The following is a 113,075-nucleotide window of genomic DNA, read 5'->3' on the forward strand; positions in this document are numbered from 1 at the left end:
CACAAATGATCGGAATGGAGATCCTGCAACCTGTCGTCGCGCTCGCGATCTGGACCATGGTGATGTGGGTGTGGATGTATGCCACCCGCATCCCGGCGATGAGCAAGTCGCCCGATGTCGGCAGCCCGGCTCGACTGGTGGGCACGACCGGTTCCGAATTGCGCGGGAAGCTGCCCGAAAAGGTCAACTGGAAAGCCGACAATTACAACCACCTGCACGAACAGCCGACCGTTTTCTATGCCGTTGCGATCGTGCTCGCCATTGTCGGTGCGGGGGACGGGATGAACGCCTTCCTGGCGTGGATCTACGTCGGTCTGCGCGTCGCGCACAGCCTCGTGCAGGCGACCGCCAACAGGGTGCTGGTGCGTTTCGTCCTGTTCGCTCTGTCCAGCGTGGTGCTGATCGCGCTCATCTTCGATGCGGCAATGGTCGTGTTCGAAACCGGCAGCAAGGGTTTCGCGGGCTAGGTCACTCCGCCGCCTCGCGCGCTTCTTCGAGCGTGGCGAGGAACCGTTCGCCATCGAGCGCGGCCATGCAGCCCATGCCCGCAGCGGTGACCGCCTGACGGTAGACGTGGTCGGTCACGTCTCCGGCTGCGAACACGCCGGGAACGGCGGTCTTGGGCGTGCCCGGCTCGGTCAGCAGATAGCCGCCATCGTCCATCGGCAGCTTGCCCTTGAACAGCTCGGTCGCGGGCGCGTGGCCGATCGCGACAAAGGCCCCGTCGACTTCCAGCGTCGATGTCTCGCCGGTTTGCGTATCCTTGAGGACAAGATGATGCAGCGCACCATCCTCGCCCGCTTCGAAGCTCTCGACCGTCTTGTTCCAGAGCGTCGAGATCTTGGGATGCTTGAGCAGGCGGTCCTGAAGGATCTTTTCGGCGCGCAACTCGTCGCGGCGGTGGATCAGCGTCACGTCGTCTGAGTGGTTGGTCAGGTACAGCGCTTCTTCGACCGCGGTGTTGCCGCCACCGATCACCGCGACTTTCTTACCGCGGTAAAAGAACCCGTCGCAGGTCGCGCACGCAGACACGCCTTTGCCGCCCAGTTCCTGTTCGCCCGGCACGCCGAGCCATTTCGCCTGCGCGCCGGTGCAGATCACCAGCGTATCGCCGATATATTCGTCGCCGCTGTCGCCGATCGCGCGGAACGGGGGACCGCTATCGAGATCGACCGAGACGATCGTGTCCCACATCATCCGCGTGCCGACATGCTCGGCCTGCTTCTGCATCTGCTCCATCAGCCACGGTCCCTGGATCACCTCCTCGAAGCCCGGATAGTTTTCGACATCGGTGGTGATAGTCAGCTGGCCGCCCGGCTGCAGCCCCTGCACCACGATCGGTTCGAGCATCGCGCGCGCCGCATAGATCGCGGCGGAATAGCCTGCGGGGCCAGAGCCGATGATGAGCATCTTGGTGTGATGGGTAGCCATGAAATCCGAATCCTGTCTGCGTGATAGACCGACTTAGGCGCTCGGCTGCCGGGCTTCAATTCGTCGGCGCGAGGATTGTCTTAGGCATCCACAAGCTGGTCTTTGATCGCCGCGCGCTTCGTCGCATCGACCCCGAGTTGCCGTTCGAGATAGGTGTCGGTCGATCCGAACCGCTCCGTCACGGATCGCCGCGCCGCTTCGAGGAATTCCGCATCGACGCCCATGAGCACGCGCATTGAGGCCTCGTCCCTGTCCCGGTATTTGTTGCCCATCAGGGCCATGCCGTGGGCGATACGCTCTTCGTTGCGCGGCGAGTGGTTGGTCAGAAGATAATCGTGCATCGCATCGTCCGGATGCACGCCGAGGATATGGTGCAGCAGGTCGACCGCAATCCCGGTCCGGTCCTTTCCTGCGGCGCAATGGACAAGGCTTGCGCCTTCCCCGCTTGCGAGCGCGATGAAATAATCGCTTAGCACCGAATTGAGCCCGGCCCTGTCGGGAAGCGCGGCATAGAGCGAGACCATCGCGCGATGCGCGCTCTCCGCATCGATGCTGCCCTCGGCGGCTTCGAGATGCGGCGCGAGGCCGGCTGTCTCACCCTCGAAATACAAAACCTGCGCGTCGAAGCCCTGCGGTCGCCGACACGTGTGGCGGGCACGCTCGCTGTCGCCGCGAAGATCTATCACATGGCGCAGCCCGAGCCCGGCAACAGTCTCGAGGTCGCGCTCGCTCGCTTCGGCATGATGACCGGAACGGAACAGCAGACCGGTCTTCACCCGCCCTCCCCCGGCGACCCTATAGCCGCCGTAGTCGCGCAGATTGTGAATGCCTTCTGCAGGCAGGAACGGATCGGTTTCAGGGATGCGAATCATCGCTTCGACACTGGCAGCGCCCCACGCCCGGCACAACCACGAGCAGCACTGCGGGCAGCCACGGCCTAGGTATCTATCCCTAAGCGATCGGCAAGCTCGGCTTGGCGGGCAGGATGGTAACCGAACGGTGAACGGATTGCGATCAAGCCATAAACCGAGGTGTCGCCATGTCTCATATCCTGATCGTCGACGATGACGAACTGATCGCGGAGCTGGCGCGCGACGCCATGTTTTGCGCGGGCCATACCAGTACATGGGTCCAGACCGCCGAAACCGCGTGGGAAAACCTCAAGCGCCAGCGATCGGACCTCGTCCTGCTTGACCAGCACATGCCAGGCATGACCGGCGTCAGCCTGCTGCGCCAACTGCGCAGCTCGCCGGACTTCTACGATTTGCCGGTCATCATGTTGACCGCGATGACGGGCGCGGTCGACGAGGATCGCGCGCTGTTCGCCGGCGCCAACGATTACGTGCGCAAGCCTTTCACCCAGAACGGCCTCGCCAATGCGGTCGACCGGCTGTTGATGAAACGCGGGGCGCAATCGCGCATGGACCTGAAGAGCAGGGTCGCGCAGGATTCCGGCCAGTCCGGCTTCGAACCCGCGAAGGTCCGCCGCCTCATCTAACGCGCTGGGGTAAGCTAATCAGCCGCGAGGTCGTCGCAGAATTGCTTCGTCCAGGCCTGGACGTTGTCGTCACGGATCGTCCCGATCATCGCCTGATAGCGGCTCTTGCGCTCCTCCACCGACATATCGAGCGCGGTCTTGATCGCGCGTGCCAGCGCATCGGGACTGTGCGGATTGACCACAACCGCTCCCTTGCCGTCGCAATCGAGTTGCTGCGCCGCTCCGGCGAAATCGGACAGGATCAGCACGCCCGGATCATCCGGATCCTGCGCGGCGACGTACTCCTTGGCGACGAGATTCATCCCGTCGCGCAGCGGCGTCACCAGGCCGATCTTCGACGCTCGGAAGAAGCCGTAGAGTTCGGCGTGACTATAGCCCTGGTTCACGTAGCGGATCGGGACGATGTCGACTTCGCTGCGCGCACCATTGATCTGCCCGGTCTTCTGTTCGAGCGTGTTGCGGATCTTCTGGTAGCTTTCGACATCCTCACGGCTCGGCGGGGCGATCTGGATGAAAACGAGGTCGCGGGCGTGCTCTGGATGCTGGTCGAAAAACCGCCCGATCCCGTCGATCCGTTCGGGCAGGCCCTTCGAATAGTCCAGCCGGTCGACCCCGATCATCGCTGTCCGGTTGCGGGTTGACTCGAGGAGGCGCTCTTCGGCCGCCTTGGCCTCGTCGGTCGCACCCTGCCGCTGGAAGTGATCCCAATCGATCCCGATCGGATAGGCACGCGCGAAGACAGTGCGATCTTCGAATGTGATCTCGCCGGTCGACTTCTCGACCTGCGCGCCAAGCTCGTTCTCGCAGTAATGATAGAAGCTGCCGAGCCATTCCTCGGTCTGGAAACCGATCAGGTCGTATGCCAGCATCGTGCGCACCAGCCGATCGTGGAACGGGAGCGACGTCAGCAGACGCGTCGGAGGCCACGGCGTATGAAGGAAAAAGCCGATGCGATTCTTGGCCCCGCGCTCGCGCAGCCGCTGACCGATCGGTATGAGGTGGTAATCGTGGACCCAGACGAGATCGTCATCCTCGATCAACGGCATCACGCTTTCGGCAAAGCGTTCGTTGACGCGCTCGTATCCCTTACCGGTCTCGTTCTCGAATTCCGCAAGGTCGATGCGGTAGTGGAACAGCGGCCACAGGGTCGAATTGGCATAGCCGTTGTAATATTCGTCGACGTCGCGTTTGGAGAGGTCGATCGTCGCGGTCGTCACGCCATCGTTGCGCTGCAGGTTCATGTTGCCTGTGCGGTCGTCGCTTTCCTGTCCCGACCATCCGAACCATAATCCACCGTAATCCTTGAGTGCGGCATTGAGCGCCCCGGCGAGCCCGCCCTGGGCCCCCGCGACTCCGCGCGCCTTGGGCACGGCGACGCGGTTCGAGATTACGACTAGGCGGCTCATGGATCTCCTATCGCACGTCGCTCCATAATTTGGAAAGAAGCCCGGCGCAGTTGATTACTCCTACCAGCGAGTAGGTCTGGGGGAAGTTCCCCCAAAGCTCGCCGGTTTCGTAGTCGAGGTCCTCGGACAGGAGGCCCGACTGCGTGGTGTGGCTCAGCATTGTTTCGAACAGGGTGCGTGCCTCGTCGTCGCGCCCGGCAAGGTGCAAAGCCTCGATCAGCCAGAATGTGCAAACGTTGAACGCGGTCTCGGGCGCGCCGAAATCATCCTCGGCGGCATAGCGCAACATGTGATCGCCGCGCCGCAGGTGTTTTTCGACCGCGGCAAAGGTCTGCTGGAAACGTTCGTTATCGGGCGAGAGGAAGCGCAACTCGACCATCTGCAGCAGGCTGGCGTCGAGATAATTGCTCTCGAAGCTGGCACCGTAATGTCCCCCCTCCCCGTTTTCCTTCCATGCTTCAGCCTCGATCTTCTCGCGAATGCTGTTTTCGCGCTCGCGCCAGACCTGCGCGCGGTCGGGCTTGCCGATGTGCTCTGCGACATTGGCGAGCCGGTCGCACGCCGCCCAGCTCATCACGGCGGAGTAGGTGTGGACTTCCTGCCGCGTGCGGAACTCCCATAGGCCGGCATCGGGCTGGTCGTGCATCGCCCAGGCCATCTTGCCGACCTGTTCGAGGTTCTCGAAATCGCGCTCGGTCGCCGGGCGCAGCAGGCGCTGGTCGAAAAAACTCTGCACGCTCGGCAGCACGATCTGGCCGTAGCAATCGTGCTGGACCTGCTTGTAGGCAGCATTGCCGCGCCGCACCGGCCCCATTCCGCGATAGCCGGCAAGGTAGCTGGCGGTGGTCTCGTCGAGCTCGCTCTCGCCCATTACGGAATAGAGTGGCTGAATTTGCCCACCCCGCGCGCTGTCAACGATGTTGCGCAAGTAGCCGAGATACTTTTCCATCACATCGAGCGCACCGAGGCGGTTCAGCGCCTGAATCGTATAGTAGGAATCGCGGATCCAGCAGTATCGATAGTCCCAGTTCCGCTCCGAATTCGCCGCCTCCGGGATCGAGGTGGTGAGCGCCGCGACGATCGCCCCGGTCTCCTCGTGCTGGCAGAGCTTGAGCGTGATCGCGCATCGGATCACTTCTTCCTGCCATTCGAACGGGATGTGCAGCCCCCTGACCCACTGCTGCCAGTAGCGGCGCGTGCGCTGCTCCATGCCGCGCACTTCCTCGCGCAGGTTTCCTACGAACGGCTCGTCGGGGCCGAGAAAGAAATGCGTATCCTCCTCGAGACGGAACGGGCGGCCCTCCTGCACATAACCGACCGGCGCGTCGGTGGAGAGCCGCAACGCCTGAGGGCCGACAAGATAACGCACATGGTTGGTGCCGCTGGTCGTGTCCGCCAGACCCGCACCGTAATTCTTGACCGGCTTGAGGACGACGCGAATCCGCGGGCTGCCTGCAATCGGGCGGACGATGCGCACGTAGGCGACCGGACGGTACATTCGCCCCGAACGCTCATAGCGAGGGCAGAAATCGAGGATCTGCACCGCGCTGCCGTCGCTCGCCTTGAGCGTCGTGACGAGATGCGGCGTGTTGCGGATATACTCCTGCTCGGCTTCAACCTGCCCTTCGAGCTCAAAGCGCCAGATGCCGGCATCACGCTGGTCGCCGTTGAGTAGCGAGGAGAACACCGGATCGCCGTCCACCCGCGGCACGCAGCCCCATACCAGCGCCCCTGTCCGGTCGATCAGGCCCGAGACCTGGCAATTGCCGATCGGCCACAGTTCGAGATTGGGCAATTGCTTGTCGCTCATAATTCCAGCCATTCGTGCACGGTGGTAACGCTTTCCAGCATGAATTGCGCGCGGGTTTCTGCGCGTTCCCCGACGATGATCCCCGCGCCGCCGAATTCCTCGCAAGCGGCAAAGCCTGCCTCGTCGGTCAGATCGTCACCGAGGAAGTAGGGCCTCGATCCCGCGAAAGGGCTTTCCTGCATGAAGGACCTCACCGCCGCGCCCTTGTTGGCGCTCCTTGCGACGATCTCGACCACGCATTTGCCGCCCTGTGCCGCCCAGCCATGCTCTTCGGCTAGGCTCCGGGCAAAGGCATTCGCGGCCTCGCCTGAATCGGGATTGGACCGATAATGAAGCGCGCCGCCATGCGGCTTGTGTTCGTAATCGAGCCCATGTTCGGCGGCAAAGGCACGCAGGCGGCGTTCGATGTCCTCCGGCAAGCTAAGGGCACCCTCACCCAGCGCGCTGCCATCGGCGCGACGCATGTCGGAGCCATGCGAACCTGCTCCCGCGACCGGCAGCGGTCCGATGTGTTTCTCGATATCGGAAAGCCCTCGACCGCTCACGACCGCACAGCGTCCTTCCAGTCGCTCCGCGAGCGCTCTAAGTCTGGAAGCGAGGCCCTCGCGCGGCCGGATCGCATCCGGTCCCGGTGCGAGCGCGACCAGGGTCCCGTCGAAATCGAGGAACAACGCAACCGGTCCCGACCCGATCAGGGAACGAAGCGTTGGAGGAGAGCCCGGAGAGAGGCTGGATACCATGGCGTAGGGCATAATGCGTCAGCAGGGCGCGTCAATGTTCCTGCTGCTTTGCAGCAATCGTATTCAGCGCTCAGATCGCGTGAGCCTTCAATGCTTCGTAGTTCGCACGGCAGGCGTCGGCGACCTCGGCATAGGCCCCATCGAGCCGGGGTAGCGCCCCGGGAGGCGCCCCGAACACTGTCGAGGCGTTGACCTTGTCGTACCAATGCGCGCCCCACACGCCGTCTTCGGGATGCGGGCCCTTCTCCCACGACAGCATCGCCGTGTCCCATCCAATCCCGAGCGCATCGCACAGCCGTTCGAGCACGCCTGCTGGATCGGCGAGGATATCGTCGGAATCGACCACCGGAGGTGCCTTCCCGATCCGTTCCCGCTCCAGTTCGAAATATTCGCGCAGTTTGGCAAAGCCGAGCATTTCGGGTTCGCGCAGTTCATTCTTGTTGCGATAGCTCGCGATGACGCGCTCGGGCGCGCGGATCAGGAACGCGTGGCGGTGATCGGGAAAATCTCGAATGTCGATCGGCCCGACCATGTGGTGCGGCATGTGCTTCTGGTACCAGATCGGCTCGCCGCCCGGGGCCTCGCCCGACTGCGTAGCGGTAACACTGTGCCAGTAGCAGTCCATATCGGCGATGGTCTCGGCCGCCATCGGATGCGGCTCGCCGCTATCCTTGAGAAACGCGCCGTAGAACGGTTCGTCCGACACCGCGCAATCGGCGCGCGCGCCGAAGCTGCGCATCATAGCGGTCGAGATATTCCTCGGCCCGCTCCACATGGCGATGCGAATGGTCACGAGACGTCGCGGTCCATCAGCGCCTTGTAGAGCCCCTGTAGTCGCTCGACCATCGGCCCGCGACCGTCGGTCAGGTGTCTGCCATCGACCTCGGTCACCGGCACCACGCCTGCGAATGTCCCCGTCACGAAAGCCTCCTCCGCGCCATAGACATCGGTCAGCGAGAAGTTCTTCTCGAACACCGGAATGCCCGCCTCGCGGCAGACCTGGATCACGTTCGACCGGGTGATCCCGCCGAGGCAGTAGTCCCCGCTTGAGGTCCAGACCTCACCCTTTCTTACGATGAAGAAATGCGTCGAGTTGCAGGTCGCAACAAAGCCATGCGGATCAAGCATGAGCCCCTCGTCCGCCCCAGCCTGCGTCGCCTGGATGCAGGCCGCGATGCAGTTGAGCTTGGAATGCGAATTGAGCTTCTGATCCTGCACCGCAGGGTCACCGCGCCGGACATGGACGGTGAACAGGCGGATGCCGGTCTCGATCGTGGATGGCAGTGGGGCCTTGTATTCGGGTATGATGACGATGGTCGCGGGCGAGATCACCACGCGCGGGTCCTGATAAGGCGTGGAGCGGATACCGCGCGTCACCATCAGCCGGATGTGGACGCCGTCGGCCTCGCGCATTGCATTGCCGTCGATGGTCGCATCGAGCCTCGCCACAAGTTCGTCGCGCGTAAGGCCGATATCCATCGCAATCGCCTTGGCGCCTTCGTAGAGCCGGTCGAGATGCGCCTCCTGAAACGCGATCTTGCCGCGATGCAGCCGCAGCCCTTCCCACACGCCGTCGCCCAACATGAAGCCGCTGTCGAACACCGAGACGGTCGCTTCCGGCCGCGGCACCAGAGTGCCGTTGACGTTGATCAGAATGCTCTCGTTACGCGGATCGGGCTCAAAATCGTGGGTTCCGTGTGCCATACGCCATGTCTAGGCGGTCGGCGGGCGCTGGCAAGTGGGCGTGCGAGTTTCGAGCGTGTTCGAGAATCGCAGCAGGACGTGTATAGACAAGCCAAATTGCGATTTGAGGAGAGCAAAGATGGCAACCGTACTGGAAACCAAGACATCGGCCGACGATAGCCACATTCGCGGCTCGGTCAGCGAAGAGGAATGGCAGGTCCGCGTCGACCTCGCCGCCGCCTACCGCCTCGTAGCACTATACGGCTGGGACGATCTGATCTTTACGCACCTTTCGGCTCGTGTGCCTGGTCCGGAACACCACTTTCTCATCAATCCCTACGACATGATGTTCGAGGAGATTACCGCTTCGAGCCTCGTCAAGATCGATGTCGAAGGCCAGCCGGTGCTGCAGACCTCGCACCCGGTGAACCCTGCAGGCTTCACGATCCATTCCGCTCTGCACATGAACTGCGAAGATGCGCACGCGGTGATGCACCTCCACACCCCTTCCGGTCAGGCGGTGAGCGCCATGTCCGAGGGGCTGATGGAACACACCCAGACGGGCATGATCGCCCGTGCCGATATCGCCTATCACGAGTATGAAGGCATCGCGACCGATCTCGAGGAGCGCGAGCGACTGGTCGAGGACATGGGCGACAAGCACGCCATGATCCTGCGCAACCACGGCACGCTGACGATCGGCAAGACCGTGGGCGAATGCTTCCTGCGGCTCTACTTCCTCGAGCGCGCCTGCGACGCGCAGGTGAAAATGCTCTCCGCCGGACGCGAGAACCTGCACAACCCGCCGCAGGGTACGCCCGAAAAGGTCAAGGCGCAGACCCCGAGCGAAGGCATCGGCATGATCGCCAACGGCCTCGCTTGGCCCGCCCTGTTACGCAAGCTGGACCGGATCGATCCGAGCTTCCGCGACTGATCCCGCGCAACGGGGGGAAAGCGTGAAATGATCTCGTCTCTGGGGCTGCTGGCCAGCCTCGCGCTGCTCATCTGGCTTGCGCTGCGCGGGGTGAACATCATCCTTGCATCGCTGCTGTGCAGCCTGATCGTGATCGTTACCAGCGCGCTGCCCTTGGGAGAGACGTTCCAGGATGGCTATGCCTTCGGCAAACTGGGCGCTTTCGCCTTTGCCGGCCGGTTCTTCCTCCTGTTCGCGGCCGGCGCGATGTTCGGCAAGGTCATGGGCGAAAGCGGCGCGGCGGCGAGCATCGCCATGGCGCTTGTGCGCAAGCTGGGGCCGGACCGCGCGCTGTGGATCACCGTGCTCGCCAGCGCCTTGCTGACCTATGGCGGCGTGGTGGTGTTCGTGGTGATCTTCGCGATGTATCCGCTCGGCCTCCGCCTGCTCAAGGAAGCGGACATCCCCAAGCGCCTGTTCTGCGCCGCGCTGGCGCTGGGCGCCGGCACCTTTACCCTGACCGCTCTGCCCGGCACGCCTTCGATCCAGAACATCATCCCCACGATCGCGCTCGGAACCGATCTGTACGCGGCTCCGCTGCTGGGCCTGATCGGGGGCACGATCATGTTCGTGCTCGGGATGGTCTATCTCGAATGGCAGCGCCGCAAGGCCAAGGCGGCGGGCGAAGGCTTCGATCCCGCACCCGGCGACCCAATCGGCGGTTCGGACGGAACAAAGGCCGAGTATCTACCGCCGGTCGCTCTCGCCATTCTCCCGTTGCTGGTTGTGATCGGGATCATCGTTTCGCCGCGCTTGCTCGGCGGCGCCATGCCCGAAGCGCTCGCGAGCTTTGCCGCCGCCCAGCCGGTGATGTGGCCCTCGATAGCGCTGATCGTCGGCAGCCTGCTGGGGCTTGCATTGTTCACGACGGTGCGCTCGCGCCCTCTCGCCGTCATGGGTGAAGGGATGCAGGACGCGGTCGTACCGCTGTTCGCGACGTCGGTGGTGATCGGTTTCGGCGGCGTGGTGGTGCAGACCGCCGGATTCTCGACCTTCGCATCCACACTGGTTTCGTTCGACGACTATCCGCTGCTCTCGATGTTCGGCGCCGTTAGCACCGTGTCGGGCATCACCGGATCGGCATCGGGAGGACTGCAGATCTTCATGGAAACGCTCGCGCCGAGTTACCTCGCAATGGGAATCGAGCCGGAAGAACTGCACCGGCTGGCTGTCATGGCAAGCGGCGGGTTCGATTCGCTCCCGCATTGTGGCGCGGTGATCGCAATGCTGGCGATCACGCGGCTGACGCATGCGCAGGCCTATCGCGATGTCGCCGTGGTGACGGTGGCGGTCCCGGTCATCGCAACACTCACGTGCATCGCGATTGCATCGGTATTGTAGGACGCATTGCCGCAACAGCCCCGCGATCAAATCTCAGCGAAGCTGGCTGCGCAAGAGCGTTCCCGCTCGACAATGCCCGGCGCTTTGACCAATGTCCGTCCGATGAAGTTCTTGTCGCAGGCCCAGCCTCCTGCTCGGCCATTGGTAGCCTGGTCGTTCGTGGCGCTCATCGGATTCGTCGCGCCCGCCACCGCCATGCTTCTACTCGCAAATGCACCTGGTGCCGAACCGTTGGCCTTGGCTGGCGGTCCGATACTGGCGATCGCCCTGATGGGGGCTGGCATGATCGGTGCGGCCGCTGACGGGCGCTTTTGGATAGGTGTCTTTCTTGCCGTCCTCACCGGCGTCGGCCTCTTACTGTTCGCGCGTGCAATCGGCATACCCACCCTGTCACACGTACTTCAGACCGGGATTGCCCTCATTATAGGGGGCATCAGTTTCGCAGCGCGGGGCGCTCTTTTTGCACGCAGCGCATCGAGCAAAGGTTGGTGGATTGCCGTGTTCGTCGTCGCCGGTGAGGCTGCTATCCTGATAACCGCCGCAGCACGGCCTGGCGCGTTGCCCGAATGGCTGTTGGCCCTGTTACCGGCGCAATGGACCAACATTGCGATACAGACAGCACTGACCGGCAGCCGCGCTTTTGCGGCGTGTTCGGCCTTGATCGCCCTCGCCGGCACAGCGGTGGCTACGCTGCTTGTGTTCCGGCTTTGGCCCCGGCGCTGGCCCTACCTGGTAATGTTCACGGCGTGGCTCGGATTTTCGGCGCTTGTCTACCACCGCCCTGCTCCACCGATGCCTCTCACCGCTCGTCCTATCACCCCGTCACTGGCCGGGGAAGAAATGAGCGAGTTGCTTCGCCACATGCAATCAATGGAGATTCCGGTAACGGGGGAGAGGCATGGCGGGAAGGATATTGGTATGATTTCACTCATTAATTACCTCGCTCTCCGCCGAAGTTCTCCCACCGACCGGGCTTGGCATTAAGTCGCTGTTCTGGCGAACCAAACCGCCTTTCAGCACGACTTGTTTATCGATCGGGCCCCAACTCAAGGCGACAAGAACTGGGGCGCGAGGCCGACGATGCTCCGGAATGCTTCGTCAATGCCACGGACCAACATCTCGGGACTGGACATCTCCGTGCTTGAGGATATGGGCAAATCAGCACCGGCTGACCTCGGCCTTGCCCAAGTCGCATCTGCCATCTCAGCAAGCACGCTAGCCGAAGATAGGTACGATCGACACAACCAGTGCGGAGAAACCTCCCCAGCAAGCTCGATCCCCCCTGGGAGATTTTGCGAAGCAACAACGCCGCGAGCATCAATTAACTTCGCCGTTGCGATATGCAGCAATATCGCAAGGAGCCAGTGATTGAAGCGGCGAGGGATCAGAAGACCGACTCTGCTGGACGTACTTGCCGATCTATTGCCAGGGCCAAAAACGTTGGAGTTCAACTACCTCTGGCCGCGCCTACACCTGTTGCGCGTTGAATTTTTAGGATCTGATCCACTCGCGCCTGTCCAACTAGCCAGCTCTAATACTGGGTGCTAGTTGTCAATCATTTTGGCCAATCTTGTCGTTAACCCGACGAGTGCTAACGGTCCGTTAACCAGACTTGGGTACTGGCACCTAAGTATGAATACTTGGACCATCCTTTTAACAATAGCAACCGTCGGGGTGATGGCTCTCGGTCTCGGCGCGACCCCCGCTCTCGCAGGCGGCGTAATCGCTGGCACGCTAATCGAAAACACCGCGACTGCGACCTATGACGACGGAGATGGTCCGAAATCGGTCGATTCCAACACCGTAACCGTTCGCGTGGACGAACTGCTTGATGTGACGACCACTTCGCTTGATGCAGGTCCGATCGGTGCCTCGCCGGGCGAAACGGTACTCACCTTCGAAATTACCAACACGGGGAACGGCCCGGAAGCCTTTGAACTGACTGCGAGTCCTGCAGTGGCAGGGAACGATTTCGACACGGTGATCGAAAGCATCGCGATCGATACCAACGGAAACGGCACTTACGATCCCGGCGTAGACATAATCCTCGCAGGACCCGAAGTCACGCCGATACTCGCTGCAGACGAAACGGTCACCGTTTTCGTCGTCGTCATTGTTCCTGGCACCGCCACCGATGGAGAACAAAGCGAGATCGAGCTCACCGCGGCGGCCGCAACCGGATCGGGATCGCCCGGCGACCTGTTCGCAGGGGCCGGTGTCGATGGGGCAGACGCCATTGTCGGTACCACGACCGCATCCGCAACGACAATCGGCGCAATCACTGTCGGCATCACCACCGTCGATCTGACCAAATCGGCAGCGATCGTCGATCCGTTCGGCGGAGACAGCGCGGTTCCCGGTTCGATCGTCACCTTTACCATCGTCGCTGACGTTCGGGGGAGCGGGTCGGTTTCAGACCTGGTGGTCACAGACGTGATTCCGGACGGCACGACTTACGCCTCCGGCACACTCGCTCTGGATACCGCTTCATTGACCGACGCTGCCGACGCCGATGCGGGCACTGCCTCGCAGGCGAGCGGGATCAGTGTCGATCTCGGAAATGTCGCTGGCGGCACCAACCACACTGTCACATTCAATGTCACGATAGACTGAACGCGAATTTGAGTTGAGGACTAACCAAATGAATACGTTAATAAAATTGGTCGCAACGACTTGTGTTCTCTGCGTGATGACCGCTGCTGTTTCAGCGCAAGACGATGCGCTCGCCGAGGCACCTACAGCGGGAGGTGGCGTCCAGCTTTCCGGAGACGTTCTCGCAGTCAAGACTGTGGTCGACGAAGAGGGAGTCGAACGGATCGAACGGGTCAAGCCCGACCTTATCGTTCCGGGCGATCGCCTGATCTTCGGCACCGATTACGCCAACAATGGCGACCAGCCGGTCACCAACTTCGTCGTCACCAATCCGCTGCCCGCGGCGGTGCGCCTCGCGCCCGATGCCGATGCGGATCTCGTGGTGTCGATCGATGGCGCGACAAACTGGGGAATGCTCTCCAGTCGCACGGTCACCGCCGAAGACGGTTCTGTCCGGCCCGCGACCCACGCCGATGTGACGCATGTCCGCTGGACGCTCGCATCGATCGCGCCGGGCGAAAGCGGACGGCTGGAATATCCAGCAATCATCCGCTGAGAAGCGGACGGTAGCCGCCAAGTCCTGCGGGCGGCTTGAGGGGCGCAGGGCACACGCAAAGGACCACTCTAATGAAACAAACAACCCAGTTGCTGGGGGCGGCAAGCGCGTTTGCGCTCATTGCCGTTTCCAGCGCTCCAGCGATGGCCGAAGGGACCACGGCTGGAGATTTGATCACCAACAATGTGACGGTGAGTTATCAGGTCAACGGCGTCGACCAAACGGACGTTACCGATAGCGACACCTTCACCGTCGACCGCAAGATCGACGTCAACGTCAACTTAACCGGCGCGACGCCGGTTTCGGTGACTCCGGGACAGCAGAACACTGTCCTGGCGTTCGAAGTGACCAACCTTTCGAACGCAGTCGTCGATCTTAGCCTGTCGACCGTGCTGACTTCGGGAACGGGCACAAATATCCAGAATTTCGAGATTTATCTCGATTCCAATGGAAACGGCGTACTCGATGCGGGTGAACTGGCGGCAGGCCCGATCACCTTCCTCGACGAAGTCGCAGCCGACGATGGCACCGGCACCGAAACGATTTCGGTGCTCGTGGTGACCGACATCACGCTTGGCGCCGTCAATGGCGACACTTTCGATGTCGTGCTCGTCGCAAACGCGCATGAAGGCGGCTCTTCGGGCTCGCTCGGTGCCGAGATCACTGCGACGGCAGGGGCCAACACCTCTGGCGTCGATACCGTCTTTGCCGATGGCAATGGTGGCACCGGTGAAGAAGCCGACAATGACGGGGCATACTCGGATGTCGGCACGCTGTCCGTCTCGGGCGCGCTGGTTTCGGTTGTAAAATCGAGCACCATCGTCAGCGATCCGGTGAACGGCACGACCAATCCGAAGGCAATCCCGGGTGCGACGATCCAGTATTGTATCGCCGTTTCCAACGCTTCGGGCGGTGCAGCCGCAACCGGCGTGAACGTGGTCGACGATCTGCCGTTCGACGTGACCTATCTCGCGAGCTTCGGCATTTTCGTCGATGGCACCGCCACGGTCGATACGTCGGGCCCCGAACCGGTTGCCACCTGCGCTACCGACGGGACCGACGGCGTGGTCAGCGGCGATGCGTCGTTCAGCGCAGGTAGCGGCTCGGGCGGTGAAGATCAGGTCGTTGGCGATCTGAGCGATATCGCAGCTGGCGCCACGCGCTCGCTCTACTTCCGCGTCACGATCGACTAAGATCAGCGGGAATAGGCTTTGCGTGTAGCCCCCTCATTCGGGCTTTTGGCAGCAGCACTGCTTGCGGTGCTGCTGCCATTTGTCGTGCCCGGAGAGTGGGTTAGTGCGCAAAATGCGCCTTCAGGAACGTCCAACACGATCCGGACAATTACCAATACCGCCGAAGCGCGGTGGCAATTCGGCGGGAACGACGCGCAAACGGCTTCGAACACCGTCACCTTCGACGTCACGCTGCCGCCACCGGAAATCACTGCCTATCGCCCTGCTCCGGGCGGGGGCTTCCGCTTCGATTTTTCGGCTCCGACCTGCAATGCGTCGGTTTCGGCCGGAAACACAGGAGGCAGCGCAACCACTGCGCAGTCCAATCCTCCCATCAGCGTCATCGCCGAGCAGACGGGCATTCTCTACGCAGGGCAAACACTTGTCTTCGAGGTTAGTGCGCGGCAAGCAAACGTCGATCCCGACGCGATAGATTCTCTCGATATTTCAATCACTACGGCAAGCGGTGATCGCGAGTCGCTTGTCATCTTCGAATCCGGGCCGAACACCGGCGTATTCATCGGACAGATCGGAACCGTGCGCATGCCGCCGGATCCGACCCAGGGCGATTGCCGTCTGAGCATTGCTGACGGGAACATGATCGAAATCGCTGCATCGCTGCCCGGGGACAGCACCGTGATCGTCAGCACCGATGTCGAGGTGCTCGCAGATCCGTTCGGCGTCGTGTTCGACAGCGAAACCGGTCAACCGGTCAACGGAGCGCGCATCACGCTGGTCGACGACGTCACTGGCTTGCCCGCGACTGTCGTCGCCGAGGATGGTGTAACCTCCTGGCCTTCTTCAGTAATTTCAGGCCAGCCCGTTACCGACGGCGCCGGAAACATCGTTCAGATGGGGGCGGGCGAATTTTGGTTCCCGCTGACTTCGCTCGGACGATACCGGCTGATTATCGAGCCTCCCGATCCCTATTCGGCACCGTCTGTGGTGTCGCCCGAGGATATTGCGCGGCTCTCGCGCCCGGACGGCAGATCCTTCGTCATTCGCGAGGCATCTTATCGTGCGGCCTTCACGCTGGACAGCCCTGTTCCAGTCCAGGTCGATATTCCGCTCGATCGCCCGAGCGAATATCTCGGACTGGTCAAGACGGCATCGCGCCAACGTGCGGCTCCCGGCGATGTGATCTTCTACAGCATCACGGCACGCAACCCAGATCCGGCGCGCGCGAAACGCAGCGTCGTGCTTAACGATATCCCGCCCGATGCCCTGCGCCTGCGTCCGGATTCTATTCGGATCGATGGGCAGGCGGCCCCGGCTTCCGTTACCATTGTGCCTGACGGCGGATTGATCGGCATCGCGCTCGGAGATATCGCTGCAGGCGGCTCGAAGCGTGTGACCTACGCCATGACAGTGCGCCCCGATGCCGCGCCCGGACGGGCGATCAACGACGCGATTATAACCGACTCGGTGGGCCGCACGGTGCGCGCGAGCGTTGCGGTGGACGTGACACGCGAGGCGATCGCTGATCGCATGACGATCATCGGACGGATCACGGCGGGGCCGTGCACCACGCTGGATTCGCGTGAAAGCCCGCGTCGTGGCATACTCGGCGTTCGCGTGGTGCTCGAAGACGGAAGTTACGCGATCACGGATGCGGATGGCCGATACCACTTCGAAGGGGTCGTACCCGGTACGCATGTCGTACAGGTCTCGAAGATGACGCTGCCAGAGGGTGCTGAACTGGTCGATTGCCACCGTTCGACCCGCAATGCTGGCAGCACGAGTTCGCGCTTCGTGATCGGCCAGGGCGGCAGCCTTGTCGTCGCGGACTTCCACGCCATCGTGCCGGACGGCGCGCTCGAAAGCGTGGCCGAATTCGCCGAAACCCAGCCCGAGGGTGAGACAGCGCGCGCAAATGAAGTAACGTCAATTATCACAACCCGCGCTCAGAATACGGATTCTCTTGATAAATCTGTTCAACCGGTCGGTTTCGAAACGCCTGAACCGGCCCGGGAGTTGCTTCCGAACACCAACTGGCTCGAACTCGGCGACGGCGAAGATGGATTTCTCACTCCGAGTGAGGACGCAAACCCTCGCGCCCCCGCGATCCGAGTGGCTGTACGTCACCGTCGTGGCCAAACAATCAAGCTGCTTGTCGATGGCGAGCCGGTCAATCCGCTGGCATTCGACGGCACGCTTAATCCTGAGCGTGGCAAATATGCGGTCAGTACCTGGCGCGGTGTCATCCTTCCGAACGAGCGCACCGTCCTGACGGCCCAGGTCGTCAATTCGTTTGGCGAACCGACCAAGACCTTCACCCGTGAAGTGTTCTTCACCACCATGCCCACCAATGTGGAATTGGTGCCGGAGCTTTCGAACCTAGTGGCCGATGGACGGACCCGTCCAGTCGTCGCAATCCGGGTGCTCGACCGCAGCAATCGTCCGCTTCGCGAGGGCGTTTCGGGCAACTTCCAGCTGAATGCTCCCTACGAAAGTGCTGAGCAGCTCGATCGGCAACAGCTCAATCAGCTGACGGGCATGAGCCCGAGCTCGGCCCGCTGGGTCGTGCAGGGAACCGAAGGTATGGCACTTATCGAACTCGCTCCCACCATGGTGAGCGGTTCGCTCCGGCTCGACTTCACTTTCGACGATGGCGAAATCTCACGGCGACAACAGCTCGAAGCCTGGATCGAGCCCGGCGATGTCGAATGGACTGTTGTCGGCCTAGTCGAAGGCACCGTTGGCGCCCGCTCGGTTGCCGATAACATGGAGCGGACCGGCCGTTTTGACAGCGATCTCGGTGACGATGCGCGCATCGCGCTGTATGCGAAAGGCCGGCTGCTAGGGAAGTATCTTCTCACGTTTGCCTATGACAGTGCCAAGCAGCGCGAAGACCAGCGCGTGTTGGGGACCATCGATCCGCAGGCTTACTATACCGTATTCGGCGATGGGTCCCTGCGCCGGTTCGATGCCGCAAGCCGCGAGAAGCTGTACGTCCGGATCGAAACTTCGACATTCTATGCTCTCTACGGCGATTTCGAAACGGCCTTCGACCAGACCCGCCTCGCACGCTACAACCGGACCGCGACAGGTGTGAAGGGTGAAGCCCGAATCGGGCAGGTGAAAGCGCAAGCTTTTGCCGCCGAGATTTCGAGCCGCTTGCAGCGCGACGAGATCCAGGGGCAGGGCATCAGCGGCCCTTACCAGCTTGGCACTCGCTCAATCCTGCCGAACAGCGAGCGGGTGACAATCGAGGTTCGTGACCGCTTCCGTTCAGAGATAATTATTTCTAGTCAGACGCTTACAAGGTTCGTTGACTACGATATCGACCTCTTTTCGGGCACGATCAGCTTTGCCGAACCCATTCTTAGTAGAGATATCAACTTTAACCCACAATTTATTGTAATTGAATATGAAATAGATGGAACTGGACCCGCTGAAATGAATGCAGGAGTGCGCGTGGACTGGACGAGTGAAGATGGTGCGATTCGTATCGGCCTCAGCGCTATATCCGATAAGGGCGAAGGTGCCCGGACCGATATCGGGGCAGTGGACCTGAGGGCGCAGATCGATGAATCGACCGAGTTGCGCGCAGAGCTTGCCGCCAGCCGCCGGGAAGGCGAAAACGTGTATGGTTGGCTCATCGAAGCTCAGCATCAGACGGGCTCACTCGATCTCCTCGCCTATGCAAGCGAAGTCGATGCCGATTTCAGGGTAGGTCAGCAGAACGGAGCGGAACTCGGACGTCGCAAGTTCGGCGTCGATGGGCGTGTCCTTCTCGGCGAGAACTTCAGTGTGCTCGCGAGTGCTTGGCAGGACAGCAGCCTGACAGACGACACCCGCCGTCGCGCAGTGCAGACCCAGCTCGGCCTGACCCGGAAGAACACCGATCTCCGGATCGGCATTTCGCATTTCAATGATCGTCTTTCGGACGGAAGCACGAATGCATCCACGTTGTTCGAGGCCGGCGTTACGCAACGGCTGCTCGACAATGCGCTCGAATTGAGTGCTTCCAGTGCGATTGCGCTCGACAAGGCCGAAAGCGTCGACCTGCCGGCCCGCCATCGCCTCGGTGTGCGCTACGCGGTTGCAAAAAACGTGCGTCTAGTAGGGACGTACGAGATCGCAGACGGTGACCAGATCGATGCGCGCCAGCTCCGCACCGGAGTAGAGGTTACGCCGTGGCACGGCAGCCGGATCATCACCACGCTCGGTCAGGAGAATGTGAGCGAGTTCGGCAACCGCACTTTTGCGGCCTTCGGCATCTCGCAGACGGTGCAGGTCACCAACGAACTTACGTTCGACGCGACGCTTGACGGCAACCGCACGGTCGGAGGGACGATCGATCTCGACAACGTCGTCAATCCCGCGCAGCCGGTGGCGACGGGTGGTCAGCTGACCGGTACGAACCGGTTCGAGGATTTCACCGCTTTCACGCTCGGCGCGGCCTGGCGCAAGGATCGGTGGAGCATCACCGCGCGGGGCGAATACCGCGACGGCGAAGAGGCAGACCGCACCGGGGTCACATTCGGAGCGATCCGGCAGCTTGGCGAAGGAAGCGTCGTCGGTACCGGCGCAACTTGGACTCGGGCCGAGAACAATGGCGGTGCGACGACAGAAATTCTCGATGCCAGCATTGCCTTCGCGCACCGTCCCGCCGCGTCGGAAGTCGCGATGCTCGGAAAACTCGAATATCGTAGCGACCGGGTGAGCGGTGCTGTTGCAGGCCAGGTCGGTGGTGCCGGCCGGACCGTGCTGACGGTGGACGGAGATGCGACATCGCGCCGTCTGGTTGCCAGCTGGTCGACCAACTGGTCACCGCGCGGCAGCGACACCGACAGCTTCGACCTCAGAAACGAAACCCGGCGCGACGAATACACGCTGTTCGTGGGCGGTCGCTATAATTTCGACCGGATCGAAGGCACCGAGTTTTCGGGGACCACCCTGCTCGTCGGGGCAGACGCGCGGATCGGAATAACCGATCACTTCGAGATCGGTGCCAGCGGTACAGTCAAGACGAACCTCGACGATGAAGTCACGAGCTTCTCCTACGGCCCGCGCATCGGGATTGTGCCTGCCGACAATGTCCTGCTGACTCTCGGCTACAACGTCAAAGGGTTCAGGGACGGTGACTTTTCCGCAGCCCGCAACACAAATGAAGGCGTTTTTGCGGCCATCCGCATGAAGTTCGACGCCGATACGTTCGGCTTCCTCGGTCTGGGGAGGAATGTCCCTTGAGCGGTATCACATCGTTTTCAGCAAACTTTCCGTTAACCATAACGCGATACTCCTACGTCATGCGGGAAGCCCTGATTCATCAACGCTGTCGTTGGTTGGGAAGCGCGATTGGGCGATTGCTAGTCGTCGTCCTGTGCATGGCCTTTGCACAGCCTGCGCATTCTCAAACTACGAGCAGTTTCTCGAACACCACGTCGGGTACGGTAAACGGAACGACCATCTGTAGCTCTCCGCTGGTTCGCAACTTCACAGTTGCCAGCAACTTCACTGTCGCTGATGTGAATATCGGAATCCTTGTCGCCCATACTTGGCGTGGAGACCTGCAATTCACGTTGCAATCCCCGGCAGGTACTCGCGTGCAGCTTACAAACGGTGACACATCGAGTGTCAGCGGTGACAATTTCAACGTGTTACTTGACGATAGCGCATCACAGATCGTCAATACAGACAGCGCTACTGGAAACCACGCAAATCCCTCAACATTCTCCCCCCCCTACCAGAACACTTTTCGCCCTCGAAGCGCGCTTTCGGCGTTCAACGGTCAGAGTTCAGCAGGAACTTGGCGGCTTGAGATATGTGACCTGTTCCCCGCTCAAGACAATGGCACCTTTCGTCGAGCTGATCTTTACCTGACTTCTCAACCCTCAAACTTTGCCGATCTGTCACTGAGTAAGGTTCTGGTTGGTTCGCCGCCAATTCAAGGAGGCACTGCGACGTGGGAACTCACCGTAAGAAATTCCTCGTCATCGACACAGACAGCGGATGGTATTGTGGTTCGCGACACATTCCCCGGCGGATTTAGTCTTGTCTCGGCGTCGGGTTCCGGCAGCTTTGATGCGGCAACACGCAATTGGTCAGTTGGATCGCTTGCGCCCGGTGTCTTAAAGACTCTGACGTTGACCGGGACTATCTCGAGCGCGGCAGGAACCACGATCAATAATATCGCAGAGATAACAGCGAGCAGCGTCGTCGATATTGATTCAACCGTCAACAATGGCGTGACCGGCGAGGACGACTATGCAAGCTCCAGCTTCGTCGTGCAAAGCGGACGATCGACCGGCATACCCCCGGTCCTTTCCTGCCCGGCAGGGCGTTCGGTTTTTGACTGGGACACAATCCCGGGATGGACTGCGGGTAGCGTCGACAACAGCTATGCTTTCTCAGCCTTCGGCAACATCCGATTTCAGCTTGGCAACAATGGCAGCTACGTTAACAATCCCGTTTGGGGTGGCCAGCCCCCACTTGTGAACAACTACTACACTGGCGGCCTCTCGGTACCGCAAAACAGTCTCTTGGTCGTTTCGGATCAGTCCAATCAGTCTGGTTTAGTTACAATCACAATAACACTACCACGCTCCTTTACAGGGTTGCAATTCAGCATTTTCGATGTCGACTTCGGCTCCAACCAATTTGCTGACCGAGTTCAAGTGACTGGAAGCAATAATGGTGCCGCGGTCACTCCGACACTTACCAACGGAAACGTTAACTCGGTATCAGGCAATGTCGCAATCGGTAACGGTGCCTCAGATTCCGATCAGGGTCTCGGAAATGTCGTGGTTACCTTTACCCAAGCGGTGAACAGTGTGACCATCCGATACGGCAACCATTCCACCGCACCGACCAATCCAGGGCAACAGGGCGTAAGCATTCACGACATTGCGGTATGCAACCCATCCGCTACGCTTTCGGTCGCGAAGGTGAGCTCCGTCATATCGGATCCGACCAACGGCTCAAGCAATCCGAAACCCATTCCCGGTGCCCTGGTCGAATATTTGATTACTGTTTCCAACTCGGGACCAGACGCTGTCGACGCCAACAGCGTAATCGTTTGGGATGACGGACCAGCTGATGCCAAAATGTGCCTGATCGGGCGAGCTGGCGGACCGATCATCTTCAATGATTCTGGGGGCAGTTCTGGCTTGACCTACACGTTTGCCAGCCCTGGCTCTCTAACTGATGGCCTCGAGTTTTCAGACGACGACGGCGCCAACTACAATTACACGCCAGTCTCGGACGGAAGCGGATGCGACACTCAGATCACCGATTTCAGAGTTCGCCCGACTGGAGCCTTCGCTGCGGGCGGTACATTCACAATCACGATACAATATATGATAGAGTGAAGCCGATTATGCCGTAGGAGCGAAATGGATTTGCATCAGACAATCGAGGCACCATAAGGGTGGCACTCGTGGTTAAAGAAACATCGACCGGTGGCAGGACCAAACTTAGACGCGTCATTCCCGTTGGCTTGGAGCCCTGAGTTTCGCAAATTCTAATATTGCAGCCTTGGCAATGCCGCAGCGAAATTTGGTGACTTCTCGAGTATCGAACCGAAGCAGATCGCCACCTAGCGCTATCAAAATCATATCTCAGTGTTTGCGCTTAGACTGGCACCATGCCTTGATTAGAATAATAGCATTTGTCGGAAACGATAAATGCAAAGCTATCAAGACATCAGATCAAGCTATTTGAATGATGCCATCGAATCATATCAACCTGAAGACAGGTCTCGTTTCCCGATTACGCTTGCTGAATTATTTGATGATTTCCCAAGTTACAGGTTCAACTTCATTCGAAATACGATTAATATCATAAACCTGAATTTAGAGATATCATCACATAATGGTCATGGGCGTGCAATGCTTTACTTTATTAATTCAGTAGAGATCGGCCTCATTATGAGCAGTTCACCAGATAGCCATGCGATCACAACGATTTCTCCACCTGAAACGGAGCCAGAGACGACATTCGGGATTCAAGAACTAGCCCTAGAAATCCTAGGATCGCTGGCTCCCAGTTTAGGCCAAACTAGCCGCGCCTGCCCAAGAGAGGCGATCTCATAAACTCCCCAAGCATCGCGATCCTTACCGCCTCACCCACATTTCTTGCTCCGATCTTTTTCATCATATTGGACCGATGTATCTCTACCGTTCGCGGACTTATCTGAAGCGCCCTGGCGATTTGCTTGTTGGAATTACCTTTTGTGATTGCCGAGAGAACCTCACTTTCTCGCTTGGTCAATTCGTTAAGCTGATTACGTGCGCATACTGCGCGACGTCTAAGCTCGACGATCTGTCTCGCTTTTTCAATTGAGACCATGGCTCTTCGAACAACCTTGTCGGGAGAATCAATGGCAACAATGTAGTCTTGAAATCCGCTCTGAATGGCCTGAACCGCACGTTCAACATGACACCCCTTTGAGACAGAGTACGCAACAATTGCCCCAGTATAACCAACTCGATCTAGATTTACACCTACGCTCTCGAATGAAACTAATTTATTGTCGCCTATCAATAAAGGGTCCTCAGCCCTGGACTCCTCCATGGCGTCATCCATAAATAAGAAATTATTAATAACAACTCCGGCGCTTTTTCCAGATTCGACTATTAGATTCCGTATTGCACCACAGCATTCCATTAGATTTATATTCACAGAAATCCCCATTGATGAATATAGAAAGACATTTCTATTTATATCAAATAACCTTGTCTACGCCAAAATTGCTATCATTAATTACAAAATATTTCATTTCCCGTCGTATAATTTCAATAGATAGAGATTACGTCTCTGAATTCACGCGATCAGTAGCCATCGAAATTGTATGTGGAGAAATTCAATCTTAGACTCCAAGCAGGCAATAATTTAGGATGTCATCGCCCAGCAGATCTTTTTGGTCAATCGCAAGCAAAAATACTGTCTGACACGGGACTTTGCGATCTCGCATAACCAGTTGGGAAAAATTCTATCCTTTTTGCAATCCGATTGCTGAACTTTGGCGGTACATCTCCCACACTATACTTCGGATTATGCCAATTTCAACGATCTAATTTGCAACCTATATTGAATAGTGGATAAATTCTTTGTGGTTTCAGAAATGACACTCGCGCGATAATTCAAGTGTGATCAAAACTGACCACAATTAATCAGTCAAAAACTTGCCAGCAGGATCACCGGAAGCAAAGGTGCTGCTTTCGGCGAAAAAAGAAGCTGTCTTTGATATCTAAAGGTGTGGTTTGGAAGTAGCATGGATAAAAGACTATTTCCTCCCACCTTTCATAAAATTTCTTATTTCACAGCGACCGCTGGGATGTCGCATATTATACGCAATCTACGCGCTAGCGATAGGGATTACCATTTCAAGGTCGCAAGTTGCGAGCAAGGTGCCCAGGTGCATCAAATTTAGACGTGAGTCTATAGAGGACACGCCCCCACCAAAAAAGCGCGCTTGCGCCAGCCTATGCTAACCGGATAAGTGGTTAAGGCCGTCAAGTGTTGCGCCGATCAACTGAATCCTGTTTCCGAGAAGAAAAGTGACTGCAAACCGTAGTCACTGACACAATGTGTCGGAGGAACTATGTTACAGAATGTTTCAAGCATTTCTTGGAAAAAGAGAGGGGCGGCTTTCGGCACGATTCCCGCGGCGCACCCCTGGCTCGATTAGTTCCCAGGCCGGATGATCCTGCCAATGGCACGATTATTCCAGGAACAACTATTCGATTGTGACAGTGGAACAACGTTCGTCACGCCAGAATCTCAGGAATGGGAGAACTAACGTCCCGTCATAGCAAGGCTCAACCCCTACGAGGAAATATTTTTCAAGGAACTTGTTGGTAGCGGAGGAGGGACTTGAACCCCCGACACGCGGATTATGATTCCGCTGCTCTAACCACCTGAGCTACTCCGCCCCAATCGGGATTCGCGAGGCCAAACGCCTCAAGCGAGCGGCGCATTTAGGGCGCGCTTGGCGTGTGGTCAACCATCCTTTGAATGGTTTCAGGGCCTCTCTTTCCCACGAAAAGTAAATCGCTTCAGGAATTCCCACGGCCCCCCTTGATAGAGATGGAGTTCGAGAGCCGGAAACGCAAATCGGCGGCGCTCGATCTGCGGGCCCAGTTCAGCCTGAAGCGACCTTGCCTCCTCTTTCGTGACCTTGTTCTGGATCGTGATATGCGGACGCGGTTCGTGAAGGTCCTGATCGGTGAGTGCGCCGTGAAAATGCTCAGCAATGAAGCCGCGAATCGCGAGCAATTGCGGGGACTCCAGCCGGATCGCGGTGCCTTTGCCCAAATCCATCAGGCCCGTGATTTCGGCCTGTGGCGGCGCATACTGGCGAACCACCTGCGGCACGAAGTCCTTCAACTCCTCAAGCAGTGACGGAGCGAAGGAATGGAACATCGTGACATGAGCGTGAAGGTGATTCCGCTCGGGCGGGAAATGTTCGCGGCGCAGTGCCTCGGCCCAGCTCTGTATCTCGGGAGGCAGTTTTGCGGTCAGGATGAAGGGGTTCGCCACGCGCGGCTCTACATTTCGCCCCGTTCCCGGCGGAGGGCATACCAGCGTTCGACGGCGGCCGCGTGTTCTGCGTCGGTGACGTTGAACTCATGCCCACCGGTGCCGTCGGCGACCATGAACAGGTAATTGTGCTTTTCGGGATTAAGCACCGCGGCGATACTCTCGCGGCCCGGATTGGTGATCGGACCATCGGGCAGGCCGAACTTCGAATAGGTGTTGTAGCCGTTCTCCATCGCGATCTCGGAGCGGCGGATGCGGCGGCCGAGCGGCTTGCCCTTGGTGATCGGGTAGATGATGGTCGGATCGGCCTGAAGCTTCATCCCGATCCGCAAGCGGTTCGAATAGAGCCCGGCAATCGCGCGCCGTTCGGAGGGCTTGCCGGTCTCCTTTTCGACGATCGAAGCGAGGATCAGCGCATCGCGCATCGTATCGACCGCGACGTCCGGTGCGCGCTTGGCCCAGGCCTCCGCGAGGTACTGGTCCATCGCGGTCTGCATCTGCTCGATGATTTCGCCGCGATCCTGCCCGCGCTCGAATGCGTAAGTGTCTGGCAGGACGGACCCTTCGAGTGGAATCTCGATTTCGCCCGTAAGCAGTTCTTCTGCCATCAGTTTCTCGTAGACGAGCACCGATGGCATGCCCTCCGGGATGGTGACGAAACGGCGGATCACATCACCGCTCTGGAAGGCGGCGAGGATGTCGCCCTGATCCATTCCCGGTTCAAGCGCGAACTCGCCCGCCTGGATCGGATCCGACGAGCCGAACAGCCGCGCGCGCATCAGGAAGCCGTCAGCGGAAGAAATCAGACCTTCGTCTTCGAGCTTCTCTGCCACCGCGCTGAGCGAGGATCCTGCCGGGATGATGAACGCCGTCTCCTCCTCGATCGTCGCTTGGCCGAGGTAGGACTGCGCGAACAGGAAACCAGCCACCGCCAGCGCCAACAGGCCGGCGAGGATCAGGCCGAGGCGTTTCACCGGATCAGTCGACCTTCTGCATGATCAACGATGCGTTGGTGCCGCCGAAGCCGAAGCTGTTGTTGAGCACGGCACGCACTTCGCGTTCTTTCGCCTTCAATGGCACGAGATCGATGCCTTCGGTGCCTTCGTCGGGAGTGTGCAGGTTGAGTGTCGGCGGGACGATCTGATCGCGCATGGCGAGGATGCAGAACACCGCCTCGACCGCGCCCGCTCCGCCCAGCAGGTGGCCGATCGCACTCTTGGTCGAACTCATCGACGCGCCCGAAAGTCCTTCGCCAAGCACGCGCTTCACAGCTGCGAGTTCGATCGTATCCGCCATCGTGCTGGTGCCGTGGGCGTTGACGTAGTCGATGTCGCCCGGGCCAAGGCCCGACTTGCGCAGCGCCATTTCCATCGCCAGCTGCGCGCCCTTGCCTTCCGGATGGGGCGCAGTGACGTGGTAGGCATCGCCCGAGAGGCCGTATCCGGTCACTTCGGCATAGATGGTCGCGCCGCGCGCCTTGGCACGCTCGTATTCCTCCAGCACCACAACGCCGGCGCCCTCGCCCATGACAAAGCCCTCGCGGTCCTTGTCATAAGGGCGGCTCGCCTCGGTCGGGCGGTCGTTGTAGCTGGTGTTGAGCGCGCGGGCCTGCGCAAAGCCTGCAATCCCGAGCGGATTGATCGTGCTCTCGGAACCGCCCGCGAGCATCACGTCGGCATCGTCCATCGCGATCATGCGTGCGGCATCGCCGATCGAGTGTGCTCCTGTCGAGCACGCGGTTACCACCGCATGGTTAGGGCCCATGAAGCCGTATTTGATCTGCACCTGCCCGGTGACGAGGTTGATCAGGCGTCCGTGGACGAAATGCGGGGAAACCCGGCCCGGGCCGCGCTCGTGGAGATTGACGCTTTCGTACTCGATACCCGGAAGGCCGCCGATCCCGGCACCGATCGAGCAGCCGGTGCTCTCCTTCTCGGCCTGTGTCATCTCGGTCAGACCGGCATGCTCGAGCGCCTGACCAGCGGCATCGATACCATAGACGATGAACGGATCGACCTGGCGCTGGATCTTGGGATCGACGCGTTTGTCGGGATCGAAGCCCCAAGGGTGATCCTTGCCCTTCACTTCGCAGGCGATGGTGCATTTCTGCCCTTCGGTATCGAACCGGGTGATCGGCCCCGCCCCGCTCTCGCCTGCGAGGATATTCCGCCAGGTGGTTTCAACATCGCCGCCCAGCGGGGTGACGAGGCCAAGTCCTGTTACAACAACGCGGCGCATTCCATTCTCCACGGCCCAGATGGGCGCAAGCATCCATGATCCCAATACACTACAGGCCCGGGACCCTGCATGAGGGCTCGGGCCTGTCGGTCAGATATCCGCCAAGCGGACATGCTGAGGGCGATTAGCCCCTGGTCGATTAACCTTTGTGTTCTTCGATGAACTTGGTGGCATCGCCGACCGTGCTGATCTTCTCGGCAGCATCATCGGGGATTTCCACGCCGAATTCTTCTTCGAATGCCATCACAAGCTCGACGATATCGAGGCTGTCTGCGCCCAGATCATCAATGAAACTTGCTTCCTGAGTCACCTTGTCGGCCTCGACGCCGAGGTGCTCGACGACAATTTTCTGCACGCGGTCGGCAGTATCACTCATGTGTGTCCCTCTTGAATTGGGGTTTGAAACTCGAAAGTGCCCTAAAGGGCGGTTTGTTGGAGCGCAAGTGCCGATCACATTTGCTCCAGTTCCCCACCCGGATGAACCTCCAACGCGCACACCGCAGTTCCCCGTTGCGGTTGACCGGCCGCGTGCGCGAACGCCTATGTATGTCATGTGCCGAATATCACAAGTGGGAGAAGAGCAAGCAGCCCTGCGCGCGGGCCGACCTGCCTGATGCATTTGCCAATCGGGTAGAGCTATTGCTGCGATGCAGCGGCTCGCTTCGTGTCGATCACGATCCATCGCAGCTGACGTCCGGTTCAGCGAAGGGTCGGAACGATTTACCCTCCTCGACCATTTAAGTTATTGAAAGCGCGATGCAAAAGACATCATCGTTCTAACGAATGCAAACTCTGTCAAGGAGACACATGACGAACATCAATATCCTGAAAGACCTCACACAATACACCTACGATTCGGTTGAAGGCTATCGTAACGCCGCCAAGAAGGCGGAGAGCGCAGCCCTACGCCAGGCACTTGAACGCCGCACCGATCAGCGCTGGCAGACCCTCGAACGGTTGAACGGTGCGCTGCAATCGAATGGCGAAAGTACGGTCAACAACGCAAGTACGACCGGAACGATCCATCAGACATTTCTCAAGGTGATCGACGCACTCGGCGATAGCGACAGAGCAGCCGTGAAGCACGTCGAAATGGGCGAAGATTTTCTCGCCAACCAGTTCGACGAAGCGCTGAAACGCGATGACCTCGACACCGGAATGCGCTCGCTAATCGAGTCCGTCTTCAAGGACATCCGCGAAGGTGAACGTTTCACCGACATGCTCGAGAAGCAGTACGCGTAAGCCACACTTGAGGGCGTGATCTGAGCGCCCCCGGGGCGTCGAGCGCCGCAGCCCATCGCTGCGCCGCGCTCCGCCTCGACAATCGAAAAACGGCGTCGAGTGCATGACTGCGGGACGCATCCGGCCTAGCGATGCGAAGCGCTCCGCCCTTCAGACAATCCGATTCCGCAACGAACGAGCGCCCGGCCTAACGGTCGGGCGCTTTTTCCGTGTGTGGTTTTCCGTGTGTGGGCCTCAGCTGTCTTTCACGACATCGTGTGCGGCGATTCCTTCGCCGGCACCCGGCTTCTGCGGCGGCTCGATCGTGCGCAGGAACAGTTCGCGCAGCTGCTTGGGCTCGGCCTGCGACGGCGCGCCCATCATCAGGTCTTCGCCCTTCTGGTTCATCGGGAAGGCGATGACCTCGCGAATCGCTTCCTCGCCCGCGAGCAGCATCACGATGCGGTCGATCCCCGGAGCCGAGCCACCATGCGGCGGCGCGCCGAGCTTGAACGCCTCCATCATGCCGGAAAACTCGCGGTCGACGGTTTCCTTGTCGTAACCCGCGATTTCGAACGCCTTGTACATGATCTCCGGCTTGTGGTTCCGGATCGCACCCGAGGACAACTCGTAGCCGTTGCAGACGATATCGTATTGCCACGCCTTGATCTCGAGCGGGTCCTGGGTCTCGAGCGCTTCCATCTCGCCTTGCGGCATCGAGAACGGGTTGTGGCTGAAATCGATCTTCTTGAGGTCCTCGTCATACTCGAACATCGGGAAATCGACGATCCAGCAGAACTTGAAGCAATCGGGCTCGATCAGGTCGAGCTGCTCGGCGATCTGCGTGCGCGCTGCGCCTGCCAGCTTGGCCGCGTCCTTTTCCTTGCCGGCAGCAAAGAACAGGCCGTCATCCGGACCAAGGCCGAGCTCGCCATAGAGCTCTTCCATGCGATCGGGCCCGTGGTTCTTGGCGATGGGTCCACCGAATTCGCCGCCCTTGCGGGTGACATAGCCGAGGCCTGCGAAGCCTTCGCCACGCGCCCAGTTGTTCATGTCGTCGAAGAACTTGCGGCTTTTCTCGTTGGTGTTGGGCGCGGGGATTACGCGGACCACGCCGCCCGAACCGACGATCTTTTCGAACAGGCCGAAGCCCGACTGTTCGAAATGGCCGGTGACGTCCGAAATGATCAGCGGATTGCGCAGGTCGGGCTTGTCCGTCCCGTATTTGAGCATCGCTTCGGCATAGGGAATGCGCGGAAACTCGCCCGATTTGGTTACGGTCTTGCCGTTCGCGAATTCCTCGAACACGCCCGCCAGCACCGGCTCCAATGCCTGGAACACGTCTTCCTGCGTGACGAAGCTCATTTCGAAGTCGAGCTGATAGAATTCGAGGCTGCGATCGGCGCGCAGGTCCTCGTCGCGGAAGCACGGCGCGATCTGGAAATACTTGTCGAAGCCCGAGACCATCAGCATCTGCTTGAACATCTGCGGCGCCTGCGGAAGCGCGTAAAAGGTACCCGGATGCATGCGGCTGGGCACGAGGAAGTCGCGCGCGCCTTCGGGGCTGGATGCGGTCAGGATCGGAGTCTGGAATTCGGTGAATCCCTGCGCGATCATCCGCTGGCGCAGCGAGGTGATGACCTGCGAGCGCAGCATGATGTTGCGATGCATGACCTCGCGGCGCAGGTCGAGGAAGCGATATTTGAGGCGGATGTTCTCCGGATACTCCTCACCGCTGGCGACCGGCATCGGCAGCTCGTCTGCCGCGCTCTGGACGGTGATGGAGCGGGCGAACACTTCGATCTCGCCGGTCGGCAGGTCTGCGTTCACCGTCTCGGGCGTGCGCGCCTTCACGTCCCCGTCGATGGTCACCACCGATTCGGCGCGCAGCTTTTCGAGCACCGGCAGAGCGGGCGAATCTTCGTCCGCGACGATCTGGGTGATGCCGTAGTGATCGCGCAGATCGATGAACAGCACCCCGCCATGGTCGCGTTTGCGATGGATCCAGCCCGACAAACGGACGGTTTCGCCAACATTTTCGGCGGAAAGCTGTGCGCAAGTGTGGGAACGATAGGCGTGCATCTAATTTCTTGTCCTGTTTGGGTGTATGGCGCTAAGGGCGCGCCAACAGTTCGCTGAGCAGTTTCGCTCGCGGGATACGGGCGCGCTAACAGGGCAAGCATGGCGCTTTGTCAAGTGAAGCGAGCCTATGGGCCAGAACCCGAGGGCGGTACTCCGCCCAAAACGACAAGAAGACAAATGAAAATACATGATCTGATTACCACCACCGACAAGCTCGCGGAGCTGTGCGGGCGTCTCTCAAAATCCGATTTCGTTGCCGTGGACACCGAGTTCATGCGCGAGAACACCTATTGGCCCGAACTCTGCCTCGTTCAGATCGCAGACGAGAACGAAGCGGCCGCGATCGACCCGCTTGCCGACGGGATCGACCTCACCCCGCTGCTCGACCTGATGTGCGAGAACGAAGAGGTTCTCAAGGTCTTCCACGCGGGCGGGCAGGATGTCGAAATTATAGTCAATCTGACGGGCAAGACCCCGCATCCGGTCTTCGACACCCAGATCGCGATGATGGCAATCAGCCAGTCCGAACAGATCGGCTATGCCAACCTTGTCGATACGTGGCTCAATATCCAGATCGACAAGGGCGCCCGCTTCACCGACTGGAGCCGCCGCCCGCTCACCGATCGGCAGATCGAATACGCGATCGGCGACGTGACGCACCTGTCGAAGATCTTCCCCAAAATCCTGAAAAAGCTGATCAAGACCGATCGCGGCAACTGGCTCAACGCCGAGATGGACAAGCTCGCCGATGCGAGCAACTACATCATCGATCCCGACAAGAGCTGGAAGCGCATCCGTTCGCCGGGCCGCAATCCGCAGGTCCTCGGTCGGCTGAAGGCGCTCGCCGCGTGGCGCGAAGGCGAGGCGCAACACAAGAACATCCCGCGCGGCCGGATCATGCGCGACGAAACGCTCGCCGACATCGCCTCGCACCCGCCCAAGCAGCAGCGCGACCTCGCCAAGGTACGCGGCCTCTCGGCGGCATGGAAAGACAACGATATCGGCAAGCGGCTGATGAAGGTCATCGCCGATGCCGAACCGCTGCCCAAGGAAGAAATGCCGGCCAAAATGAAGCGCGGTGCGCCGCTGGGCCGCGAAGGTGCGCTGGTCGCCGACCTCCTGAAGCTGCTGCTCAAGATTCGCGCCCGCGAAATCGACGTTGCTGCTCGCCTTCTCACCCGCGCCGACGAGATGGAAGCACTGGCGGCCGGTGTGCGCGATCTCCAAGTGCTCGAAGGCTGGCGCTACGACGTGTTCGGCAAGGACGCGCTCGAACTGGTCGAAGGGAAGCTCGCCTTTGCGGTGCAGAACGGCAAGCTCAAGATGACGCATATCGACGACATGCAGGCCAGCATGGAAGAATCGCTGGCGGCGGAGTAACCCCGGTCGTCATTGCGAGCGAAGCGAAGCAATCCATCTCCGATGCGTCAGAACTTTCAGCCCGCTGTCTACATAATGGCAAATCGGAAGAATGGAGCGATCTATACCGGAGTAACGTCTGATCTCTTGAAACGCGTCTGGGAGCATCGCAAAGGCCAGATCGATGGCTTCACAAAGAGATATGGCTGCAAGACGCTGGCGTGGTTCGAGGTTCACTCGACAATGGATGCAGCTATCCAGCGCGAAAAACAGATCAAGGGTGGATCGAGAAAGAAGAAGATCGCGTTGATCGAGGAAGGCAACCCGGACTGGTTCGACCTGTTCGCCGATTTGAGTCGATAGGTGATGGATTGCTTCGTCGCCTTGCGGCACCTCGCAATGACGAAGTAAGGGAAGGTCAATGTCCACCTATCTCCCCACCATCAAGCAGCTGCAATATCTCGTCGCATTGCACGAGCACGGGCATTTCGGTCGCGCAGCGGATGCGAGCTTCGTGTCGCAATCGACCCTTTCCGCCGGCATTCGCGAGCTGGAATCGCTGCTCGGCGTGACGCTGGTCGAACGTTCGCGCCGCGTCGTGCGCTTCACCGCGCTGGGCGAGCAGGTGGTGGCGAAGGCAAACCGGCTGCTGCGCGAGGCGGAAGAGCTTTCCGACCTCGTGCAGGCTGCGGGCAAGCCGCTTTCGGGCCAACTGCGCATGAGCGTGATCCCGACCATCGCACCCTTCATGCTCCCACGCATCCTGCCGCGTCTCAAAAAAGAGCGTCCAGACCTGCAGTTGATGCTGCGCGAGGAGACCAGCCAAGACGCCATCGAGTCGCTTCAGCACGGGCGGGTCGATTGCGTGCTGCTGGCCCTGCCCTTCGACACAGGCGAAGTGGAGATGGAGCATATCGCGGACGATCGGCTGTTTGTGGCCTTCCCCAAAGACGATCCGCGCGATCCGCCGGACGAAATCCCGCCCGAGATGATCGATCAGGGGCGGCTTTTGCTGCTCGAGGACGGGCATTGCCTGCGCGAGCACGCGCTCGCCGCCTGCAACCGCTCCGAACTGCGCGCTTCGGCGAGCATGATCGGCACAAGCCTCCACACGCTGGTGCAGATGGTCGACAACGACCTCGGGCTGACGATGCTCCCTGAAATGGCGCTGGACGCCGGGATCTTGAACGGCACCGAAGTCGTCGCCCGTCCAGTCGAAAGCGACACGGCGAAGCGCGAAATCGCGCTGGTTTGGCGCAAGAATTCGCCAAGAGAGGCGGATTTCAAACTCTTGGCCGAGGAATTGCGGGCGGGTTAAGTTTGCCCTTCATTCGGCAGGTTCGTCTTCGTTACCATCACTTGAAAAATCCAGGCATAATTCTGCCCGATTTTTTGGTAATACTTCAGACCATAGGCAAACATAAGCCGATTTAGCTAATTTTCGCATAACTATTATTTCTGCGAAATATTGGCCGGGCTCGCACAATAATCAGAATTCCTGCCGGGGAGAGTGCGATGACTCAAGAAAAGCCGATTGAATCGAAAGAGCTGGAAAGCCGGCGCGGAATGCAGCTTTCGACGAGGAAAAGTTCTGCGACCGCGATCATCAAAGAAATCACGCTTCCTCCAGGCAGCGAGCTTTGCATTGCCCGCGACAAACGCCACCCCGATAGTTTCAAGCTGAAATGCCCGGTCGACCAAGAGGGTTTGCCGCCACGCGTGCGCCGCGAGGTAAAGGGCATCCAACTCGACAAGGAAATGATCGCACCGTTTCGCGATGTGCAGGAAATCGACGGGATGGTCCCCGATGGCAGCAAGATCGCCTTTCTGCCAAGCGAGGCAAAGCGCGAGCGTGTGCAGGAGCATCTCGATGCAACCCGCGTCGATGACGACGACGGGAAGAAACGGGAGAAAGGCGAAGATCGCGACCGAGGCGGTACGATTTTCGGCACCGATGATCGCTACCTGTTCAACGATCGATCCTTTCCATGGCGCACCACCGGATTGGTTCGGACTGCGGCCGGTCGCTGTTCGGGAACAATGATCGGACCCCGGCATGTGCTGACCGCCAGTCATTGCATCAACTGGACGAGCGGGGGCGGCGCGGGCTGGATTACTTTTACGCCCGGCTTTTTCGATGGTGACGAACCCTGGGGGGAATTCGCAGCCGTCCAGGTCGCTTATTGGCTGCAGGCCCCCGGATCGCTGACCGACCAGCAAACGGCATTCGACTATGCCGTGCTGATCCTTGAACAGTCGATCGGTGACGTCATCGGCTATCCCGGATACCGCACCTATGATGACGACTGGAACGGCGGAACGTTCTGGCAATATGTCGGCTATCCCGGCGAACTCGCCGGAGGTCAGCGTCCGGCATTCCAGAACGATTGCGTGATTTCTTCGGCACAGTCACAAAGTCTGAGCGGCAACAGCGCGCTTGTGCTTGGACACTTCAACGAATTCACTCCCGGGCAGTCAGGCGGTGCGGTGTGGGGCTGGTGGGGTAGCGAACCGTGGCCGCGCGTCGTTGGTGTCGGCAGCACCATCGGGAGCACTGCCGTTCAGACCCCGACCGGTTCGACGACCGGAGACAATGAGTATGGCGGTGGGTCCGCGCTATCCTCTTTGATCACATGGAGCCGCGCGAATTTCTAGCATCCGTCACGCTCGGCCATAGCTCGCTCAATCCATGTGTTTCAGACCGACGCGCAAGTAATCCCAGCCGGTGATGCAGGTCAGCGCGGCGGCCAGCCACAGGCTGCCCAGCCCGACCAGATGGATCCAGCTATCGGCAATCGTGCGGCATTCGTCGGCGAGCATCTGGCAAGGCGGGCCCTGCACTGCCCCGCCGAGGATCAGCGCGCCGAGCGCAACCAGCTGGAAGGTCGTCTTCCACTTCGCCAGCTTCGACACCGGCACCGACACCTGCAGCCCGCCCAGGAATTCGCGCAATCCGCTCACCGCGATCTCACGGATCAGGATGATCAGCCCTGCGATGACATGCATATCGCCCACATATGGCCCGCGCATGTATCCTTGCGCCGTCAGGATCAGGATTACGGTCGCGACCATGATCTTGTCCGCGATGGGATCGAGAAAGATGCCTAGCTTCGACACCGCCCCCTGCGCCCGCGCGAGATAACCGTCGAAAAAGTCGGTAATCCCGATCAGGCAGTAGAGCACGAAGCCGACCGCAAAGCCGAGCCGCCATTCGGGCCACCACAGGAAGAAGGCCAGCAGCGGCAATGCGAGAATGCGCGACAGCGTGAGAATGTTGGGCAGAGTCAACATGGTCTCCTCACGCTCTAACGCCCCTTTCGTCCGCGTAAAAGGCTCGCCTCAACGCTTGTGAACGCTCTTGTGAATGGCCTTGTGCCAGCCAGCGTGTGCGCTACATGGTGGAAACGAGGAGCGAGATCGACAGCCTGCCCATGACTACTTCGACGCGCCTCCTGGCCCGCAAGCGCTTTCTGCCGCTGATGGTCACCCAGTTTTTCAACGCCTTCAACGACAATCTCTACAAGACCGCCGTGGTCCTGTTCGTGGTCTATGAGATCTATTCCGACGAGAAGCAGGAAACGCTTTTTAGCGGTATCGCTTCGCTGCTTTTCATTCTTCCTTTCGTCCTCTTCTCGGCGCTCGCGGGGCAACTTGCCGACACGCACGACAAGGCCGCGATCATCCGCAAGGTCAAATTGTGCGAGATCGGCTGGGCCAGTCTCGGCGCATGCGGCCTCTTCATGGCCTGGCAGGGAATTGCGGTGCACAGTTTCGCAATCCCGCTCCTGCTTGCGGTGGTCTTTCTCGCCGCAGTGCAATCGGCCTTCCTGGGGCCGATCAAATACGCGATCCTTCCGCAGCATCTTAAGAAGGAAGAAGTTCTTCCGGGCACCGGCCTGATCGAGGCGGGAACCTACATCGCCATCCTTGCGGGGACGATCCTCGCGGGCTTCATGATCGACGCAATCGAGTATGCGATCGTATTCATCGTCCTAACCGCCTTTGTCGGGTATCTTTCGAGCCGCTTCGTTCCCGACGCCCCTCCGCACGAAGAGCAGATAGTGCATTTCCCGCTTCTGGAGCCCTATGCGGCCAAGGTCCGGAATCCGGTCTTGCGTTGGCTGGGCTACGCTCCGGTCGCAATCGCCGACCAAGTCGTGATGAGCTGGCGGTTGGTCAAACAAACCCACGACAACCGGGAAATCTGGCTCGCCATCGTCGCCATAAGCTTCTTCTGGACCATCGGCGCGGTGCTGTTCATCCAGTTCCCGCCCTTGGCAAAGAACCAGCTGCTGGCGACACCCGAAGTGGCAAGCCTGTTTCTCGTGATTTTTTCGGTCGGCATTGCGGTTGGATCGGTGGCGATCAACACGCTCCTGAAAGGCGAGGTTTCGGCCCGTTACGCCCCGGTTTGCGTCGTGATCATGGGTTTATTCCTGCTCGGATTCTACTTCATTTCGCGGGCCTGGGTCCCCAATCCGGCACAGGAGCTCCTGCCGATCGAAGAGTGGATCCTCGAACCGCTGGCAATACCCATCTCGATCACGCTCCTCGGCATATCGACAGCTGGCGGGATGTTCGTCGTCCCGCTCTATGCCTTCCTCACCACCCGCTGCGCGCCAGACGCCGCCTCGCGCACGATTGCGGCGAACAATATCGTCAACTCGCTTTCGATGGTCGCCGGTTCGGGGATTGCGATTGGGATGGCGGCGCTTGGCATTCCGGTTGCCGAGCAGTTGCTGCTTGCAACCGCGATGACGGTGATCTCTGCGTGGCTTGGCAAACTGCTGCACAATGCCGAGCGCGACGCCTTCAATGCCGCCTCGCCCGAGGAGCAGGCCGCGCGTTCCTAGAAGATGAAGACGAGAACGGCTGCGGTCGCTGCAACGTAAACGCTGGCGAAGCCGCGAACGTCTTCGGCGGTCAGCCGCCAGAGCGACTCCGCCGGAATGTCGTAAAGGTCTTCCTTCACATGCGGCGGCAGGCTCGCGCGGAAGGGGTGGCGGCTCGTCTCATCGGTGAGGACCAGGTTGCGGCGCATGTTCGACCTTTCTTCGGTGTCCGCGCCGCTTCTTCGGGGCGACGCTCTTGTTGACCTTGCTTTCCGGATTAAGACTTTCTTAACGTTTTGCGAGCTTCGGCTTGCCGGGTGTCGCAGGCCGGGACAGAACAGCGGCGACGCTAACCATGTCGATGCCGCCAAACGCCGGTTTGCCTCCGCGACGCGCCGTCGCTAAGCGCCGCAGACGGATCGGAAAGAACGGGAGAGTCGGGACGTGGGCGACACCAAGAGCGCTGCTGAATTGCTGGTCGAATGCCTCGCCGAACAGGGGACCGACCGGATCTTCACCGTCCCCGGCGAAAGCTTTCTCGCGGTGCTCGACGCGCTGCACGACTCTACCGGGATTGAGACCGTTGTGTGCCGACAGGAAGGCGGAGCGGCCTTCATGGCGTGTGCCGACGGGGCGATGAGCGCGGCCGACACACTGCGTCCGGGTGTCGCCTTCGTCACCCGCGGCCCCGGCGCGACCAACGCCAGCATCGGTGTGCATGTTGCGCATCAGGATTCGCAGCCGATGATCCTGTTCGTCGGCGATGTCGCGCGCGGGATGCGCGATCGCGAAGGCTTCCAGGAGGTCAATTTCGAGGCGTTCTTCGGACCCATTTGCAAATGGGCGGCGCGGATCGACGATCCTGCGCGAATCCCCGAATACGTTGCGCGCGCCTATTCCGTGGCGATTAGCGGCAGGCCCGGACCGGTGGTGATCGCGCTCCCCGAAGACATGCTGTGCGATCCGGTCGATCCCGCCCTCGCCCCGCGTCCTGCCGCCACTCGTCCCGCGCAGGCCGTCTGCCCCGACGCGATGCAGACGCTGTTCGGCCTGATCGCCGATGCCGCAAGCCCGATCGCCATTATCGGCGGCGCGGGGTGGAACCTGAAGGCGCGCGAACATTTCCAGCAATTCGCGGAGAGTATCGGCCTGCCCGTTGCCACGGCATTCCGCCGCCAGGACGCAATTGCGCCATCATCGCCGGTCTACGCCGGCAATCTCGGCTACGGTCCCAACCCCAAGCTGGTGCAGCGGGTGAAAGACGCCGATCTCGTAATCGCGGTGGGTGCGCGGCTCGGTGAGGCAACCACCGACGGCTACACGGTCCCGACACTCGAACATCCCGGGCAGTTGCTGGTCCATATCCACCCGGATCCCGACGAGCTCGGGCGGGTGTACAAGACCGACCTCGCGCTCGCCTGCTCGGTCGATGAGTTCGCCGAGAGCGCCGCGCTGTGGGAAGACCATTCGATCATCCCCTTCGACGCAGGGGCCGATGCGCATCGCGAGTGGGAGGAATGGGCCACCGCCTCGCTACAAGGGGAGCGGCCGACACTCGACATGGCGGCGTGTGTCGCGGCGATGCGCGAGGCGCTGCCCGCCGACACGATCGTGTGCAACGGCGCGGGCAATTTCGCCGGATGGTGGCATCGCTACTGGCGCTATGACGGCTATCCTACACAGCTTGCGCCCACTGCGGGGGCGATGGGATATGGCATCCCCGCTTCGGTCGCCGCCGCGCTTCGCTATCGCGACCGCACCGTAGTCGCGGTGGCAGGCGACGGCGATTTCCTGATGAACGGACAGGAACTGGCCACCGCCGCGCAGTCGAGTGCCAACCTGCTGGTGCTCGTAGTCGACAACGGTGCCTACGGGACGATCCGCATGCACCAGGAGCGCGAATATCCGAGCCGGGTCTCGGGCACACAGCTTTCGAACCCCGATTTCGCCTTGTTCGGAGCCGCATTCGGCGCGTGGAGCGCCACTGCGACCACCACCAACGAATTCACTGCCGCACTCGCCGAGGCGCGGGAACGCGTCGGTCTGCGCCTGATCCACATGAAGATCGATATCGAACAGCTTGCCGCCAGCGGCGCCACGGTCAGCGGACTGAGGGCGAAAGGCTGAGGCCCGGAGTTTGAGTTCTAACCCTCGGCCATCTTGCAGATCAGGTCCCATTCCTCGGGCTTGATCTTCGCAACCGACAGTCGCGACAGGCGGACGAGTTCGCAATCGGCCAGCTTGGGCTCCGCCTTGATCTGCTTCAGGGTCACCGGATTGTCCAATTTACGCTTGGGTTTGACCTTCACCGCGGCCCATTTGCCGGTCTCGTCGGTGGGATCGGTAATGCCGGCAACACTGATGGTCACGATGCCGACGATCTCCAGCCCTTCGCGCGAATGGTAGAAGAAAGCCTCGTCTCCGACCTCCATTGCCGCGAGATTGTTCTTGGCGAGGTGGTTGCGAACGCCGTCCCACGTTCCCTCCTTCTCGGCCACGAGATCGTCCCAGCTGTATTTGAAGGGTTCCGATTTCATCAGCCAGTAATTCGGGGTGGATTTGGCCATCACAGCTCTCCTTGTCCTGTCATCCGCTCGATCGTTAACCGCTACGGGGCCTAGCCACGCTGCGCTTGCGCTTCCACCCCCCAAGGCTGCGTTTCCGGGCGATTAACCCGATTTTTATAGCCGTCCGGCATACGGTTTCGAGAGTCGCCTCCGTTCGCGCGGGGGTATGATGCATTGGGGGTGCACCGCGCGCTTCGGGGACAATTGACGGTGGCAGAAGCAAAGCACGAAACAAAGCTCGGGACCGCCGAGAAAGACCTGGTCGCGCTGGGGATCGCGACCGCTGCGATTATCCTGTTCGTCGGTACCGGCGGCTCCGTTCTTCCAAGCGTGGTCGCCACGCTTACCGGCGAAGGGCAAGGGCCGGACAAGCTTCTGGTCAATGCCTTGCTGCTGAACATCGCCCTGATCATCTTCGGCTGGCGTCGCTATCGCCAGCTCACCCACGAGATTTCGGAGCGCAGGCGGGCCGAAGCCCACGCCCGCAAATTGGCCGAAATCGATCCGCTCACCGGCTGCCTCAACCGACGCAGCATGGCCGATGCCACCAACAGGCTGCGCGAGAGTGCGAACGCCAGTGACCGGGCTGTCGGCTATGCCATGATCGATCTCGATAACTTCAAGCAGATCAACGACATGCACGGCCATTCGATCGGCGATCAGGTGCTCGTCCAGCTTTCGGAACGGATGCGGGAACAGCTACCGAATGATGCTGTGCTCGCTCGCCTCGGCGGGGATGAATTCGCGTTTGTAGTGGCCTACGATCCCGAAAACCGCGCGCGGATCGATGAGCTTGTGATCCGGCTGTTCGACAACGCGATACTGCCGTTCCGGCTGGGTTCGCTGGTGATCGATGCGACGATGTCGATCGGTATCGCGACCGATTACGACGAAAACGGCGTCAACCCGATGGTGTGCGATGCCGCGGCGTTGATGCACCGCGCCGACATCGCGATGTACCACGCCAAGAAGCAGGGCAAAAACCGCTATTTCTGGTTCGAGCCGAATATGGAAACCGAACTGCGTTTCCGGAACCAGCTCGAAGCGGGCCTCCGCGCCGGTCTCGAGAACGGCGAATTCCTCCCCTGTTACGAACAACAGGTCGATCTCGAAACCGGAGATCTTGTGGGGTTCGAAATGCTGGCGCGCTGGCACTCGCCACAACTCGGCGTCGTCGGCCCCGAGCTGTTCATCCCGATCGCCGAGGAAATCGGGCTGATCACCGACATCTCGGAACGATTGCTCGAGCGCGCACTGGAAGATGCAGGCAAATGGGATGAACGCCTTACCTTGTCCGTCAACATCTCGCCGGTGCAACTGCGCGATCCATGGTTTGCTCAAAAGCTGCTGAAGCTGCTCCTCACCCATAACTTCCCGCCACATCGCCTCGAAATTGAAGTCACGGAGAGCTGCCTGCACGACAATATCGGCATGGTCCGCTCGCTGATCACCAGCTTGCGCAACCAGGGCGTACGCGTGAGCCTCGATGATTTCGGCACGGGCTATTCGAGCCTGGAACAGCTGCGTTCACTGCCGTTCGACCGGATAAAGATCGATAGGTCCTTCGTGCAGGAACTGCGCGATGCAAACGGCAACAGCTGCATCGTCGATGCAATCGTCTCGCTCGGGCGCGGGCTCGACATGCCGATCACGGTCGAAGGGATCGAGAGCGAGGAAATCCTCCAGGCGCTCAAACGCCTAGGCGAGCTGAAGGGACAGGGCTATTTCTACGGCAAGCCGGAGACCGCCCACGAGGTCCTTGATCGCCTACGCAAGATCGACATGCTGCGCCTCTCTGAAGAGCCGTCCGAGGCCGACGTCGATCGCGATACCGAAACCACCAATCTCGAGCTGCCTCGCCGCGCGCAAAACTGAGGCGAGGCTAACAGGCCGAGCCTGCGCACTAGACGCCGCGCAGATGGGTGCATAGATGCGCGTGGCTATGCGCGTTTCCTTCATCAAGATGCACGGACTGGGCAATGATTTCGTCGTGCTCGACGCGCGCGTCGAGGCCGTGCCGGAAGTTACACCGCAAATTGCACGGGCGATTGCCGATCGGCGCGAAGGGATCGGATGCGATCAGGTGATCCTGCTCGAACCAAGCGACAGCCAAGCGTTCCGGATGCGGATCTTCAATGCCGATGGCGGAGAAGTGGAAGCCTGCGGCAACGCCAGCCGCGCGGTCGCGATGCTGCACGGCGAACCCGCGACGATCGAGACGGCAGGCGGGGCGATCAGTCTGGAGCCAGCCGAGGGCGGCGCGAGCGTAGATATGGGCAGGCCGCGTTTTGGCTGGGACGCGATCCCGCTGGCCTACGCTATGGACACCGCCGCAATGCCGGTCGGTTGGGACGAATTGCAAAGCCCGATGGCGGTCAATGTCGGCAACCCGCATTCGGTCTTCTTCGTCGAAGATGCGGACACGATCGATCTCACCACGCTTGGCCCCGCAATCGAAACCGATCCGCTGTTTCCGGAGCGCGTCAACGTCAACGTCGCAAGCCTTGTAGGCGATAACCATCTGAATTTGCACGTGTGGGAGCGCGGCGCCGGCCTCACCCGCGCTTGCGGAACCGGAGCCTGCGCCACAGCCGTCGCGGCGATCCGAAAACGGCTGGCCGAGAGCCCCGTAACCGTCACCCTGCCCGGCGGCGATCTCACCATAGAATGGAGCGAAGGCGGCTCGATCAGGATGACCGGCCCGGCAACCGAAGCGTACCGCGGCTCGTTCGAGTGGGACGACTTCGCGTGAAGCCTGAAGTCATCTCGCTGGGCTGCCGTCTGAATATCGCCGAGAGCGAGCGCATGCGCGCGATGCTGTCGAATGCTGGCGATGTGGTGGTTGTCAATTCCTGCGCGGTCACCTCCGAAGCCGTGCGACAGACCCGGCAGGCAATCCGCAAAGCCCGCCGCGCCCGGCCCGATGCCCGCCTGATCGTCACCGGATGCGCCGCCGATATCGAGCGCGAGCAGCTTGCCGACATGCCCGAAGTCGATGGCCTGATCGCCAACGAGCGCAAGCTCGATCCGCGTGCATGGAACGTCCCCGCTGACACAGCCCCGCTCGCTCCGACCAAGACGCGCGCCTTCATCGCGGCCCAGAACGGTTGCGACCACGATTGCACCTTCTGCGTCATCCCGCAGGGACGCGGAAAGAGCCGTTCGCTGTCAATTGCCGAGGCGCTTTGCGAGGTCGAGCAGCACCTCGATCTCGGCGCAAAGGAGGTGGTGCTGACGGGCGTAGACCTCACCAGCTGGGGGCACGATTTGCCGGGCGAGCCGACGCTGGGTGCGCTGGTGCAGGCGATCCTCGATGCCTTCCCCTCTCTCGCCCGCCTCCGCCTTTCCTCTCTCGACGGGGTCGAGATCGACGAGGCACTATTCGACCTGTTCGCCGACGAAATGCGGGTGATGCCGCACCTGCATCTCTCGCTCCAGCACGGCGCCGACCTGATCCTCAAGCGCATGAAGCGCCGCCATTTGCGCAAGCACGCTGTCGATCTTGTGCTCGCTCTAAAGGAGCGTCGTCCCGAGATCGCTGTCGGTGCGGACCTGATGGCCGGCTTCCCGACGGAAACCGATGAACATCACGCCGGAAACCTCTCGATCATCCGCGAACTCGCGATCGTGCACGGCCATATCTTTCCCTTCTCGCCCCGCCCGGGGACTCCCGCCGCGCGCATGCCGCAACTCGATCGCTCCGTGATCAAGGCCCGCGCCGCCGAACTGCGCGAAGCCGTCGCCGACGAGCGCGCCAAGTGGCTCGCCGCGCTTGTGGGCGAAACGCTCCCCGTCCTCGCCGAGCGCGACGGGACCGGCTATGCGCCGAACTACGCCCGCGTCGATCTTCCAGAAGGAACGCACGCGGGCGAGATTGTGAGTGTGACGGTGCGCGGCATCGAGGAAGGCCTGCTGGTATGAGCGAGACAAGCTGGACCGACCGCTTGCTCGGCGGATTTCGCAAGACCTCCGACCGGTTGAGCGAGAATCTCACCGGGCTCGCCGGTGGCGGCAAGCTCGACGACGCAACCCTCGACGATATCGAGGACGCGCTGATCGTGTCCGATCTCGGGCCCTCGGCTGCCTCGCGGATCCGCGAAAAGCTCGCCGAGAAGCGCTTCGGCGCGGAAATCACGCAAACCGAACTGAAAGAGGCGGTGGCCGATGAGATCGCGGAGATCCTCCGCCCCGTCGCCAAGCCGCTCGAAATCACCGCCTTCCCGCGTCCGCAGGTAATCCTCGTCATCGGCGTCAATGGTTCGGGCAAGACCACCACCATCGCCAAACTCGCGCACCTGTTCCAGGAAGACGATTATGGCGTGCTGCTGGCGGCGGGCGATACTTTCCGCGCCGCGGCAATCGGCCAGCTTGCGACATGGGCGGAGCGCGTCGGCGTCGATCTCGTGCGCGGGCCGGAGGGCGGCGATCCGGCAAGCATCGTGTTCGATGCGGTCAAGCAGGCGACCGATACCGGGATCGACGCGCTGATCGTCGACACCGCCGGGCGGCTACAGAACAAGAAGGAGCTGATGGACGAGCTGGAGAAAATCCGCCGCGTTCTCGGCCGGCTCAATCCCGAAGCCCCGCACGACGTCGTGCTCGTGCTCGATGCCACCAACGGCCAGAACGCGCTGTCGCAGATCGACGTGTTCAAGGAAGTCGCCGGCGTCACCGGCCTGATCATGACCAAGCTCGATGGCACCGCGCGCGGCGGCGTTCTGGTTGCGGCGGCCGAGCAATATGGCCTGCCGATCCATGCCATCGGCGTCGGCGAAAAGATGGAAGACCTGCGCCCGTTCGATCCGGACCTGGTGGCGCGCGTCATCGCGGGAGTCGCCTGATGACCGAGGAAAACGGAGCCGTACAGACCAAGCCGAAGTCGAGTTGGCTCAACATCGCTGTCGATTACGGTCCGCTGGCGATCTTCCTGCTGGTCTTCAAGCTTTATCCTGTCCCGCCCGATACCCAGCTCGGCGACATCGCCCCGGTCATTTACGGCACCGTGGCCTTCATGATCGCCGCAGTGATCGCGCTCGGCTTCAGCAAGTTCAAGCTCGGCCATGTCTCGCCGATGCTGTGGCTTTCGACCGTGCTCATCGTCGGCTTCGGCGGGTTGACGATCTGGCTCCAGGACGAACGCTTCATCCAGTTCAAGCCGACCGCGATCTATGTGATGTTCGGTTTGCTTCTGATCGGTGGATGGCTGCGCGGAAAGGCGCTGCTCCAGATCCTGCTCGAAGCGGCATTCGAGGGCGTGGACAAAGAGGGCTGGCTCAAGCTCTCGCGCAACTGGGGCCTGTTCTTCTTTCTGCTCGCAGGGCTCAATGAAGTGCTGGTGCGGGTGATGGATTTCGAAGGCTGGCTGTGGGCCAAGTTCTGGGTTTTCATGCCGCTTTCCTTCCTGTTCACCTTCACCCAGATCCCGATGCTGCTGAAACACGGGCTGGATGTGGGGCAGGAAGAGGAAGTGGTGAAGAACGAGCCGCCGCCGGGATGAGGAGCTGGGGTCCATTTGACACCTGACGCCACGGGCGTATTGTAGGGGTAATTCGGCGAGCGCGTGTCGGGTCCAGCTACCCCTCCGCGCTCGCCGTGTTGATTCACCCACACAGCGCAAAGCCACCGGACCGGAACATTGCCGCGCCCGGCGCACTGTGTTATCTCAATAATACAGCAAGGAGAGACCCAATGGTCCAATCGCGCATTCACATCGGCGATGTCGGCAAGCTCGTTCAAAAGGTGATCGACGACTGGCGCTTTGCCGAACGCAAGGCTGTGCGCGATCGCCTGCGGGACTTCGAGGAACGGTTCGAGAAACTCAAATCGCGCGAGCCCCATCCGGACACCGACAGCTTCCGGGAACGCCTGCAACAGTCCTTCGATGAATTCGCCAGCCGCGTTGACGCCAAATATGCGATGATCGACGAAGCCCACCGGCAGATGACCGAATTCGTCGATCAGCGCGGGCGCACGGAAAATTAGCGCGCTCGCCTAAATCTCCACCTGGCTCCCGAGCTCCACAACACGGTTGGTCGGGAGCTTGAAGAAGTCCATCGCGCTCGCCGAATTGCGCAGCAGCCAAGCGAAGATCTTTTCACGCCAGATCGGCATTCCCGGCTTGTCGCTCGGGAGCAGCGTCTGACGGGAGAGGAAGAAGCTCGTGTGCATCATGTCGAATTCGCCGCCGCAGCGCTCCATTTTCTTGAGCCCCATCGGCACGTTGGTCTCTTCCATGAAGCCGTATCGCAGCACCGCGCGGTAGAATCCGTCGCCCATATCGGTGTAATCGCAGCGCGCCTCGGGATCGACATAGGGCTCGTCCGCGATCTCCACAGTCAGGATCACCACGCGTTCGTGCAGCACCTTGTTGTGCTTGATGTTGTGCAGCAGCGCCGAAGGAACGCCGGCGGTACTGGATGCCATGAAGATCGCCGTGCCCGGCACCCGCAGCGCGGAGTTCTTGGCCGATTTGGCGAAGATTTCCATCGGCAGCGCAACTTCGCTCATCCGCTCGCGCATCAGCTTGCGTCCGCGCGCCCAGGTGGTGAGGAGGGTGAATGCGATAAAGCCGACCATAAGCGGGAACCAGCCGCCTTCGGGCACCTTGGTAAGGTTCGCTGCGAAATAGGCGCCGTCGACGATCAGGAAGACCAGTACGACCGGCAGCGCGTACCACCATTTCCACTTCCAGACACCAACGAACAGCACCGCCATCAGCAGCGTGTCGATCGTGACGGCGCCGGTCACCGCGATGCCGTATGCACTCGCGAGGTTCGACGAGTTCTGGAACGTCAGCACAAGGATGATCACAGCCACCATCAGCGCCCAGTTGATGAACGGGATGTAGATCTGGCCGCCTTCGGTCTCGCTGGTGTGGAGGACATTCAGGCGCGGAATGAAGCCCATCTGGATTGCCTGGTGGGTGATCGAGAACGCGCCCGAGATCACCGCCTGGCTGGCAATGAAGGTTGCCACCGTCGCGAGGAACACCAGCGGCAGGCGCCATTCCTCCGCAGCGAGGAAGAAGAACGGGCTCTGGATCGCCTGTGCGGCCTGCTCCGGCGGAAGGCCGATGATCATCGCACCCTGCCCGAAATAGTTGAGCAGCAGGCACGGCATGACGAAGCCGAACCAGCTCAGGCGCATCGGGCCGCGGCCGAAGTGGCCCATGTCCGAATACAGCGCTTCCGATCCCGTCACCGCAAGAACGACCGAACCGAGCGCGAGGAAGGCGAGCGTGCCGTCGAGGATAAAGAAATTGACCGCGTGGTAGGGGTTCAATGCCCACAGGATCTCGGGCGTATTGACGATCTGCCACAGGCCCATTCCCGCAATCACGGTGAAATAGACGATCATGACCGGGGCAAACAGCGCCCCGACCTTGGCCGTCCCGCGTTTCTGCAGCACGAACAGGAAAACCAGCAGCGCGAGTGCGATCGGGATCACGAACTGCTGGAGACCGGCATCGACCACGGTGAGGCCTTCGACCGCCGAGAGCACCGAAATCGCCGGGGTGATCATCGAGTCGCCGTAGAACAGCGAGGTCGCGAACACGCCGAGCAGGACCGCAAGCCAGCCATATTTCGACTTCGAGATGCTGCGTGAAATCAGCGCGACGAGCGCGAGCGAACCGCCCTGCCCCTTATTGTCCGCGCGCATCAGGATCGTGACATACTGGATCGCCACGACCAGCGTCATCGACCAGAAGATCAGGCTGATGACGCCGAGCACATGCGCCTGGTCGAGCGCGAGCGGATGCGGACCGACGAAGGTCTCGCGGAAGGCATAGAGCGGACTGGTGCCGATGTCGCCGAAGACGATACCGATCGCACCGACAGCCAGAGCGGCCTTGGTGCCGCTGTGACCCGATCCCCCGGAATGGGACCCGTCCGCCGATGCTGTCGCTGTGTCGCTCATTGCAAATGGATTTCCCGATTCCCGGTACTGCCCTCAAACGTGCGGCGTGGCACGCGGTGAAATGCGGCTTCCCGCAAGGCGGCGGGCCCTAGCACCGCATTTTCGCACCTGCAACAATGCACATGCATCTCCCTTATCGCAGCATCGGCGCGTTGGCGATCATCTGGTCGACTTGCGCGAGCCGGGCCTCAAGATCGCTCCGCCAAGGCGCATCCTCGGGCGAGCGTTCCAGCAGGTCGTTCCAAACGGTCCGCGCCTTGCGTAGCTCGCCCGATCGCGCGAGCGAAAAGCCGAGGAAGAAATCACCCGCAGGATTGGACGGATCGATGGCCCGCGCACGGTCATAAGCTTCTTCTGCCGCCGGGGTGACGAAACCGTCGGCATGGGCCGTCAGCGCCATCGCGAGCGCGAGCCAGCCTTCGAGGTAGTTGGGATTTTCGGTCAGACCCCGCCGGAGCAGGCCCGCCGCGTCGCCAAACTGTCCCTTCCGGGCGAAAGCATCCGAGGTAACAAGAAAATTCGGCTTTGGCCGCGTCTCGTCGAACAGCGATTTCCGCGCTTCGATCATGGCTTCGCCGGAGCGTGGCTCTGCGGGCATGGCCGCCTTGGGGCTGCCATGCTGCTCGGGCGAGCCCTGCCAGGCATAGCCTGCAAGACCGAACAACAGCACCGATCCGAACAGCATGAAGCCTTCGCGCGGAAGCCGCATGATGAATGCGGCAAGCGCGAAGGCGAACAGCGCGAGCGACAGGACCGCGAGCCAGCCGGCCATTACGATGCATCCCCGCTATCGTCCGGAACACGCCTGAGGCGGCGAAGCATGACGAATCCGGCGATCAGGACCAGCAGGAGCGGGACAGCAAAGAGCGGCCACGTCGCCGCGCTCACCTCCGGCTGGTAACTGACATAGTCGCCATACCGGTCGATCAGCCAGGCGCGAACCTCTTCGGGTTCCTCCCCGGCGAGGATGCGGGTGCGGACCTGGTGGCGCATATCGCCCGCCATGGGTGCATCGCTGTCGTGGATGCTCTGCGACTGGCATTTGAGGCAACGCAGCGTCTCCATCAGCTCGGTCGCTTTCGCCTCGAGCTCGGGATCGTCGAGTTGCTTGTAGGCATAGGGCGCAGGCGGCATGTCGTCCTGCGCCGCAAGCGGCAGCGCAAACAGCGCCAGAAGCAGGGCGAGAAGAACACGCATCAGCGCACGTCCTCGAGGATTTCCAGAAGCTCGGGCACATCGTCCTCGCGAATATCGCCGATATGCTGGTGGCGGATATTGCCCTGGGCATCGATCACGAAGGTTTCCGGCACGCCGGCCGCCCCGATTTCGATCTGCAATTGCGAAATGTCGTCCGCGCCTATCCGTGAGTAGGGATTGCCGTGGCGCTCGAGGAACTCGGCAACGTCCTCGGGCTTGTCGCGGATCGCGATGCCGACGATTTCGACGCCTTCTTCCTTGAGCGCTTCGAGCTGCGGAGCTTCCGCAATGCACGGCAGGCACCAGCTCGCCCAGATATTCAGCAGCTTGGGCTCGCCGCCGACGAAGTCCGCACGCGCAGCGCCCGGGATTCCATCGGTTGCCGGAGGCAGGTCGAATTCGGGCAGCGGACGATCGAGCATCCCCGATGGGACGGTCTCGTTCCGGCCTTCGACCAAAATGTATCCGGCAAGTCCGGCAAAGAACAGGAACAGCGCGAGAGGGATGAAGAAGACGGGGCGCATCAGGCGGGCTCCGATTGGGTGGCTTGGGCAAGCGCAGCCTGATCCTCGCGGCGCACCTTGCCCTTGCGAACGGCGGCGCGGCGTTTGAGATCGACCCGCACGCGGCCGATGATCGCAAGGAGTCCGCCGAGCGAGATCAGCAGGCCGCCATACCAGATGAAGGTCACGAAAGGCTTCCACCAGACGCGCAGCTGCCAGCGGGTGTTGCCCTGCTCGTCGACCCCGGCCTCATCCCCGATCACGACGTAAAGCTGCCCGTCCCAACGGGTGATGAGCGCGCTTTCGCTGGTGGATTGCGCAGGAGCCCAGAAGCTGCGCGCTTGCGGCGTGACGAGTGTCGGCGCACCATCTCCCCGCGAAGCCGCAACGCGGGCTTCGATCGCAGTCCAGTTGGGCCCGGCCACCGGATCGACGCCTTCGAGCGTGACGGTCCAGTCGCCGATCTGCTCGCTTCCGCCGGGTGCGACCGCTGCGAGCCGCTCCTGCGTGAAGGCGCTCTCGCTTGCCATGCCGAACAGCGCGACCGCGACCCCGAAATGGGCGAGGACCATGCCCCACACCGCCGTCGGCACGCGCGACAGCTTGCGACCGCGCAGGGGCAGGAACGCAGCGACGCCGAGCGCGAATGCAAGCGCCAGCCCGAGCGCGGGAAGAATTGAAGCCTCGAGCAGCATTGCGGCGATGACGACGAAAACGACGAGGATCGCGGCAATGATCGCCAGCTCCCGCCTGATCCGGCCCGGGCTGTCCTGCTTCCAGCGCAGCAGCGGGCCGACCGCCATCACCAGGAACATCGGAATCGCGAAGATCGCGCTCGCCGGATTGAAATACGGAGGCCCGACGGAAACCCGAACGCCGAACGCCTCGGTCAACAGCGGATAGAGCGTGCCGAGCAATACGATGGCGAGGATCGCGGACAGCATCACGTTGTTGAACACCAAAGCGCCCTCGCGGCTCGTCGCCGAGAAGCGCTTGCCCTCCGCGATCGAACCGGCGCGCATCGCGAAGATCGCCAGGCTGCCACCGATATAAAGGCCGAGCAGCACCAGGATGAAGGTTCCGCGTTCCGGATCGACAGCGAAGGCATGCACGCTGGTGAGCACGCCCGATCGCACGAGGAAGGTGCCGAGCATGCTCATCGAGAAAGCAAGCACGCCGAGCATGATGGTCCAGGTCCGCAGCGCATCGCGCGCGGCGAGCACACTCACCGAATGGAGCAAGGCGGTCGCGGCGAGCCATGGCATCAGCGAGGCGTTCTCGACCGGATCCCAGAACCACCAGCCGCCCCAGCCGAGCTCGTAATAGGCCCAGTAGGACCCCGCCGTGATCCCGAGCGTGAGGAACACCCATGCGAACAACACCCACGGGCGCATGACCTTGGCGAAATCGGGATTGACCTGCCGCGTGATCAGCGCGCCCATGGCGAGGCTGAACGCGACCGACAGGCCGACATAACCGATGTAAAGCGTGGGCGGGTGGATCGCGAGGCCGATATCCTGCAGCAGCGGATTGAGCCCCGTCCCTTCCGCCTGTGGCACCGGCAGCCGCTCGAACGGGTTGGAAGAGAGCAGCAGGAAGACATAGAAGCCCAGCGCGATGAAGCCCTGCACGCCCAGCGTCGCCGACATCGTGTACTCGGGCAGTCGCCGCTCAAGTCCCGCGAGCAAACCGCCGCACAGCGCCAGCACCGCAACCCACAGCAGCATCGAGCCTTCGTGGTTCCCCCACGTGCCGGTCAGCTTGTAGATGAAGGGCTTCATCGAATGCGAATTGTCCGCGACCAGTTTGATCGAAAGATCGGTTATCGCGAACGCCCAGAGCAGCAGGAAAAACGCCAGAACAGCGAGCACCGCCTGAATGATCGCCGCCGGTCGGGCATAGATCGCAAGCGCTTGCGCCTGCGCGTCATCGCGCTTCAGCCCGAAAGCGCCCGAAATCATCTGCAGCACTGCCAGCGCAGTCGCGAGCCACAAGGCGGCGTGTCCGAGTTCGGCGATCATGCCCGCTCTCAGTCCAGCCCAACAGTGGTGTCTTCGGCGTAATCGGCGGCCTGGTGGCCTTCGAGCCCTTCGAGTTCGCGAGGAATATAGTTCTCGTCGTGCTTTGCCAGCAGGTTCGTGGCCACGAACACGCCATCGGGGCCGAGACTGCCTTCGGCGACGACGCCCGATCCTTCGACGAACAGGTCTGGCAGGATCCCGCTGTAGCGGACCGGAACGGTGCTCGCTTCATTGCCTGTGACGATGAAAATGACGGTAATCCCGTCGGCCTGCGTTTCGATCGATCCCGGCTGGACCATACCGCCGAGCCGCACGGCCTGTCCGACCGCAGGCGGTTCGGCCGCCATCTGCTCGGGCAGGTAGAAATAGTTCGCCTGGTTGCGCAGCGCCCACGCCGCGATGAGCCCCGCGGCGACGATCGCGAGCAGGGCGAAGACGACCAGCGTCAGGCGTTGATGCTTGGCCTTCACTGTCCAGTCCTCTGGCGCTTTACCTCGTCACGGCGCTTCTCGGCCTTGCGCATCGCCTGCCAGCTCCACGCCGCCAGCACTGCCAGTCCGCCCAGCCCGATGGCGTAGGCAGCGATGACGAAATCCCAATGATCGAGCGCCTCGCGCATCATGCACCCTCCGCCAGCGGCGCGGCCGCACGGGGCGCATCGTCATCCAGCGCACGGCGGCGCAGGCGCGCTTCGACCTGCTGCTCGGCGATCAGCGCGCGCATCCGCATCAGCACGATCCCTCCGAACAGCAGCGAGAATCCAAGCACGGCGACGAGCAGCGGCCACAGATACACCCCGTCGATCGCGCTCTTGCCCACGGTGATACTCGGCGGTTGGTGGAGAGAGTTCCACCACACGACCGAGCGGTTGATGATCGGAATGTTGATCGCGCCGACGATCCCGAAGATCGCGGCGATCTTCGTCGAACCGCCTTCGCGCGCGGTCGCCTGCGACAGCGCGATGTATCCTGCGTAGAGGAACAGCAGCACCAGCATGCTGGTAAGCCGCCCGTCCCATTCCCACCAGGTCCCCCAGGTCGGGCGCCCCCAGATCGAACCGGTCGCGAGGCAGATCGCCGTGAAGGTCATTCCCGGCACCGCGATCGCGCGCGCCGCGACATTTGCCAGCGGGTGTTTCCAGATCAGCAGCGCCGCGCTCGAAATCGCAATTCCGGCCCATCCCCCCATGCCGAGCCAGGCGGCAGGCACATGGATGAACAGGATGCGCACGCTGTCTCCCATCAGCCGGTCGGGCGGGACCAGCGCCACGCCCCACGCCACCGCGCCGAGCGACAGCAGCAGCCCGCTCCAGAACAGGAGCGGCATCAGCCACTTCGCGAGCGACAGGAAGCGTTTGGGGTTGGCGTAAATATGCATGCGGTGATCCGTGCGCGCCGTTTTAGACGCCCCCACGCTGCCCGCAAGGGCGCAAATTGTGCAAGGGCCGGTGCGTCAACCGCGTCCGATCAGTTCCTGTGCCATCCGGTCGGCGACGACATCCGGCGAAACGCTCTCGGCCTCGCTGGCACTCCAGATCGCTTCGAGGCGGCCGGGGATCTGTTCGAGCAGGGTGTGCACTTCGGCGACGTCGGCGGCCCGACCGTCGCGGCGCGCAAGATATTCGGTGCCGACCGACATGATCCCGCCTGCGTTGATCACGTAGTCGGGCGCGAACAGGATACCGCGTTCGAACAGCTTCTGCCCGTGCTGCGGACGCGCCAGCTGGTTGTTTGCGCCGCCGGCGACGATGGCGCAATCGAGCGCTTCGATGCTGTCGTCGTCGAGGATCGCGCCCAGCGCATTGGGGCTGAGGACCTCGCACGGGGTCGACATGATCGCATCGGCATCCACCGCCTCGGCGCCGAGTTCCGCCGCCATCCTGGCGGCGCGTTCGGCGTTCATGTCCGCCAGAGTGAGCTTCGCGCCGTCCTTGGCCAGAAGCTTGGCAACGCCGCCTCCGACGCTGCCGACACCCTGCACCGCGACATGGACGCCGTGCAGGCTGTCCTTGCCGAGCTTGTGGCGCACGGCGGCCTTGATCCCGTAATAGATACCGATCGCGGTGAACGGCCCCGGATCGCCGCCAGCCGAACCTTCACCCGCAACCGGCAGGCCCGAAACATGGGTCGTGCGCTTCGACACGGCGACCATATCGGCTTCGCTGATACCGACGTCCTCTGCCGTCACATAGCGGCCGCCGAGGCCTTCCACGGCATCGCCGAAGGCCGCCATCAGTTCGGGTGTCTTCGTGCGCGCTTCGTCTGCGAGGATCACGGCCTTGCCGCCGCCCAGCGGCAGGCCAGCCATCGCGTTCTTGTAGCTCATCCCGCGCGAGAGCCGCAGCGCATCGCGCAGGCCGTCTTTCGGGTTCGGATAATGCCAGAACCGCGTTCCGCCCGCACCCGGGCCGAGATGGGTCGAGTGCAGCGCGATAATCGCGGTCAGGCCGCTGGCGCGATCGCGCACGAAGTGCACGACCTCGTGATCGTCGAAATCGGGTTCGGTCCAGAAAGCGGTCATAAGCGCACAAGCCCCAGCTGTTTGCGCGGGATGCCTGGAAAGCCCCGGTCGGAACCATCGGAAACACTGGGAAAATGGGGCGATCGAGGGGTCTCGAACCCCCGACCTCCGGTACCACAAACCGGCGCTCTAACCAACTGAGCTACGATCGCCACAAGCCCCTTCCCGACGCAACATATGTCGCTGCCAAGTCCGCGCAAGGTGGGCGTGATAGCCCTACAAACCTGCCGGTCAAGGCTGCGGTGAGGCGGCGCGAGCCTGTTGCACAAAGCGTCGCCCATTGGAAGCGAAAACTGCGCCAGCGATTGCTGTGCGCAAGAATATTTCGCGACGCATTTTGGGTGCTTGGCCGCGGAGAATCGCTTGGCTATTCCGGTGCCATGCCCGGACCTGGCGAATCTTCCCTCGATTTCCTGCGCTCGCACCCCGGCGTGTTGCGCGTGCCTTCGCCCAAGATCGAGATGGTGGTGAAGCCCGAATTCCTGACCGAAGACCATTGCACCGAGCTGATCCGGCTGATCGATCTCGACCGGCGTCCTTCGACTCTCGCCGATTACAACGGCGATGCGACCTTCAGGACCAGCGAGACTTGCGACCTCAAAGTCGAAGACGAAGCGGTCAAGAAGCTCGAGGACATGCTCACCGAATTCACCGGTATCGACCCGGCCCATGGCGAACAATTGCAGGGCCAGCGCTACGAAGTCGGGCAGGAATTCAAGCAGCACACCGACTGGTTCAACCCCGACGGCCCCGACTGGGAAAAGTTCTGCGGCATTTCGGGCCAGCGGACATGGACCTTCATGATCTACCTCAACACCGTCGAAGCGGGCGGCGCGACCCGGTTCAAGCCGGTCGGCAAGACGATCCAGCCCGAGCGCGGCAAGCTGCTCGGCTGGAACAATCGCAAGCCTGACGGGAGCGGCAACGTCAACACGATGCACCATGCGATGAAAGTGCGCAAAGGCGTGAAATATGTGATAACCAAGTGGTATCGCGAGAAACCGTGGGGGTAAGTATGGCCGAATACAGTGACATTGCCGAACAGCTGCGCACCCGGCTCGACAGCCTGCTGGAGCGCGCCGAGGTGATCGAAGACGATCTTCGCCACCCGCTCGATGACGACTGGAGCGAACAGGCAATCGACCTCGCCGATGACGAGGCCCTCGAAGGCGTCGACGATGTCCTGCGCGCCGAAATCCAGCAGATTCGGCTTGCGCTGTTGCGGATCGAGAACGGCACCTATGGCACCTGCGCCAAGTGCGGGAACGCAATCGGCCGCAAACGGCTCGAAGCCCGCCCGATCGCGACGCGCTGCATCGAGTGTGCGTCCGAGGGTTGATGGGCGAGGTCATAGCCGTCTGCACCGACGGGGATCACCAATTCTCGAAATCGCCGGTCGATCGCATCGACATTGTTGCAGGACTTGGCGTCCGCGGCGATGCGCATGCAGGAGAAAAGGTGCAGCATCGCTCGCGAGTGCGGGCAAACCCGGACCAGCCGAACCTGCGGCAGGTTCACCTGATGCATGCAGAATTGTTCGACGAACTGGCGGACAAGGGATTTCGCATCGAGCCCGGCGATCTTGGAGAGAATATCACGACTCGGGGGATCGACCTGCTTTCGCTCGGGCGGGATACGGTTCTTCACATAGGCGATCGGGCAGTTCTGCAAGTGACGGGATTGCGCAATCCCTGCAGCCAGATCGAAGCATTTATGCCCGGGCTTCTCAAACACGTCGCGATCAAGACGAATGGGGGGATCGTCCGCAAGGCAGGGATCATGACGATCGCCCTCGAAAGCGGGAAGGTTTCCCCCGGCGATGCGATCCGTGTGGACCAGCCGGAAGGATCGCATATCCCGTTGGAGCGCGTCTAGGCGAAAAGAAAAAGGCGGCCCCGTCGGACCGCCCTTCCCTCACAGCCCGAAGGCTGCAAACTGATCTCGTCGCTTATTTCTTGAGCGCCCCTTACTTCTTCAGGGACAGCCCGCCGAAGCGCTTGTTGAACGCAGCCACGCGGCCGCCTTCCTGAAGCTGCTGACGACCGCCGGTCCATGCCGGGTGGCTCGTGGGGTCGATTTCGAGCGACAGCGTGTCGCCCTCGCTACCCCAGGTGGAGCGCGTCTGAAACTCGGTGCCATCGGTCATCTTGACCGTGATCGTGTGATATTCGGGATGCCCTTCGGCTTTCATCGTATTCGTCCTTGCTAGCGTAAGCCCGGTTCCGACCGGGCGAGCTGTTTGCGGGAAAGGCGCGCACATACCCTGCTCACGCCAAATTGCAACCTTTGTTGTGTGTTGGGGTGGCGGCCGGTCTTGCGGGCCACAAGGGCGACCGACCGCCCGCACACTCGACCGGATCGAGGATATCGGTGCGCGGATGCGCTGGTCAGATCAAGAAGGCGCGTCGGCCACCATCGCGGTGAATTCGACGTCGCAGGTGGTCTTTCCCTCGACGCTTGCCTTGCCTTTGAACTTGCATACGCGGCTGCGCTGCTGGGTGAACTCGACCTCGAGATCGAGCAGGCAGCCCGGGGTGACCGGGGCACGGAACTTCGCGTTCTCGATACCCATGAAAATCACGAGCTTGCCCGATCCGGCCAGTTCGAGCGTTTCGATCCCGAGAATGCCCGCAGCCTGGGCCAGCGCCTCGATCTGGAGCACGCCGGGCATGATCGGAGCGCCGGGGAAATGGCCCTGGAAGATCTCCTCGTTCATGCTCACCGCCTTGACCGCGTGGATCCGCTCGCCAAGGTGGATTTCCTTCACCCGGTCGACGAGCAGCAACGGATAGCGGTGCGGCAGGGCCTTGAGGATCTTGTGGATGTCATAATCCAGGATCGGTTCCGATTTGGTCGGTTCGTCGCTCATGCCCTGCCCCCGTTCTGTACCTCGAGACGCCTTAGCGCCCCTGAGGCTGCTCGCCTTGCTGCTGCTGTTGCTGCTGCTGCGCGGCCTGCTGCTGACGCAGCTGGGCCAGGATCAGGAACTGCTGAATCTCCTGGAAGATCTGTGCACCTTGCTGGCTCGGACGATAATTCTGCGGCGGAACGATGCCGACATTCGGCACCTTGGTGTTCAACGATGCGGTGATTTGCGGCGTGATGTCGGCGCCTTCGCCGGCATACTGGATCGCTTCGGGTTGGAGCACGACCACGACCTGTTGTGCCGCTGCGACTTCCTGCACGGCCGCCGGATATTGGGCGAGGATCTGCTCGACTGCGAAGATGCGGGCGTTGTTTACCTGCGCATTGACGTTGGCAATCTCGGTCTCGAGCGTCTGAAGCTGGGCGAAGCTCGGCGAGTTCTGGACAGCCGGCAATTCCGCTTCGTCGAGCTGGCCATTGCCGTTGGTGTCGAATGGCTGGAGCAGCGTTTCGAGTTCCTGCTGCTTCGTCCGGCGGGTTTCGAGCTGCGCCGAATAGGTCGTGTTCACTGCATTGTACGCGTTCTGCAGCGCGGTCGTGTTGATGATTGCGCGCGAGACATCGGCGGTGCCGATGCGGCCCTGGACTTGCGCCGCAGCCGGTGCAGCGGTTGCGACTGCAACCAGCGCGAGACTTGCAGGTACGAAAAGCTTGGAAAGAGATTTCATTAGAACTGAGTTCCTACGTTGAACGTGAAAGTCTTTTCATCGTCGCCCTCGACCTTGCGGATGGTCTGGGCAAAATCGATGCGGAACGGCCCGAATGGCGAGTTCCAGTTTACCCCGATGCCTGCGGTCACACGCGGGCTGGGAGAATTTCCGAGAAACACCTCGCGGATTGCACTGTTCTGGCGAATGCTCGGTACGTTTGCGGTCGTCCCGTCAGCGGCAATGGGGTTCGTCGTGACGAACTGGATCGGATTGCCGTCGTCATCTGTACCCCGCTCGATGAACAGGAGATTGCCGTCGTTATCGACGTTCTGGATACCGTTGGGATTGTCCTGAAGGATCGGCGTTTCGACGCCCCACAGCGCCCCGACATCGACCCAGATCGAAGGGCGCAGGCCAAGCTCGCGGGCACCAGTGCCTAGCGGCAGCTCGATCTCCGCGCGGGCGAGATAATAGTTACGCCCGCCGATCGCGTCGTCGCGAACCGAATCGCGATCGGTGATCGGGACAGGATTGCCGTCTGCGTCCGGAACGTATGGCTGCGTCAGAATTCGTGGACCCACGCCGCGGATGTCGAAGCCTCGGAACTGCGGTTCGCCGAGGAAGAAACGGTCGGTCAGCAGGACATCGTCTACGCCCGCACCGCCTCGGTCCTGAAGCGGAAGGACGGTCCCGCCCTCGGCCGACAGCGAGAAGATGAAGCCCGAATTGGCGATGTTCCAGAACCGCTGCGCACGGCTGCGGACGCGGACATAGCGCACGTCCCCGCCAAGTCCGGCGAATTCGGTGCTGAACGTGAAGCTCGTGCCGCGAGTCGGTCGCAGACGCGAGTTCAGCGAGTTGTAGCTGAGACTGACACCGAGGATCGAGCTGAGCCGGTCGCCGATCGTGTCACACAGGAAGCGGCCTGCGAGCAGCGGGTCGCATTCCGTAATCCCGTCACCGTCGAGATCGGAGAAGAACAGGTTCTCGTCTAGACTGACTTCTTCGTAATTGAGCGTGTAGCTGCCGACGAGCGAGAGATACTCGGTCAGCGGCACACCGACGCGCAACGCCATACCGGTGGTTGCCTGCTCGAAAGTCGTGTTCCGCTCGCGGTTGCGGAAGTTGAAGCTGTTGAAGTCGCGGCGGTAGATATCGAGCCCGGCCGAAATGTTGCGATCGAACACATACGGCTCGGTGAAACTCACCTGTGCCGAACGCGAAAACTGCGAGTAGTTGAGGCTGAGGCCGATCGTCTGGCCTCGGCCGCGGAAATTGCGCTGGCGGATCGAACCGGCGAGGATGAATTGTTCGATCGAGGAGAAACCGGCCGAGAACTGGAGCTCGCCGGTCGGCTGTTCTTCGACATTGGCTTCGAGAACGATCCGGTCGGGCGCGCTGCCTTCGACCTGGTTGACCTCGAAGTTCTCCTGGAAATAGCCGAGCGAATTGATGCGCGCGGTGGTGCGCTGCACGCCGAGCGAGTTGAAGGCATCGCCTTCCGCCAGGCGGAATTCGCGGCGGATCACCTTGTCCTGCGTCAGCGTGTTACCGTTGACGTCGATCCGTTCGACATAGACGCGCGGAGCCTGACGAAGGATGAAAGTGATGTCCATCGTCAGGTCTTCGGGATTGCGGTTGAAGCGCGGCTGGACGTCGGCAAAGGCATAGCCGAACCGACCGGCGAGCTCGGTAAGCTGCTCGACCGTGTCTTCGACCGCCTTCGCGTCGTACCAGTCGCCGCCCTGCATCGGCAGACCCTGGCTCATCACGTCGCTGTCGAAATCGCGCAGCTGGCTTTCGACCTCTACATCGCCGAACTTGTAGCGTTCGCCCTCTTCCACCACGTATGTGATGATGAAGTCTTCCTGGTCCGGCGTAAGCTCGGCGACGGCCGAAACGACGCGGAAATCGGCATAGCCTTCGGTCAGGTAGTACTGGCGCAGCTTCTGCTGGTCGAAGGCAAGGCGGTCGGGGTCATAGCTCGTATTCGAGCTGAAAAACCGGTGCCAGCGGGCTTGCTTGGTCACCATCTCGCCGCGTAGGTCGCTGTCGGAAAACTGTTCGTTGCCGATGATGTTGATCTGGCGGACCTTGGATTTCGGCCCTTCGGTAATCTCGAACACGACATCGACGCGGTTCTGCGGCAGCTGAACCATTTTCGGTTCGACCACGGCGGCAAACCGGCCCTGGCGCTTGTAAAGCTCGATAATGCGGGCAACGTCGGCGCGGACTTTCGAACGGGTGAAGATCTGGCGCGGGGCGAGCTTGATCTCGGGCAGGATCTTGTCGTTGTCGAGCCGCTTGTTGCCTTCGAGCACGATGCGGTTGATCACCGGGTTTTCGGTAACGGTGATGACCACGTTGCCGGCATCGTTGCGGATCGAAAAGTTGGAGAACAACTCGGTCGCGCCGAGATCCTTCAGCGCTTCGTCCGCGGCGACCGAGGTGTATTCCTGGCCGACACGCAGGCGGATGTAGCTGAGGATGGTGGTGGGCTCGAGACGCTCTGCCCCTGACACGCTGATCGAGCGGATGACATTCTCGCTCGGTGCCGGAGCGGGCGCCGGTGCGGGAGCGGGCGTCGGTTGCGCAACGGTGCCTTCCTGTGGCGCCGCTTCGTCCTGCGCGAGCGCGCTGTAGGGCACGCCCGCCAGCATCGATGCACCCGTCAGCGCGGCCGCAAGCGTCTTCGCCCGGTTGTAAGCCTTTGGAGTGACAGCCACGCTGCCCGTCTCGCTGCGTCGATTCATGGAGTAAAAGTTCCCGTCTAACCCGTCTTTGACACGCCCGGAGTGGTGGTCTCACCGATCCCTTGGCGCGTATCGATACGGCCCTCATCGGTCCGCACCTGCCTCTGCCCCATGCAGCCTTCGCAATCAAGCGGAGTCCCCGGCCAAAGCCGGATCGCCCGTTCCCTTTCCCCGGCTAACTGCCGAACAGCGATCCGAAGAACGCCAGAGAGGTGACGTCGTTCACCGTGACCACCACCATGAAGACCAGCACCACCAGTATCCCGGTGCGATAGGCCCATTCGGTTGCCACGGGTCCCACCGGATCTCCGCGCACCGCTTCGGCTGCGTAGAAAGCCAGATGGCCACCATCGAGTGCGGGGATTGGCAAGAAGTTGATGAATGCCAAATTAAGCGAAATCAGCGCGGCGAAGCTCAGGAAGGAAATCAGCCCGAGGCTCATCTGTTCGCCGGAATATTTTGCGATCTTGATCGGGCCGCCCAGTTCCTTGATCGAGCGCTCGCCCAGAATGATCTGCTTGAGTCCGGTCAGCATCATGCCGAGCACGTCCCAGCTGTGCGCGACCGCCATCGGTACCGATTGAAGCACACTGACATCTTCGAGCACATATTCGCCCCCTGCCGGACCGACGCCGATCTGGCCGATAACGCTGGTGTTTCCGAACCCGTCGCTGACCTCGACCCGCTCGGTCACCAGCGGGATATCGATCTCGGTACCGTCACGTTCGACGGTAATCACCATTGGCTCATCGGGAACGAGCATGATCCGCTTTCGGATATCCTCGAAATCCTCGACCTCCTCGCCGTCGATCGCGACGATCAGGTCGCCGATCTCCATTCCGGCCTCCTGCGCAACCGAGGTTTCGGAAAATACGCCCGCTGTCCGCGAATCCTCGGCCCCGACAACGGTCAGCTTGCCGTAAATGGAGAAGATCGAAGCGAATATCGCGATTGTGATGAGCAGGTTTGCAACCGGTCCAGCCGCGACGATCAGTGCCCGTTTCCACAACGCCGCCGACTGGAAGCTGCCTTCTTCCTGCGGGGCATCGGGATCGGGAACGCTCGCGGGGTTCATGTCGCCGCGGAACTGGACATATCCGCCAAGCGGCAGGGCCGAAAGCTTCCAGCGCGTGCCGCGCCGGTCGGTGCGACCCCAGATTTCCTTGCCGAAACCGACCGAGAACGCCTCCGCCTCGACGCCGAACCAGCGCCCGACAAGGTAGTGGCCGAGCTCGTGCAGGGTAATCAGCGGCCCGAGCACCAGCAGGAAGCCGATGAGATACATCCAGAAAGGGGGCGATTCAAACACAGGCGTTGCTTTCCAAGGATCGTCTCGCAAATGCGCGCGCTTCGGCATCAATCCCGAGCACATCTTCGAGCGTTCGCGGCGCGGGCGCGCTATAGCGTGCGAGCGTATCCTCCGCCACTGCCGTAATCGCCATGAACCCGATCTGGCTATCAAGGAAGGCCGCGACCGCTACCTCGTTGGCCGCGTTGAGGATCGCCGGAGCCGCCCCGCCCGCCTCGATCGACTCTCGTGCGATGCGCGTTGCCGGAAACCGGGTTTCGTCAGGCGGGAAGAAAGTCAGCTCGCCGATGCTTGCCAGGTCGAGCGGTTCGAGCGGAGTTTCCATCCGCTGCGGCCAGGCGAGGCACGAGGCAATCGGCACCCGCATGTCCGAAGGGCCAAGCTGCGCCAGCGTCGAGCGGTCGCGATATTCGACCATCGAGTGGATAACGCTCTGCGGGTGGACGACGATGCGGAGCTTGCCGAGACCAACCGGGAACAGGTGATGCGCCTCGATGAATTCGAGGCCCTTGTTCATCATCGTTGCCGAATCGACGCTGATCTTGGCGCCCATCGACCAGTTGGGATGCGCGACCGCCTGTTCGGGCGTGGCGGCGCGAAGCTGTTCGTCGCTCCAGGTGCGCAGCGGGCCGCCGCTGGCAGTCAGCGTGATCCGCGCGACCTCTTTGAGATCGTTGCCCGCGAGACACTGGAAGATCGCGTTATGCTCGCTGTCGGTCGGCAGCAGCGTCGCGCCGTGCTTGGCCACCGCTGCGGTCAACACCTCGCCGGCCGAAACCAGCGCTTCTTTGTTGGCCAGCGCGATCGTGCCGCCGCGCTCGACCGCCGCCATGACAGGGCCTAGGCCGGCGCAGCCGACAATGGCGGCAACCGTCATATCGACCGGACGCGCTGCCGCTTCGCACAGCGCCTTGGTGCCTCCGGCGGTCTCGATGTCGGTCCCCGAAAGGGCCTCGCGCAATTCGCCGAGGCAGCTTTCGTCCCCGACCACAGCCAATTTGGCGCCGAATTCGCGTGCCAGCCTGGCAAGTTCCTGCGCCGAGCAATTGGCGGTCAGCGCCTCGACCTTCCACGCATCGGGGTTGCGACGCACCAGATCGAGAGTCGACGCGCCGATCGAGCCGGTCGCGCCCAGAATCGTGATGGAACGCATGGTAGTCGAACGGGTCATCGCACCATCATCCCAACAAACCCGGCACGACTGCAACCACAAACAGCACGAAGAAGACTGCGAGGAACCCGTCGGCGCGGTCGAAAACGCCGCCATGGCCGGGGATGAGATTGCTCGAATCCTTCACCCCTGCCCGCCGTTTCATCCAGCTTTCGAAGAAATCGCCCGTCTGTGCGAGCACCGCGATCACCACACCGGCGACTATCGCTGTGGCAACGTTCAGCCAGGCGAAGCCTTCGCTCGCGGCCGGACCGAAATCGGCCAGTTCCAGTCCGATGCCGACGGCACTCGCCGCCAGCGCCCCGCCGAACAGCCCGGCCCAGGTCTTCGACGGGCTGATGGAGGGCGCGATCTTCGGGCCGCCCACCGCACGCCCCATGAAATAGGCGCCCACATCGACCGCGATTACCGGAGCGAGAAAGACAAGCAGGACCTCCCACGGCCCGTAGCTTATCCTGATCTGCATCAGCGCCAGCGAGGCGGCGGTGACATAGATCGCGCCGAAGAACGTCCAGGCGACTTCGGCTGGCGGGGAGGTCTGAAAGCCCTTCACCAGCCGGTTCCATTCCCACAGGGTGATCCCGGCGAGCAGCACGACCAGACCGATCCACCACCAGCTGCCGAGCCAAAGCGCCGCGCTGACGATGGCGATCATCACCACTCCCGAGACGAAGCGCACGGGCAGGTCGGCGAGTTTCCTGACCTTCGCCTTTGCCCGCTGGCGCTTGGACTGCGGTTCAGCGTCCGCCATAGCGGCGCTCCCGGCGGGCGAAGTCATCGAGCGCCTGCGCGAGATGCTCGGGTTTGAAATCGGGCCACAGCGTGTCGACGAACAGCATTTCGGCATAGGCCGCCTGCCACAGCAGGAAGTTCGAAAGCCGGATTTCGCCGCTGGTCCGGATGATCAGGTCGAGCGGCGGCAGATCGTACGTATCGAGGTACCTTGTGATGCTTTCAGTATCGATTGTGCCGCTTTCAGCTGCTTTTGCCGCAGCGCGCGCAATCTCGTTCTGCGAGCCGTAATTGAGCGCCACTGCGAGCCGCTTGGACCCGTTCGCCGTCTGCGCAAGCGCATCTTCGAGCATTTCGACGATATCGGGTGCAAGTGCCTGCCAGTCGCCGATAATCTTCAATTTGACATCGTTCGCAACGAAATCCGGCAAGTCCGATTTGATGAACCTGCGCATGAGGTTCATGAGGTCGTCGACCTCGTCTTCGGAACGCTTCCAGTTCTCGGAGGAAAAGGCATAAAGCGTCAGGCAATCGAGCCCCATCGGCTCCAGCCCGCGCACCAGCCGCCGCACGGCTTCGACACCGCGCTGGTGCCCGACCGAACGCGGCAGGCCGCGCTTCTTCGCCCAGCGCCCATTGCCATCCATGATGATGGCGACGTGCCGCGCCCGATTGGGATCGCGACCGCCCTCCTGGGCGTCTGACTGAGCGGGCACCTCGCCCATTGGCCCTCCCTGCCCGACCACCTTACTGGGTCAGGATTTCCTGTTCTTTCTTGGCCGCCGCTTCGTCAGCCTCGCCGACATACTTGTCGGTCATCTTCTGGACTTCGTCCTCGAGACGCTTGCGATCGTCTTCGGAAATGTCCTTCTTCTTCTCGTCGGCCTTGAGGTCTTCCATCCCGTCACGGCGCACGTTGCGAATGGCGATCTTCGCCTTTTCCGCATACTGCCCGGCGAGCTTGGCAAGCTCCTTGCGGCGGTCCTCGGTCAGGTCGGGCATCGGTAGCCGAATGGTCTGTCCGTCGGTCATCGGGTTGAGGCCGAGATTGGCCTTGGCGATACCCTTCTCGACGGCGTTGACGTTCGATTTGTCCCACACCTGCACCGCGAGCATGCGCGGTTCCGGCGCGTTGACGGTCGCGACCTGGTTAAGAGGCATCATCGAGCCGTAGACCTCGACCACCACCGGATCGAGCAGGCTGGTGTTCGCCCGGCCCGTGCGGAGACCCGAAAGATCGCTCTTGAGCGATTCCACGGCGCCGTTCATCCGGCGCTCGATATCTGCCTTGTCGTATTGCGGCATGGCTTACGCTTCCTTCTGTACTATCGTCTGAGTGCCCTCGCCCGAAAGGACGGTGGCAACATTGCCTTTCTGGCGGATCGAAAACACCACTATCGGAATGTCGTTCTCGCGGCAAAGCGCAACTGCGGTCGCGTCCATCACCTTGAGGTTGTCGGACAGGACCCGGTCATAGGTGATGGTGTCGAACCGCTTGGCATCGGGGTTTTGCTTCGGATCGCTGTCATAGACCCCGTCGACGCTCGTGCCTTTGAGCAGCGCGTCGCAATTCATCTCGGCAGCGCGCAAGGCAGCACCCGTGTCGGTGGTGAAGAAGGGGTTGCCTGTTCCCGCGGCGAAGATGACGATCCGGCCCTTCTCGAGGTGCCGCTCGGCACGGCGGCGGATGTAGGGCTCGCACACGCTGGACATCGGAATTGCAGATTGCACTCGCGTCTGCACGCCGAGCTGTTCGAGCGCATTCTGCATCGCGAGCGCGTTCATTACCGTCGCCAGCATGCCCATGTAATCGCCGGTCGTCCGGTCGAGCCCGCGCGCTGCGCCCGCGACACCGCGAAAGATGTTGCCGCCCCCGATCACAAGGCAAACTTCCAGCCCGGTCTCCTTGGCCGCCTTCACCTCTTCGGCGAGACGCGCGACATATTCCGGATCGATCCCGTATTCCTGCTCGCCCATGAGGACCTCGCCCGAAAGCTTCAGGAGGACGCGCTTGATTTCAGGGAGAGCCATAAATACCAAATCCGGATCGAGTGTTGCTTGATCGCCGCTGCCTTAGCGAGAAAGCCGATACACGCAAAGGGAAAGGCGTCCATTCCACCATGGGAAATCTGGCCGAATTTCTGGCCCCCCTTACGCCTGCGGAGGTGCTCACAAAGAAGCGGCGCGACGCGTTGTCGCTGCACCGGGGAAGAAGCGAAGCGCCCGTCCGCGAGTTGTTCTCGAAAAGCAGGCTGATTGACCTCGCCTGCGCGATTACCGACCCGGAAGAGCTGCAAGTCACCTCGAATCACAACACCATCCCGTTCACCTTCCTTACCGACAACGGGCGCGTCGACCGGACCAGGTTGGAACGCCTGACAGCCCGCGGCGCGAGCCTGATCGTCCACAACGCACACCGGTTTGACGACGCGCTCGGCAGTATCGTCCGGGCATACATGGATGTGAGCGGCAAGAAGGCCTGGCTCGGGGCGATCGGATCGTCGGGATCGATGGGAGCCCTCGCACGGCACTCCGACCCGTACGACATCTTCATGGTGCAGGTGGAAGGGTCGAAGCACTGGCGCATTTACGAATCGGAGGATGCCGAAGCGCAGCCGGTTGCCGAATTCACGCTGGTGGCGGGCGATTATCTCTTCGTACCGGCCCATCACCTGCACGAGTGCGACACGATCGGCGGCCACTCGCTCCATCTCGGACTGGGCTTTGCCGGTCCGAGCTACGACGTGTGGGGATAAAAAACGGCCGCCGCAGGACTAGCTGCGACGGCCGTCAATATCGTCTTTCTCGAAGACTTAGCCGCCGACGGCAGCCGCGACTTCCGCCGCGAAGTCGCTTTCTTCCTTCTCGATGCCTTCGCCGAGCTGGAAGCGGACATAGTCCACAAGTTTGATCGTCGCGCCGGCTTCCTTGGCGGTGCGGGCAACGTATTCTTCCACGGTGGCCTTGCCGTCCTTGACGAAGATCTGGCTCAGAAGCGCGTTTTCCTTGGCATACTTCTTCACCGCGCCTTCGATCATCTTTTCCTGCACGGCTTCGGGCTTGCCGCTTTCGGCAGCCTTTTCGGCGGCGATCTTGCGCTCGCGCTCAATCACCTCGGCGTCGAGACCATCGGCGTCGAGTGCCTGCGGGAACATCGCAGCAGCATGCTGGGCAATGTCGCGGCCAAGCGTCGCGAGCACATCCGCGCTGGCATCGCCTTCGAGCGCGACCAGCACGCCGATCTTGCCGAGGTCCTGCGCGTCGGGTGCCACGGCATTGTGCATGTAGGCGACAACAGCGCCCTGCCCGACCGACACAGTCTTCATCCGGCGGACCTGCTGGTTCTCGCCGATCGTCGCGACGTTATCGGTCAGCTTGTCGCCAACGGTGCCGCCATCGGGGTATGAGGCAGCCTTGAGCGCTTCGACATCGTCGTTGCCGAGCGTGAGAGCCACAGCGGTGGTCTTGCGCACGAAATCCTGGAACTTGTCGTTCTTGGCGACGAAGTCGGTTTCCGAGTTGACTTCGACAGCCACGCCCTTGGTGCCTTCGACGGCCACGCCGACAAGACCTTCGGCCGCGGTACGGCTCGACTTTTTCTGCGCGGTGGCGAGGCCCTTGGCGCGCAGCGCGTCGACAGCGGCTTCGAGGTTGCCGGCAGCTTCGCTCAGCGCCTTCTTGGCGTCCATCATGCCTGCGCCGGTCATTTCGCGCAGCTTCTTCACATCGGCGACGGTGAAATCGGCCATGTTCAATTCCTTTGAATGGGTTGAGGGCGCCGGGCCCTGTAGGGACTGCCCGGCGCGCTAGATTGGAAATGTGACGCGTGATCAACGCGTCAGGAAGGTCTTAGGCTTCGGCAGCCGCTTCGGCGGGAGGCTCGGCCATCGCGCCGACGTCTTCGCCCGAATCCGCAACCGCACCGCCACGACCGGCAACCGCGGCATCGCGGATCGCGTCGCAATAGAGGCGCACGGCGCGGCTGGCGTCGTCATTGCCCGGCACCGGGAATGCGATATTCGACGGATCGACATTGGTGTCGAGCACCGCGATCACCGGAATGCCGAGCACGGCGGCTTCCTTGATCGCGAGATCTTCCTTGTTGGCGTCGATCACGAACATCACGTCCGGGATGCCGCCCATGTCGCGGATACCGCCAAGCGACAGTTCCAGCTTGTCGCGCTCGCGAGTAAGCTGCAGGACTTCCTTCTTGGTAAAGCCGCTGGTGTCGCCAGAAAGCTGCTCTTCGAGCGTCTTGAGACGCTTGATCGAACCGCTGATGGTCTTCCAGTTGGTCAGCATCCCGCCGAGCCAACGGTGATTGACGAAGTGCTGGCCCGACGCGCGGGCGGCTTCGGCGATCGGCTCCTGCGCCTGGCGCTTGGTGCCGACGAACAGCACCTTGCCGCCTGCGCGGACGGTCTGCTCGACGAAATCGAGCGCGCGCGCGAACAGCGGCACGGTCTGCGACAGGTCGATGATGTGAACACCGTTGCGGGCGCCGAAGATATACGGCTTCATCCGCGGGTTCCAGCGGTGGGTCTGGTGGCCGAAGTGTGCGCCGGCCTCGATCAATTGCTGCATGGTGACGGTAGTGGCCGCCATAGGTATTTCCTTTCCGGTTGTTCCTCTGAAGGGCAAGGAACCGAGGCGGAGATCCCGCCAGCGGCACCGGTATGAAGCGCCCTTCATGTGAATTTCGCTGGACTATGCGACCGATTCGGACCGCCCCGTTCAACGATGGCGGGGCCAATAGCGGCCCCGGACCACAAAATCTAGTGCAATCGACATTCGCAGAACACAAGCGGAACAAATTGCTTGACTGGGTGGAACACTTATAGAACAAAAGGCGCAGAACAAAGATCGAACGAAAGAAACCAGCCATGATCGCAACGACCATCGCCGCCCTGTTCTCCCTTGTTGCAATCGTCACCGCGCTTGCGCTCGTGGATGTCTGGCTTCGTGCGCGCAGCGCCTACGCCTCGCTCAAGCGACAGAGCGCTCTGGTGCAGGCCGGTTTCGTGCCGCAGGTCGAAGCGCGGGTTATCCGCCTGCGCTCCGGCACACCGCGCGTCGGCGGTGCTTCGCGTCCGTTTGCTAGGCGGCTTCCGCGTGCGACTTCTGCTCCTGCGCTCGACGCCGCTTGATCCGGCCATATTTCAGAAGCGCATACGGCATCAGCAACAGGTAACCGGCGCAAATCACGGTCAGCGACCACCACGGTTCGAGCAGCAGCGCGGCAAATCCGACCGCTATCAGGGCAATCAGCCACAGCCGGATGCCCCGCCGCGGGCGCAGCGCGGCCCAGCTCAAGGTGGCCATGTTCGAAATGAGCAGGACGGCGATCAGGCTGAGCCACAGCGCAATCAGTACGGGGTCGCGAAAGGTTTCGATCCCCGTCTCTTTCCAGAGATAGAACGGCGCGAAGGCCAGGGCCGCGCCGACAGGGGCCGGAACTCCGGTCAGGAAACCGGCGGACTTGTGCGGCTGCTCGTCGACATCGATCTGCGCGTTGAAACGCGCCAGCCGCAGCGCGCAGCAGATCGCGAAGGCGAGCGCGGCGAACCACCCGAACCGTTCAAGATCCTGCAGCGACCACATGTACAGGATCAACGCCGGAGCCATTCCGAAGGAAAGCGAGTCGGCCAGGCTGTCGAGTTCCGCACCGAAGCGCGATTGGGCGTTCAGCAGGCGCGCAATGCGGCCATCGATCCCGTCGAGCACGCCAGCCAGCATGACGGCGAGGATTGCGAACGACCACTGCCCCTCGATCGCGAAGCGGATCCCCGTGAGCCCCGCGCACAGCGCCGCAGCGGTAATGGCATTGGGCAACATCGCTCGCAGGGTGAGCGCACGCGGCTGCCCCGGCGCCTTTGCGTCCTCATCCTCTGCGGCTTTCGGTCCAAGCCGTTCCATGCCGAGCCGTGCCGGCTTGCGGGGACCGGACTCGTTCAAATCGCTCTCATACGGGCGGCTTCAGCCATCACTGCGAAACACCCTCGAGCAGACCCTGGGTCCCCAGCTCCGCGAGGATCGTCTCCCCGGCAATACATCTCTGGCCCATCAGCACTTTCGGATCGGTCCCGGCGGGAAGGTATACGTCCACCCGGCTGCCGAACCGGATGAGCCCGATCCGCTGCCCCTTGGCCACCGTGTCACCAGGTTTGACGAACGGCACGATCCGGCGCGCGACCAGACCGGCGATCTGCGTGAAGCCGATGGCAACGCCATCCGCCCGCTCGATCAGGAGATGCTGGCGTTCGTTCTCCTCGCTCGCCTTGTCGAGATCCGCATTCACGAACTTGCCGGGAATATAGACCAACCGTCGCACCGTCCCTGCGATCGGGGCGCGATTGATGTGCACATCGAACACGCTCATGAAGATCGAGATGCGCGTGACCGGCCCATCGGCCATCCCCGGAAAGCCCGAGCCATCGTCGATCTTGAGCTCGGGCGGAGGCTCCACCGTCGTGATCAGCGACACCACCCCGTCGGCCGGGGCGACGATCGCATTGTCGGCTTGCGGCACGACCCGTTCGGGATCGCGAAAGAACGCGAACACGCCGAGCGACAGGAGCAGCAACGGCCAGCCGATGATCTCCCAGTCGAAAATGAGCAGTGGCACGAGGCTGATCGCAATCGCGATCACGCCATATTTGCGCCCTTCGGGATGAATCGGCGGCCAGCTCCAGCCCGCTTCGCCGCGCCCCTGATTGTCGAGAATTTCTCCAGCCATGGTTCAGCACTTAGGCAGGTGAACGCAGCCCCGCAAGCAGCGCGGCCCATTCCGCTGTCGCTTTCGGTACCGGCACGGGGGCGGTTCGCATGGCCGAACCGGGCAACTCTTCACCACCTAGTAAGAAATTTACCATAACGAGCGCAGCTGTGATGGACGCGCAAACCGACAGCGAGCTTGCCCTCGGAAATTCGACCGATCTCGCCCGCCGCTGGCTGGGCGAAGTCCCCATTTTCGTAATCGGGCTGGTGCTCGTGACGATCTGTCTCGGGCTGCTGATGTCGCATGACGTCTTCCCGAGCTTCGGCGGGGTTATCGAAAACGCACGGATCTTCGCGATGTTCACGTTGATCCTCGTCGCTTTCGACGCCGCGTGGCATATCAACCGCGAACGGCCCGAGAGCCCGATCGAATTCCTCAAGGCACGCTATTCCGCGCGCCCGCTCTGGAACACTATCCTCGCGGGAGCACCGCTGCTGGCCGTTGCGATCACGCTGCTTCCTTTCTTCTCCAAGATGAAAGCCGCAATCCCGCTGTTCAAAGACTTCACCTGGGACGAGACCTTCATCGCCTGGGACCGGGCGTTCTTCTTCGGTTACGATGCCTGGGAAGTCCTCCAGCCGGTGCTCGGCTATCCGATCGTCACCGCCTTTCTCGCCCTGCTCTATCACCTGTGGTTCCTGCTGCTCTATCCCGGAGTCATGTTCTTCGTGTTCTGCCGGGTGGACAGCCAGCTGCGCCGCCAGTTCTTTCTGACCTACATGCTCAGCTGGACTCTGATCGGCGGGGCAATGGCCACCATGCTTGCCTCGGTCGGCCCGTGCTTCCTCGAACCGATGCTCGGCAACCCGCATTTCGCCGACCAGATGGCCTATCTCAACGCCGCGAACGAGGAAGTGCCGATCATGACCCTGCGGGTGCAATCGCTGCTGCTCGAATGGCACGGTGTCGGCAAGGATGGCCTCGGCAGCGGGATCACCGCGATGCCGAGCATGCATTGCGCAATCGCGTTCCTCTACTGGATCGCCGTTCGCCGGATCGACAAGCGCTGGGGTGCCTTCTTCGCGGTGTTCTTCTTCATCACCTGGATCGGTAGCGTACACCTTGCCTACCACTTCGCCGTCGACGGGCTGGTTTCGCTCCTCGCAGTCGCGGGAATCTGGTGGGCATCGGAGAAGATCATCGTCGGGTGGGACCGACTGGTCGAGCGTCAGGCGGCCTTGCGGACGAAGACCGTACCGGCCGAATAACCCGCACCGAAACTGCAGATCAGCCCGGTATCGCCCGCGGCCAGATCGTCGCTGTTGAGGTGAAACGCGATGATCGAGCCCGCGCTCGACGTGTTGCCATAGGTATCGAGCACGGTCGGGCTTTCATCGTCATTGGCTTCGTGGCCGAGCACGCGTTGCGCGATCAGCCGGTTCATGCCCGCATTGGCTTGATGCAGCCACAGTCGGCGAAGCGTCGCCGGATCCATCTGCAGCTTCTCGGCCTCGTCGATGATCATTTGCGCGACCATCGGCACCACTTCCTTGAACACCTTGCGGCCTTCCTGGACGAACAGCTTGTCCGGTTCGCCCGCACTCTCCGGATGGGCGCGGTTGAGAAAGCCGAAATTGTTGCGGATGTTGTTCGAAAAGACCGTCTTCAGCTTGGTGCTGAGAATGTCCCAGTGCTGCTCGGGCGCGATCGCCGCATCCTCGACCAGCACGGCGGTGGCGACGTCACCGAAGATGAAATGGCTGTCGCGGTCGCGCCAGTTAAGATGCCCGGAAGTGATCTCGGGGCTGACGACCAGCACGCTCTTTGCGTTGCCCGAGCGGACATAGTCCGCAGCCGTCTGGATCCCGAAGGTCGCCGATGAACACGCGACGTTCATGTCGAAGCCGAAGCCCTCGATCCCGAGCGCCTGCTGGATTTCGATCGCCATCGCCGGATAGGCACGCTGCATGTTCGAAGCTGCACACAGCACCGCATCGACATCTTCGGGTTTGCGCCCCGCCCGATCGAGCGCCTGGCGCGCGGCTTTGACGCCGATTTCCGCCATGATCGACAGCTCGTCATTGGACCGCTCGTCCCAGCGCGGGGCCATGATGTCGGGATCGAGCACCGGAGCCTTCGCCATCACGTGCCGCGCTTTGATGCCGCTCGCCTTCTCGATGAATTCGACCGACGAATGCTGCAACGGCTCGATCTCTCCCGCCGCAATCGCATCAGCGTTGCGCTCGTTGTGCAGGTCGACGAAGGTGTTGAAGCTTTCGACCAGCTCTTCGTTGGTGATCGATTCCTCGGGCGTGAACAAGCCGGTGGAGGAAATGACGGGTCGGTGGGTCAGTTGCATGGCGAAGCGCAATAGAAGCCGCAATGAAAGGCCGCAAGACCGGGCGGCACCTCGTTGCCGGGAGAGCGCGGGTGAGTTTTCCTACTTCGCCAATCGCCGCTAGGGAATGGACGTGCCGGGCAGCCAAGGAAGGAGGCGTTCGGCATCGAAACGAGAAAAAAGCAATTCGCAAAGTGTCAACTTCGCAAATCGGGCAAAACCGCGAGGATTTTCAGATATTTAATTGTCCGTCAGACGCTTGACACGGTGTCAACTTCGTCAGGTTCCGGAGAACTCGCTGTGACGCGACCGTTGAGAAGATGGCAAATGGTGGACAGGGCTGGATTCGAACCAGCGTACGCTTGCGCGGGCAGATTTACAGTCTGCTGCCTTTAACCACTCGGCCACCTGTCCACACCATGCCTTGCAGTAACATTTCGCTGTTCTGCCGGGAATCGTGCGCGGCTCCGCATGGGCGCCGTGCTGCCGAGAGGCGCCCCAATGGCGAAGCGACGCTTGCCTGTCAATGGGGCTGCTGGCAGGGGAGCGGCAAGAAACGCAGCAGCTGGAGTGAATATGGCCAAGGGAGACCGCAAACGCGCGCTGAGAGGCCGCGCCGGGCGGATGAAGGGCGGACGCGGTTCGGGCCGCGCGACCTCGGGCCATGTCCGGCTGTGGGGCCGGCATCCGGTCGAGGCCGCGCTCAAGAATCCCGACCGCAAGCATCGCAAACTGTGGGCGACGCGCGAGGGGATCGAGAGCCTCGATGGCGAGCTTCCGCCCGATTTTCCGGTCGAGTATGCCGATGTGACCGACCTTGCCCGCCTCGTCGCCAAGGATGCACCGCATCAGGGTCTGGTGCTCGAATGCGAGCCGCTGGACGCGCCTTTCCTCGACGAGCTCGCAACCGGCGACGCTGCGCGGCCGGTGGTGGTGCTCGACCAGGTCACCGATCCGCACAATGTCGGTGCGATCCTGCGGTCGGCAGCCGCCTTCGGTGCGGCGTGCATCGTTACGCAGGATCGCCACGCACCGCCCGAAAGCGGTGTGGTGGCAAAGTCTGCCTCGGGTGCGCTCGAGACCGTGCCGTGGGTTCGCGTGGTCAACCTTGCTCGGGCGCTCGATGAGCTTGCCGAGGCGGGTTACTGGCGGATCGGAATGGCAGGCGAAGCCGAGGCAACGCTCGCCGAAGCGCTGCCCCAGGGACCCGTCGCGATCGTCTTGGGTGCCGAAGGCGAAGGCATGCGGCATAATATTACGCAACATTGCGATGCGCTCGCGCGGTTGCCGATTTCCTCAGTAATCGAAAGCCTCAATGTTTCGAATGCCGCCGCGATTGCGTTATACGCGGTGGCAACGCGATCGTAATATCCAGGGGGGACAATAGCTTCATGAACAAACCGACTTCGATCCGCATGTGCGCCGCGAGCCTGCTCGCCGGCCTTTCGCTGCTGCTTTCCGGCTGTTTCATAACGCCCGGGAAATTCACGTCCGAACTCGTCCTGAGCCAGGACGAAAGTTTTACCTTCACCTATGAAGGGGAAATCTTTTTCCTCGGCCTGTCGAGTCTCGCCCAGATGGGTGCTGCCAACGAGGAGTTCACCCCGCAGGAGTGTTACGACGAGGACACTTTCGAAGATCGCGAGTGCACCGAGGAGGAGATCGCGGAGCAGCGCGCCGCATGGGACGCCGGTGCCGAAACGCGCGCTGCCGAAGCAAAGAAGAAGGCGGAGGAAATGTCCGTCATGATGGGCGGGATCGACCCCAGCGACCCCGAAGCCTCGGAAGAGCTGCGCCGGATCCTCCTGCGCCACCATGGCTGGGATCGCGTCGAGGATAAGGGCAACGGCGTGTTCGACGTCAGCTATTCGATCAGCGGAAAGCTCACTCACGACTTCATGTTCCCGGTGATCGAAGACGTGCCGATGACCAACCCGTTCGTCCAGATGATCATCCGCGACGACAAGGTGGTGCGCATCAACGCTCCAGGGTTCAGCGCTCAGGAAGGGGACAACCCGATGGGCGGAATGGCAGGCCTCGCTGGCCTCGCCGCGCTCGGCGAAGGAGCAAGCGGAGGCAATGGGGCAGACGAAATGCCCGACCTTCCCAAGATCGAGGGCACCTTCTCGATCGTTACCCAGGGCAGCATGAAGATCAGGGCCAACAACACCGATGAAGGCCCGAATCCTACTCCGACCGGCGAAATCCTGACCTGGGATATCTCGCCGCGAACCCAGAATGCGCCGACGGCGCTGATCGCATTCGGTCAGTAACGCGCGACCAGACCACATAAAGCAGACCCCGCCGGGGCAAATGCCGCGGCGGGGTCTCTTCTGTTTCTGGCGCGAAGCTCCGCTAAAAGCCTCTGGGCTTGTGAGCCGGGAGCGGTTTTAGTTGACCGCGTCCTTCAGACCCTTGCCCGCCTTGAATTTGGGCTGGTTCGAGGCCTTGATCGTCATCGGCTCGCCGGTGCGCGGGTTGCGTCCGGTCGAAGCCTTGCGGCGGGCCACGGAGAATGTGCCGAATCCAACCAGCCGCACTTCGTCGCCCTTCGACAGTGACTTCGTGATCGCATCGAACACGCCTTCCACGGCGCCGGCTGCGTCATTCTTCGAAAGGCCACTGGTTTCGGCAACGGCACTGATCAGATCATTCTTGTTCATCTTGGGAACCCCCTCGTCTTGGCAAGTCGTTTCGGTCGATGTGTTCTAGGTCGACCCCGGTGAATCGCCCCCTCCCCGAAAGCTCATAAATTGATACGTTTTTCTGGATGCTGTCAAAGGCAAATCACGAGGAAAAACGAGCTTTTTGAACCTGAGCCGATGATTTGCGACGAACCGAGGGTCCGTCACATCGGAACAGGCGTCCGGACGTGCAAGCCGCTCGCGTTTCATTGGGCGCGAACCACCGCGAATCGCATCTTGCGCGCGGATGGCTTAGCCGATCAATGCGCGGTTGGCACGTCCGTGTTACCCGAACCTGATACAGGGCCCTGCTGAGCGGTTGGCTGGGAAGCCAGATCGTCCGCCTCGGTCCATTCGATCGGCGCAGGCATGTCGGTCAAAGCCTGTTCGAGCACCTGATCGACGTGGCTTACCGGAATGATCTCCAGCCCTTCCTTCACGTTGTCCGGGATTTCCGCGAGGTCCTTCACGTTCTCTTCCGGGATCAGGACGGTCTTGATCCCGCCGCGGAGCGCCGCGAGCAGCTTTTCCTTGAGGCCGCCGATCGCCAGCACGCGCCCGCGCAGCGTCACCTCGCCGGTCATCGCGATATCGGGACGAACCGGAGTGCCGGACAGCGTCGAGACGATCGAGGTCACCATGCCCACGCCCGCGCTCGGTCCGTCCTTGGGCACGGCGCCCTCGGGGAGGTGGATGTGGACGTTCTTGCGCTGGAACAGCGAGGGGATGATGCCGTAATGCGGCGCGCGCGCCTTCACGAAACTGAAGGCGGCGGCGACGGACTCGTTCATGACTTCGCCGAGCTTGCCGGTCGTCTTGATCTCGCCCTTGCCCGGCGTGGTGACGCTTTCGATCGTGAGCAGTTCACCGCCGACCGACGTCCACGCCAACCCGGTGACAGCCCCGACCTGCGCTTCGTCCTCGCTCATGCCGTGCTTGAACTTGCGCACACCGGCGAAGTCGCCGAGATTCTCGGGCGTGATCGTGACGCTTTCGACTTCCTTCTCGAGGATCTTGCGCAGGCTCTTGCGTGCCAGCCGAGCGATCTCACGCTCCAGCGTACGGACACCCGCCTCGCGGGTGTAGTATCGGATCAGGTCGCGCAGGCCTTCTTCGGTGAGCTCGAACTCGCCATCCTTCAGCCCGTGCTCCTTGATCTGCTTGGGCAGCAGGTGGCGCTTGGCAATCTCGACCTTCTCGTCCTCGGTGTAGCCCTCGAGCCGGATGATCTCCATCCGGTCGAGCAGCGGCTGCGGAAGGTTGAGGCTGTTCGCGGTGGTCACGAACATGATGTCCGAAAGGTCGATGTCGAGTTCGAGGTAGTGATCCTGGAACTTGTCGTTCTGCTCAGGATCGAGCACTTCGAGTAGCGCCGATGCGGGATCGCCGCGGAAGTCCTGACCGAGCTTGTCGATCTCGTCGAGCAGGAACAGCGGGTTGCTTGTCCCGGCCTTTTTGAGGTTGTTGACGATCTTGCCCGGCATCGAACCGATATAGGTGCGGCGGTGGCCGCGGATTTCGGCCTCGTCGCGCACGCCACCGAGGGACTGGCGCACAAATTCTCGCCCGGTCGCCTTGGCGATCGACTTGCCGAGCGAGGTCTTTCCGACACCCGGCGGGCCGACGAGGCACAGGATCGGCCCCTTCAGCTTGTTGGTGCGCGCCTGCACGGCGAGGTATTCGATGATCCGGTCCTTGACCTTTTCGAGCCCATAGTGATCGGCATCGAGCACTTCCTGTGCCTTGCCGATATCCTTCTTGAGACGCGATTTCTTGCCCCACGGAAGACCGAGCAGTACATCGAGGTAATTGCGCACGACGGTCGCCTCGGCGCTCATCGGCTGCATGCCCTTGAGCTTCTTGAGCTCGGCGGTCGCCTTCGCCTTGGCTTCTTTCGAAAGTTTGGTCTTCTCGATCTTTTCGGTGAGTTCGGCGATTTCGTCGCCTTCCTCGCCATCGCCACCGCCCAGTTCGCTCTGGATCGCCTTCAACTGCTCGTTGAGGTAATACTCGCGCTGGGTCTTCTCCATCTGGCGTTTCACTCGCCCGCGGATCTTGCGTTCGACCTGAAGCACCGAAAGCTCGCCCTCCATAAAGGCCATGACGAGTTCGAGCCGCTTGAGTGGATTGGTTTCGGTCAGCAGCGACTGCTTGTCGGACACCTTGGCGTTGATTGCGGCGGCGATCATGTCGCCAAGCTGTCCCGCATCATCGACTTCGCCAAGGTCGATCTCGGTATCGTCGCCCAGCTTCTTGTTGAGCTTGGCGTATTCGGTGAACTGCTCGGTAACTTGCCGCATAAGGGCCGTGACTTCGCTGCCGGCAACGGTTTCAGGCTCCAGCAACTCCACTTCCGACAGAACATAGTCGTCTTCATTGCGCAGCCCGGCGAGCTTGGCGCGATGGGTGCCTTCGACCATCACGCGGACCGTGCCGTCGGGCAGTTTGAGCATCTGCAGGACCTGAGCCACCACGCCGACATCGTAAAGGTCATCGCCTTCGGGATCGTCGCAGCCCGGATCGAGTTGGGCGAGCAGGAAAATGTCCTTGCTGGCCTCCATCGCCGCTTCGAGTGCTGCGACGGATTTGTCGCGGCCGACGAAGAGCGGCACCACCATGCCGGGAAACACGACGATGTCGCGCAAGGGAAGGAGAGGGAATTGTTGGGTCATATGTCTTTTTCCGGACGGCCAATGGGGCACGCCTTTGTACCGGAATATGGGTAGCGCCTTACCCTGCCGCAATCCCCCTGAGAAGGAAGCTGTGGAAGCGGAAGCTGCGGGAAGTTTCGCTTAATTCAAATCGCGCATTCTGGTATGCTCGGCCCACAACGCAGATCAGGTCGCAGCAGTACGACGCCCCGAGCGGGCGCAACCGGAGGATGCGACCATGGCGCTCAATCCCGCCAACGCACTCGACAGGAAGGTCAAATGGGACGACTTCCAGAAAATCGAGGGCGATCCACCGCCTGACGGGGAATTCGAACAGGCTGCCGAAACCTCTGTTGGTCTTGGGACAGCCAGCGGAACGAAGGTCGATCCCGTCAAGGGATCGGATCCAACGGTTTATCGGCTGGTCGCGGTGCCCACCGTCAACATTACCTGGCAGCCGACAAACTGGGTGATGGAATGGGTCTTCACATGGGACAAGAAGCACCAGGACGACCTGCTCGATCACGAGCAAATCCATTACCTGATTTTCGCGCTCGCCGGACGGGACTGTCACAACCGGCTGAAAGAGATCAAGAAAACCGACTACGACAACGTCGATGACGCAGTCGCGGATATCGAGGCATCTTTCGAGCTATTCAGCGTCCAGGACATTCACGACAAATACGACGAAGACACCCACAGCCTGCCGACCGATTTCCCGGCCAAGCAGAAGGCGTGGGCGACAGCGGTGCGGACCAGCAAGACTAACGGGAAACCGATACGCACCTCGCTGGAGACAGCGGGGCTCATTCCGAAGCAGGCCTGAGCCGAAGCGATCGCGGTACACGGAGGGAACATCATCATGCTCAAATCGACTCTGCTTTCGGGCAATCCGCGTCTGGAGAAGGCGTCGCTCGGACCGCCATCGATCCGCAAGCGCCCGCCCGATGACGATCCCGACGCGGTGCGACGCATTCAGAAAGCGCTGGTCAGACTCGGCTTCAAACTTCCGAAGTCGTTTCCCAATGGCCCCAAGCTGGAACCTGACGGCCTCTTTGGTCCCGAAACCGAAACCGCCGTGCGGGAATTCCAGAAGAAAGCGTTTCCGAAGACCATGAGCGAATGGGACGGGCGTTGCGGGCCGAAAACGCTTTCCGCGATGGACCAGAGGTTGGCGAACGAGGCACCTGCAAAGGGCGTTTACATCCCACCGCGCATGGAGATCGGCACCTGCCGTTGCCAGCGCGGAAGCCCCGGGGAACCCGGCAGGAAACGGGCCATCCCTTCCTTAAAGCGAGCAGCAATGCCGCCGGGAGTGCCGATTCCCTATCCGAACACAGGCAAAGCGAGCGACACGGCCCATGGATCGAAGAAAGTGAAAATCGCGAGGAAAATGCTGTTCAAGAATTCGAGGCCGGCGATTTCAACCCGCAAATGACCAAGCCGTACGGCGTCGGCAAAGCGTTCTTCAGACCGCGTGACCGTCATGACGTCGCGGGTCGAAGGTGTAGAAGCAGCTGAAGGTGTAGCGCAGACCCGAGGTAACCGCTTCGACACCGTGGCGATAGTCATTGGTCGAGGGGAAGTATGCCAGCATCCTCGGTTTTATATCGGGCTTTAGCCTACGGTCGGGAAAATAGATTCCCCCGCCTTCGTACTCGTCGTTGAGGTAGATGATCGAGGCGAAGGCGCGCCACGGCGTACCGTTCGGGCGTCCATCGGGTTCCTCGCAATCGGCATGCGCTGCCTGGTTATCGCCCGGACGCCAACGAACAAGTTGCAACGTATCGGCGTAGACAGGATCGGTGATCCCGTAATCCGCCTTGATATGCGATGCCGTGCGCTTCCGGATTTCTTCCATCAGCTTCAGGATGCGAGGCGACATCGAACGCGGATTGATCATCCGGCCATGCCACACGTCGGTTTCGGGAAGGTAGGTTTCCCACGGCGCATCGGGCTTGCTCGCATAGGCGAGAAGCTCCGCGCGTTCTTTCTCGGTGATGAAATCGGGGACGAGACCGATCGGCTTGCCGTTCAGACTGCGCGCATGGCGAACCTTCTGTCCGCCCTTGGGTGCCGGTGCGGCGTTAAAGGTCATACCGCCGGAAAATCGACCGGCCATGCCAGGGACGACGGTCGGGCGCGCAAAACCGCCGCCGAAACCGGGAAGACCGGGCAGGCCATCGCCCCCCTTCCCTTCGAACTTGCGGTCGCTCATCGGCTGGCCCCCTCCTAGCGCAATTCGGTTCAGCCCATGCCCGGAAGATTGAACCCCGGCGGCAGGCCCATACCGCTTTGCATTTCCTTCATCTGCTCGGCCGAGACCCGGTCGGCCTTGTCGCGCGCATCGTTGAAAGCCGCAGTGACGAGGTCCTCGACCATTTGCTTTTCTTCGGCCTTCATCAGGCTTTCGTCGATGCTGACACCGACGATTCGGCCTTTCGCTGTCGCACGAACCTTCACCAATCCGCCGCCAGACTGCCCCTCCACCTCGATAGCGTCGAGCTTCACCTGCATGTCGTTCATCTGGTTCTGGATCTGCTCGGCGGCCTGCTGGGCGGCCTGCATCATTTCTTCCATCGATTTCATCGGGGGTACTCCATCAGTTCCATTTGCTGCCCGAAGCGCGAGCGACGTTGCTGTCCTGCTCGATCAGCTCTGCATCGGGGAATGCTTCGAATGTGGCCCTTACCAGCGGATCGGACAAGATGCGTTCGCGTGCAGCATTGGCTTCGGCTTCGGATTGTTCGCGAAGTGAAGGGTTCGCCTGACCGTAGCCCTTCTCGACTTGCCAGCGCCTGCCCGTCACCTTGAACAGCGCATCGCGAATGTCGGGCGCCGGATCATCTGAGAAGCTGTCCGCCTGCTCGTAAACCAGGCGCTCGGGCGCGAGTTCGATGACGCGGATACGGTCATGCATCATTTGCGCCACGCGCAGCTGCCCGGCATTGTCCACCTTGTCGACCAGTTCGGCCCAGTCGAGCGAGCCCGTCGACGGAGAAGGAGAATAGGCAGTCGCACCGCCACGGTCGCCGGATGCGCCCGCTCCCGGTGTAGGCGCGCTGTTCGCCAGCTCCTCAATCCGCTTCGCTAGCTTGCCCGGATCGGGAAGCTCCGAAGCGTGGAGAACACGCAGCAGTGCCATTTGCACCGATACCAGCGGATCGGGCGCCTGCCGGACTTCCTCATGGCCCTTGAGCAGCAATTGCCACAACCGGTGCAGCTCCCCCGCACCGAGCCTTTGCGCGAACTCTCCTAGAGCCATGCGCTCTTCTTCACTCGGCGCATCGGGCTCGGCCCCGGAAATCTGCGACACAGTGATCTTGTGAACGAGGTCCATCAGCGCCCGCATCAGCGCGAGCGGCTCGACCCCGAGCGCATACTGTTCATCGATCGCGGCAAGCAACGCAGCCGCATCACCCTCAAGCAAGTGCGACAGCAGCTTGCGCTGCGCGCTCTTGTCGGCGAGGCCGAGCATGTCGTGGACCCGCGCCGCCGTGACCTTGCTGTCCTCGTCGAGATCGGCATGCGCGATCGCCTGGTCGAGGATCGAAAGCCCGTCGCGCACCGACCCTTCGGCGGCCGAGGCGATGATGCGCAACGCCTCATCCTCGGCTTCGACACCTTCGAGCGAACAAATCTTGCCGAAATGCTCGGCCAGCATGTCGGACGGGATGCGCCTGAGGTCGAAGCGTTGGGTGCGGCTGAGCACGGTGACCGGCAGCTTCTCGACCTCGGTGGTCGCGAACAGGAATTTCACATGCGCGGGCGGCTCTTCGAGTGTCTTCAGCAACGCGTTGAAGGCATTGCGCGAAAGCATGTGGACTTCGTCGATGATGTAGATCTTGTAGCGTGCCGAAACCGCCGCGTAGCGGACCTGCTCGATGATGTCGCGGACATCGTCGACACCGGTATGCGAGGCGGCGTCCATCTCGATCACGTCGATATGGCGGCCCTCGGCGATCGCCCGGCACGGCTCGCATTGGCCGCACGGATCGATCGTCGGCCCGCCCTGCCCATCCGGTCCGACGCAGTTCAACGCCTTGGCGATCAGACGCGCGGTGGAAGTCTTGCCGACCCCCCTGACCCCGGTCATCAGAAAGGCGTGCGCCAGCCGGTCGCGCTCGATCGCATTGGCGAGCGTGCGCACCATCGGCTCTTGTCCGATCAGCTCGGAGAAGGTCTGCGGACGATATTTGCGCGCCAGAACGCGATAGGGTTGGCTGGCATCGGGCTTTGGCGCAGTGGCAGGCGGCGGTGTTTGCGGGGCTTCTGGCGCCGGTTCCTCGGGTTCTGCGGCAGGAGTCGATTCGCCGAACATCGAATTCTGCCCGGCCGCTTCCAGCTCGGCAGCGGTCGGCTGCTGCTCCTCTTCGTGCTCGCCTTCCCAGGGAGGCGTATCTGCATTGTCCGGTGAATCACCCATGCACGATTAGCTACGCGCTCGGGCGGCGTTTGTCATGGCGATGATCGCACGATGTGAGGGAAAAAGGAGCCGAGCGACCCGCCGCAATTCACCTGGGCTGCTTCCTTCCGGACCTGACCCGGTGAGCGAACGCAAACGTCCACCCGACTCCCAAGGTGCATATGGCGGGGAAGAATGAAAATTTCAACACCGGAAATCCCGGCGCGAGATTACCTGAAATTGTCGGCGTAGGCCTGGATCTTGAGCGACTTCGGCGGGGTCGAATGGACCCGGGCCACAATGCCGTATTTTTCGGCATAGGCCTTGGCCGCTTCCTTGGAGGGGAAGTTTAGCTTCACCTGCGCCTGCGTGTCGCCGCTGCCGGTCCAACCCATCAGCGGATCGGGCTTGCGCGCCTCGCTTTGCTCGAATTCGAGCACCCAGGTGTCGGTCTTGGCCTTGCCCGATTGCATGGCGGATTTCGGCTGCTGATAGATTCGCGCGCTCATAGTGCGCTCCCTTTTCTCTAACCCCATACATAAATCAAGCGTGGATCGACCCGAAGGGGCGCAAGGGCGACCGCCCGTCCGCAGCGATGCGGGCGACAGACCGCATGAGCGAGGAAAGCCGAGGTCGCGGAGGCGCCCGTCGGCGCTTGAGGCCTACCGATAAAACGCGTTTTTGGTCTTGAGGCTTGGCTTTTCCAGCCACGGCCGCTCGGGCCATCGGTGTTTCGGATAACGCCCCTTCATATCCTTCGCGACATCGCTCCAGCTGCCGCGCCAGAAGCCCGAAAGGTCGCGGGTCGACTGGATCGGCCGACCGGCGGGACTGGTGAGCTTGAGCAGCAAGGGCGTCGTGCCGATCATCGGATGGCGATCGAGACCGAACAGCGCCTGCACGCGCACCTCCACGCTCGGCGCATCGTCACCGGCATAATCGATCGCATGACGGGTTTCGGCGGGCGAAACGAAATGGGTCGGAGCAGCGCTTTCCAGCTTCTGCCGGGTATCCCAATCGAGGAGGTTCGATGCGGCCTCGGCAAAGCGCGCAGGCGGGAGGCCCAAATCGCGGCGCCCTTCGAGCAGCGGCGCGAGCCAGAGCGCGGCATTGTCGCGCAAGTTCTCCTGATCGAGAGCATCAATGCCAGCGAATTTCGCGCGCGCCAGGAATGCCGGCGGCAGAAGTTCTCCCAGCTTCTTCAACGCCTCATCCACAAGGATATCTACAAGCCGCTGTGGGTCGGGATCGGGGTCGGGTCCACGCGAAAGCACGATCGCGCCAAGACGCTTCTCCCGCCGACTTTCCGCCCGGTTTTCGGTAGAATTCCAGCGGATTATCGAGCGTTCTTCGATCCGGTCCGCAAACAGCTTCTCGATCCGCGCGCTCGCAATCTCTATCCCCGCGGTGATCCGCGCTCCCTTCGCCTGTCCCTGCGCATCGGCGACGACTATCCACTCCGCCGAAGCGAGCGGCGATGCCGCATCGAGCTGGAACCCGCGTCCGCCCGCACTCAGCCATTGCTCTCCCGATGCGTCGCGCCGCTTGGCCACGAAATCCGGCCTCGCCAATGCGACGCATTCGGCCGCCGTTTGGGCAGCGGTTTGCCCCGATGACACCAGATCGCCAGCCTTCTTTGCCCAATTCTCCGCGATCCGTGCAGCGCTCTGCGCCCGCCGCGAGCGGTCGCCACGCCATCGGGACAGCCTGTGCAGCAAGTCCTCGCCGCGCCCGCCCAACCCGCGTTCCTGCATCAGCATGACCAACCGCGCGGCTTCCTCGGCACAGTCAACCTTCGCTCCGAGCAGAACGGCGGCAGCCTGGTCCGGCGCCATCGGCATCGAAGCGATCGCCTCGCCCAACGCTGTAATCTTTCCATCACCATCCAACGCCCCGAGCGCCTGCAGACTGCTGCGTGCCGACGCGACCGACGCCTCGGGCGGCGGGTCGAGCCACGCTAGCGATGCAGGATCGCTCGCCCCCCATTTCGCCAGCTTGAGCAACAGCGGGGCGAGATCGGCAGTCTCGATTTCGGGAGGCGCGAATTCCGGCCGCCCTCCGTGCCCGCCTTCCTCCCACAGGCGATAGGCGACCCCGGGCCCTTGCCGCGCCGCGCGCCCCGATCGCTGGGTCGCCGCCGCCTGGCTTGCCCGCCTCGTCACGAGATGCGACGTCCCCGCCGCCCGGTCGTATTCGGCAAACCGCGCGAGCCCGCCGTCGACGACCACCGAGACGCCATCGAGCGTGAGCGATGTCTCGGCAATCGAGGTCGCCAGCACCACCCGGCGCCGACCTTCCGGATCGCGCCGGATCGCGGCGCGCTGTCCCTGCGGCTCGACCTGACCGTGAAGCGGCAGGATCGGCGTATCGGAAAGCTTCGTTTCCAGCCTTTCGCGCACGCGCTCGATCTCGCGGACGCCCGGCAGGAAAGCGAGGATATCGCCATCGGTTTCGCGCCAAGCCGTCATAACCCCGGCGGCGACCTGATCCTCGATTGGCTGGGCCGGATTGCTTCCCAGCCACTTGATTTCCAGCGGATAGCTGCGTCCCTCGCTTTCAACAACCGCCACCTCTTCGCCGAGCAGCCGGGCGAAGCGCGCGCCGTCGATGGTGGCCGACATCACGAGAATGCGCAGGTCCTCGCGCAACACCGAGCGCGTTTCGAGCGCCAGCGCGAGGCCAAGATCGCTGTCGAGGTGCCTCTCGTGCGCTTCGTCGAACAGCAGTGCCGAGACGCCCGGCAATTCCGGATCGTCGACCAGCCGGTTCACGAGGATCGCTTCGGTCACAACAAGAATGCGGGTCTTTGAAGATACCTTGCTGTCGAGACGTGTCATGTACCCGACCGTCTCGCCGGGTTTCTCGCCGAAGTTCTCGGCCATCCGCTCCGCAGCAGCACGAGCGGCGACACGGCGCGGCGAGGTGATGACGATCTGGCCGGTGCACCACGCCTCGTCCAAGAGGGCCGGAGCGACGGATGTGGTTTTCCCTGCTCCGGGAGGTGCAACGAGCACACACGCGCCCTCCTCCGCCAGTGCGGTGCGAAGTGCGGGCAAGACGGCGTGGACAGGCAACGGTTCGGACACAGATGCCCTATCGCACAATTGCGAGTCGCAGACATCCCCTGTCATTTAACCTTCTGATTTTCAAAGAGGTTTTGGATAGATCGTTCCGCGCTTGGCCAAGGACTTGAATTGCTGTTAGTCTGCATCCCAGGGACGCAGTTGAAAGCATTGTCCGATTTTACGGCCATCAGGCCTCGGGCAGGTAAGAACTGAACTTTGGGGGAAATCCATGAAAAAGATGATGACGGCTTTGGCCGCAATGACACTCGTGGTGGGCGTAAGCGCCTGCGGTGCCCGGACCGATGGCGATAGCGCTGCGACAGCCAGCGCCGGTACCATTGCCGGCACATGGATGATCGATCTCGATTCCGCCGAGTGGGAAAATTCGGACAGCAACTACGTGATCGCCGACGGCGAATACACTTGCAACAGCTGCATACCGCCCTACTCGATCCCTGCCGACGGGGAATGGCAAAGCGTCGACCGCCCGGGCGTCGATGAAATCAAGGTCTCGGTGGTCGACGACATGACCATCGAAACCGCCACCCGGTTTGAGGGAGAGGATCTCGGCAATTCGACCTGGACTGTCAGCGAGGATGGCGATTCGATGACCATCGCATGGAACAATCTCGATGGCGACACACCGGTTTCCGGCGAGACCAACCTTGTCAGGGCCGCAGAGGGTCCTGACGGCGCGCATGCCGCATCGGGTCAGTGGTCGCCGGCCGAAGTATCGTCGATGAGCGAGGAAGGCCGCACCGTCACGATTTCGCTCGATGGCGACACGATTTCGCTACGCGGCAATGGCGGCGGCTACACCGCGACGCTCGGCGGAGACGCCGTCACGATCGATGGCGACAATTCGGGCACGCTGGTCGCCGTCGAAAAGACGGGCGACAACACCTACCGCGAAACCTTCACCCGCGACGGGGAAACGACCGGCGTCAACGACTGGACGGTCGATGGCGACACCGTGACGGTTGTTGCAACCGATCCGCGTGACGACAGCAAGGTCACGTGGTCCGCCACCCGGCAGTAAGTCTGTCGCTACAAATCTGGAAGGCCCCGGCATCGTAGTGCGGTGCTGGGGTTTTCTTTGCGCTAGTAGCCGCGTGCCACTGCGAATTGCGCAGCCTCGGCCATGGCAGAGCGGGCCTTGCTTTCCGGGAAGATCGAAATCGCATCGATCGCACGCTGGGCGAAGTGGCGCGCCTTCTCGCGAGTATCCTCGACCGCATTGTGTTTTTCGATGAGCGTGATGGCGTGGGCGAGGTCCTCATCCGAGGTCCTGTGCCCGCCGATCGCGGCCTTCCAGAACTTGCGCTCTTCCTCGTCGCCGCGCGCGTGTGCGAGGATCACCGGCAAGGTCATCTTGCCTTCACGGAAATCGTCGCCGCGATCCTTGCCCATCTGGGCGGCGTCGGCATCGTAATCGAGCGCATCGTCGACCAGCTGGAAGGCCACGCCAAGATTACGCCCATAGTCTTCGAGCGCGCGTTCCTGCTCTTCACCGCACTCGGCCACGACCGCGCTGATCTGGCTCGCCGCTGCGAACAGCGCGGCGGTCTTGGCACCAATGATGTGGAGGTAGCGTTCTTCGCTCGTTTCGAGCTGGCGCTGCGCGGTCAGCTGAGAGACCTCGCCTTCGGCGATAACTGCACTGGCGTGGCTGAGAATTTTGAGCACGCGCAACGAACCGTCTTCGGTCATCAGTTCGAACGCGCGGCTGAACAGGAAATCCCCGACCAGCACGGTCGCAGGATTACCAAAGATGATGTTGGCTGCCGCCTTGCCCCGGCGCAGCTCGCTGCCATCGACGACATCGTCGTGAAGCAGCGTCGCGGTGTGGATGAACTCAACCGCCGCCGCGAGTTTGTGGTGGCGCGTCCCCTGGTAGTCGACCAGCTCGGCACCTGCGAGAGTCAGCATCGGGCGCAGTCGCTTGCCCCCACCCGAGATGAGATGTCCCGCAAGACGCGGGATCAGCGGGATTTCGCTCTGCATCCGTTCAAGGATGACGGAATTGACCGAATTCATGCCACTTGCCGTCAAGGACAGCATCGGATCGAGAGTCGGCTGCTTGCGCGGGAGAGGAACGACGTCGGCAGTCATGTTGCGCCCGCTTTGGGGGAGCCTCAATCGCTTGGCAAGCGCAGAATTGCTGCTAGCTTTGCAAGCGATGTCCGATGAAACGCACTCGAATCCCGCCGACGATCCGCAGCTGGCGATCTTCCGCAAGAGCATCGATAATATCGATGCCGCGATCATTCACATGCTCGCCGAACGCTTCCGCATCACCAAGGCTGTGGGCGAATACAAGGCGAGGGTCACCCTGCCCCCCGCCGATCCGGCGCGCGAGGCACGCCAGATCGAACGGCTCCGAAAACTGTCGGAAGAGGCCGATCTCGATCCCGAATTCAGCGAGAAATTCTTGCGTTTCATCATCGACGAAGTGATCCGCCACCACGAAAAAGCGCGCGAAAGCTGACTACCGCTTTTGCGGTAGCAGTTAGGCTTCACGCGCGGGGCAGGCGCAATTCGACCAGCAGACCGCCGAGGTCCTCGCTTTCGCCCAGCGTCACGTCCCCGCCATAGATTTCGGCGACGTCGCGGACGATCGCGAGGCCGAGCCCGGTCCCGGGCTTGCCGGTATCCAACCGCGCGCCGCGATCGAAAATGCGTGTGCGCTCTTTCTCGGGTATCCCGGGGCCGTCGTCTTCCACCCAGATGAGGCAGTCTCTAGTATCGCGGTCGACGTCCACGGTGACGAAGACGCTCCCGCCACCGTATTTCGCCGCATTCTCGATGAGGTTGCCGAGAATTTCGTCGAGGTCTTGCCGTTCGATCGAGACGACGGCGCTCTGGTTGCCGTCGAGATCGAAGCGCGTGTGCTCGTAAATCCGTGTCACCGCGCGCAGAACGCTCTCGACGCTTGGCCAGACTTCCGCACGCGAGAGGCCGGTTGCACGGCGCCCCACCGCGCGTGCCCTCGCGAGGTGGTGCTCGACATGCCGCTGCATCGTCTTCGTCTCGCGGCGCACCAGGTCGGGCAGCTTGGGATCCTGCGCCGTTGCGGCATTCGTCAGGACGGTCAGCGGCGTCTTGAGAGCATGGGCGAGATTGCCCGCATGCATTCGCGCCTCCTCCGCCTGCTTCTCGGAGTGTTCGAGCAAGCCGTTGAGCTCCTCGACCAGCGGCTGCACCTCGCTCGGCAGCGGCTCCGTGATGCGGTTTTCGCCGGTCGTGCGCAGCTTGGAAATCGCCGCCCGCACCCTGCGCAACGGCGAGAGGCCATAGCGGATTTGCAACAACGCCATCAGGATCAGGCCGAGGCCGAGCACGGCGAAGCTCCAGATCAGGATCAGGCGGACCTCCTGGATCTGCTGATCGCGCTCTTCGGTCGCGCTGGCCACGGCGAATGTCCAGCGCGTGTCGCTGCCCGGCAGGATGATGGTGCGTTCGGCGATGCGCAGCGGTTCGCCTTCGAACTGGCCCGAATCGTAGAAATGCGCCTCATTGTCGAAATGATCGCCGCGCACCTGCAGCGTCCGGTCCCACAGGCTGCGCGAGGGATAGGGATCGAAATCGCCACCGCTGATCTGCCAGTAGAGCCCGCTGCCCGGTTCGAGGAAGCGCTGGTCGCCGAGCGTGCGGTAGAACCACACCTCTCCGAAGGAATCGATCTCCGCCGAAGCGATCATCGCGGTCAGCTGGTATTCGAGCTGCTCGTCGAAATTGTTTTCGACCTGGTTCGTAAGCGTGCGTTCGAGCGCGATCCCGCCGCCGACCAGCAGCACGGTGATCCATCCCGCCGCGATGAGCCCCATGCGCCGAGCGAGACTGCCGCGGCGGGGCGGCGATGTCGGCATATCGGCCCCGTCGGTTTTGGCCACGGCCTCCGCCGCCTCGCTTTGTGGCGAAGCGGGAACGGGGTCCGCGTCCTTACGCTCGGGGTGCGTCTGCGGGGTCGTCGAGGCTGTAACCGAGTCCACGGATGGTCGTTATCACTTCTGCGCCGAGTTTCTTGCGAATGCGGGTGACGAAGACTTCGATCGTGTTGGAATCGCGGTCGAAATCCTGGTCGTAGATATGTTCGATCAGCTCGGTGCGGCTGACGACCTTGCCCTTGTGATGCATCAGGTAGGACAGGAGCTTATATTCCTGTGCCGTCAGCTTCACCGGCTCGCCATTGAGGGTCACGCGGCCCGAGCGGGTATCCAGCCGGACGTCGCCGGCGGTCAGCTCGGACGAGGTGTTGCCCGAAGCACGACGGATGAGCGCGCGCAGTCGGGCGATAAGCTCTTCGGTCTGGAACGGTTTGGCGAGGTAATCGTCCGCACCCGCATCGAGGCCAGCAACCTTGTCCGACCAGCTGTCGCGGGCGGTCAACACCAGCACGGGGAAATCGCGGCCTTCCTTGCGCCACATGCCGAGCACGGAAAGCCCGTCGATCTCGGGCAGGCCGAGGTCGAGGATCACCGCGTCGTAATCCTCGGTGCTCCCCATGAAATGGCCGTCTTCACCGTCGGTCGAAAGATCGACCGCATAGCCGTTCTGTTCGAGCGTCGATTTGAGTTGCTGTCCGAGAGTGGGTTCGTCTTCGACGATCAGGATGCGCATAGTCCACCAGATATCTGCGTTTTTATTGCCGAATTCGTGCGCTTTTGCTTGCTCAACGTCAAGCAAGCGGCACGGTTTGAGCCTGTGGCTGTCCCCCGGTGATTCCTCATGGAATACGTGCCACCTCAGCGCGAACGATTGATGATGCGGCCGGTGCGCGCATCGACATCGACATAGGTTACGCGCCCGTCCTTGATGAATTTGAGGCGATAGGCGCGCGCCGTCGCATCATAGGCGGGGCCGAGATACTCGCTGCCGCGCATCTGCGGGAGAATGCGCTTTTCGATCTCGCGCAGCGACAGCTGGTTCCCGGCGCGCATTTCCTTGCGCGCTTCGCCCTGATCGCTTCGCGGCTGCTCCTGCGCCCCAAAGCTGGCGGCACCGGCCGGAACGGTGCCGAGAATGGCCAGCGCTGCGGCGGCGGAAAGAGCGAGGATCGTCTTCATGGTGCCCTCATGCCTATCCGCGACGCGTTGAACAAGCTGTGAATAGCGGTGTTGCCACCGGTTCAGCGTTGCAACCGGCAGTCAGACCGCTAACACGGGCGCGAACAAGGGAGATCGAATGTTCAAGAAACTTATCGCTGCCGTGGCGCTTGTCTTTGCCGCACCTGCTCTCGCCCAGTCGATGGAGCGTGTGCCGGACCGTCCGGCGGGCGAAGGCGAAGGACCCTATCAGACGCTCCTTATCAAGGACGCCATCATGATCGACGGGACCGGCGCTCCGCCCGAAGGTCCGGTGAGCATCCTGGTCGAAGGCAACCGGATTGTCCGGATCATGCGCGGCGGCGGCGAGACCGAGGCCGATCGGGTAATCGATGCCAGCGGCATGTATGTGCTCCCCGGTTTCGTCGATGTTCACGGACATAATGGCGATCCGGACAAGGCGCCGCAGCCTTCGTATGGATTCAAACTGTGGCTTGCGCATGGTGTCACCACCGTGCGCGGCGTGGGCTTCGGAGGTGGATCGAACGATCCTTCGATCGACCAGAAGCGCCGCAGCGCCGCCAACACGATCACCGCGCCGCGACTGTTTGCCTATCAGGTGCCCGGAACGGTCTGGGGCGACGGACGGATCGATACGCCCGAGAAAGGGCGCGAATGGGTCCGCTGGGCCAAGAGCCGGGGCTATGACGGGATCAAGTTCTTCAATTTCGAGCCGCCGCATATCCTCGCAGCGATCCTCGATGAGGCGGAAAAACAGGGCATGGGCACCGTCGCCCACCTCGGGCAGCGCGGGGTTGCACAGGTCAATGCGCGCAAGGCGGTGGAACTGGGCCTCGACGGCGTCACCCATTTCTACGGGCATTTCGAAAGCCTGCTGGATGATAGCCGCCTTCCCCAATATCCCGCCTACTACAATTACCTCGACGAGCAGTCGCGCTTCGCCTGGGTCGCTCGCCTTGCCGAGCAGGTCGGAGAACCGGGCAGCGAGGAATGGAACGACTACATCGACTTCCTGATCGAAAGCGACGTTACGCTCAGCCCGACCTTCAACATCTATTCGGCCAGCCGCGACGTGATGCGGGCGCGCAACCTCGAATGGCACGAGAAGTACACGTTGCCCTCGCTGATGCAGTTCTACGCGCCGAGCCTGACCAATCACGGCAGCTATTACCACGACTGGACCAGCGAGGATGAAGCGGCTTGGAAGCGCTTCTACTCCAAGTGGTTCGCACTCACCCGCGAGTTCAAGGATCGCGGCGGGCGGGTCACCGCCGGTTCGGACCCGGGCTACATCTACCAGACTTGGGGCTTCGCCTATATCGGCGAGCTCGAGATGTTGCGCGAGGCGGGCCTCACCCCGCTCGAAGTGATCCAGGCCGCGACGATCAACGGTGCGCGCGAGATCTACGATTCGAAGGGCACCGAGCCGCCCATGGGATCGATCGAAGTCGGCAAGCTCGCCGACCTCGTGATCGTGCCCGAGAACCCGCTTGCGAACCTCAAAGTGCTCTACGGCACCGGGCACACCCGCCTCGACCGCGAGACCAACCGGCTGGAGACCGTCGGCGGGGTGCGCTGGACGATCAAGGACGGGATCGTATTCGATGCTCCCAGGCTGCTCGAAGACGTGGCACGGATGGTCGAGGAGCAGAAGGCGGCGCAAGAGTAGCCGGGCGGCCTTGCGGGGGACCGGCGGAGCGCCTAACTCGCGCCGGTCATGGCGCAACCACCGATCCTCAGTCTCGAAGGGCTTGGCCTCCAGCAAGGCGGCCGCTGGCTGTTCGGCGGTCCCGATGTCGAGCCCATCGACCTTCATGTCGGCCCGCGCGACCGGCTCGCGCTGATCGGGCGCAACGGCGCCGGCAAGACCACGCTGCTGAAGATCATCGACGACCGGATCGAGATCGACCGCGGCGAGCGGCGAGTGAAACCGGGTACGCGGATCGTGTTCCTCGAACAGGAGCCCGACTTCAGCGGCCTTGACACACTGATGGAGTTTGCGCTTTCCGGCGACCACGCGCCTGCCGAGCACGAGGTCGAAGCGATCGCGGGCCAACTCGGAATCGACATGGGCTGCGACGCCGCGACCGCCAGCGGGGGCGAGAAACGCCGCGCCGCGATCGCCCGCGCGCTCGCGCAGGACCCCGATCTGCTGTTGTTGGACGAGCCGACCAACCACCTCGATCTCGGCGCGATCGACTGGCTCGAGGAATGGCTGACCCGGTACAAGGGCGCCTTCATCACGATCAGCCACGACCGCACCTTCCTGAAACGCCTGACCCGCGCAACGCTGTGGCTCGACCGCGGGACGCTGCGGCGCAAGGAGGTCGGCTTCGGCGGATACGAAGCGTGGGAAGAGCAGGTGTACGCCGAAGAAGCGCGCGCCGCCGAAAAGCTCGATGCAAAGCTCAAGCTCGAGGCGCACTGGCTCGAGCGCGGCGTGACCGCCCGGCGCAAGCGCAACCAGGGACGCCTCGAAAGACTCCACCAGATGCGCGCGGCCCGCGCGGCGATGATCTCGGACAGCGGCGCGGCGAAGCTCAAGCTCGCGAACGACGAGGACTTCAAATCGAAATCGGTGATCGTCGCCGAGAACATCACCAAATCGTTCGATGGGCGACAGATAATCAAGCCCTTCTCCCTGCGCATCCAGAACGGCGACCGGATCGGCATCGTCGGCGCGAACGGAGCGGGCAAGACGACGCTGCTGAAAATGCTCACCGGCGAGCTGGAGCCCGACAGCGGCACCATCACCCATGCCCGCACGCTTTCGGGTGTGATGATCGACCAGCAGAGGAAGCTGCTCGAACCCGATGCGACGGTGCGCCAGATCCTCGCCGAGGGCGGCGACTGGATCGACGTGCGCGGCAACCGCAAGCATGTGCAGGCGTATCTCAAGGACTTCCTGTTCGATCCCAAGATCGTCGATACCAAGGTCGGCATCCTTTCGGGCGGCGAGCGTTCGCGGCTGCTGCTCGCCCGCGAGTTCGCGCGCACCGCCAACCTGCTCGTGCTCGACGAGCCTACCAACGATCTCGACCTCGAAACGCTCGACCTCCTGCAGGAGGTGATCGCCGATTTCGACGGGACGGTCCTGATCGTCAGCCACGACCGCGATTTTCTCGATCGCACCGTGACCATCACGCTCGGCCTCGACGGATCGGGCAAGGTCGATATCGTTGCCGGCGGCTACGAGGAATGGAAAGCGAAGCGCCGCAAACCCGTCGAACACAAACCCAAGTCCAGCGCGCCGTCACCGTCTCCTTCACCTGCCCCGCCCGCGCCCAAATCGGACAAGCTCTCCTACAAGGAGCAGCGCGACTACGAGCTCCTGCCCGCGCGGATCGAGGAGCTCGAGGCCGCCATCGCGAAGGGTGAGGCGATCCTCGCCGATCCCGATCTCTACACCTCCGATCCCAAGCGTTTCGCGACGATTTCGAAGGGCCTCGAAAACGCCCGCGCCGAGAAGGACGCTGCCGAGGAACGCTGGCTCGCGATCGCCGAGCAGGTCGAGGGGTGAGCGAGCAGGCGTCCGAAGATCTCCACGCGGAGATTGCCGCCTGCACGATCTGCGCCGAGCACCTCCCGCTCGGCCCGCGCCCGGTCGTCCAGTTCTCGCCCAAATCGCGCGTCCTCATCATCGGGCAGGCCCCCGGCACGAAAGTCCATGCCAGCGGCGTTCCGTGGGACGACGACAGCGGCGACCGTCTGCGCGACTGGCTCGGGCTCGACAAAGCACGCTTCTACGATCCCGATTGCGTCGCGCTCGTCCCGATGGGCTTCTGCTACCCGGGGAAAGCGAGCGGCGGCGATGCCCCGCCGCGCAAGGAGTGCGCGCCGCAATGGCATGATCGGGTGCTCGACCTCCTGCCGAACGAGCGGCTGACGCTGCTTGTCGGTGCCCACGCGCAGGCCCATTATCTGCCGCAGACCCGTCGTCTCACCATGACCGAGCGCGTCCGCCGAGCCTTCGAGTTTGCGCCATTCGTCCCCCTGCCGCATCCCGCGTGGCGATCGCGCCTGTGGGTGGCGAAGCATCCGTGGTTCGAAACCGAAGTCCTTCCGGGGCTCAGACGACAAGTGGGTGACGCTCTGCAAAGCTGACGAAGTTGACACCGTGTCACCCAGGGTTCTGCGTCAAAACCTCCTATACTTTCAGTGTTTTGGGTGCCGTTAGGCGAAGTTGACACTTTGCAAAACCGTTTCACTCGATCCGGTAGAAATCCGCGACCCGCTCCAGCGCCAGTTTGAGCACCAGCTTGCCGCTGCGTGCGGGCCAGCCGAGCGACTTTTCGGCTTCCGGCAGCCCCTCGCCCGCGCACACCACGCGCCACAGGACGTCCTCCAGCCCTTTTCCCGCCTCCGCCAGCGCGGCATCGAAGCGCGCCTTCGCCGCCACTTGCCGCTCGGTCGCCGTCAGCCCTTGATCGCCGGTGGTCTTCGCCCGCACGGGATCCCAGCGCATCGTGACATTCGCCGCCAGCTGCGCCCGCTCGTAATCGCGCCGCAGAGCTTCGCCCGCCTCGAACAACCGCGTTTCAAGATGCCCGCGCGCATGCAGCCACGCGATCGGGCTTTCGCCGACATTGACGGTCACCGTGCGCCGCTTTCCGCGCGCATCGCCCGCGCGCATCGGCCCCTCGCTCGTCAGTTCACGTTCGACCAGTTTGCGCACCATGCCTTGCTCCTTCTCCACCGCTTTCACGGGTGGGTGCTTGCATTGCCTGCGGTGGTGTAGGAAAGCATTTTCACCAAATCGGTTCGCAAACGGAGACTGGCAGGTGATCAACCGCATCCGCGACATCCGCAAGGCCAAGGGAATGACCCTCGCAGAGCTCGCCGAAGCCTGCGATCCGCCCACCACCGCGCAGACCATCGGGCGGCTCGAAACGGGCATGCGCAACCTCTCGATCAAATGGATGGACCGCATCGGCGCGGCGCTCGGGGTCGATCCCGAAAGCCTCGTCCGCTCGGAAGGGGGCGCGCAGCCGCAAGTCGTCGCCGAGCTCGGCGCGCATGGGGCCGAAGCGCTCGAAAGCCCGCGCGAAGCGGTGCTGCCGACCGATCTTGCCGCGCAGGGCACCGGCAACCCGCTGATGGTGCTGGCGGTGCAGGAAAGCACCGGCGAATATCGCCCCGGTGACCTGATCTGGCTGCACCAGCTCGATCCCGAGCACAGCGGCGAAGCGATCAATCGCGATTGCCTTGTCCCCCGCCCCGGCGGGCGCTTTGCCTTCGGGCGACTGATCGACCGGCGTGGCACGCTCGTCGGATTGTTGCCCCCGGGCGCTGGCCAAAAACAGCAGGTGGTGGACAATCCCCCCTGGATCGCGGTCGCGGTGATGCTCGTGCGGCCGTTATGACACGCGAATATACGAAGCGGCCCAGTGTGACCGGGGCGCTTTAACCGTGTTTGTTGCCGCCATCTTACCCCGCCGGGTCGGATGGTTTTGCGCGGTCAACCGGGAGCCATTGTGAAACACGTCCTGTCGATCAGCACGCTCTATCCCAACGCGGCCAATCCGCGTTTCGGGACGTTCGTTGCGCGCTCGCTCGAAGGACTGGCACGGCGCGGCGGCTGGCGCGTGACGCTGATCAACCCGATCGGCCTGCCACCGGTGGTCTTCGGCAAGTATCGCGCGCTGTCCGAGCTCGAAGAGCTTTCGGTCGAGGAAGGGATCACCATCCACCGTCCGCGCTTCACGCTGATCCCCAAGGTCGGGGCACGGCGCAATGCCGCCGCCATCGCCAAGGCGGTGCTGCCGCTGGCCCGGAAAATCCACGCTCAGCAGCCGGTCGATGTGGTCGATGCGGAATTCTTCTTTCCCGACGGCCCCGCCGCAGCCGAAGTCGCCGGAACGCTCGATCTGCCGCTGTCGATCAAGGCGCGCGGCAGCGACATCACCTATTGGGGCGGGCAGGATTTCGCGCTCGAACAGATGCTCGCCGCCGCCGGACAGGCGAGCGGCCTGCTCGCGGTGAGCGAGGCGCTGAAGGCGGAGATGGTCGGTCTCGGATTTCCGGAAGACAGGATTTCGGTCCATTACACCGGTCTGGACCGCAACCGCTTCCGCCCGCTCGATCACACGCAGCTGCGCAGCCAGATCGGCAAGGAGCTGGGCTTCGACCTGCCGGACACCGCGCCCTTGCTGGTGTGCGTGGGCGCGCTGATCGAGCGCAAGGGGCAGGACCGGATTATCGCCGCCCTGCCCGATATCGCCGGCGCGCAACTGGTGCTGGTCGGAAAGGGCGAGGACGAAGGCAAATTCAGGGCGCTTGCGCGGGACTGCGGCGTCGCAGAACGCGTGCATTTCGCCGGGGCGCTCGATCACAACCTGCTTCCGCTGCTTCTGTCGGCCGCGGACGTCATGGTGCTGCCGACAGAGAATGAAGGCCTCGCCAACGCCTGGGTCGAGGCGCTGGCTTGCGGCACGCCGGTGGTCACCACCGATGTCGGCGGTGCGCGCGAGCTGATCCTGAGCAAGGTGGCCGGGCGGCTGCTGGCCGAACGCACTCCGCAAGCGGTCGCCGAGGCGGTCAATTCGGTGCTCAACAACCCGCCGCCGCGCGAGGCGGTGGCCGCGTTTGCCGCGCGGTTCGACTGGGAAAGCCACGCCGAAGAGCTCGCCGCCCATTTCGAGCGGCTTGCCGGTTCGGGCGAAAGCTAAGCCTCAGACCTGCCCGCGGGCCTTCTTTTCCTGGATGTCCGCAGCGGTTTCCTGCGGCACGAAGCTGTCCGAAGTCACACCCATCCAGATCAGCAGCGGTGCGGCCATGTAGATCGACGAATAGGTGCCGATGAAGATGCCGAGAGTGATCGCCGCGACCATGCCGAACAGGCTCGCCGGTCCGAACAGCAGCAGCGGAACCAGCGCGACGAACAGCGTCAACGAAGTCATGATCGTCCGCGCCAGCGTTTCGTTGACCGACAGGTCGAGCAGTTCGGGCAGCGGCATCTTGCGGAACTTCTTCAGGTTTTCGCGGATGCGGTCATAGACGACGATCGTGTCGTTCAAAGAATAGCCGATGATCGCCAGAATCGCCGCGATAATCTGGAGAGAGAACTCAATCTGGAAGATCGCGAACATGCCGAGCGTCAGCGAGATATCGTGGAACAGCGCGAACAGCGCGCCCGCGCCGAACTGCCATTCGAACCGGATCCAGATGTACATCGCCACCCCGAGCATCGCGAGTGCGAGTGCCAGGACGGCGTCCTGCCGGAATTCACCTGCGACCTTGCCTGAAACGGTTTCGTTACTGTCGGCGCGAACGCCGGAATACTGCCCTTCGATCATGGTGATGACTTGGTTGCCGATCTCGGTCGCGGCACCGGGGGTCTCCTCGACCTCGGGTGGCAAGGGCACGCGGATCGATACCTCGTTAGGCGAGCCGATTTCCTGAACGATGGGGGAGCCGTAGCCGAGGCCTGCCACGGACTGCCGCAGATCGGCGACCGGGGCCTCCTGCATGTCGGTGAAGGTCAGGCGGACTTCCTGTCCGCCCGCGAAATCGACGCCGTAGTTGAGGCCCTGTGTCACCACCGCCGCCCAACTTGCCGCGATCAGCAGCAGGCTGACGATGAAGAAGGGCAGGCGGACCTTCAGGAATCTGATGTTGGTGTCGTCGGGGACGAGTTTGAGCAGTTTCACGGATTCGTCCTCCTTACACGTTGATGTCGCTGGGGCGCGTCTTGCGCAGCCAGTCGGCGACCCACATGCGGGTCAGCGTGACAGCGGTGAAGACGCTGGTGAACAGGCCGACGACCAGCACGACCGCAAAGCCCTTGACCGGGCCCGAGCCGAACATGAACAGCAGCACGCCCGCGATGAAGTTGGTGATGTTGGCGTCGTAAATCGCGCGGCTCGCTTCCTTGTAGCCGTTTTCGACCGCAGCGACCACGCGCCGTCCGCGCTTGCGCTCCTCGCGGATACGCTCGTTGATGAGCACGTTGGCGTCCACCGCCGCGCCGATTGTCAGCACGAAGCCGGCGATGCCCGGCAGTGTCAGCGTCGCATTCAGCACGCCCGCCATGATCCCAACCAGCATCAGCACGTTGAAGCCGAGCGCGATCGTCGAATAGACCCCGAACCGGCCATAAGTCGCAATCATCAGCGCGATGACCGCGAGGCTGCCGATCAGCATCGCGAGCAGGCCGCGCTCGATCGAATCCTGGCCGAGCTCGGCGGAAACGGTGCGTTCCTCGATCACCGTCAGCGGGACCGGCAGCGCGCCCGAACGCAGCTGGATCGCAAGTTCGTTGGCGCTATCGGCGGTGAAGCTGCCCGAGATCTGGGCCGCCCCGCCCAGGATTGGCTCGTTGAACACGGGAGTCGAGAGAACCTCGCCGTCGAGGATGATCGCGAATTGCTTGCCGACGTTCTGGGTCGAAAGCACCGCGAATTTCTGCCCGCCCTGCTGGTCGAACTGGAGGTTGACGACGTTCTCGTTCGTTTCCGGGTTCACACCGGCCTGCGCCCCGGTCAGGCTGTCACCGCGAATGCCGCCGAGGCGCTTAACCGCGACCGAAGTGCCCTCGAACGGAGTGCCTTTCGCGTAGGGAAAAATCTGGCTTCCCGGGGGCGCGATGCCGGCCTCGACATTCTGGAGCAACGCGTTCTCGTCGACCAGCTTGAATTCGAGCTGCGCGGTCTTGCCGAGCAGGTCTTTCAGAGCCTGCGGGTCCTCGAGACCGGGCACCTGCACCACGATGCGGGTGTCCCCCTGGCGGATGATCGTCGGTTCGCGGGTGCCAAGCTCGTCGATGCGGCGGCGCACGACTTCGGTCGCGCTTTCCATCGCATCGTTGACGGCGTTGTCGATCCCGCGCTGCGTCGGGGTGAGCACCACGCGCTGGGTGTCGACCACCTCGAAATCCCATTCGGCGACGAGGTTCTGCCCCTGCATCATCGGCTCGAGAATGCCCCGCGCGCGATCGATGTCGGCCGCGTCGTTGAGCAGGAAGGATAGCCGCTCGTCAGCAGTCGAAATATCGCTGATGCGGATGCGCGGCTCCGCGCCGCGCATCGCGACACGCACCGCCTCTTCCATGTTCTGGAGCCGCTGCGTCGCTACCTCTTCCGATTCCGCTTCGAGCAGCAGGTGCGAACCGCCGGCAAGGTCGAGCCCGAGATTGACCGTCGGCGACGGCAGCGATTCCGGCCACTGCCCGCCCGACATGTTGTAGATCGAAGGGATCGCCGCGAGCGCCGCCACCAGCGTGACGAGCCACAGGGACACTTTCTTCCAGAGGGGGAAATCGAGCATTGCCGCGTGTTCTCAGTCTGTAATGCGAGGATTGGCTATGACGATCAGTCGTTCGCGGCGCTGCCGCCCGGCGGAATGACGTCACCGATCGTCTGCTTGATCGCCTTGACGCGCACGCCCTGAGCGAGATCGATGTGGACGTAATCGTCATCGACCTTGGCGATCTTGCCGACCAGCCCGCCGGCGGTGACGACCTGGTCGCCCTTCTTCAGCCCGGCGACCTTTTGCTGGTGTTCCTTGGTCCGTTTCATCTGCGGACGGATGATCAGGAACCAGAAGATCAGGATCATGCCGATGATCGGCAGCCAGTTGATCCATGCGGGAGGCGCTTCGGCGGCGGCTCCACCGGCTGCGGCAAGAATGTCAAACATCTGTAATCGAACCCGTCTTGATACGTGTGTCGGATCGGGATGAAACCGCGGGCGTCACCTGCATGGTGCCGCCTGCCCTCCCTGATCCGGTGTAGGTGGGCGCGCGTAGCAGCATTGCAAGCACCCCGCAATCGCGCTGCACCGGGGGTGACCACGCTTTTCCGGCAAAAACGGCGCACCTTCACGCTTGCATGGCCAAACGCCACGCCGTATAGGCCGCGCCTCCACTGGATCGGGAAGTAGCGCAGCCTGGTAGCGCATCACACTGGGGGTGTGGGGGTCGCAGGTTCGAATCCTGTCTTCCCGACCAGTGGAGTAACTCCGTAAAATCCCGAAAATCGCAATCGCTCGGCAAGGAACAGGATCGAACCTGTTCGGTGGTCGAGGCGCAGCCGAGACGAGCGAGCCGCGTAAGCGGCGAGCACAATCCTGTCTTCCCGAACAGTGGGCTTTCATCGAAGAAACCCGTTGGTTGACCGCGTCGCTCTTGTGTCGCCGACATTTTCGTTCATGGCGCAGCACGGAACTTGCGCGCAACGAAAGCATTATTCAGCGGCTCATGGACTTCACTCCTCTCCTTCTGGCGACCACCGCCGTCACCCTCACCGCCCCTGACGCTGCGGGGACCGACGAAGCGGCAAACGAAATGGCGTTGCAGGAAGGATCGGCGGACACCGGTTCCGCCCGCACCCGCCGCGTTTTCACTCCCGCAGATTTCGAACGCTTCGCGCCGCGCAGCGCGCTCGATATGGCGCAGCAGATCCCTGGGTTCTCGATCCGCTCGGGCGGCGGCGATCGCGGCCTCGGACAGGCCGATACCAATGTCCTGATCAACGGTCAGCGCATTTCGGGCAAATCGAACGGGCCGGTCGCGGCGCTCCAGCGCATTCCCGCCAAGGAAGTCGTCAGGCTCGAACTGGTCGATGGCGCCAGCCTCGACATCGGCGGGCTGACCGGGCAGGTGCTGAATGTCATCACCCGATCGACCGGCGGGATCACCGGCCAGTTCCGCTGGTCGGCCGAGTGGCGAAGCTTCGGCGTGCCGTTCCGATGGGGCGACGGACAGGTCAGCCTGGCCGGCGGCGGAGAGAACTCCGAATGGACGCTGAGCTTCGAGAACGATGCCGGGCGGCGCGGCAACGAAGGGATCGAGCTGGTCTTCGACGCCGACGGGAACCTGATCGACACCCGCGACGAGAAATCGAACTTCAATTCGGACCGTCCGGAGCTTTCCGGCTCCTACACTCGCACCGCCGCGAACGGGAACATCCTCAACCTCAACGGGCAGGTCGGCGCCAACATCTTCCGCCAGACCGAAACATCCGAGCGCAGCGGGATCGTCTCCGCGGTCGATCGCTCGCGCCTGTTCAGGTCGAGCGAGGACGAATTCAATTACGAGGTCGGCGCGGATTACAACTTCGCGCTGGGCGGGGGCCGGCTCAAACTGATCGGATATCACCGCTACGAGGACAGCCCGACTGTCTCCGTCGTCACCACGACCTTTGCCGATGGCGGCCCGGCGCAGGGATCGCGGTTCACTCGCGATGCCGACGAGGCGGAGAGCATCGCCCGGGCCGAATACAGCGTCGGCGGTCTGGGCGGAGATCTCCTGTTCGCGCTCGAAGGCGTGAAGAACTACCTTGAGATCGACAGCGCGCTGGAAGAACGCGATGCGACGGGCGCTTACCAGCCGGTCGCGTTCGAAGGCGCGAGCGCCCGGGTCGACGAGGACCGGGCCGAAGCCAGCCTGACCTATAGCCGCGCTCTCGCCGAAAACATTCAGATGCAGCTTTCGCTCGGGGCTGAATATTCGAATATCAGCCAGACCGGTGCGCAGGGCCAGACGCGAACCTTCTGGCGCCCCAAGGGCTTTGCTGCGCTGGACTGGAAGGCCAACGCGGGCCTCAACCTGTCGGGCCGGGTCGAGCGGGCCGTCGGTCAGCTCAACTTCTTCGATTTCATCGCCAGCACCAATCTCGACCAGGACCGCGTCAACGTTACGAACGCCGATCTCGTGCCTCCGCAAAGCTGGCTGTTCGAGATCGAGGCGACGCAGAGCCTCGGATCGTTTGGATCGCTAAATATCCGCGCTTTTCATGAAGATATCAGCGATATCGTAGACCAAATCCCGATCGATGGCGGCGGCGAGGCTCCCGGCAATATCGATTCGGCGACCCGCAGCGGGTTGGAAGGCGAAGTCACCTTGCTGTTCGATCCGGTCGGTGCGCGCGGGTTGCGGCTGGATTCCGCCGTTTCGCTATCCGACAGCGAATTGCTCGACCCGTTGCTGGGCACGCCGCGCGACCTTTCGGGGCTGCGGTATTTCAACTTCAGCATCGAACTGCGGCAGGACTTTGTCGGAACGCCGTGGGCCATCGGCGGGAATTTCCGCACGCAGGAAGATCGACCGAGCGTACGCCTCAACGAAGTGTCGCTAAGCACTGAACGCCCCGGCTTCGCCCGTGTGTTCGTCGAGCACAAGGACGTGGCGGGCATGACCGCCCGGCTGCGGGTCGGCAACCTGATCGACCAGAAAGACAATTTCGACCGGACGATCTTTGTCGACCGGCTCGCCGGGCTGGTCGACATTCGTGAAGAGCGCCGCCGCAATTTCGGGGTGATCTATTCCTTCGATATCGAGGGATCGTTCTAGCGCCAGTCCTGTCGAGGTTGCGCCCACATCCTCCACCGCCTAACCGGAGCGCCGAGAGGAGCCAGCGAATGACCGACACCGCCCTTCCCCGCCAAAGCCCGCCGAAGATGCGTTCATGGCTGTTTGCTCCCGGCGACAGCGAAAAGAAGATGGGCAAGGCGATCGCGAGCGAAGCCGATATCGCGCTGCTCGATCTCGAGGATTCGGTGACGCCTGAAAACAAGCGTGCGGCGCGCGAACTGGTCGCCGCTGCTATCGCCGAGGCGGAAGACCGGGCGCGCGTTTGGGTGCGGGTCAATCCGCTCTCTGGCGAATGGACCGAAGCCGATCTCGATGCGGTGGTGCGCGCCGGTCCGGGCGGCATCTTCCTGCCCAAGGCCGAGGGCGGTCACGACGTCGAAGCGCTCGATGCAATGCTGACCGCCCGCGAAGTCGAGGCAGGGCTCGATGTCGGTGCGATCAAGGTGGCGGCACTGGTGACCGAGACCGCTGCGGCGATGTTCACCACCGGCAGCTATGACGGCGCACCGCGACTGGTGGCGATGAGCTGGGGTGCGGAAGACCTGTCGAGCGAACTCGGCGCGCGCGAACAGCGCGGGGCCGACGGCGCATACCTTCCCGTGTTCGAACTGGCGCGCAGCCTGTGCCTGCTGGGCGCGGTGAAGGCAGGCGTCGCGCCGATCGAAACGGTCCAGCCCGAATTTCGCGATCTCGACAAGCTTGCCGAGCGCGCCCGCCGGGTCCGCGCGCAGGGCTTTCGCGGGATGCTGGCAATCCACCCTGCGCAGGTCGCGCCGATCAACGAGGCGTTCACCCCGAGTGCGGAAGAGCTGGCGCATGCCCGTGCAGTCGTGCAGGCCTTTGCCGACAACCCCGGCGCGGGGGCGGTTTCGCTCGATGGCAACATGCTCGATCGCCCGCACCTGGCGCTGGCGCAGCGGCTGCTGGCCGAAGCGGACGAGGCCTGAGGCAATAGGATATTTTCCTACACTAACCGATTTGGTTAGAACCCGTGCGACTCATCCCTGCCGGAGTGCACATTATGGCCATTCTCGACACCCTGATCGGTCCGATCGCCTCGATCATCGACAAGATCATCCCCGACAAGGAAGCGCGGGCGCAGGCCAAGCTGGAGCTGATCAAGCTCGAAGGCACGCAAGAAATGAAGCTGATCGAGGCGCGTCTGCAGGCGATCGTAGCCGAAGCGCAGAGCTCCGACCCGTGGACCAGCCGCGCCCGTCCGAGCTTTCTCTACGTCATGTATGTGATGATCCTGTGGGCGCTGCCGATGGGCGTTCTCGCCGCTTTCAATCCCGGTATGGCGCGCGAAATTGCCGAGGGGATGAACGCCTATCTCAATGGGCTGCCCGAACCGCTCTACGCCCTGTTCGGCACCGGCTACCTCGGCTACACCGCCGCGCGGCAGTGGGGTAAGATCAAGGGTGTGGAGAGGTAAATTTCATACCATTTATGATAAATGACTTTTATATATCTGTTTTTACTTGCTTTAAATTATATTGAATTCCGATCATCTGAATTCTCCCGACCGCTTACCAAGGGGCGTCGCCGCACTGGCCCTGCGGCAGTATCCGGGACCAGCTCCCGCAAACCGGCAGGCGATTGCGAATCGGGTGATTCGGACCGTCCGATCTGACGTCACCTGCGCCGAATTCCTAAACCGGTAAGAATTGCCGCTCGCCCGGGTCGAGGCAGCAATTTACCCATTCTTAAGCTTTGCGAACGGCTTTCTGCGGTCGGTTGTCGCGATCGACTGTGCCGCGACCGATCTTCACCAAAGCTTCAAACTTCTTACTATTTTAACCTTCTCCGCAAACGAAACTCCAGAAGCTCTCCGGCTACAACACGCTCGTGATCGGTGCATCGACTGCACCCCGAACGAACGGATTTGAAGCCATGAAGTCATTGTCCATCAGTACCGCGACTTTCGCCGTCGCCGTATCGCTCGCCAGCACGGCGCAGGCGAACGAGACGGCGCCGTATATCGCGCCCGAAACGGACGGACTGTTCGAAAGCAAAGCGCCTGCGACGCAGCAGACCGCCCCGGTGGTCGCCGTGCAGGTGAACGAGCCGCTCGGCGTGACCACCGAAGTGCCTGTCGCTCTCGTGGACGCGGCGTTCTCGCTGGAGGCGCCCCAGGGCCTGCGGCTCCCGGCCAATAGCGACCTGGCAGCCGGGATCAGCGCATCGGATGACCGCGTCGTCACCACCATGAGCATCGATCCGCGCTATGGCGACATCGACGCCTTCTGGCGCGACATCATCGCCTTCTATGGCGATATCGATGCCTTCTGGGGCGACATCAGCCCGTTCTACGGCGACATCGATGCCTTCTGGGGCGACATCAGCCCGTTCTATGGCGACATCGGCGCGTTCTGGGGGGATATCAGCCCCTTCTATGGCGACATCGGTGCCTTCTACGGCGACATCGTCGCGTTCGAAGCGCACATCAAATCGCTCGGCACTTTCTGGAAATCCAGTGGCTCGCTTATCTCGCAGATCGATGCGAAATGGACCGCCAACCAGCAAACCGGCGCGATCGGCGATGCCTACAAGACGATCGACGAAGACCTGAAGAAGCTGCGCGATTCAGCGGTCCTTCAATTCGGGGCAGCGGGATTCACCAAGGAAATGGGCGACGCGATCATGGCCCGGCACGGGTTTTCGCTCAAGAACCACGAGGCCATGCGCAAGATGACTGCGGCCGAACGCGCCGCCTTCTTCCTCGACTGGCACGACAGCCTGATGGAATATTCGGGCATCGACCACGTCGACCACTGGATGAGCACGGTCAACTGGACCCCGTCGATCACGCAGATCCAGGGTGAAGGCAAGCAGACCATCATCGGCTTCGTCGATGGCAGCTTCGCTGCCGATAGCGACCTCGGCGACAACATCGCGTGGTCGGGCGGCGGCACCAACACCGTCGGCGGCCATGGCGCGGGCGTTGCCAGCCTCGTCGCCGGTGCGCATGACGGCAAAGGCGTGATGGGCATCGCGCCCAAGGTCAAGATCGCCACCTACAACCCGTTCGACGCCACCGGCACCTCAAGCTGGGACGATGTCGCCAAGGGCATCGAGTCGATCATGTACGCCTATGTCGGCGGCAACGAGACGGGGTATGTGAGCATCATCAACCTCTCGCTCGGGGAGAGCGGGTGGGCGCTGTCGCAAGGCATGGCAGACGTTCTCGCCCGCCCCAACATTTCGGCCTACAGCCACGAGACGCTCTATGTCATGGCCGCCGGCAACGACGGCATCACGCAGACGACAGACATCACCTGGGACCACAGCAAGGGCACGAGCTTCATCCTCGTCGGCTCGGTCGATCCCAACGGCAATATCTCGAGCTTCTCGAACCGTCCGGGCAGCACCTGCCTGGTCGACCAGTACGGCAATTGCGGCGCGGGCAACGAGCTCTACATGCGCACGGTCGTTGCTCCAGGGTCGATGATCCTCGTATCGGATGGCCAGGGCGGCGTGACCCGCGTTTCGGGCACATCCTTCGCGGCGCCGCTTGTATCGGGCGCGGTCTCGCTGCTGCACGATCGCTGGCCGTGGCTCGTGAAGCATCCCGAAGAGTCGGCGGAGATCATTTTCCGCTCGGCGCAGGACCTCGGCGCTCCGGGTCCGGACGAAGTCTATGGCTGGGGCCTGCTCGATGTGGCCGCATCGCAGTCGCCGCTGAATTTCAATGACCTGACGGTCACGACCTACCAGCGTGTCGGCACCCTCTGGGTTCCTTCGGTTACATCGGTGACCTCGCTGCTTACTGGTGGAATCCCCGAGTGGTGGGAAACCGACGACGTGTTCTTCACCGCCCAGGAGAAGATCGGCGACACCTATCGCGATTTCTCGATCCCGATGTCGTCTTACACATACGGCAAGAGCACCAATGCGCTCGGCCACGGCTACCAGCGGTTGCAGGACTTCATCAGCGGGCGCTTCGCCAACTGGCTGCTGAGCGGCGGCAAGGACTCGGACGGCGACGGCAAGGCCGGCATCGCGCAGATCCGCTCGAACATGGCCGAAACCAGCGGCCAGTGGACCATGCGCTACGATGCGATCGCGCCGAACTTCGGCCAGGATGGCGCGCTGCGCCCGGTCCATAACGCCGCGACTCTGACCGATCCTTCGGGTGCGATGTCGTTCACGCTCGGCCACGGCCAGGGCGCACTCGCGCTGGCCGGTAACAGCTACGGCCTGATGAGCGACAGCGATTACGAAGTCGGCGGCGTGAACCCGGTTCTGGGCTTTGCATCGGGCGACCTGTTCGCCGCAGCGAGTTACATGCCGGCCAAGGCCACCAAGCTCACCGTCGGCTTCAGCCAGACCCGCGAGGATTGGGAAGACCTGCAGGGCGTTTCCGAGCTTCAGCGCTCGATCCAGCGCGAGCTGGGTGCCCGCGAAGCCGAAGCGATGACTGTGGGGATCGAACAGAAGGTCACCGACAATGTCACGCTGAACGCCCAGTGGACCCGCCTGACCGAGAAGGACGCCCTGCTCGGGGCCCAGACTTCGATCGCGGCCTTCCTCGGGGAAGGTTCGCAAACCGATGCAGTTACCATGTCGGCCAATATCGACCTCGGCGACGGCCTGTCGTTCGATCTTTCGGCCACTGCCGGTGGCACCGAAGCCGACGAAGGCCAGCTGCTGGCAACGTCACAGCGGGCTCTCAGCACCGCAGGCCAGTTCTCGGTCAACAAGCGCGGTGTGCTCGGCCAGCGCGACATCCTGCGGGTGTCGGTCGGCCAACCGCTCACCATCGAACGCGGCGATCTCGAGCTGCGCAGCGAGCAGGTGATCGATCGCGAAACCGGCGAGCTCGGCATCGTCACCCAGACGATCGGTATCGAGACCAAGCGGCGCTACACCGGCGAATTCGTCTACGCGACGCCGGTCACCGAAACCTCAGAATTCGGCCTCATCGGTCGCTATGTCAGCGGCGGGGTCGAAGGACAGGATCCCAGCTTCACCATCGGCGCGAACTTCGGACTGCGGTTCTAAGCGCAGTGATTGGGGCTTCACTACGGCTGGGTCGCAAACAAGCCGTGGATCAAGAACACAAACAAGGGGACTGGGGCGTGATCAAGGGAGCACAAAGGCCGCTGACAGCAATGGCCGCCGCACTCTTTCTCGGGCTTTCCGCACCGGCATTCGCGGGCAGCGATCTCGGGACCGACGATTTCGAAACGACGATCGCCAAGGCGAAGTCGCAGATGATGGCCGATCCGGCTGCTGCGCTGAACCTGGCCCGCGCGGCCAAGACCAAGGTCGAAGGCGATTCGAAAGCGGCGGCACGCAGCGAGTTGACCGCCCGCTGGCTTGAGGGCGAAGCGCTGATGCGGCTCAACCGCGGCGAAGAGGCCCGGAGCCTGATCGACACCGCGCTGGCCGAAGCTTCGGCATCGTTCCAGGAAGAGAAGATCTACGCCGACCTGCTGCGCTCTTCCGCCTCGGCCAAAGCCCGGGCGGGCAAGTTCAAGGCTGCGCTGGCGCATTTCGAACTGGCGAGCGAGCGTTACGCCGTACTCGGAGACGCGCGCAGCCGTGCGATCGTGCTCCAGAACATCGGTTCGATCTATTCCGAAGCCCGCGACTACCAAGAGGCAATCGGATACTATGGAAAAGCAGCCGAAGTGTTCACCGACGAAGGTCCGCTTTCGCTTTCTGCGCACAACAATATCGGCAATGCCCTCAAGGGTTTGAAGCGATATTCTGAGGCCGAATCTGAATTCGGAAAGGCCCTTGCGATCGCGCAGAAGATGTCGAGCCAGTTACTCGAAGCGCGCATCCTGACCAATCTCGCCTCCGCACAATTGCTCGGCGGCGCGGTCGAGGAAGCCGATGACACCGCGCGCCGCGCGCTGGCCATTGCAAATCAGCATGCACCCCGCTGGCAGCCTTTTGTCCATGGTGTCCTGGCACAGATCGAACTCGATCGCGGCAATCTCGTGCTTGCGGAAGAACACATCGCGAAGACTTTCGCCGACCACCCGCTCGACAAGACCAATGCGCTGTTCCGCGATTTCCACAAAACCGCTGCCGCGATCTTCTCGCGCAACGGCGAGACGGAGCTCGCTGCGCTGCACACCGATGCGTTCGACCGGATCGAGCGCGAGGCCAATCAGCTGCGGCTCTGAGAGCGCGCCGCGCGCAGCTAGCGCTTCCCTATCCCTGCCGCTGCCGCTAACCAGCGCGCATGGCTGACGCGTCGAACACGATCTATGTCCTCAACGGGCCGAACCTGAACCTGCTCGGCCTGCGCGAGCCGGAGATTTACGGCTCCACGACGCTCGACGAGATCGCCGACATGCTCGAAGACCGGGCGCGCGAGCTCGGCTTCGCAATCGACGTGCGCCAGACCAATCACGAGGGCATGCTGGTCGACTGGCTGCACGAGGCCCAGGCCGAAGGGGTGCGCGCAGTGCTGCTCAACGCGGCAGCCTACACCCATACCTCGATCGCGCTGCTCGATGCGATCAAGGCGATCGCCACTCCGGTAGTCGAGGTGCACCTGTCCGATCCCAAGACCCGCGAAGCCTTCCGCCACATCTCCTATGTCGGCATGGCGGCGGCCAAGACGGTGGAGGGGCACGGCGCGGATTCCTACCGTATCGCGCTCGAAGCGATCGCTTCTGGCGAGGTCTGAACCATGCGCGCCATTGCGGAATTTGCACGGATTGCCACTTGCCAGCCGCAATTGGCGTGAATAGTCACACGCGAAACCAAAACGAGGGGTATGCATGGCTAACAGCAAGCCGGCAGCCGGGAAATCTTCCGGCATGAATATTGATACTTCCCTGGTCCGCGAGCTCGCCGAGCTCCTTAACGAGACCGGGCTGACCGAAATCGAAGTCGAGGATGACGACCGCAAGATCCGCGTTTCGCGAGCTGGCGGCGTTGCGCCTGCAGCATTCGCAGCGCCTGCCCCGGCGGCGCCCGCAGCCGCTTCGGCACCGTCACCGGCAGCCCCTGCTCCGTCACCGGAGGTCCCGGCGGAGGACCACGCCGATGCGCTGAAATCACCGATGGTGGGGACCGCCTACCTCGCTGCGGAACCGGGCGCGCCCAATTTCGTGAAGGTCGGTGACAAGGTCAGCGAGGGCGACACGGTGATGATCGTCGAAGCGATGAAGGTGATGAACCCGATCGCCGCCGACAGGTCGGGCACGGTCAAGGCGATCCTGATCGAGAACGCCCAGCCGGTCGAATTCGACCAGCCGCTGATCGTCATCGCATAAGCGGGCTGCCCATGAGCATTTCCCGCATCCTGATCGCCAACCGCGGCGAAATCGCGCTGCGTATCCACCGCGCGGCGCACGAAATGGGAATCGAGACGGTCGCCGTGCACTCGACCGCCGATGCCGACGCGATGCATGTGCGGTTGGCCGACCATGCCGTGTGCATCGGCCCGCCATCCGCGACCGATTCCTATCTCAACATCGCCAACATCATCTCCGCCGCCGAAGTGGCGCAGTGCGATGCTGTTCACCCCGGCTACGGTTTCCTCTCGGAAAACGCCAAATTCGCCGAGATCGTCGAAGCGCACGACATCGCCTGGATCGGCCCCAAGCCCGAGCACATCCGCACCATGGGCGACAAGGTCGAGGCCAAGCGCACCGCAGGCGCGCTCGGCCTGCCGCTGGTCCCGGGCTCCGATGGCGAAGTCAAAACGGTCGAAGAGGCCAAGGCGATCGCCGACGAGATCGGCTACCCCGTCATCATCAAGGCCGCCTCGGGCGGCGGCGGGCGCGGCATGAAAGTGTGCGAGAGCGAGGACAAGCTCGAAACGCTGATGAAACAGGCCGGGTCCGAGGCCAAGGCCGCGTTCGGCGACGCCACGGTCTATATCGAGAAATACCTCGGCAATCCGCGCCACATCGAATTCCAGGTGTTCGGCGACGGTAATGGCAACGCGATCCATCTGGGCGAGCGCGATTGCTCGCTCCAGCGCCGCCACCAGAAGGTGCTTGAGGAGGCCCCCTCCCCCGTCATCAGCGACGAAGAGCGGATGCGCATGGGCGAGGTCTGCTCGAAGGCGATGCGCGACATGGGCTATCGCGGCGCCGGAACGATCGAGTTCCTGTGGGAAAACGGCGAGTTCTACTTCATCGAGATGAACACCCGCCTGCAGGTCGAACACCCGGTTACCGAAGCGATCACCGGCGTCGATCTCGTACGCGAACAGATCCGCATCGCGGCGGGCAAGCCGCTATCGGTCGCGCAGGAGGATCTCGAGTTCAAAGGCCACGCGATCGAGTGCCGGATCAACGCCGAAGACCCGTTCACCTTCGCTCCATCGCCGGGCAAGGTCACCTATTACCACCCGGCAGGCGGCATGCACGTCCGCGTCGATAGCGGGCTCTATGCGGGCTATTCGATCCCGCCTTACTACGACAGCATGATCGCCAAGCTGATCGTCTACGGCCGCAACCGCGAAGGGTGCATCATGCGCCTGCGCCGCGCGCTCGAGGAAATGGTGGTCGAAGGCGTGAAGACCAACATCCCGCTGCACCAGGAGCTGCTACGGCAGGACGACATCCTCAACGGCGACTACACGATCAAGTGGCTGGAAGAATGGCTAAAAGAGCGCGAGGGGTAACTTCCGCATAGCTATGCCTCTCGCGCTTCGGGCACAAAAGGTGGTATTGCCCGTTCCACATTGGTGAAGCACGAAAACCTCCTCGATGCCGAAGCGGGCGAAATGGCCGCGGGCGATGCGCTCGCAGCGCCTGTCGAGGTGCGCGGTCGCGAAGCGGGAGGCACCCGCAAGACGCAGATCGTGGTCGTCGGCGGCGGTGCCGGCGGGCTTGAACTGGTCCGCAGGCTGGGCGCGAAATTCGGGCGCAAGCATCACGACATCATCCTCGTCGACAAGAACCTGTCGCACATCTGGAAGCCGCTGCTGCACGAGGTCGCCGCCGGCTCGCTCGACGCCAATCTCGACGAGGTCGGCTATCGCGGGCACTGCTATCGCTGGGGCTATCGCTTCTTTCAGGGCAGTCTCGACGGGATCGACCGCGAAACGCGCACGATCAGCCTCGCCCCGATGCTCGACGAAACCGGCAAGGAAGTGATCGCCGGGCACACGATCCGCTACGATTACCTCGTGCTTGCGGTCGGCTCGATCTCGAACGATTTCGGCGTGCCGGGCGTGAAGGAACACTGCATCTATCTCGACGCACGCGACCAGGCCGACCGGTTCCGCACCAAGCTGCTCAACCACTGCCTCCGCGTCAGCCGCGCGATGATGAAGAATCCCGATGCCGACGAACAGGTGAAGATCGCCATCGTCGGCGGCGGCGCAACCGGGGTGGAACTCGCGGCGGAGCTTTACAACGCCGCGGGCGCGCTGCGGCACTACGGCCTCGAAGTCTTCGACGAGAGCCGCCTCAACGTGACCCTGCTCGAAGCGGGGCCGCGCATCCTGCCCGCCCTACCCGAAAAGCTGGCCAATGCCGCGCGGCATGAGCTCACCGAGCTGGGCGTGACGGTGAAGCCCGATACCCAGGTGATCGAAGCGCGGCCACGCACCCTCGCCACCAGCGCAGGCGAGGAGATCGAAGCCGACCTGATGGTCTGGGCCGCCGGAGTGAAAGGCGCGGATTTCCTCGGCGAACTCGGGCTCCAGACCAATCGCCGCAACCAGATCATCGTCCGCGAGACCATGCAGACGCTCGACGATGACCGCATCTTCGCGCTCGGCGACTGCGCCTCCTACACGCCCGAGGGTTCCGAGGCTCCTGTCCCCCCGCGCGCTCAGGCAGCGCACCAGATGGCGGGCACCGTCTATGCGAACATCGTCCGCTCATTGAAGGGCAAGCCGCTCAAGAGCTTCACCTATCAAGACAAGGGTTCGCTGATCTCGCTCAGCCGGTTTTCGACCGTGGGCAGCCTGATGGGCAATTTGGTCGGCGGCAGCCTCGCAATCGAAGGGCGGATGGCGCGATTCATCTACACTTCGCTTTATCGCCTGCACCTCATCGGCATCCACGGCTGGATCAAGGGGCTGTTCCTGATGCTGATCGGCCGCGTAAACCGCATCGTGCGACCGAAGCTGAAGCTGCACTAGCCGCTGTCAGAAATCGATCT

Annotated in this window: 106 protein-coding genes, 4 tRNA genes and 1 other RNA gene (1 of these 111 only partly in view); 51 read left to right on the top strand and 60 right to left on the bottom strand. The window is 62.1% G+C overall.

Annotation, left to right across the window (positions count from 1 at the left end; translation table 11 throughout):
• The first annotated feature begins 5 nt into the window (after positions 1 to 5).
• Positions 6 to 467, top strand: a complete 462-nt coding sequence (locus tag ACI5KX_RS10550; protein WP_406810619.1) for an MAPEG family protein — start codon at positions 6 to 8, stop codon at positions 465 to 467.
• A gap of 1 nt (position 468) precedes the next feature.
• Here the strand turns inward: ACI5KX_RS10550 and trxB are convergent, their stop codons facing one another.
• Both trxB and ACI5KX_RS10560 read right to left on the bottom strand, forming a co-directional pair.
• Entirely contained in the window at positions 469 to 1,431 is a 963-nt protein-coding gene (trxB, locus tag ACI5KX_RS10555) for a thioredoxin-disulfide reductase (protein ID WP_406810620.1), read from the bottom strand.
• Positions 1,432 to 1,511: 80 nt separating this feature from the next.
• A complete protein-coding gene (locus tag ACI5KX_RS10560) occupies positions 1,512 to 2,303 on the bottom strand; it encodes a tyrosine-protein phosphatase (protein WP_406810621.1) in 792 nt (263 codons plus the stop codon).
• 167 nt (positions 2,304 to 2,470) lie between these two features.
• On the opposite strand from ACI5KX_RS10560, the gene ACI5KX_RS10565 reads away from it, so the two are divergent.
• Positions 2,471 to 2,929: a response regulator gene (locus ACI5KX_RS10565; RefSeq protein WP_406810622.1), complete on the top strand. Its 459-nt coding sequence runs from the start codon at positions 2,471 to 2,473 to the stop codon at positions 2,927 to 2,929.
• A gap of 14 nt (positions 2,930 to 2,943) precedes the next feature.
• Here the strand turns inward: ACI5KX_RS10565 and ACI5KX_RS10570 are convergent, their stop codons facing one another.
• From ACI5KX_RS10570 to ACI5KX_RS10590, 5 genes are all read right to left on the bottom strand, one after another.
• Positions 2,944 to 4,335 (bottom strand): trehalose-6-phosphate synthase, encoded by a 1,392-nt coding sequence (locus ACI5KX_RS10570; RefSeq protein ID WP_406810623.1) that lies wholly within the window; start codon positions 4,333 to 4,335, stop codon positions 2,944 to 2,946.
• Between the two features lie 7 nt (positions 4,336 to 4,342).
• A complete protein-coding gene (locus tag ACI5KX_RS10575; protein ID WP_406810624.1) occupies positions 4,343 to 6,145 on the bottom strand; it encodes a glycoside hydrolase family 15 protein in 1,803 nt (600 codons plus the stop codon).
• Positions 6,142 to 6,885, bottom strand: a complete 744-nt coding sequence (otsB, locus tag ACI5KX_RS10580) for a trehalose-phosphatase (RefSeq protein ID WP_406810625.1) — start codon at positions 6,883 to 6,885, stop codon at positions 6,142 to 6,144. Before otsB ends, ACI5KX_RS10575 begins: the two co-directional genes overlap by 4 nt.
• Before the next feature lie 70 nt (positions 6,886 to 6,955).
• Positions 6,956 to 7,678 (bottom strand): HAD family hydrolase, encoded by a 723-nt coding sequence (locus tag ACI5KX_RS10585; protein WP_406810626.1) that lies wholly within the window; start codon positions 7,676 to 7,678, stop codon positions 6,956 to 6,958.
• The gene (locus ACI5KX_RS10590) at positions 7,675 to 8,589 is read right to left on the bottom strand and encodes an aminotransferase class IV (protein WP_406810627.1); all 915 of its coding nucleotides are present in this window, start codon (positions 8,587 to 8,589) and stop codon (positions 7,675 to 7,677) included. Before ACI5KX_RS10590 ends, ACI5KX_RS10585 begins: the two co-directional genes overlap by 4 nt.
• A 118-nt stretch (positions 8,590 to 8,707) precedes the next feature.
• Between ACI5KX_RS10590 and ACI5KX_RS10595 the strand changes: the two genes are divergently transcribed.
• From ACI5KX_RS10595 to ACI5KX_RS10635, 9 genes are all read left to right on the top strand, one after another.
• Positions 8,708 to 9,502, top strand: coding sequence for a class II aldolase/adducin family protein (locus tag ACI5KX_RS10595; RefSeq protein WP_406810628.1), 795 nt, complete (start codon positions 8,708 to 8,710; stop codon positions 9,500 to 9,502).
• 27 nt (positions 9,503 to 9,529) lie between these two features.
• On the top strand, positions 9,530 to 10,882 hold the full coding sequence (locus tag ACI5KX_RS10600; RefSeq protein WP_406810629.1) for a GntP family permease: 1,353 nt from the start codon (positions 9,530 to 9,532) through the stop codon (positions 10,880 to 10,882).
• Between the two features lie 102 nt (positions 10,883 to 10,984).
• Entirely contained in the window at positions 10,985 to 11,866 is an 882-nt protein-coding gene (locus tag ACI5KX_RS10605) for a hypothetical protein (RefSeq protein ID WP_406810630.1), read from the top strand.
• Positions 11,867 to 12,559: 693 nt separating this feature from the next.
• Complete coding sequence (locus ACI5KX_RS10610; RefSeq protein WP_406810631.1) at positions 12,560 to 13,495, top strand: hypothetical protein; 936 nt, start codon at positions 12,560 to 12,562, stop codon at positions 13,493 to 13,495.
• Between the two features lie 76 nt (positions 13,496 to 13,571).
• The gene (locus ACI5KX_RS10615) at positions 13,572 to 14,030 is read left to right on the top strand and encodes a hypothetical protein (RefSeq protein WP_406810632.1); all 459 of its coding nucleotides are present in this window, start codon (positions 13,572 to 13,574) and stop codon (positions 14,028 to 14,030) included.
• Between the two features lie 71 nt (positions 14,031 to 14,101).
• Positions 14,102 to 15,223: a hypothetical protein gene (locus ACI5KX_RS10620; RefSeq protein WP_406810633.1), complete on the top strand. Its 1,122-nt coding sequence runs from the start codon at positions 14,102 to 14,104 to the stop codon at positions 15,221 to 15,223.
• A gap of 45 nt (positions 15,224 to 15,268) precedes the next feature.
• Positions 15,269 to 20,458, top strand: a complete 5,190-nt coding sequence (locus tag ACI5KX_RS10625) for a hypothetical protein (RefSeq protein ID WP_406810634.1) — start codon at positions 15,269 to 15,271, stop codon at positions 20,456 to 20,458.
• A complete protein-coding gene (locus tag ACI5KX_RS10630; RefSeq protein ID WP_406810635.1) occupies positions 20,455 to 22,578 on the top strand; it encodes a proprotein convertase P-domain-containing protein in 2,124 nt (707 codons plus the stop codon). The genes ACI5KX_RS10625 and ACI5KX_RS10630 overlap by 4 nt, the downstream gene beginning before the upstream one ends.
• A 315-nt stretch (positions 22,579 to 22,893) precedes the next feature.
• Positions 22,894 to 23,301, top strand: a complete 408-nt coding sequence (locus tag ACI5KX_RS10635) for a hypothetical protein (protein ID WP_406810636.1) — start codon at positions 22,894 to 22,896, stop codon at positions 23,299 to 23,301.
• Here the strand turns inward: ACI5KX_RS10635 and ACI5KX_RS10640 are convergent.
• The 6 genes from ACI5KX_RS10640 to ACI5KX_RS10665 all read right to left on the bottom strand — a co-directional run bounded on the left by ACI5KX_RS10640 (position 23,267) and on the right by ACI5KX_RS10665 (position 28,364).
• Positions 23,267 to 23,902, bottom strand: coding sequence for a response regulator transcription factor (locus ACI5KX_RS10640; protein WP_406810637.1), 636 nt, complete (start codon positions 23,900 to 23,902; stop codon positions 23,267 to 23,269). The two genes, ACI5KX_RS10635 and ACI5KX_RS10640, sit on opposite strands and share 35 nt — an antisense overlap.
• A gap of 1,164 nt (positions 23,903 to 25,066) precedes the next feature.
• Positions 25,067 to 25,143 (bottom strand) — tRNA-Met (locus ACI5KX_RS10645).
• 88 nt (positions 25,144 to 25,231) lie between these two features.
• Positions 25,232 to 25,750 (bottom strand): 2'-5' RNA ligase family protein, encoded by a 519-nt coding sequence (locus ACI5KX_RS10650; RefSeq protein WP_406810638.1) that lies wholly within the window; start codon positions 25,748 to 25,750, stop codon positions 25,232 to 25,234.
• 8 nt (positions 25,751 to 25,758) lie between these two features.
• Positions 25,759 to 26,724 (bottom strand): endolytic transglycosylase MltG, encoded by a 966-nt coding sequence (gene mltG, locus ACI5KX_RS10655; RefSeq protein ID WP_406810639.1) that lies wholly within the window; start codon positions 26,722 to 26,724, stop codon positions 25,759 to 25,761.
• Positions 26,725 to 26,728: 4 nt separating this feature from the next.
• Entirely contained in the window at positions 26,729 to 27,988 is a 1,260-nt protein-coding gene (gene fabF, locus ACI5KX_RS10660) for a beta-ketoacyl-ACP synthase II (protein ID WP_406810640.1), read from the bottom strand.
• Between the two features lie 139 nt (positions 27,989 to 28,127).
• Complete coding sequence (locus ACI5KX_RS10665; protein ID WP_406810641.1) at positions 28,128 to 28,364, bottom strand: acyl carrier protein; 237 nt, start codon at positions 28,362 to 28,364, stop codon at positions 28,128 to 28,130.
• Between the two features lie 431 nt (positions 28,365 to 28,795).
• Here ACI5KX_RS10665 and ACI5KX_RS10670 point away from each other — a divergent pair, with 431 nt between their 5' ends.
• A complete protein-coding gene (locus tag ACI5KX_RS10670; RefSeq protein WP_406810642.1) occupies positions 28,796 to 29,230 on the top strand; it encodes a PA2169 family four-helix-bundle protein in 435 nt (144 codons plus the stop codon).
• 234 nt (positions 29,231 to 29,464) lie between these two features.
• Here the strand turns inward: ACI5KX_RS10670 and aspS are convergent, their stop codons facing one another.
• The gene (gene aspS / locus ACI5KX_RS10675) at positions 29,465 to 31,291 is read right to left on the bottom strand and encodes an aspartate--tRNA ligase (RefSeq protein ID WP_406810643.1); all 1,827 of its coding nucleotides are present in this window, start codon (positions 31,289 to 31,291) and stop codon (positions 29,465 to 29,467) included.
• Positions 31,292 to 31,468: 177 nt separating this feature from the next.
• Between aspS and rnd the strand changes: the two genes are divergently transcribed.
• The 4 genes from rnd to ACI5KX_RS10695 all read left to right on the top strand — a co-directional run bounded on the left by rnd (position 31,469) and on the right by ACI5KX_RS10695 (position 35,305).
• Entirely contained in the window at positions 31,469 to 32,671 is a 1,203-nt protein-coding gene (rnd, locus tag ACI5KX_RS10680; RefSeq protein ID WP_406810644.1) for a ribonuclease D, read from the top strand.
• Positions 32,672 to 32,746: 75 nt separating this feature from the next.
• Entirely contained in the window at positions 32,747 to 33,013 is a 267-nt protein-coding gene (locus ACI5KX_RS10685; RefSeq protein ID WP_406810645.1) for a GIY-YIG nuclease family protein, read from the top strand.
• A gap of 58 nt (positions 33,014 to 33,071) precedes the next feature.
• Positions 33,072 to 33,968, top strand: coding sequence for a hydrogen peroxide-inducible genes activator (locus ACI5KX_RS10690; RefSeq protein ID WP_406810646.1), 897 nt, complete (start codon positions 33,072 to 33,074; stop codon positions 33,966 to 33,968).
• A 197-nt stretch (positions 33,969 to 34,165) separates the two neighbouring features.
• A complete protein-coding gene (locus ACI5KX_RS10695; protein ID WP_406810647.1) occupies positions 34,166 to 35,305 on the top strand; it encodes a trypsin-like serine peptidase in 1,140 nt (379 codons plus the stop codon).
• Positions 35,306 to 35,332: 27 nt separating this feature from the next.
• On the opposite strand, the gene pgsA is transcribed toward ACI5KX_RS10695, so the two are convergent.
• The gene (gene pgsA / locus ACI5KX_RS10700) at positions 35,333 to 35,941 is read right to left on the bottom strand and encodes a CDP-diacylglycerol--glycerol-3-phosphate 3-phosphatidyltransferase (RefSeq protein ID WP_406810648.1); all 609 of its coding nucleotides are present in this window, start codon (positions 35,939 to 35,941) and stop codon (positions 35,333 to 35,335) included.
• Between the two features lie 140 nt (positions 35,942 to 36,081).
• Between pgsA and ACI5KX_RS10705 the strand changes: the two genes are divergently transcribed.
• The gene (locus ACI5KX_RS10705; protein WP_406811360.1) at positions 36,082 to 37,503 is read left to right on the top strand and encodes an MFS transporter; all 1,422 of its coding nucleotides are present in this window, start codon (positions 36,082 to 36,084) and stop codon (positions 37,501 to 37,503) included.
• Here the strand turns inward: ACI5KX_RS10705 and ACI5KX_RS10710 are convergent.
• Positions 37,500 to 37,691 carry a hypothetical protein gene (locus ACI5KX_RS10710; protein ID WP_406810649.1) on the bottom strand — a complete coding sequence of 64 codons (192 nt, stop codon included), beginning with the start codon at positions 37,689 to 37,691 and terminating at the stop codon, positions 37,500 to 37,502. The two genes, ACI5KX_RS10705 and ACI5KX_RS10710, sit on opposite strands and share 4 nt — an antisense overlap.
• Before the next feature lie 235 nt (positions 37,692 to 37,926).
• Here ACI5KX_RS10710 and ACI5KX_RS10715 point away from each other — a divergent pair, with 235 nt between their 5' ends.
• Positions 37,927 to 39,609: a thiamine pyrophosphate-binding protein gene (locus tag ACI5KX_RS10715; protein ID WP_406810650.1), complete on the top strand. Its 1,683-nt coding sequence runs from the start codon at positions 37,927 to 37,929 to the stop codon at positions 39,607 to 39,609.
• Between the two features lie 17 nt (positions 39,610 to 39,626).
• Here ACI5KX_RS10715 and ACI5KX_RS10720 read toward each other — a convergent pair whose 3' ends face one another.
• A complete protein-coding gene (locus tag ACI5KX_RS10720; RefSeq protein WP_406810651.1) occupies positions 39,627 to 40,049 on the bottom strand; it encodes an EVE domain-containing protein in 423 nt (140 codons plus the stop codon).
• Positions 40,050 to 40,259: 210 nt separating this feature from the next.
• On the opposite strand from ACI5KX_RS10720, the gene ACI5KX_RS10725 reads away from it, so the two are divergent.
• The 6 genes from ACI5KX_RS10725 (at position 40,260) to ACI5KX_RS10750 (ending at position 46,031) form a co-directional block, all read left to right on the top strand.
• Positions 40,260 to 41,924: a putative bifunctional diguanylate cyclase/phosphodiesterase gene (locus ACI5KX_RS10725; RefSeq protein WP_406810652.1), complete on the top strand. Its 1,665-nt coding sequence runs from the start codon at positions 40,260 to 40,262 to the stop codon at positions 41,922 to 41,924.
• Positions 41,925 to 41,991: 67 nt separating this feature from the next.
• Entirely contained in the window at positions 41,992 to 42,801 is an 810-nt protein-coding gene (gene dapF / locus ACI5KX_RS10730; protein WP_406810653.1) for a diaminopimelate epimerase, read from the top strand.
• Positions 42,798 to 43,970 carry a MiaB/RimO family radical SAM methylthiotransferase gene (locus ACI5KX_RS10735; protein ID WP_406810654.1) on the top strand — a complete coding sequence of 391 codons (1,173 nt, stop codon included), beginning with the start codon at positions 42,798 to 42,800 and terminating at the stop codon, positions 43,968 to 43,970. The genes dapF and ACI5KX_RS10735 overlap by 4 nt, the downstream gene beginning before the upstream one ends.
• Complete coding sequence (gene ftsY / locus ACI5KX_RS10740) at positions 43,967 to 44,890, top strand: signal recognition particle-docking protein FtsY (protein WP_406810655.1); 924 nt, start codon at positions 43,967 to 43,969, stop codon at positions 44,888 to 44,890. The genes ACI5KX_RS10735 and ftsY overlap by 4 nt, the downstream gene beginning before the upstream one ends.
• Complete coding sequence (locus ACI5KX_RS10745; RefSeq protein ID WP_406810656.1) at positions 44,890 to 45,546, top strand: inner membrane-spanning protein YciB; 657 nt, start codon at positions 44,890 to 44,892, stop codon at positions 45,544 to 45,546. The genes ftsY and ACI5KX_RS10745 overlap by 1 nt, the downstream gene beginning before the upstream one ends.
• A gap of 191 nt (positions 45,547 to 45,737) precedes the next feature.
• Positions 45,738 to 46,031, top strand: coding sequence for a hypothetical protein (locus ACI5KX_RS10750; protein ID WP_406810657.1), 294 nt, complete (start codon positions 45,738 to 45,740; stop codon positions 46,029 to 46,031).
• Positions 46,032 to 46,040: 9 nt separating this feature from the next.
• Here ACI5KX_RS10750 and ACI5KX_RS10755 read toward each other — a convergent pair whose 3' ends face one another.
• From ACI5KX_RS10755 to ACI5KX_RS10800, 10 genes are all read right to left on the bottom strand, one after another.
• Positions 46,041 to 47,966 (bottom strand): potassium transporter Kup, encoded by a 1,926-nt coding sequence (locus ACI5KX_RS10755; protein ID WP_406810658.1) that lies wholly within the window; start codon positions 47,964 to 47,966, stop codon positions 46,041 to 46,043.
• Between the two features lie 133 nt (positions 47,967 to 48,099).
• Entirely contained in the window at positions 48,100 to 48,738 is a 639-nt protein-coding gene (locus tag ACI5KX_RS10760; protein WP_406810659.1) for a tetratricopeptide repeat protein, read from the bottom strand.
• The gene (locus ACI5KX_RS10765) at positions 48,738 to 49,163 is read right to left on the bottom strand and encodes a cytochrome c-type biogenesis protein (protein WP_406810660.1); all 426 of its coding nucleotides are present in this window, start codon (positions 49,161 to 49,163) and stop codon (positions 48,738 to 48,740) included. The genes ACI5KX_RS10760 and ACI5KX_RS10765 overlap by 1 nt, the downstream gene beginning before the upstream one ends.
• Positions 49,163 to 49,687: a DsbE family thiol:disulfide interchange protein gene (locus ACI5KX_RS10770; RefSeq protein ID WP_406810661.1), complete on the bottom strand. Its 525-nt coding sequence runs from the start codon at positions 49,685 to 49,687 to the stop codon at positions 49,163 to 49,165. The genes ACI5KX_RS10765 and ACI5KX_RS10770 overlap by 1 nt, the downstream gene beginning before the upstream one ends.
• Positions 49,687 to 51,687, bottom strand: a complete 2,001-nt coding sequence (locus ACI5KX_RS10775) for a heme lyase CcmF/NrfE family subunit (RefSeq protein ID WP_406810662.1) — start codon at positions 51,685 to 51,687, stop codon at positions 49,687 to 49,689. The genes ACI5KX_RS10770 and ACI5KX_RS10775 overlap by 1 nt, the downstream gene beginning before the upstream one ends.
• 8 nt (positions 51,688 to 51,695) lie before the next feature.
• Complete coding sequence (gene ccmE, locus ACI5KX_RS10780; RefSeq protein ID WP_406810663.1) at positions 51,696 to 52,157, bottom strand: cytochrome c maturation protein CcmE; 462 nt, start codon at positions 52,155 to 52,157, stop codon at positions 51,696 to 51,698.
• The gene (locus ACI5KX_RS10785; protein WP_406810664.1) at positions 52,154 to 52,309 is read right to left on the bottom strand and encodes a hypothetical protein; all 156 of its coding nucleotides are present in this window, start codon (positions 52,307 to 52,309) and stop codon (positions 52,154 to 52,156) included. Before ACI5KX_RS10785 ends, ccmE begins: the two co-directional genes overlap by 4 nt.
• Positions 52,306 to 53,064, bottom strand: a complete 759-nt coding sequence (ccmC, locus tag ACI5KX_RS10790) for a heme ABC transporter permease CcmC (RefSeq protein ID WP_406810665.1) — start codon at positions 53,062 to 53,064, stop codon at positions 52,306 to 52,308. Before ccmC ends, ACI5KX_RS10785 begins: the two co-directional genes overlap by 4 nt.
• Before the next feature lie 75 nt (positions 53,065 to 53,139).
• Positions 53,140 to 54,207 (bottom strand): Leu/Phe/Val dehydrogenase, encoded by a 1,068-nt coding sequence (locus tag ACI5KX_RS10795; RefSeq protein WP_406810666.1) that lies wholly within the window; start codon positions 54,205 to 54,207, stop codon positions 53,140 to 53,142.
• A gap of 75 nt (positions 54,208 to 54,282) precedes the next feature.
• Positions 54,283 to 54,359, bottom strand: a tRNA-His gene (locus ACI5KX_RS10800).
• A 228-nt stretch (positions 54,360 to 54,587) separates the two neighbouring features.
• Between ACI5KX_RS10800 and ACI5KX_RS10805 the strand changes: the two genes are divergently transcribed.
• The 3 genes from ACI5KX_RS10805 to ACI5KX_RS10815 are packed head-to-tail and all read left to right on the top strand — an operon-like array spanning position 54,588 to position 56,082.
• On the top strand, positions 54,588 to 55,220 hold the full coding sequence (locus ACI5KX_RS10805) for a prolyl hydroxylase family protein (protein ID WP_406810667.1): 633 nt from the start codon (positions 54,588 to 54,590) through the stop codon (positions 55,218 to 55,220).
• A 2-nt stretch (positions 55,221 to 55,222) separates the two neighbouring features.
• Complete coding sequence (locus ACI5KX_RS10810) at positions 55,223 to 55,546, top strand: TraR/DksA family transcriptional regulator (protein ID WP_406810668.1); 324 nt, start codon at positions 55,223 to 55,225, stop codon at positions 55,544 to 55,546.
• Complete coding sequence (locus ACI5KX_RS10815) at positions 55,546 to 56,082, top strand: MOSC domain-containing protein (protein ID WP_406810669.1); 537 nt, start codon at positions 55,546 to 55,548, stop codon at positions 56,080 to 56,082. The genes ACI5KX_RS10810 and ACI5KX_RS10815 overlap by 1 nt, the downstream gene beginning before the upstream one ends.
• Before the next feature lie 91 nt (positions 56,083 to 56,173).
• On the opposite strand, the gene rpmE is transcribed toward ACI5KX_RS10815, so the two are convergent.
• The 10 genes from rpmE to pyrH form a co-directional block, all read right to left on the bottom strand.
• Positions 56,174 to 56,398, bottom strand: coding sequence for a 50S ribosomal protein L31 (gene rpmE, locus ACI5KX_RS10820; RefSeq protein ID WP_406810670.1), 225 nt, complete (start codon positions 56,396 to 56,398; stop codon positions 56,174 to 56,176).
• A 201-nt stretch (positions 56,399 to 56,599) separates the two neighbouring features.
• Positions 56,600 to 57,076: a 3-hydroxyacyl-ACP dehydratase FabZ gene (gene fabZ, locus ACI5KX_RS10825; RefSeq protein WP_406810671.1), complete on the bottom strand. Its 477-nt coding sequence runs from the start codon at positions 57,074 to 57,076 to the stop codon at positions 56,600 to 56,602.
• Positions 57,077 to 57,107: 31 nt separating this feature from the next.
• The gene (locus ACI5KX_RS10830; RefSeq protein WP_406810672.1) at positions 57,108 to 57,800 is read right to left on the bottom strand and encodes an OmpH family outer membrane protein; all 693 of its coding nucleotides are present in this window, start codon (positions 57,798 to 57,800) and stop codon (positions 57,108 to 57,110) included.
• On the bottom strand, positions 57,800 to 60,535 hold the full coding sequence (bamA, locus tag ACI5KX_RS10835) for an outer membrane protein assembly factor BamA (RefSeq protein WP_406810673.1): 2,736 nt from the start codon (positions 60,533 to 60,535) through the stop codon (positions 57,800 to 57,802). The genes ACI5KX_RS10830 and bamA overlap by 1 nt, the downstream gene beginning before the upstream one ends.
• Before the next feature lie 175 nt (positions 60,536 to 60,710).
• The gene (gene rseP / locus ACI5KX_RS10840) at positions 60,711 to 61,844 is read right to left on the bottom strand and encodes an RIP metalloprotease RseP (RefSeq protein ID WP_406810674.1); all 1,134 of its coding nucleotides are present in this window, start codon (positions 61,842 to 61,844) and stop codon (positions 60,711 to 60,713) included.
• Positions 61,837 to 62,997, bottom strand: coding sequence for a 1-deoxy-D-xylulose-5-phosphate reductoisomerase (dxr, locus tag ACI5KX_RS10845; protein WP_406811361.1), 1,161 nt, complete (start codon positions 62,995 to 62,997; stop codon positions 61,837 to 61,839). The genes rseP and dxr overlap by 8 nt, the downstream gene beginning before the upstream one ends.
• Positions 62,998 to 63,022: 25 nt before the next feature.
• Positions 63,023 to 63,766 (bottom strand): phosphatidate cytidylyltransferase, encoded by a 744-nt coding sequence (locus ACI5KX_RS10850; RefSeq protein WP_406810675.1) that lies wholly within the window; start codon positions 63,764 to 63,766, stop codon positions 63,023 to 63,025.
• A complete protein-coding gene (gene uppS / locus ACI5KX_RS10855) occupies positions 63,753 to 64,472 on the bottom strand; it encodes a polyprenyl diphosphate synthase (protein WP_406810676.1) in 720 nt (239 codons plus the stop codon). Before uppS ends, ACI5KX_RS10850 begins: the two co-directional genes overlap by 14 nt.
• Before the next feature lie 22 nt (positions 64,473 to 64,494).
• On the bottom strand, positions 64,495 to 65,052 hold the full coding sequence (gene frr, locus ACI5KX_RS10860; RefSeq protein WP_406810677.1) for a ribosome recycling factor: 558 nt from the start codon (positions 65,050 to 65,052) through the stop codon (positions 64,495 to 64,497).
• Positions 65,053 to 65,055: 3 nt separating this feature from the next.
• The gene (gene pyrH, locus ACI5KX_RS10865; RefSeq protein WP_406810678.1) at positions 65,056 to 65,778 is read right to left on the bottom strand and encodes a UMP kinase; all 723 of its coding nucleotides are present in this window, start codon (positions 65,776 to 65,778) and stop codon (positions 65,056 to 65,058) included.
• An 89-nt stretch (positions 65,779 to 65,867) separates the two neighbouring features.
• On the opposite strand from pyrH, the gene ACI5KX_RS10870 reads away from it, so the two are divergent.
• The gene (locus ACI5KX_RS10870) at positions 65,868 to 66,503 is read left to right on the top strand and encodes a JmjC domain-containing protein (protein WP_406810679.1); all 636 of its coding nucleotides are present in this window, start codon (positions 65,868 to 65,870) and stop codon (positions 66,501 to 66,503) included.
• Positions 66,504 to 66,560: 57 nt separating this feature from the next.
• On the opposite strand, the gene tsf is transcribed toward ACI5KX_RS10870, so the two are convergent.
• A complete protein-coding gene (gene tsf / locus ACI5KX_RS10875; RefSeq protein WP_406810680.1) occupies positions 66,561 to 67,496 on the bottom strand; it encodes a translation elongation factor Ts in 936 nt (311 codons plus the stop codon).
• A 100-nt stretch (positions 67,497 to 67,596) separates the two neighbouring features.
• Positions 67,597 to 68,352, bottom strand: coding sequence for a 30S ribosomal protein S2 (gene rpsB, locus ACI5KX_RS10880; RefSeq protein ID WP_406810681.1), 756 nt, complete (start codon positions 68,350 to 68,352; stop codon positions 67,597 to 67,599).
• 278 nt (positions 68,353 to 68,630) lie between these two features.
• On the opposite strand from rpsB, the gene ACI5KX_RS10885 reads away from it, so the two are divergent.
• Positions 68,631 to 68,894, top strand: coding sequence for a hypothetical protein (locus ACI5KX_RS10885; RefSeq protein ID WP_406810682.1), 264 nt, complete (start codon positions 68,631 to 68,633; stop codon positions 68,892 to 68,894).
• Here ACI5KX_RS10885 and ACI5KX_RS10890 read toward each other — a convergent pair.
• On the bottom strand, positions 68,845 to 69,663 hold the full coding sequence (locus ACI5KX_RS10890) for a CDP-alcohol phosphatidyltransferase family protein (RefSeq protein ID WP_406811362.1): 819 nt from the start codon (positions 69,661 to 69,663) through the stop codon (positions 68,845 to 68,847). The two genes, ACI5KX_RS10885 and ACI5KX_RS10890, sit on opposite strands and share 50 nt — an antisense overlap.
• Before the next feature lie 67 nt (positions 69,664 to 69,730).
• Positions 69,731 to 70,483, bottom strand: a complete 753-nt coding sequence (locus ACI5KX_RS10895; RefSeq protein WP_406810683.1) for a phosphatidylserine decarboxylase — start codon at positions 70,481 to 70,483, stop codon at positions 69,731 to 69,733.
• A gap of 152 nt (positions 70,484 to 70,635) precedes the next feature.
• Between ACI5KX_RS10895 and ACI5KX_RS10900 the strand changes: the two genes are divergently transcribed.
• Positions 70,636 to 71,733 carry a phosphatase PAP2 family protein gene (locus ACI5KX_RS10900; protein ID WP_406810684.1) on the top strand — a complete coding sequence of 366 codons (1,098 nt, stop codon included), beginning with the start codon at positions 70,636 to 70,638 and terminating at the stop codon, positions 71,731 to 71,733.
• Here the strand turns inward: ACI5KX_RS10900 and ACI5KX_RS10905 are convergent.
• Positions 71,694 to 72,824 (bottom strand): beta-ketoacyl-ACP synthase III, encoded by a 1,131-nt coding sequence (locus ACI5KX_RS10905; protein WP_406810685.1) that lies wholly within the window; start codon positions 72,822 to 72,824, stop codon positions 71,694 to 71,696. The genes ACI5KX_RS10900 and ACI5KX_RS10905 overlap by 40 nt on opposite strands.
• Positions 72,825 to 73,131: 307 nt before the next feature.
• A tRNA-Tyr gene (locus ACI5KX_RS10910) sits at positions 73,132 to 73,217 on the bottom strand.
• Positions 73,218 to 73,379: 162 nt separating this feature from the next.
• Between ACI5KX_RS10910 and rlmB the strand changes: the two genes are divergently transcribed.
• Positions 73,380 to 74,171, top strand: coding sequence for a 23S rRNA (guanosine(2251)-2'-O)-methyltransferase RlmB (gene rlmB / locus ACI5KX_RS10915; RefSeq protein WP_406810686.1), 792 nt, complete (start codon positions 73,380 to 73,382; stop codon positions 74,169 to 74,171).
• Positions 74,172 to 74,194: 23 nt separating this feature from the next.
• Positions 74,195 to 75,076 (top strand): hypothetical protein, encoded by an 882-nt coding sequence (locus ACI5KX_RS10920; protein ID WP_406810687.1) that lies wholly within the window; start codon positions 74,195 to 74,197, stop codon positions 75,074 to 75,076.
• A 117-nt stretch (positions 75,077 to 75,193) separates the two neighbouring features.
• Here the strand turns inward: ACI5KX_RS10920 and ACI5KX_RS10925 are convergent, their stop codons facing one another.
• Positions 75,194 to 75,466, bottom strand: coding sequence for an HU family DNA-binding protein (locus ACI5KX_RS10925; protein WP_406810688.1), 273 nt, complete (start codon positions 75,464 to 75,466; stop codon positions 75,194 to 75,196).
• Between the two features lie 281 nt (positions 75,467 to 75,747).
• Positions 75,748 to 78,159, bottom strand: coding sequence for an endopeptidase La (lon, locus tag ACI5KX_RS10930; RefSeq protein WP_406810689.1), 2,412 nt, complete (start codon positions 78,157 to 78,159; stop codon positions 75,748 to 75,750).
• Between the two features lie 217 nt (positions 78,160 to 78,376).
• Between lon and ACI5KX_RS10935 the strand changes: the two genes are divergently transcribed.
• Positions 78,377 to 78,964 (top strand): hypothetical protein, encoded by a 588-nt coding sequence (locus ACI5KX_RS10935; RefSeq protein WP_406810690.1) that lies wholly within the window; start codon positions 78,377 to 78,379, stop codon positions 78,962 to 78,964.
• A 138-nt stretch (positions 78,965 to 79,102) separates the two neighbouring features.
• Positions 79,103 to 79,576 (top strand): peptidoglycan-binding protein, encoded by a 474-nt coding sequence (locus ACI5KX_RS10940; protein WP_406810691.1) that lies wholly within the window; start codon positions 79,103 to 79,105, stop codon positions 79,574 to 79,576.
• 30 nt (positions 79,577 to 79,606) lie between these two features.
• Here the strand turns inward: ACI5KX_RS10940 and ACI5KX_RS10945 are convergent, their stop codons facing one another.
• The 6 genes from ACI5KX_RS10945 to hrpB all read right to left on the bottom strand — a co-directional run bounded on the left by ACI5KX_RS10945 (position 79,607) and on the right by hrpB (position 85,674).
• Positions 79,607 to 80,356 carry a 2OG-Fe(II) oxygenase gene (locus tag ACI5KX_RS10945; RefSeq protein WP_406810692.1) on the bottom strand — a complete coding sequence of 250 codons (750 nt, stop codon included), beginning with the start codon at positions 80,354 to 80,356 and terminating at the stop codon, positions 79,607 to 79,609.
• Positions 80,357 to 80,385: 29 nt separating this feature from the next.
• Positions 80,386 to 80,727: a YbaB/EbfC family nucleoid-associated protein gene (locus ACI5KX_RS10950; protein WP_406810693.1), complete on the bottom strand. Its 342-nt coding sequence runs from the start codon at positions 80,725 to 80,727 to the stop codon at positions 80,386 to 80,388.
• Positions 80,728 to 80,740: 13 nt separating this feature from the next.
• Positions 80,741 to 82,564 carry a DNA polymerase III subunit gamma/tau gene (locus tag ACI5KX_RS10955; RefSeq protein ID WP_406810694.1) on the bottom strand — a complete coding sequence of 608 codons (1,824 nt, stop codon included), beginning with the start codon at positions 82,562 to 82,564 and terminating at the stop codon, positions 80,741 to 80,743.
• Positions 82,565 to 82,623: 59 nt separating this feature from the next.
• An RNA gene (ffs, locus tag ACI5KX_RS10960) (signal recognition particle sRNA small type) lies at positions 82,624 to 82,718 on the bottom strand.
• Between the two features lie 55 nt (positions 82,719 to 82,773).
• Positions 82,774 to 83,052: an ETC complex I subunit gene (locus ACI5KX_RS10965; RefSeq protein WP_406810695.1), complete on the bottom strand. Its 279-nt coding sequence runs from the start codon at positions 83,050 to 83,052 to the stop codon at positions 82,774 to 82,776.
• A gap of 153 nt (positions 83,053 to 83,205) precedes the next feature.
• A complete protein-coding gene (gene hrpB / locus ACI5KX_RS10970) occupies positions 83,206 to 85,674 on the bottom strand; it encodes an ATP-dependent helicase HrpB (RefSeq protein ID WP_406810696.1) in 2,469 nt (822 codons plus the stop codon).
• A 163-nt stretch (positions 85,675 to 85,837) separates the two neighbouring features.
• On the opposite strand from hrpB, the gene ACI5KX_RS10975 reads away from it, so the two are divergent.
• A complete protein-coding gene (locus ACI5KX_RS10975) occupies positions 85,838 to 86,647 on the top strand; it encodes a hypothetical protein (RefSeq protein WP_406810697.1) in 810 nt (269 codons plus the stop codon).
• A 62-nt stretch (positions 86,648 to 86,709) separates the two neighbouring features.
• Here ACI5KX_RS10975 and ACI5KX_RS10980 read toward each other — a convergent pair whose 3' ends face one another.
• Entirely contained in the window at positions 86,710 to 87,720 is a 1,011-nt protein-coding gene (locus ACI5KX_RS10980) for a polyprenyl synthetase family protein (protein ID WP_406810698.1), read from the bottom strand.
• Between the two features lie 67 nt (positions 87,721 to 87,787).
• Here ACI5KX_RS10980 and ACI5KX_RS10985 point away from each other — a divergent pair, with 67 nt between their 5' ends.
• Positions 87,788 to 88,096, top strand: a complete 309-nt coding sequence (locus ACI5KX_RS10985) for a chorismate mutase (protein WP_406810699.1) — start codon at positions 87,788 to 87,790, stop codon at positions 88,094 to 88,096.
• Positions 88,097 to 88,124: 28 nt separating this feature from the next.
• On the opposite strand, the gene ACI5KX_RS10990 is transcribed toward ACI5KX_RS10985, so the two are convergent.
• The 3 genes from ACI5KX_RS10990 to ACI5KX_RS11000 form a co-directional block, all read right to left on the bottom strand.
• Positions 88,125 to 89,477 (bottom strand): sensor histidine kinase, encoded by a 1,353-nt coding sequence (locus ACI5KX_RS10990; protein WP_406811363.1) that lies wholly within the window; start codon positions 89,475 to 89,477, stop codon positions 88,125 to 88,127.
• A 73-nt stretch (positions 89,478 to 89,550) separates the two neighbouring features.
• Entirely contained in the window at positions 89,551 to 90,228 is a 678-nt protein-coding gene (locus ACI5KX_RS10995) for a response regulator transcription factor (RefSeq protein ID WP_406810700.1), read from the bottom strand.
• 125 nt (positions 90,229 to 90,353) lie between these two features.
• Positions 90,354 to 90,674 carry a PepSY domain-containing protein gene (locus ACI5KX_RS11000; protein WP_406810701.1) on the bottom strand — a complete coding sequence of 107 codons (321 nt, stop codon included), beginning with the start codon at positions 90,672 to 90,674 and terminating at the stop codon, positions 90,354 to 90,356.
• Between the two features lie 118 nt (positions 90,675 to 90,792).
• Between ACI5KX_RS11000 and ACI5KX_RS11005 the strand changes: the two genes are divergently transcribed.
• The 3 genes from ACI5KX_RS11005 to ACI5KX_RS11015 are packed head-to-tail and all read left to right on the top strand — an operon-like array spanning position 90,793 to position 94,778.
• Positions 90,793 to 92,343, top strand: a complete 1,551-nt coding sequence (locus ACI5KX_RS11005; protein WP_406810702.1) for an amidohydrolase family protein — start codon at positions 90,793 to 90,795, stop codon at positions 92,341 to 92,343.
• A gap of 48 nt (positions 92,344 to 92,391) precedes the next feature.
• Entirely contained in the window at positions 92,392 to 94,194 is a 1,803-nt protein-coding gene (locus tag ACI5KX_RS11010; RefSeq protein ID WP_406810703.1) for an ABC-F family ATP-binding cassette domain-containing protein, read from the top strand.
• A complete protein-coding gene (locus tag ACI5KX_RS11015; protein ID WP_406810704.1) occupies positions 94,191 to 94,778 on the top strand; it encodes a uracil-DNA glycosylase family protein in 588 nt (195 codons plus the stop codon). The genes ACI5KX_RS11010 and ACI5KX_RS11015 overlap by 4 nt, the downstream gene beginning before the upstream one ends.
• 100 nt (positions 94,779 to 94,878) lie before the next feature.
• Here the strand turns inward: ACI5KX_RS11015 and ACI5KX_RS11020 are convergent, their stop codons facing one another.
• Positions 94,879 to 95,352, bottom strand: coding sequence for a DUF6456 domain-containing protein (locus ACI5KX_RS11020; protein WP_406810705.1), 474 nt, complete (start codon positions 95,350 to 95,352; stop codon positions 94,879 to 94,881).
• A gap of 103 nt (positions 95,353 to 95,455) precedes the next feature.
• On the opposite strand from ACI5KX_RS11020, the gene ACI5KX_RS11025 reads away from it, so the two are divergent.
• Together ACI5KX_RS11025 and ACI5KX_RS11030 are read left to right on the top strand one after the other, a co-directional pair.
• Positions 95,456 to 96,037 carry a helix-turn-helix domain-containing protein gene (locus tag ACI5KX_RS11025; protein ID WP_406810706.1) on the top strand — a complete coding sequence of 194 codons (582 nt, stop codon included), beginning with the start codon at positions 95,456 to 95,458 and terminating at the stop codon, positions 96,035 to 96,037.
• Between the two features lie 111 nt (positions 96,038 to 96,148).
• The gene (locus ACI5KX_RS11030; RefSeq protein ID WP_406810707.1) at positions 96,149 to 97,342 is read left to right on the top strand and encodes a glycosyltransferase; all 1,194 of its coding nucleotides are present in this window, start codon (positions 96,149 to 96,151) and stop codon (positions 97,340 to 97,342) included.
• Between the two features lie 3 nt (positions 97,343 to 97,345).
• Here ACI5KX_RS11030 and secF read toward each other — a convergent pair whose 3' ends face one another.
• Genes secF through yajC form a run of 3 tightly spaced genes read right to left on the bottom strand, consistent with a single transcriptional unit; the run spans position 97,346 to position 100,309 of the window.
• Positions 97,346 to 98,323 (bottom strand): protein translocase subunit SecF, encoded by a 978-nt coding sequence (secF, locus tag ACI5KX_RS11035; RefSeq protein WP_406810708.1) that lies wholly within the window; start codon positions 98,321 to 98,323, stop codon positions 97,346 to 97,348.
• Between the two features lie 13 nt (positions 98,324 to 98,336).
• Positions 98,337 to 99,938: a protein translocase subunit SecD gene (gene secD / locus ACI5KX_RS11040; protein WP_406810709.1), complete on the bottom strand. Its 1,602-nt coding sequence runs from the start codon at positions 99,936 to 99,938 to the stop codon at positions 98,337 to 98,339.
• 44 nt (positions 99,939 to 99,982) lie between these two features.
• Positions 99,983 to 100,309 carry a preprotein translocase subunit YajC gene (gene yajC / locus ACI5KX_RS11045; protein ID WP_406810710.1) on the bottom strand — a complete coding sequence of 109 codons (327 nt, stop codon included), beginning with the start codon at positions 100,307 to 100,309 and terminating at the stop codon, positions 99,983 to 99,985.
• Positions 100,310 to 100,542: 233 nt separating this feature from the next.
• Here yajC and ACI5KX_RS11050 point away from each other — a divergent pair.
• From ACI5KX_RS11050 to ACI5KX_RS11095, 10 genes are all read left to right on the top strand, one after another.
• Positions 100,543 to 100,619, top strand: a tRNA-Pro gene (locus tag ACI5KX_RS11050).
• 249 nt (positions 100,620 to 100,868) lie between these two features.
• The gene (locus tag ACI5KX_RS11055) at positions 100,869 to 102,962 is read left to right on the top strand and encodes a TonB-dependent receptor plug domain-containing protein (protein ID WP_406810711.1); all 2,094 of its coding nucleotides are present in this window, start codon (positions 100,869 to 100,871) and stop codon (positions 102,960 to 102,962) included.
• Between the two features lie 68 nt (positions 102,963 to 103,030).
• A complete protein-coding gene (locus ACI5KX_RS11060; RefSeq protein ID WP_406810712.1) occupies positions 103,031 to 103,930 on the top strand; it encodes an HpcH/HpaI aldolase/citrate lyase family protein in 900 nt (299 codons plus the stop codon).
• Between the two features lie 74 nt (positions 103,931 to 104,004).
• Positions 104,005 to 104,418, top strand: coding sequence for a holin family protein (locus tag ACI5KX_RS11065; RefSeq protein WP_406810713.1), 414 nt, complete (start codon positions 104,005 to 104,007; stop codon positions 104,416 to 104,418).
• Between the two features lie 458 nt (positions 104,419 to 104,876).
• Positions 104,877 to 107,987: a S8 family peptidase gene (locus tag ACI5KX_RS11070; RefSeq protein WP_406810714.1), complete on the top strand. Its 3,111-nt coding sequence runs from the start codon at positions 104,877 to 104,879 to the stop codon at positions 107,985 to 107,987.
• 110 nt (positions 107,988 to 108,097) lie between these two features.
• Positions 108,098 to 109,123 carry a tetratricopeptide repeat protein gene (locus tag ACI5KX_RS11075; protein WP_406810715.1) on the top strand — a complete coding sequence of 342 codons (1,026 nt, stop codon included), beginning with the start codon at positions 108,098 to 108,100 and terminating at the stop codon, positions 109,121 to 109,123.
• A gap of 59 nt (positions 109,124 to 109,182) precedes the next feature.
• The gene (locus ACI5KX_RS11080; RefSeq protein WP_406810716.1) at positions 109,183 to 109,632 is read left to right on the top strand and encodes a type II 3-dehydroquinate dehydratase; all 450 of its coding nucleotides are present in this window, start codon (positions 109,183 to 109,185) and stop codon (positions 109,630 to 109,632) included.
• A gap of 133 nt (positions 109,633 to 109,765) precedes the next feature.
• Positions 109,766 to 110,224 carry an acetyl-CoA carboxylase biotin carboxyl carrier protein gene (gene accB / locus ACI5KX_RS11085; RefSeq protein ID WP_406810717.1) on the top strand — a complete coding sequence of 153 codons (459 nt, stop codon included), beginning with the start codon at positions 109,766 to 109,768 and terminating at the stop codon, positions 110,222 to 110,224.
• Between the two features lie 11 nt (positions 110,225 to 110,235).
• Complete coding sequence (gene accC / locus ACI5KX_RS11090; protein ID WP_406810718.1) at positions 110,236 to 111,585, top strand: acetyl-CoA carboxylase biotin carboxylase subunit; 1,350 nt, start codon at positions 110,236 to 110,238, stop codon at positions 111,583 to 111,585.
• A 63-nt stretch (positions 111,586 to 111,648) separates the two neighbouring features.
• On the top strand, positions 111,649 to 113,055 hold the full coding sequence (locus tag ACI5KX_RS11095; protein ID WP_406810719.1) for an NAD(P)/FAD-dependent oxidoreductase: 1,407 nt from the start codon (positions 111,649 to 111,651) through the stop codon (positions 113,053 to 113,055).
• 6 nt (positions 113,056 to 113,061) lie between these two features.
• On the opposite strand, the gene ACI5KX_RS11100 is transcribed toward ACI5KX_RS11095, so the two are convergent.
• Positions 113,062 to 113,075, bottom strand: partial view of a hypothetical protein gene (locus tag ACI5KX_RS11100; RefSeq protein ID WP_406810720.1) — the end only. It continues 367 nt past the right edge of the window; only the last 14 of its 381 coding nucleotides appear in the window; its start codon lies off the right edge, out of view; it ends in the stop codon at positions 113,062 to 113,064.

Origin of the sequence: Erythrobacter sp. GH1-10 (assembly GCF_045363165.1) — a bacterium.
In the GTDB taxonomy this organism is placed as follows: domain Bacteria; phylum Pseudomonadota; class Alphaproteobacteria; order Sphingomonadales; family Sphingomonadaceae; genus Erythrobacter.

Coding starts and splice junctions, on each gene's coding strand:
- ACI5KX_RS10550 (WP_406810619.1), top strand. CDS start 6: ATGATCGGAATGGAGATCCTGCAACCTGTCGTCGCGCTCGCGATCTGG.
- trxB (WP_406810620.1), bottom strand. CDS start 1,431: ATGGCTACCCATCACACCAAGATGCTCATCATCGGCTCTGGCCCCGCA.
- ACI5KX_RS10560 (WP_406810621.1), bottom strand. CDS start 2,303: ATGATTCGCATCCCTGAAACCGATCCGTTCCTGCCTGCAGAAGGCATT.
- ACI5KX_RS10565 (WP_406810622.1), top strand. CDS start 2,471: ATGTCTCATATCCTGATCGTCGACGATGACGAACTGATCGCGGAGCTG.
- ACI5KX_RS10570 (WP_406810623.1), bottom strand. CDS start 4,335: ATGAGCCGCCTAGTCGTAATCTCGAACCGCGTCGCCGTGCCCAAGGCG.
- ACI5KX_RS10575 (WP_406810624.1), bottom strand. CDS start 6,145: ATGAGCGACAAGCAATTGCCCAATCTCGAACTGTGGCCGATCGGCAAT.
- otsB (WP_406810625.1), bottom strand. CDS start 6,885: ATGGTATCCAGCCTCTCTCCGGGCTCTCCTCCAACGCTTCGTTCCCTG.
- ACI5KX_RS10590 (WP_406810627.1), bottom strand. CDS start 8,589: ATGGCACACGGAACCCACGATTTTGAGCCCGATCCGCGTAACGAGAGC.
- ACI5KX_RS10595 (WP_406810628.1), top strand. CDS start 8,708: ATGGCAACCGTACTGGAAACCAAGACATCGGCCGACGATAGCCACATT.
- ACI5KX_RS10600 (WP_406810629.1), top strand. CDS start 9,530: ATGATCTCGTCTCTGGGGCTGCTGGCCAGCCTCGCGCTGCTCATCTGG.
- ACI5KX_RS10605 (WP_406810630.1), top strand. CDS start 10,985: ATGAAGTTCTTGTCGCAGGCCCAGCCTCCTGCTCGGCCATTGGTAGCC.
- ACI5KX_RS10610 (WP_406810631.1), top strand. CDS start 12,560: ATGGCTCTCGGTCTCGGCGCGACCCCCGCTCTCGCAGGCGGCGTAATC.
- ACI5KX_RS10615 (WP_406810632.1), top strand. CDS start 13,572: ATGACCGCTGCTGTTTCAGCGCAAGACGATGCGCTCGCCGAGGCACCT.
- ACI5KX_RS10620 (WP_406810633.1), top strand. CDS start 14,102: ATGAAACAAACAACCCAGTTGCTGGGGGCGGCAAGCGCGTTTGCGCTC.
- ACI5KX_RS10635 (WP_406810636.1), top strand. CDS start 22,894: ATGCAAAGCTATCAAGACATCAGATCAAGCTATTTGAATGATGCCATC.
- ACI5KX_RS10640 (WP_406810637.1), bottom strand. CDS start 23,902: ATGGGGATTTCTGTGAATATAAATCTAATGGAATGCTGTGGTGCAATA.
- fabF (WP_406810640.1), bottom strand. CDS start 27,988: ATGCGCCGCGTTGTTGTAACAGGACTTGGCCTCGTCACCCCGCTGGGC.
- ACI5KX_RS10665 (WP_406810641.1), bottom strand. CDS start 28,364: ATGAGTGATACTGCCGACCGCGTGCAGAAAATTGTCGTCGAGCACCTC.
- ACI5KX_RS10670 (WP_406810642.1), top strand. CDS start 28,796: ATGACGAACATCAATATCCTGAAAGACCTCACACAATACACCTACGAT.
- aspS (WP_406810643.1), bottom strand. CDS start 31,291: ATGCACGCCTATCGTTCCCACACTTGCGCACAGCTTTCCGCCGAAAAT.
- rnd (WP_406810644.1), top strand. CDS start 31,469: ATGAAAATACATGATCTGATTACCACCACCGACAAGCTCGCGGAGCTG.
- ACI5KX_RS10685 (WP_406810645.1), top strand. CDS start 32,747: ATGGCAAATCGGAAGAATGGAGCGATCTATACCGGAGTAACGTCTGAT.
- ACI5KX_RS10690 (WP_406810646.1), top strand. CDS start 33,072: ATGTCCACCTATCTCCCCACCATCAAGCAGCTGCAATATCTCGTCGCA.
- ACI5KX_RS10695 (WP_406810647.1), top strand. CDS start 34,166: ATGACTCAAGAAAAGCCGATTGAATCGAAAGAGCTGGAAAGCCGGCGC.
- pgsA (WP_406810648.1), bottom strand. CDS start 35,941: ATGTTGACTCTGCCCAACATTCTCACGCTGTCGCGCATTCTCGCATTG.
- ACI5KX_RS10705 (WP_406811360.1), top strand. CDS start 36,082: ATGACTACTTCGACGCGCCTCCTGGCCCGCAAGCGCTTTCTGCCGCTG.
- ACI5KX_RS10710 (WP_406810649.1), bottom strand. CDS start 37,691: ATGCGCCGCAACCTGGTCCTCACCGATGAGACGAGCCGCCACCCCTTC.
- ACI5KX_RS10720 (WP_406810651.1), bottom strand. CDS start 40,049: ATGGCCAAATCCACCCCGAATTACTGGCTGATGAAATCGGAACCCTTC.
- dapF (WP_406810653.1), top strand. CDS start 41,992: ATGCGCGTTTCCTTCATCAAGATGCACGGACTGGGCAATGATTTCGTC.
- ftsY (WP_406810655.1), top strand. CDS start 43,967: ATGAGCGAGACAAGCTGGACCGACCGCTTGCTCGGCGGATTTCGCAAG.
- ACI5KX_RS10745 (WP_406810656.1), top strand. CDS start 44,890: ATGACCGAGGAAAACGGAGCCGTACAGACCAAGCCGAAGTCGAGTTGG.
- ACI5KX_RS10750 (WP_406810657.1), top strand. CDS start 45,738: ATGGTCCAATCGCGCATTCACATCGGCGATGTCGGCAAGCTCGTTCAA.
- ACI5KX_RS10755 (WP_406810658.1), bottom strand. CDS start 47,966: ATGAGCGACACAGCGACAGCATCGGCGGACGGGTCCCATTCCGGGGGA.
- ACI5KX_RS10760 (WP_406810659.1), bottom strand. CDS start 48,738: ATGGCCGGCTGGCTCGCGGTCCTGTCGCTCGCGCTGTTCGCCTTCGCG.
- ACI5KX_RS10765 (WP_406810660.1), bottom strand. CDS start 49,163: ATGCGTGTTCTTCTCGCCCTGCTTCTGGCGCTGTTTGCGCTGCCGCTT.
- ACI5KX_RS10770 (WP_406810661.1), bottom strand. CDS start 49,687: ATGCGCCCCGTCTTCTTCATCCCTCTCGCGCTGTTCCTGTTCTTTGCC.
- ACI5KX_RS10775 (WP_406810662.1), bottom strand. CDS start 51,687: ATGATCGCCGAACTCGGACACGCCGCCTTGTGGCTCGCGACTGCGCTG.
- ACI5KX_RS10785 (WP_406810664.1), bottom strand. CDS start 52,309: ATGATGCGCGAGGCGCTCGATCATTGGGATTTCGTCATCGCTGCCTAC.
- ccmC (WP_406810665.1), bottom strand. CDS start 53,064: ATGCATATTTACGCCAACCCCAAACGCTTCCTGTCGCTCGCGAAGTGG.
- ACI5KX_RS10795 (WP_406810666.1), bottom strand. CDS start 54,207: ATGACCGCTTTCTGGACCGAACCCGATTTCGACGATCACGAGGTCGTG.
- ACI5KX_RS10805 (WP_406810667.1), top strand. CDS start 54,588: ATGCCCGGACCTGGCGAATCTTCCCTCGATTTCCTGCGCTCGCACCCC.
- ACI5KX_RS10810 (WP_406810668.1), top strand. CDS start 55,223: ATGGCCGAATACAGTGACATTGCCGAACAGCTGCGCACCCGGCTCGAC.
- ACI5KX_RS10815 (WP_406810669.1), top strand. CDS start 55,546: ATGGGCGAGGTCATAGCCGTCTGCACCGACGGGGATCACCAATTCTCG.
- rpmE (WP_406810670.1), bottom strand. CDS start 56,398: ATGAAAGCCGAAGGGCATCCCGAATATCACACGATCACGGTCAAGATG.
- fabZ (WP_406810671.1), bottom strand. CDS start 57,076: ATGAGCGACGAACCGACCAAATCGGAACCGATCCTGGATTATGACATC.
- ACI5KX_RS10830 (WP_406810672.1), bottom strand. CDS start 57,800: ATGAAATCTCTTTCCAAGCTTTTCGTACCTGCAAGTCTCGCGCTGGTT.
- bamA (WP_406810673.1), bottom strand. CDS start 60,535: ATGAATCGACGCAGCGAGACGGGCAGCGTGGCTGTCACTCCAAAGGCT.
- dxr (WP_406811361.1), bottom strand. CDS start 62,997: ATGCGTTCCATCACGATTCTGGGCGCGACCGGCTCGATCGGCGCGTCG.
- ACI5KX_RS10850 (WP_406810675.1), bottom strand. CDS start 63,766: ATGGCGGACGCTGAACCGCAGTCCAAGCGCCAGCGGGCAAAGGCGAAG.
- uppS (WP_406810676.1), bottom strand. CDS start 64,472: ATGGGCGAGGTGCCCGCTCAGTCAGACGCCCAGGAGGGCGGTCGCGAT.
- frr (WP_406810677.1), bottom strand. CDS start 65,052: ATGCCGCAATACGACAAGGCAGATATCGAGCGCCGGATGAACGGCGCC.
- pyrH (WP_406810678.1), bottom strand. CDS start 65,778: ATGGCTCTCCCTGAAATCAAGCGCGTCCTCCTGAAGCTTTCGGGCGAG.
- ACI5KX_RS10870 (WP_406810679.1), top strand. CDS start 65,868: ATGGGAAATCTGGCCGAATTTCTGGCCCCCCTTACGCCTGCGGAGGTG.
- tsf (WP_406810680.1), bottom strand. CDS start 67,496: ATGGCCGATTTCACCGTCGCCGATGTGAAGAAGCTGCGCGAAATGACC.
- rpsB (WP_406810681.1), bottom strand. CDS start 68,352: ATGGCGGCCACTACCGTCACCATGCAGCAATTGATCGAGGCCGGCGCA.
- ACI5KX_RS10885 (WP_406810682.1), top strand. CDS start 68,631: ATGATCGCAACGACCATCGCCGCCCTGTTCTCCCTTGTTGCAATCGTC.
- ACI5KX_RS10890 (WP_406811362.1), bottom strand. CDS start 69,663: ATGGAACGGCTTGGACCGAAAGCCGCAGAGGATGAGGACGCAAAGGCG.
- ACI5KX_RS10895 (WP_406810683.1), bottom strand. CDS start 70,483: ATGGCTGGAGAAATTCTCGACAATCAGGGGCGCGGCGAAGCGGGCTGG.
- ACI5KX_RS10900 (WP_406810684.1), top strand. CDS start 70,636: ATGGACGCGCAAACCGACAGCGAGCTTGCCCTCGGAAATTCGACCGAT.
- ACI5KX_RS10905 (WP_406810685.1), bottom strand. CDS start 72,824: ATGCAACTGACCCACCGACCCGTCATTTCCTCCACCGGCTTGTTCACG.
- rlmB (WP_406810686.1), top strand. CDS start 73,380: ATGGCCAAGGGAGACCGCAAACGCGCGCTGAGAGGCCGCGCCGGGCGG.
- ACI5KX_RS10920 (WP_406810687.1), top strand. CDS start 74,195: ATGAACAAACCGACTTCGATCCGCATGTGCGCCGCGAGCCTGCTCGCC.
- ACI5KX_RS10925 (WP_406810688.1), bottom strand. CDS start 75,466: ATGAACAAGAATGATCTGATCAGTGCCGTTGCCGAAACCAGTGGCCTT.
- lon (WP_406810689.1), bottom strand. CDS start 78,159: ATGACCCAACAATTCCCTCTCCTTCCCTTGCGCGACATCGTCGTGTTT.
- ACI5KX_RS10935 (WP_406810690.1), top strand. CDS start 78,377: ATGGCGCTCAATCCCGCCAACGCACTCGACAGGAAGGTCAAATGGGAC.
- ACI5KX_RS10945 (WP_406810692.1), bottom strand. CDS start 80,356: ATGAGCGACCGCAAGTTCGAAGGGAAGGGGGGCGATGGCCTGCCCGGT.
- ACI5KX_RS10950 (WP_406810693.1), bottom strand. CDS start 80,727: ATGAAATCGATGGAAGAAATGATGCAGGCCGCCCAGCAGGCCGCCGAG.
- ACI5KX_RS10955 (WP_406810694.1), bottom strand. CDS start 82,564: ATGGGTGATTCACCGGACAATGCAGATACGCCTCCCTGGGAAGGCGAG.
- ACI5KX_RS10965 (WP_406810695.1), bottom strand. CDS start 83,052: ATGAGCGCGCGAATCTATCAGCAGCCGAAATCCGCCATGCAATCGGGC.
- hrpB (WP_406810696.1), bottom strand. CDS start 85,674: ATGACAGGGGATGTCTGCGACTCGCAATTGTGCGATAGGGCATCTGTG.
- ACI5KX_RS10975 (WP_406810697.1), top strand. CDS start 85,838: ATGAAAAAGATGATGACGGCTTTGGCCGCAATGACACTCGTGGTGGGC.
- ACI5KX_RS10980 (WP_406810698.1), bottom strand. CDS start 87,720: ATGACTGCCGACGTCGTTCCTCTCCCGCGCAAGCAGCCGACTCTCGAT.
- ACI5KX_RS10985 (WP_406810699.1), top strand. CDS start 87,788: ATGTCCGATGAAACGCACTCGAATCCCGCCGACGATCCGCAGCTGGCG.
- ACI5KX_RS10990 (WP_406811363.1), bottom strand. CDS start 89,477: ATGCCGACATCGCCGCCCCGCCGCGGCAGTCTCGCTCGGCGCATGGGG.
- ACI5KX_RS10995 (WP_406810700.1), bottom strand. CDS start 90,228: ATGCGCATCCTGATCGTCGAAGACGAACCCACTCTCGGACAGCAACTC.
- ACI5KX_RS11000 (WP_406810701.1), bottom strand. CDS start 90,674: ATGAAGACGATCCTCGCTCTTTCCGCCGCCGCAGCGCTGGCCATTCTC.
- ACI5KX_RS11005 (WP_406810702.1), top strand. CDS start 90,793: ATGTTCAAGAAACTTATCGCTGCCGTGGCGCTTGTCTTTGCCGCACCT.
- ACI5KX_RS11010 (WP_406810703.1), top strand. CDS start 92,392: ATGGCGCAACCACCGATCCTCAGTCTCGAAGGGCTTGGCCTCCAGCAA.
- ACI5KX_RS11020 (WP_406810705.1), bottom strand. CDS start 95,352: ATGGTGCGCAAACTGGTCGAACGTGAACTGACGAGCGAGGGGCCGATG.
- secD (WP_406810709.1), bottom strand. CDS start 99,938: ATGCTCGATTTCCCCCTCTGGAAGAAAGTGTCCCTGTGGCTCGTCACG.
- yajC (WP_406810710.1), bottom strand. CDS start 100,309: ATGTTTGACATTCTTGCCGCAGCCGGTGGAGCCGCCGCCGAAGCGCCT.
- ACI5KX_RS11055 (WP_406810711.1), top strand. CDS start 100,869: ATGGACTTCACTCCTCTCCTTCTGGCGACCACCGCCGTCACCCTCACC.
- ACI5KX_RS11060 (WP_406810712.1), top strand. CDS start 103,031: ATGACCGACACCGCCCTTCCCCGCCAAAGCCCGCCGAAGATGCGTTCA.
- ACI5KX_RS11065 (WP_406810713.1), top strand. CDS start 104,005: ATGGCCATTCTCGACACCCTGATCGGTCCGATCGCCTCGATCATCGAC.
- ACI5KX_RS11070 (WP_406810714.1), top strand. CDS start 104,877: ATGAAGTCATTGTCCATCAGTACCGCGACTTTCGCCGTCGCCGTATCG.
- ACI5KX_RS11075 (WP_406810715.1), top strand. CDS start 108,098: ATGGCCGCCGCACTCTTTCTCGGGCTTTCCGCACCGGCATTCGCGGGC.
- ACI5KX_RS11080 (WP_406810716.1), top strand. CDS start 109,183: ATGGCTGACGCGTCGAACACGATCTATGTCCTCAACGGGCCGAACCTG.
- accB (WP_406810717.1), top strand. CDS start 109,766: ATGAATATTGATACTTCCCTGGTCCGCGAGCTCGCCGAGCTCCTTAAC.
- accC (WP_406810718.1), top strand. CDS start 110,236: ATGAGCATTTCCCGCATCCTGATCGCCAACCGCGGCGAAATCGCGCTG.